Here is a 115,343-nt window from a genome sequence, read left to right as displayed (position 1 = left end):
AGGCCTCACTGACCTTCTACCGGGACGTGTTCGGCTGGGCGGACGTCTTCACCGTCTCCGACGCCCCGCAGTTCCGCTACTCGACCATCCACGCCGAGAGCCCGATGCTCGGCGGCGTCATGGACGCCTCGGCTTTCCTGCCGGAGGGCGCGCCCGCGGGCTGGATCGTCTACTTCGGCGCCGACGACGTGGACAAGACCGTCGGCCGGCTCACCGAACTGGGCGGCACGGTGCTCTCGCCGCCCCAGGACACCCCCTACGGCCGGATGGCCGCCGTCACCGACGCCACCGGCGCCCGTTTCAGCATCGGCGGCAATCGAGCCTGACCGCTGCGGCCCGCACGAAGATCCGCCGCCCACCCGCGCGCTGAGACCGGAACGATGTCTCCTGACCGCGACCGATTCGCTCCGGCGGATTCTTCGAATCGGGTGGTCGATTCCTCGACCGCGAAGCGCAGCGCACCGCCTCGACCTCACCAACGGCTCGACACCCGCCGACATGTACCCTCACTCGCATGCCGGTGAGCGACGTGATGCAGGTACGCACCCGAATTCGCACGGTTGGTCAGCGCGGCGGCGCGGCCGGTCACCGGTTCCGGGCGGTCGTGGCCGGGTGCGCCGCGCTCCTGCTCGCGGGCTGCGGCGGCGCGACCGACGACTCCCCCTCCATCGTGCGCACCACCACCAACATCGCGGGCGCGGGCGTGGTGGGGCTGGAGCGCGACACCACCCGGGCGTGCGCGCTGCCGAGCGCACCGGATCCGGTGGCCGGGGAGACCCGCAGCGTCACCCACGCGGCGGGGGTTTCCGAGGTGCCCGCCGACCCGCAGCGCATCGTCGTGCTCAGCACCTCCGCGCTGGACGCGGTGTGCGCGCTCGGTCTGTGGGAGCGGGTCGTGGGGACGGTGACCATCGACGGACCCAGCCCGCAACCGGCATACCTGGGCACCGGCGTGCTGAAGATCCCCGGCGTCGGCACCGTCGCGCAGCCGGACCCGGCCCGGATCGCGGCCATGCACCCGGATCTGATTCTCGGCGAGAACCCCACCGGCGCAGCCACTTTCAGCGCGCTGCAGGCCATCGCCCCGACCGTGCTGGTCGGTTCGAACAACAGCTGGCAGGCCGAATTCGCGGCATTCGCGGCCGGTATGGGACGCAGCGACGCGGCGGAGACCGCATTGCAGAACTACCGCACCGAGGCGCGCGACACCGGCGCCACGCTGGCGGCGGGCCAGACCCAGGCGTCGGTCATCAGGTTCACGGCCGACGCCCAGCGGGTGCAGGGCGGCGACAGCTTCTCCGGCCAAGTGCTCGCCGACGCCGGCGTGCAGCGTCCCGCCGCGCAGCGCGGCTCCTCGTTCGACGTGCGCGAGGACGAGTTCGCCACCAAGGCGGAGGGCGACGTGATCTACGTGATCCTCGCCGGCCAGGAGGGCAAGGAACACGGCGAGCAGATGCTGCGCGGCGACGCGTGGAAGGAACTCGGCGCCGCCACCGATCGCCGCGTGTTCGCCGTGGAGGACACCGTCTGGCACGGCGACGGCCTCACCGCCGCCCGCGCCCTGCTCACCGACCTGCGCAACACGCTCAACGGCTACGTGACCGACTGACCGCCCACCCCCTTGGGTGAGGTTTCCCCCACCCTGGGAGTGCGCGGACCAGCGCTGGGGTTGCTGTCGAAAAGCCCTTTCGAGGACGAGATTCAGAGGTACGCGAACAACCTCTCCATCGACCTCGAGGACACGACATGCACACGCTGACCGATTCGCTCGCCGACAACCTGTACTCCCTGCCGGTGGCACAGCCCGTCGCCGAGGTCGATCCGCAGGCGGTCGTGGCGTCCGCCGCCGATTGCGACCTGACCTACGCCGAGCTGGATCGCTGGTCCAACCGCATGGCCCGGCTGCTGCTCCGCCTCGGCGCCGGACCCGGCACCCGGATCGCGGTGGCGATCGACCAGCCGATCGAGTCCGTCGTGGCCGAGCGCGCCGCCACCAAGCTCGGCGCCGTCACCGTCCCGGTGACCGACGACGGCTCCTACATCCTCGGCACCGCGGTGGGCATCACCACCAAGGACCAGCGACCCGAGTCGGCGGACGAGATCACCTGGCTGGTGCTGGACGAGCGCTCCACCCTGCAGCGCTACCTGACCAGCTCCTCGGCCCCGTTGCGCGCGGCGGACCTGGATCTTCTCCCGAAAGCCGCCTGACCGGACCCCAACCCCTCCCCCGCGACCCGAACAGCGATGTTCGGGTCGCGCAGTGTGCCCAATACCCCGCAGCGCCGACCGCGCCGGTTCAGAATTGAGTTGCCGCGTGCTGTGCGGCGGCACGTACTACCGGTACCGCGGTGGCTGCGGGCGGTCACTGCCGATCGGCCCGATCGCGGTCAGAACGTAGGACACGTCATGCAACAGCCTTCCCTTTCGGCGAGAGATTCGGACACAGTTCTTCCCGACGGGGCCTTCGCCCTCTCGGCGGCACAGCGCGGCATCTGGTTCGCCCAGCACGTCGCGGGCGCGACGCCGATCTCGATCGCCCAGTACGTCGAACTGAACGGTCCGGTCGACCTCGACCTGCTCGCGCGTTCGGCCCGGCAGGCCGGGCGCGAATTCGGCACCGGCTACCTGCGCCTGGTCGAGGTGGAGGGGCATCCGTTCCAATTCGTCGATCCGACCCTCGACGACAGTCTGGAAACGCTCGATTTCCGTTCCCACCCCGATCCGGAGGCGGCCGCGCAGGCGTGGATGCGCGCGGAATACGAGACGCCGCTGGAGCTGACCCGCGACCGGCTGGTGCGCATCGCCATGCTGCGCGTCGGCGCGGACCGCTGGTTCTGGTACTCGCGGATCCACCACATCGTGCTCGACGGCATGGGCGCGCTGACCATGGTGCAGCGCACCGGTGAGCTGTACAACGCCGCCGTCGAGGGTCGCGAGGCTCCGCCCGCGAAGGCGGAGGACCTGCGCAAGATCGTCGAGGCGGATCTGGCCTACCGCACCTCCGAGCGGTTCGGCTCGGACCGGGAGCACTGGCTGGCGCACCTGGACGGCATGGCCGATCCGGTGAGCCTGGCCGGCCGCACCGCGCCCGTGGACGGGCACCCGAGGCGGGTCACCGGCGCGCTGTCCCCCGAGACCGGGCGCCTGCTGGACGCCGTCGCCGAGCAGGTGTCCTCCGGCGTCGCGCCGACCGTGGTCGCCGCCTTCGGCGCGTATCTGTCCGCGATGACCGGCGCGCCGGAAGTCGTGCTGAGCCTGCCGGTGTCCGCGCGCACCACCGCGACGCTGCGGCGTTCGGGCGGCATGATCGCCAACGTGGTCCCGCTGCGGCTGCGGCTGACGCCCGCCACCACCGTCGGCGACGTGATCCGCGCGGCCCAGGGCGAGCTGACCGGGGCGCTGCGGCGCCAGCGTTACCGGCAGGAGGACATCTTCCGCGATCTGGGCTGGTCGATGGACGAGGCCGGGTCGTTCGGCCCCTCGGTGAACCTGATGATGGTCGACACCAGAATTCAGCTCGGCCGGGTCACCGGGCGGCTGCACGTGCTGACCTCGGGGTTGATCGACGACCTGTTCGTCAATCTGTATCCGGGCGTCGGCGGGGAGAGCACCCACATCGACTTCCAGGCCAACGGCAACCTTTACACCGACGCCGAGCTGACCGGGCAGCACCGCCGGTTCCTGTCGTTCCTGCATCGTTTCCTGGCCGCCGGGCCGGACGCGCCGCTGGCGAGCGTGCCGGTGCTGTCGGACGAGGAGCGCACCGGCTTCGCGCCCGCTCGCGGACCCGAGGGCGTCGCGGCGCGGACGCTGCCGGGCATCCTCGCCGACGGCGCGGCCCGCGATCCGCTGGCGACCGCGCTGGTGGCGGGCGAGACCGCACTGACCTACCGCGAGGTCGACGATTACACCAACCGGCTGGCCCGGGTGCTCATCGCGGCGGGCGCCGGACCCGAGCGCACGGTGGCGATCTCCATTCCGCGGTCGATCCGGTCGGTGCTGGCGACGATCGCGGTGGCCAAGACCGGCGCGGCGTTCGTGCCGATCGACCCGACCTATCCGGCCGACCGGATCGAGCACATGGTCGGCGACAGCGGGGTGGTCGCGGGGATCACGACGGCGGCCGCGCGACAGTCGTTGCCGGGCCGGGTCTCCTGGCTGATCCTGGACGACGAGGGCACCGAGCAGGCGCTGACCGAGCAGGACGCCGCGCCCGTGACCGACGCCGACCGCCTGGCCTCGGTGCACCCGGACCAGGCCGCTTACATCATCTACACCTCCGGCTCCACCGGGCTTCCGAAGGGCGTGCTCGTCCCGCATCGAGGGCTGGCCGACCTGGTGGCGAGCTCCGGCGCCGGATTCGGCGTCGACGCCGAGTCCGTCGTCGCCCATGCCGTGTCGCCGAGTTTCGACATCTCGGTGGAGGAGATCCTCGTCGCCCTCGCGGCGGGCGCGACGCTGGCCGTGGTGCCGCCGTCGGCGTACGCGGGCGAGGAGCTGGCCGAGGTGTTGCGCGCCCATCGCGTCACCCACCTCAACGTGACCCCGGCCGTCGTGGGGTCGCTGGACCCGGCGAGCCTGCCCGACCTGCGCACCGTGATCGTCGGCGGCGACGCCTGCCCGCCCGAGCTGGTGACGAAATGGTCGGGCCGAACCCTGCTCAACGGCTACGGGCCCACCGAGACCACCATCACCGTCACCCTCAGCGCGCCGCTGACGCCGGACGGTCCGGTCACCATCGGCCGCCTGGCCCGCGGCGTGTCGGCCGTGGTCCTCGATCCGTGGCTGCGGCCGCTGCCGCCCGGCACCGTCGGCGAGCTGTACCTCGCCGGTCCCGGCGTCGCGCGCGGCTACCACCGGCGCAATGGGCTCACCGCCGACCGCTTCGTCGCCGACCCGTACGGCGACGGCGAGCGTATGTACCGCACCGGCGACCTGGTGCGCTGGGTGCACAACGACGGACGCGTCGAACTGGAGTATCAGGGACGCAGCGACTTCCAGGTGAAGGTGCGCGGCTTCCGCATCGAACTCGGCGAGATCGACGCCGCCTTGCAGCGGCAACCCGGCGTCGACTTCGCGCTCACCCTCGGCGTCGAAACCGGTTCGGGCGCCACCGCGCTCGTGTCGTACGTGCTGCCGGAGCCGGGTGCGGAAGTCCACCCGGAGGCGCTGAAAGCCGCTGCGGGAGAGACGCTTCCGGCCTACATGGTGCCCGCGGTGATCATGGTGCTGGACCGTCTTCCGCTCACGCCGCTCGGCAAGGTGGACCGCAAAGCCCTGCCTGCACCGGAATTCGGCGCGCGCACCACCGTGAGCAGGCCACCGTCCACGCCGCGCGAGGAGAAGCTCGCCGCGCTGTTCGCTGAGGTGCTCGGCCTGGAATCGGTGGGGGTGGACGAGAGCTTCTTCGCGCTCGGCGGCGACAGCATCGTCTCGATCCAGTTGGTGTCACGAGCGAAGGCGGCCGGTCTCGGATTCGGCGCGCGGGATGTCTTCGAGCGCAAGACCGTCGCCGCGCTGGCCGCGGTGGCCACCGACGTGCCGACCGGAGAAGTGCGCGAGCTGCCCGGCGGCGGGGTCGGCGAGGTGGAACTCACGCCGATCGTGCACGCGATGCTCGATGCCGGTGACACCTGGCGGCGGTTCGCCCAAGCGGTGCTGATCGAGCTGCCCGCGGGCACGGAGCGCGCGGACCTCGTCACCGCCCTCGCGGCGCTGCTGGACCGGCACGACCTGCTGCGCTCGACGCTGCGCCGCACCGGCGACGGCTGGAGCTGGGTGGTCGCCGAACCCGGCGCGGTGAACGCGGGCGCCCTGCTGGAAATCGTGACCGCGGACGCCGATCTCGACGCGACCTGCGAGCGCGCCTTGCAGCGCGCCGCCGACCTGCTCGACCCGGAGGCGGGCGTGGTCGCGCGTTTCGCGTGGATCGAGCGCGCCGACGCCGCGCCGCTGCTGTGGCTGGTGCTGCACCATCTCGTCACCGACGGCGTCTCCTGGCGGATCCTGCTGCCGGATCTGGCCACCGCCACGCTGGGCGCCGAGCTCGCACCGGTCGGCACGTCCTTCCGCCGTTGGGCGTACGGCCAACGCGAGCACGCGGCCACGCGCGTCGGCGAACTGCCGCTGTGGCAACGCATCCTGGCCACACCCGACCCCGCGCTCGGCTCGGCGCCGATGGACCCGGCCGTCGACGTGGTCGGCTCCATGGCGCACCTGACGACCGTCGTACCGCCGGACATCGCCAGGTCTGTGCTCACCACCGCGCCGGATCGCTTCCACTGCGGCGCCGACGACGTGCTGCTGACCGGGCTCGCGCTCGCGGTGGCCCGGTGGCGCGGGCGCACCTCCACGCTGTTCACCCTGGAGGGTCACGGCCGCGCGGAGTCCGTCCTGCCCGGCGCCGACGTGGCGCGCACGGTGGGCTGGTTCACCAGCGTCTATCCCGTCGCGATCGATCTGGCCTGCATCGACGTGGCGGACGCGTTCGCGGGCGGCGCCGCGGCGGGCGCGGCGATCAAGGCGACCAAGGAACAGCTGCGCGCCCTGCCGGACAAGGGCATCGGTTTCGGGATGCTGCGCTACCTGGTCCCGAGCACCGCGGCGGCGCTGGCGGACGCGCCCACCCCGCAGATCAGCTTCAACTATCTCGGGCGCGCGTCCACCGGCGGCGACGCGGAACCGTGGCTGCCGCGCCGGTTCGCCGCGACCCAGGACGACCGCGCGCCGCTGGCCGCGGCGGTGGATATCAACGCCGTGCTCACCGACGCCGGACTCGAGGTCACCTGGGCCTACGCCGGACGGCTTTTCGACGAGGCGGATCTCGGCGAACTCACCGCGCTGTGGGAGCAGGCACTCGCCGCGCTGGCCCGGCACGCGGCGTCCGCGAACGCGGGCGGACGCACACCGTCGGACTTCGACCTGGTCACCGTCTCGCAGGCACAGATCGACGCCTGGGAGCGCGCCTACCCGAACCTGGCCGACGTCTGGCCGCTCTCGCCACTGCAATACGGCCTGCTCTTCCACGCGCTCTACGACTCCGACACCGCCGACGGCTACACGGTGCAGTCGCTGCTCACCCTCGCGGGCACCGTGGACGCGCCCCGATTGCGCCGCGCGGCGCAGGCTTTGGTGACCCGGCACGAGAACCTGCGCGTCGCTTTCGTCGAGACCGAGGACGGGCCGCGCCAACTGGTGCTGGCCGATGCCGAGATCGACTGGCGGGAGGCCGATGTCACCGGCATCGCCGACAGCGCCGAGCGCACCAGGGAGGTCGACCGGTTGATCGCGGTGGACGCCCGCACCCGCTTCGAACTCACCCGCCCCCCGCTGCTGCGCTGCACGCTCATCCGGACCGCCTCGGACACCTACCGATTCGTGCTCACCAACCACCACCTGGTGCTGGACGGCTGGTCGACGCCGCTGCTGGTGCGCGAACTGCTCACCCTCTACGTCACCGACGGTGACGCCGCGGCCCTGCCGCCCGCGCACTCCTATCGGGAATTCCTGACCTGGCTGGAAACCAGGGACGACGCCGAATCCCTCGCCGCGTGGACCGAGTCGCTGGCGGGTATCGACACGCCGACCCGCGCGGTGCCCACCCTCGCCGGGATCGAATCGACCGAAACCGGCATGATCTCCGTCGACCTGTCCCGCGACACCGTGGCCGGGCTGGAGACCACGGGCCGGGAAGCGGGCGCGACGGTGAACACCTTGGTGCAGGCCGCGTGGGCGATGTTGCTGACCATGCTCACCGGTCGCACCGACGTGGTGTTCGGCGGCACCGTCTCGGGACGGCCGCCGGAGCTGGCCGGGGTCGAGGAGATGGTCGGCCTGTTCATCAACACGCTGCCGGTGCGGGTACGCCTCGATCCGGCGGAGAAGGTCACCGACCTGCTCGCCCGCGTGCAATCCGAGCAGGCGCGGCTGATGGACCATCAGCACGTCGGGCTCGCCGCCATCCACCAGGCGGTCGGCCTCGCCGAGCTTTTCGACACGCTCACCGTGTTCGAGTCCTACCCCATCGATCGCGAAGCGCTGTCGCAGGCGCTGGACATCGCGGGCATGCGGGTGCTCGACGTGGAAGGCACCGATGCGACGCCGTATCCGCTGAACCTCATGGTGATCCCACTGCGCGGCGAGAACGGCCGTGACACGCTGCGGATCACGCTGAAGTACATGGCCGACCAGCTGCCGATGCGGGAGGCGCGGCCGCTGCTGGACCGTTTCGTCCGGCTGCTGACCCAGCTCGCGGACAACCCGCACGCCCTGGTCTCCCAGGTGCAGTACTGCGACGCCGCCGAGCGCGCCGCGCTGGCTCCGGTGCGCGGCCCGGAGCCGGTGCCGCCCGCCACGCTGCCCGAGCTGCTCACCGCGGGCGCGCGGATCGATCCGGACGCGATCGCGATCACCGCGGGCGAGCTCACCATGTCCTATGCCGAGCTCGACGCCTGGTCCAACCGCTTCGCCCGGGTGCTGCTGCGCCGCGGCGTCGGGCGCGAGGTGTTCGTCGTGCTCGCGCTCACCCGCTCCCTGGAATCGGTGGTCGCGGTGTGGGCGCTGGCCAAGACCGGCGCCGCGTTCGCTCCGCTGGACCCGAACTACCCGGTGGAGCGCATCGAGCACATGCTCAGCGACTCCAAGGCCCCGATCGGCGTGACGGTCACCGCGACCGGCGAGACGCTGCCGGGCACGATCGACTGGCTGCTGCTCGACGACCTGAACACCATCCGGCGGGTGATGACGGTCTCCGAGGCTCCGATCACCGACGCCGAGCGCGGCGGGCCGATCGACCTGGACCAGACCGCGTACCTGATCTACACCTCCGGCTCCACCGGCAAGCCGAAGGCCGTGCTGCTCAGCCACCGCGGCATCGCGAATCTCGTTGCGGCGCAGCGGGAAACCCTTGCCCTCGACCCCACCGCGAGCGCGCTGCAGGTGGCCTCGCCCAGTTTCGACGCCTCGGTGTTCGAACTGCTCACCGCGCACGGTGCCGGCGGCAGGCTGGTGGTGTCGCCGCCGGACGTCTACGGCGGGACGGAACTGGAGACGCTGCTGCGCACCCAGCGCGTCACCCACGCCGTGATCACGCCATCGGCGCTGGCCACCATGGAGCCCTCCGGGCTCGAGCACCTGCGCGTGCTCGCGGTCGCGGGCGAGGCGGCGACGCCGGAGCTGATCGAGCGATGGGCGCCGGGCAGGCGGATGGTGAACCTGTACGGCCCCACCGAGTTCAGCATCTGGGCGAGCGGGCCGGGCGAACTCGTCACCGGCGAGCCGATCACGATCGGCGGGCCCATCCGTGGCGCGTCCACCGTGGTGCTGGACGCTTGGCTGCGTCCGGTGCCGATGGGGGTGCCCGGCGAGCTGTACCTCGCGGGTCCCGCGCTCGCGCGCGGCTATTTCAATCGGTTCGAAATGACCGCGGGCAGGTTCGTCGCCGACCCCTTCGGCGCGCCCGGCGGGCGGATGTACCGCACCGGCGACATGGTGCGCTGGGTCGATCACGGCGGCGGTCCCGAGCTGGAGTACCTGGGCCGCAGCGACTTCCAGGTCAAGATCCGCGGCCTGCGCATCGAGCTGGGCGAGATCGACGCCGTGCTCTCTCGCGACGACGAGGTCGAGTACGCGGTGACCATCGGGCGCACCGGCCCCGCCGGGACCACCGTGCTGGTCTCCTACGTGCTGCCCGCCGAAGGCGCGCGACTGGACGTCGAGCGGCTGCGCGCGCAGGTGGCCGCGGAACTGCCCGGATATATGGTGCCCGGCTACCTCGTGGTGCTCGACTCGATTCCGCTCACGCCCGTCGGCAAGCTGGATCGCAAAGCCCTTCCGGTGCCGGACTTCTCGGAAAGTCAGCGGCCCTATCTCGCGCCGCGCGGCCCCGTCGAGGAGGCGGTGGCCGCCGTGTTCGGCGAGGTGCTCGAACGCGATCGCGTCGGCGTCGACCAGTCGTTCTTCGAGCTGGGCGGCAACTCGCTGAGCGCGACCAAGGTGGTGGCGCGGGTGAACGCGGCGCTCGGCTCGCGGATCGCGCTGCGTGATCTGTTCGACGCGCCGACCGTGGCCCAGCTGTCGGCCCGGGTGGTGCCCGCCACCGGCGCGCAGCCGGGCGGGTTCGGTCTCGCGCCGCGGATCCGGCCGGATCGGGTCCCGCTGTCGCCCGCGCAACAGCGCATGTGGGTGCTCAACCGGATGGATCCGGCTTCGGCCGCCTACAACATCGCCGTGGCGCTGCGGCTCACCGGGAACCTGGACGTCGAGGCGCTGCGCGCGGCGCTCGTCGACGTGGTGGACCGGCACGAGAGCCTGCGCACGCTCTACCCCGCCGACGCGGAAGGGCCGCGTCAGGTCGTGATCGACGCCGACGTGGCCGTGCCCGCGATGCCGGTGGCCGATACCGAGGACGGCGCGCGGCTGCGTGAGCGGATCACCGAACTGGCGGGCACCGGCTTCGACCTCGCCACCCAGCCGCCGCTGCGGGTGGGCCTGTTCCGTATCCACGGCGGCGTCGAGCCTTCCGCGACCGCCGCACCGGTGTCGTCGGCGCCTTCGACGGGCGAAACGCCGGTCTCGTCCGGTCCCGCGGCCGCGACCGCGCCGGTCTCGTCGAGCTACACCGCGAGTTCCGGCGAGAGCGCCGCCACGCCGCCGGTGCACGTCGTCGTGCTGGTGGTGCACCACATCAGCGCGGACGGGGCGTCGATGGCGCCGCTGGCCGCCGATCTGGTCGCCGCCTACTCCGAGCGGGCCGGAGGCGGGCACGCCGAGCGGGTACCGCTGCCGGTGCAGTACGCCGATTTCGCGCTGTGGCACCGCGAGGTGCTCGGCGACGAAGCGAACCCGGAATCGCTGGCGGCGCGGCAGATCGAATTCTGGCGCGCGACCCTCGCGGGCGCGCCCGACGTGCTGGAACTGCCCTCCGACCGGCCGCGCCCCGCGGTGCAGACCATGCACAGCGCCGACTTGCGTTTCACCGTCGACGCCCAGACGCACCGGGCGCTGGCCGACTTCGCCACCGCCCACCACGTGAGCCCGTTCATGGTGGTGCACGCGGCGCTCGCGGTGCTGCTGGCACGCCTGGCCGGCACCGATGACGTGCTGATCGGCACTCCGGTCGCGGGGCGCGGGGAGGAAGCGCTCGACCAGCTCGTCGGCATGTTCGTCAACACACTGGCGCTGCGCACCCCGGTCGACGCCGGCGCGGGCTTCGCCGCGTTCCTGGACACCGTCCGGTCCGCGGACCTCGACGCCTTCGCCAACGCGGACGTCCCGTTCGAGCGACTGGTCCAGGTGCTGGATCCGGCGCGCTCGACCGCGCACCACCCGCTGTTCCAGGTCTCGCTGTCGCTGCAGAACTTCGTCGAACCCGTGCTGGAGCTGCCCGGCCTGCGGTTCGAGGTGGAGGACTTCGAACGTGACGCCTCCCAGTTCGACCTGACCCTGGATCTGCGCGAACGCTTCGCCGACAGCGGCCCGGCGGGCATCGAGGCCGTGCTCACCTACGCCACCGATCTGTTCGACGAGGCGACGGTGGCCGCGTTCGCCACCCGGTGGCGGCGCGTGCTCGCGACGGTGCTGACGCGGCCCGAGGTCCGCCTCGCCGATATCGACATCCTCGGCGACGCCGAACGGGCGACGCTCGTGCCGGTGCGCGGCCCCGCGTCCGCGGCGACCGTCACCCTGCCGGAGCTGCTGGCCGAGACCGTGCGGCGTTACCCGGATCGCATCGCTGTGGTGTGCGACGGACAGACCACCACGTATGCCGAGATCGACGCGCACGCCGCTCGCTTGGCCCGCGTCTTGCTCGAATCCGGTGGCGGACCGGAAACGGTTGTCGCGCTGGGCCTTCCGCGTTCCGCGGAACTGCTCATCGGCATGTGGGCCGCGGCGAAGGCGGGCGCGGCGTTCCTTCCGGTCGATCCCAAGCACCCGGTCGAGCGCATCGACCACATGCTCACCGACTCCGGCGCGACGCTCGGGCTGACCCTCGCCGCGTTCCGGCCCATGCTGCCCGACAGCGCGAACTGGCTGGTGCTCGACGACCTCGCGCTGGTCGAGCGGTGGAGCGCCGCGAGCAGTCGCCCGCTGAGCGAGCGGGAACTGCCCCGCCCCATCCGGCCGGACAACGCGGCGTGGATGATCTACACCTCCGGCTCGACGGGCACGCCGAAGGGCGTCGCGGTCTCCCATCGGGGCATCGCTGATCTGGTGGCGGCGCAGAAGGTTTCGCTCGGCCTGGACGAGCATTCCCGGGTGCTGCAGGTGGCGTCGCCGAGTTTCGACGCGTCGGTGTTCGAGGCGATCATGGCGTTCGGTTCCGGTGGCGCTTCGGTGGTCGCGCCGCCGGAGGTGTTCGGCGGCAGCGCGCTGGCGGAACTGATCGACACCGAACAGGTCACCCACATGGTGATCACTCCCTCCGCGCTGGCGACCCTCGACCCGGCCGAGGTGAGCAGCGTGCGGGTGCTCGCGGTGGCGGGCGAGGCGGTCGGCGCGGAGCTGGTCGAGCGCTGGGCCACCGGACGCACCATGGTCAACCTGTACGGCCCCACCGAATCGACCATCTGGGCGACGGGTTCGGCGCCGCTGACGGTGGGCGCCCCCGTGTCCATCGGCACGCCGGTGCAGGGCGCGCAGGTGCTGGTGCTCGACGACCGGCTGCGCCCGGTTCCGTTCGGCGTCGCGGGCGAGCTGTACCTCGCCGGACCGGCGCTGGCGCGCGGCTACCACGCGCGGGCGAGCCTGACCGCGGCCCGCTTCGTCGCCGGACCGTTCGGCGCGGCGGGTGAACGGATGTACCGCACCGGCGATCTGGTGCGCTGGATTCGCGGCGACGCCGGACCCGAGCTGGAGTACCTGGGCCGCACCGACTTCCAGGTCAAGGTGCGCGGCCAGCGCATCGAGCTGGGCGAGATCGACGCGGTGCTCGGCCGCGCCGACGGCGTAGACTTCGCGGTGACGCTCGGCGTGCCCGGCCCCACCGGGGCCACCGCGCTGGCCGCCTACCTGGTCCGCACGCCCGGCCGCGACCTCGACGTGGCGACGGTGCGCGCCTTCGCCGCCGACCTCCTACCCGGCTACATGGTGCCGTCGGCGTTCGTCGTGCTGGAGGAGATCCCGCTCAACGCGGTCGGCAAGCTGGACCGCAAGGCGCTGCCCGCACCGGAGTTCGCCGGCGACCGCACCGAGTACCGCGCGCCGGTCACGCCGACCGAACAGCAGCTGGCCGCGATCTTCGGCGAGTTGCTGGGTGTGGGGCGGGTGGGCGCCGACGACTCGTTCTTCGCGCTGGGCGGCGACAGCATCCTGGCGATCCAGCTGGTGTCGCGCGCCAAGCAGCAGGGCATCACCTGTACCCCGCTGCAGGTGTTCGAGCACCGCACGGTGGCGGCGCTGGCCGCGGCCGTCGACGCGGCGGGCGCCGCGGTGACCTTGGACGAACTGCCCGGCGGCGGTGTGGGCGAGCTGCCGCTCACGCCGATCGTGCACTACATGCTCGAACGTGGCGGGAACTACGACCGCTTCGCCCAGACTGCGGTGCTCGAATTGCCCGTGGGCATCGAGCGCGCGCAGATCGTGGCGGTGCTCGCCGCCGCGGTGGACCGGCACGACATGCTGCGCGCCCGGCTGGTGACCGACGGCGCGGACGGGCCGCGCGTACTGGTCGGCCCGCCCGGATCGGTCGACGTGGACGCGCTGGTGCACCGGGTGGAGTTCACCGCCGTGGACCCGATCGAACTGCACGAGTTCGCCATGACCGAGCTGGACGCGGCGGCCGACCGGCTCGATCCAGCCGATGGCACTGTGCTGCAATTCATTTGGCTGGATCCGGTGGGCGACGCTGGGTCGCGCACCGGAGCGGGCCGGTTGATCGTGCTGGCCCACCACCTGGTGATCGACGGTGTGTCCTGGCGCATCCTGATCCCGGACCTGGTGGCCGCGTGGGCCCAGGTGTCGGCGGGCGCCACTGCGGTGCTCGCGGAGACCGGAACCTCGATGCGGCGATGGGCCCACGCGCTGACCGACGAAGCGCATTCCCAGAAGCGGGTCGCCGAACTGGCGTACTGGCACGACGTGCTCGCCGGTTCCGATCCGCCGCTCGGCGGCCGGGAACTCGATCCCGCCGTCGACCGGACCGGCACGCTGCGCATGGTCGAGCGGGAGCTGTCCGCCGAGGTCACCACCGCGCTGCTCACCACACTGCCCGGCCTGTTCCAGGGCAGCGTCAACGACACACTGCTGGCCACCTTGGCGCTGGCGCTGGTGCGCTGGCGTGGCGGTGACCCGTCGGCGCTGCTGCGCATGGAAGGGCACGGCCGTCAGGAAGAAGTGGCTCCCGGCGCCGACCTGTCCCGCACGGTCGGCTGGTTCACCAGCATCTACCCGGTGCGCCTGGACCTCGCGCAGATCGACATCGACGACGCGCTCGCCGGTGGACCGGCGTTGGGCGCCGCGATCCGCGCCGTCAAACACCAGTTGCTCGCGGTGCCGGACAAAGGTATCGGCTTCGGCTTGCTGCGCTACCTCAACGCCGAGACCGCGCGGCAGTTGCCGGAACGGCTGCCGGGCCGGATCGGCTTCAACTACCTCGGCCGCTACTCCACCGGGGACATCCCGGCCGGACTCGAGGGCCTGGGCTGGCTGCCGACCGACGAGCTGGGTGACGTGCACGTCGCCGAAGACCCCGGTGTGCCACTGCAATCGGCGATCGACGTGAACGCCGTCGTGATCGGCGACCGCTTGCGGGCGAGCTTCGGCTTCCCGTCCACCCTGCTCGACCACGACGAGGTCGCCGAACTGGCCGATCGGTGGATCGAGGCCCTGCACGCCGCGGCCCGGTTCGCCCACACCCCGGCGGCGCGGGACGCCGCCGAAGAGGAAGCGGCGGCCACGGCGTCTCCGGCCGTTCCCGCGGCGGGCGGCCTCGGACTCGACGTGGTGCTGCCGATCCGGCTCGGCGGCGAGCGACCCGCGCTGTTCTGCATCCACCCGTCGTCCGGGATGTCGTGGACCTACTTGGGATTCGCCGACGCGCTCGCGCCGGGCCGCCCGATCTACGGGCTGCAAGCGCCCGACCTCGGCGGTCACGAACCGCCCGCGCGCTCGATCGACGAGTTCGCCGAGCGCTATGTGCGGGAGATCAGGGCCCTGCAACCCGAGGGGCCGTACCACCTGCTGGGCTGGTCGTTCGGCGGGCTGATCGCCCACGCGGCGGCGGCGAAGCTGAAGGCCGAAGGCGCCGAGGTGGGCGTGGTCGCGCTGCTGGACGCCGACACCGCCGACATCGACGGCGACAGCATCGAACCGCTCACCGCGGGCTCGTTCGTGCACACCTTCGGCGCGGTGTTCGGCATCGAGGACGTCCCCGCCGACGCGACCGCGCAGCAGGCGGCGGACCTGATCCGCGAACGGCTCGGCGGCGTCTCGCTGATCGACGCCGCGACCTTGGAGCGCATGGCCGCGTCCTACAACGCCGCCGCGCGCACCAGAACCGGGTACCGCCGTCCGGTGTTCGACGGCGACATCGTGTACTTCAGCGCGATCGTCGACACCTCCGACATCTTCGGTCCCGACGGCTGGGGGCCGTACGTGACCGGCGAGATCATCAACCACGACATCGAGGCGACCCACGACGAACTGACCGCGCCGCACGTGCTGCCGGTCATCGCGCGCGTGCTCGATGCACATCTGGGAGGCCGAGGATGAATTCCGACCAAGGAGTCGTCGTCGAGGGGATCGAGAAATCCTTCGGCGCGGTCAAGGCGTTGCGCGGAGTCGACTTCGCGGCCGAGCCGGGCGAGGTGCTCGGCATCCTGGGACCGAACGGCGCGGGCAAGACCACCACGGTGAACGTGCTGTCCACGCTGATCCGGCCGGACCGAGGCCGGGCGACGGTCGCGGGCCACGACGTGCTGGCCGATCCCGCCGCCGTCCGCCGCAGCATCATGCTGACCGGGCAGTACGCCGCGCTGGACGACATGCTCAGCGGCTACGAGAACCTGGTGATGTTCGGCAGGCTGATGGGCCTGCGCAAGCGGGCCGCCCGTGCCCGCGCGGACGAGCTGCTGGCCGAGTTCGACCTCGAACGCGCGGCGGGCCGCCGGGTCGGCACCTACTCCGGCGGCATGCGCAGGCGCATCGACATCGCCTGCGGCCTGGTGGTGCGGCCCGACGTGGTGTTCCTGGACGAGCCGACCACCGGGCTGGATCCGCGCAGCAGGCAAGGGGTCTGGGATCTGGTCGCCGGCTTCAAGAAGGCGGGCATCACCACCCTGCTCACCACCCAGTACCTGGAGGAAGCCGACGCGCTCAGCGACCGGATCATCGTCATCGATCACGGAAAGGTGATCGCCCACGGCACGGCCGACGAACTGAAGGCGCGCACCGGCGGCAGCTACTGCGAGGTGGTGCCGCTGAATCTGAAGGATCTGCCCGCCATCGCCGCCGCCCTCGGTTCGCTGCTGCCGCAGGAGAACAGGGACGCGCTCGGCCCCGATTCCGACCGGATCGCCGTCCCTGCTCCGGACGGCGCGAAGACCCTGCTGGAGGCCCTGCGCCGACTGGACAGCGCCGGCTTCGACCTGGTGGACGTCGCACTGCGCCGCCCATCGCTCGACGACGTGTTCCTCCAGCTGACCGGGCATCTGGCGACGACGGAGGAACGCGCGCGGCGGGAGGTCGTGTCGTGACGGCGGCGACCTGGCTCAGCCAGACCCGCGCCGCGCCGCTGCGGCCGCAGCAGTGGTGGGTGCTGACCACCCGGCTGATCGTGCCGTCGGTGCAGACCGGCGAGGTGCTCACCTCGGTGCTGGCGCCCGTGACGTTCACCGCCAGCTTCTACATCCCGCTGAAGACCATCATGACCGTCATCGGCACCGGCTTCAGCAGTTACGCGCAGTACATGATGCCGCTGGTGATCCTGCAGGCCGCCGCGTTCACCGCGGTCTCGGCGGCCTTCCGCGCCGCCACCGATTCGGTCGCCGGACTCAACCGGCGCTTCGGCTCGATGCCGATCGGCCCGCTGGTGCCGGTGACGGCGCGCCTGTCCGGCAGCGTCTTCCGTCTGGTGATCGCGTTGATCACGGCCTTGATCTGCGGCCACGTCATCGGCTTCCGCTTCTATCTCGGCACGGCGCACACCCTCGGCTTCGTGCTGTTCTCGCTGCTCATCGGCGTCGCGCTGATCTGGGGCGGTGATGTGATCGGCACCGTGTCGCGCAACCCGGAAGCGACGGCGCAGGCGCTGGTGCTGCCGCCGCTGATCTTCGGCATGCTGTCCACCGGCATCGCGCCCGCCGACCAGTTCCCGGCATGGGTGCAGCCGTTCGTGCGCAATCAGCCGGTGTCGCAGTGGGCCATCGCCCTGCGGGCGTTCGCCGGGGACAGCGGGCCGAACGCCGGTCAGGTGACCTGGTCGCTGCTGGGTCCGCCGCTGGCCTGGGCGCTGGCCGTTCTGATCATCTGCGTCCCGCTGTCGATCCGGCTGAGCTCGAGGAGGGCGTGATGGCGCTGCTGACCGACCACCAGGATCGCTTCCGCACCGGCTCCGAGCTGTCGGTGTCGGCGCTGGTGCGGCACACGCTGATCCAGACCCAACGGCTGCTGCTGCGCTGGGCGCGCAATCCGGTCACGCTGCTGGAGACGCTGATCATCCCGTGTCTGCTGCTGGTCATGCTGAACACCGTGATCGGCGGGCAGATCCAGAAGTTCACCGGCGAGAGCGCGCTGTACGGCTCGGTGCCCATGGTCGCCCTGGTCGGCGCGCTGTCCGGCGCCGTCGCGGGCGGTGTGCTGCTCGGCCGCGAACGCGACTCGGGCCTGCTCGCGCGCTTCTGGGTGCTGCCTGTGCACCGCGCCTCCGGCCTGGCCTCGCGGGTGCTCGCCGAGGGCTGCCGCATCTTCGCCTGCACCCTCGCCGTCGTGCTGGTCGGCTTCGTGCTCGGATTCCGCTTCCACGAGGGCGTCGCGGCGGCGATCGCCTTCCTGTTCCTCCCGGTGCTCTTCGGACTGGCCTTCGCCACCGTCGTCACCTCGATCGCGGTGTTCACCGCGAAAGCGACGCTCGTGGAGGGCATCACGATCCTGACCTCGCTGATGATGTTCTTCAGCACCGGTTTCGTGCCGCTGGTCGCCTTCCCGAAGTGGATCCAGCCGGTGGTGCGCAACCAGCCCATGTCGGCCGGGGTCGACGCCATGCGCGCGCTCGCCTTCGGCGGGCCGCTGGCGCGTCCGCTCACGCTCACCGTTCTGTGGTCGCTCGGCGCGATCGTCCTGTTCGCGGTGCCCGCGAGCATCGGCTACCGCAGGGCCAGCAGACGCTGAGCCACACAGCGAACTCCCAGCGGGAACCCAGCCGAACCCGAGGGCCCGTTCCTAACGTCGCGGAAGACGAACCGGCGAACGGAAGGACGGACAGTGAGCGCACGACGCGATGAGGTGCACGAGCACGATCTCGGCCTCGCACACGACATGAAAGTGCTGATGTCCCGGCGGCGCGCCCTGTTCTTCCTCGGGGCGAGCGCGGGCGCGGCGGCGGTCGCGGCCGGTTGCGCGTCGGCATCGAACGACACCGCGGCCACGGCGACCGCCACGGCCGCCGCGGAATCCGGCGGCATCACCGCCGCCCCGCAGGAGACCGAGGGGCCGTATCCGGCCGACGGGACGAACGGACCCAACATCCTCGTCGAGTCCGGCGTGGTGCGCAGCGACATCACCAGCTCGTTCGGCTCCTATTCCGGTGTCGCGCAGGGCGTCCCGATGACGCTCGAACTGACGCTGCGCGACTTGGCGAAAAACGGCGCCGCCGGAGCGGGCATGGCGGTGTACGTGTGGCACTGCGACCGCGACGGCAACTACTCGCTCTACAGCGGCGGTGTCACCGAGCAGAACTATCTCCGTGGCGTCCAGGTGGCCGGCGACGACGGCAAAGTGACCTTCACCTCGATCTTCCCGGCCTGCTATTCGGGCCGGTGGCCGCACATCCACTTCGAGGTCTACGACTCGCTCGAGACCGCGGTCGCGGGCCGGAATGCCCGCCTGACCTCGCAGATCGCTTTGCCGCAGGACACCTGCGATGCGGTGTTCGCTGACGATCCCGGCTACGCGCGCAGTGTCACCAACCTCTCGCAGGTCACGCTCGCCTCCGACGGCATCTTCGGTGACGGCTGGGACGCGGAACTGGCCACCGTGACCGGCACGCCGTCCTCCGGCCTGCGCGTCGCGCTCACCGTCGGCGTCGCCGAGAAGTCACAGAACACGCAGCCGGGAAACGGTTCCGGGCCGCAGCCGGGCGGGCGCCCGCCCGGCAGCGGCGCACCCGGCGGCCGACCGCAGCGGTAACCGGCGGCGCCCGCCGGGACCTACGGACCTACAGACAGACAGACGGATCGGCTTGCCCGCGGTGCTGCCGGTCCCATGGCCGCCGTGACGACGGTGCCGATGCGGTCCCCCACGCGCGCGTGCCGCACAATAAGGGCCGCGCGCGGCGTGTCCCTGCGGTCTCCCGCCGGTAGGACACCTGCCGCGGCGACACAAGGTGTTGTGCTGAGCGGACATGTCGGCCACAAGGAGTAGTGTTCCGAAGGTAGATATTCCGTGACGGCAGCGTGCTCGGGAAAGGCGTGGAGGCAGGATGAAGCTTATCGATCGGGTGTCGGCCATCAACTGGAATCGGGTGCCCGACGAAAAGGACGCCGAGGTCTGGGACCGGCTCACCGGCAACTTCTGGCTGCCGGAGAAGGTCCCGGTCTCCAACGACATTCCGTCGTGGAACACCTTGACCGCCGACGAGAAGCAGTTGACCATGCGGGTGTTCACCGGCCTGACCCTGCTGGACACCATCCAGGGCACGGTCGGCGCGGTCAGCCTGATCCCCGACGCGCTCACCCCGCACGAAGAGGCGGTGCTCACCAATATCGCCTTCATGGAGTCGGTGCACGCCAAGAGCTACAGCTCGATCTTCTCCACGCTGTGCTCCACCCGCGAGATCGACGAGGCGTTCCGCTGGTCGGAGGAGAACCGCAACCTCCAGCGGAAGGCCGAGATCGTGCTGGAGTACTACAAGGGCGACGATCCGCTCAAGCGCAAGGTCGCCTCGACGCTGCTGGAGAGCTTCCTGTTCTACTCCGGCTTCTACCTGCCCATGCACTGGTCGTCGCGGGCCAAGCTCACCAACACCGCCGACATGATCCGGCTGATCATCCGCGACGAAGCGGTCCACGGTTACTACATCGGCTACAAGTACCAGAAGGGCCTGGAACTGGTCACCCAGGCCGAGCGCGACGAACTCAAGAACTACACCTTCGAGCTGCTGTTCGAGCTCTACGACAACGAGGTCGACTACACCCAGGACCTCTACGACGAGGTCGGCCTCACCGAGGACGTCAAGAAGTTCCTGCGCTACAACGCCAACAAGGCGCTGATGAACCTCGGCTACGAGGGCCTGTTCCCGAAGGACGAGACCGAGGTGAACCCGGCCATCCTCTCGGCGCTGTCCCCCAACGCCGACGAGAACCACGACTTCTTCTCCGGTTCCGGCTCGAGCTACGTCATCGGCAAGGCCGTCAACACCGAGGACGAAGACTGGGAATTCTGAGCAGGTGAAACGCATCGGGGCCCGGCGGTAATGCCGGGCCCCTGCGCGTTCTCCGGCCGCAGGCCCGCCATCTCACCGGTACGGCTGCCATCGATGAATCCACGCTCCAGCGCGCACTCCACGCGGGCGAAATCGACCGCGATCGTCGCGCACACCGCACCTCAGATGCCGAGCACCAGTTTGGCCGTCGTGAAGTAGATGATCAGGCCGGTGGCGTCGACCAGGGTGGTGACCATCGGAGCGGAGACCACCGCGGGGTCGATGCGCAGCTTCTTGGCCAGCAGGGGCATGGTGCCGCCGATGGTGGCGGCCCAGCCGCAGATCAGCACCAGCGTGATGCCGACGACCAACGCGATGCGCGGACCGACGAACAGGGCGCCGATCGCCAGGCCGACCGACGCCAGCAACGACCCGAGCACAAGACCGACCCGGCATTCCCGCCAGATCACCCGGAACAGGTCCGACGCCCGCACCTCGCCGACCGCCACCGCGCGCACGCAGGCGGTGGCGGCCTGTGCGCCCGCGTTGCCGCCCGCGCCGATCAGCAGCGGGATGAACAGCGCCAGATGCGCCGCCTGCTGCAAGGTGCCCTCGAAGAAGTCGGTCACGCTCACCGTGAGGGTCGCCGCGAACAGCAACAGCAGCAGCCACAGCGCGCGGTAGCGGGCCAGCTGGAACACGCCGGCGGCCATGTAGTGGCCTTCCCACGGCGCTGACCCGGCCTGCAGCGCGACGTCCTCGCTGTCGGCGGCCTCGATCACCTCCACCGCGTCGTCGATGGTCAGCAGCCCGACCAACCGGTCCTCGCTGTCCACCACCGGCAGGTTGATGTCGTTGGTCTCGCGCATCAGACGGGCCGCCTTCTCCGCGGCATCGGTGGCGCGCGCGAACGCCGGCTCGGTGACCACCAGCTCCGACACCATCGTCTCCGGCTTGCTGAGCACCAGTTCGCGCAGCTCGACGATGCCGGTCAGCCGCCTGCCCGCGTCGACGACAGGCAATGTGTAGACCGTCTCGGCGTTGCCGCCCTTGGCCCGCACCATGCCGAGCGCCTCGGCCACCGTGAGGTCGCGCGGCAGCGCCACCACCTCCGGCGTCATGTACTGCCCCGCCGAGCCCTCCGGGTAGCCGAGCAGGCTCGCGGTCATCCGCCGCTCGCGCGGGCTGAGCCCGGCCAGCGCCTTCTTGGCGACCTTGGCGGGCGCCTCGCGCAGCATGCGCGCGCGATCGTCGGGCGCCATGCCCTCGACCAGGTCGCGGAAACTCTGATCGCGCAGCCCTTGCAGGATCTGCTGCTGGTCCACCGGCTCGAGTTCCTCGAAGACGGCCAGCGCCAGATCTTTGTCGAGCAGGCGGAACGCCATCCCGGCCCGCACGGCGTCCATCCGGGCGAGCTGGTCGGCGATGACATGCGGCGGGTGGTTGCCGAGCCAGTCCAGCGCGGCGTCCACGCGGCGGGTTTCGACGATGTCCTGCAGGGATTCGGACAGCGTCGGACGTACTTCGATGATGTCGGTCTGCGACATGAGAGGACCTCAGCACATGCGTGAGTGAACGGAGAACGCGAAATTCACACCGCGGGCGCCGGCCCCTGCCGTCGCGACCTGACTAGGAATGCGAAGGGGCGGCGCCGCGCGGCCTTCGACTGGGAGGTTCGCTGCGCATCGCTACCCCACCTCCCTCTCGTCGTCGCCGCGGATCTCGGTATCCGCACCGTTCGGGTCAACATCACTGGAACGCGAAAACGTCCTCGTGCAGCTTACATCGCTTCGGAGACGATGATCACCATACGACGGTCCGCTGTGACCGACGCCGCTCCGCACCGGTGTCGGCGCGTCGCGAGCCACACCACGAAGCCCCGGCCCCGTTCATAGGCCATCGGCCGCGGTAAGACAGGGTTATACGCAGTCGGCGTCGAACTGTTGCTCCCATGCTTGGGAGCCGGGACAGTGTTTGCCAGGCAAGTGCCCCGAACCATCGGGCGCCCCCCACACCAGTTCAGCTCACGGAAGTTTCGAAGTGTCGACAGCCACCGCCTTGATCCGCCGTCGCGCGGTCGACTTCATGCGCGTTTCGCACGGAATCTGTTGCCGCTGAAGCATCGCGGCCCGCATCTGCGACCGGATCCCGCACGGTCGTCCACCGCCGCATCGCTCCCGCTGTGGTGTCTCCGGACGCCGGGCGTCACATCGCACGGCGTCTTCTCGTCTTCGAAAGAACAACAATGCCTTTCCCCCCATCGTCCCGGCGCGTCGCCCGCGCTCTCTCCGCCGCCGTAGCGGTGCTCACCGGCCTGTCCGTGCTCACCGGCTGCGGCGAGTCCGCACCCGCCAAGACCGCCGACGGCAAGACCGTGCTGCGCTATCAGGGCGCCACCGGGCAGGTGAGCCCCGTCGAATTGGCCGACGACCTCGGCTATTTCACGAAGATCAGCTTGCACTGGGAAGGCGACACCACCAGTGGCCCGGCCAATATCCAGGCGGCGGCGACCAACCAGGTCGAATTCGGCAGCGCGTTCAACGGCGCGGTGGTCAAGCTGATCGCGGGAGGCGCGAAGGTTACCTCGGTGCTCAGTTCCTATGGCGCGGACGAGCAATCGTTCACCGGCTACTACGTGCGCGACGATTCCGGCATCACCTCGGCGCGTGATCTGATCGGCAAGAAGGTCGCGCTGAACACCCTCGGCGCGCACCACGAATTCATCACCAGGGAGTGGCTGCATCAGCAGGGCCTCACCGGGGACGAGATCAAGCAGGTGCAGCTGATCGTCGTGCCTCCGGCCAACACCGAGGAGGCGCTGCGCAAGGGACAGGTCGACGTCGCGGCCTTGGGCAGTGTCTTCCGCGACAACGCCCTGCAGCGCGGCGGCATCCACCCCCTCTACACCGACAAGGCCATCTTCGGCACGTTCGACTACGGCACCTACGTCTTCCGCAACGACTACATCGCCAAGAATCCCGAAGCGGTGGAGGACTTCGTGCAGGGCACCGCGCGCGCGATCCGCTGGCTCCAGGTCACACCGCGTGATCAGGTGCGCGAGCGGTTCGTCCAGATCATCGGCAAGCGCGGCCGCAACGAGAACACCAGCTTGGTGCCGTACTGGCACAGCTCAGGCATCCCGGCGCCGGGCGGGGTGGTCGCGGAGAAAGAACTGCAGATCTGGATCGACTGGCTGGTGCGCAACGGCGAACTGCCCAACGGCAAGTTGAAGGCCGCGGATCTGTTCACCAACAAGTTCAACCCCTACGCCAACGGCAAGTACAAGCCGGAGGCGGGACCGACCGGAGAGGTGGTGGCCGCGAAATGACCACAGCGACGAAACTATCGCTCACCGCGGTGGGCAAACAGTTCGCGGTGCGCGGGTCGCAGGAGCGGTTCACCGCGCTGCGGGACATCTCGCTGGAGCTGCGCGAGGGCGAGTTCCTGGTGCTGGTGGGCCCGAGCGGTTCGGGCAAGTCCACGCTACTGGACCTGCTCGGCGGCCTGAGCAAACCGACCTCCGGTGAGATCCTGCTGGACGGCAAGCCGATCACCGGCCCGGGCCTGGATCGCGGCATCGTCTTCCAGCAGTACGCGCTGCTGCCGTGGCGAACGGCCCGCGCCAACATCGAATTCGGGCTGGAAGCCAAGGGGTTGCGCCGCAAGGCGCGCCGCGAACTCGCCGAGCACTACTTGGAGCTGGTCGGGCTGTCCGGCTTCGGCGATCGCTACCCGCACGAACTGTCCGGCGGCATGAAACAGCGCGTCGCGATCGCGCGCAGTCTGGCGTTCGATCCGGAGGTACTGCTGATGGACGAGCCGTTCGCCGCGCTCGACGCGCAGACGCGGGAGTCTTTGCAGGACGAGCTGTTACGCATCTGGCGGGCCACCGGCAAGACCGTCCTTTTCATCACCCACGGCATCGACGAGGCGGTGTACCTCGGTCAGCGAGTGGCCGTGCTGACCTCGCGGCCCGGCCGGATCAAGGCCATCGTCGACGTCGAGATCGACCGCGGCACCGACGAGGACATCCGCTCCTCCCAGCGCTTCCGTGACTACCGCCACGAGATCTGGACGCTGCTGCACAGCGAGGTCCAGCGGGCCGCGAGCCTGGAACTGGAGTCCTTGTCCGCCCACACGGCCGAGATCGAATCCACCACCGAGAGGACGGCCGATGTCTAGTGCCATTCAGCTGAGCGAGCGGCCGGTACGGGGAAGTGCCGCCGCGCCGGCCCGGCCCGGCCCGGTGCGCACGGCCGAGGCAGCGCCCACCGCCACGACGCAGGCCCTCCGGGCGGTGCGCCGATTGGCCTGGCGGGTGTTCAAGCCGACCGTCGTCATCGCCCTGTTCCTACTGCTGTGGCAGCTGGCCCCGACGCTGGGACTGGTGGACGAGGTGTTCCTGCCGCCGTTCTCCGTGGTCGCCCAGGCGTTCGCCGACCTGGTGGCCAGCGGGGAGATGTGGACTCACCTCTCGGCGAGCCTGAGCCGTTCGCTGGCCGGGTACTCGCTCGCGTTGGTCGCCGGTATTCCGGTTGGCATCGCGATCGCCTGGTACAAGCCGGTCGCGGACTTCCTGAACCCGATCCTCGAACTGTTCCGCAACACCGCGGCGCTGGCGTTGCTGCCGGTGTTCCTGCTGATCCTCGGCATCGGCGAGACCTCGAAGGTCGCCATCGTCGTCTACGCGAGCTTCTTCCCGATCCTGCTGAACACCATCACCGGCGTGCGCACCGTCGATCCGCTGCTGGTCAAATCGGCGGCCTCCCTGGGTTTCTCGCCGATCCGGCTGTTCCAGAAGGTGATCCTGCCCGCGGCGCTGCCGTCCATCTTCACCGGTCTGCGGATGGCCGCGGCCAGTTCGATCCTCGTGCTGCTGGCCGCCGAGATGTTCGGGGCCAGGGCCGGGCTCGGCTATCTGATCACCGCCGCGCAGCAGAACTTCGCGATCCCGAACATGTACGCGGGCATCCTCGCGATCTCGCTGCTCGGTCTGGCCTTCAACGGCCTGCTGGTCGCCCTCGAACGCCGCCTGTCACGGTGGCGCGCCCCGGCCGGCTCCTGAGCCGTGGCCGCCCGCGTCGCGCCAGGAAGGCAGCCGTCGTGCAGGCGCTGACCAGACGTCGCGTCGTCGACTTCATGCGCGTCTGCGGCAGTGCTTGTCGCCTTGCCGCAGACCCCGCATCTCCGGTTGACGCCGGCCCGATCCGCTAGTTCGAAAAGAGTTCTCCCGATGACCGCAGTACACGAAACCCCCATCCCGACCGCCACCGACGACGCGGTGCACGTCGCTCCCGTCGCCGGTCACATCGGCGCCGAGATCTCCGGCGTCGATCTGCGCGAGCCGCTGACCGACCAGCAGGTCGCGGCCATCACCGACGCCCTGCACACCTACAAGGTGCTGTTCTTCCGCGATCAGCACATCGATCACGCGCAGCAGATCGCCTTCTCCCGGCGCTTCGGCGCGGTCACGCCGTCGCACCCCTACGACGACGACGCGCCGACGGAGTACCCCGAGATCCTCGCGGTCGACAGCAGGCTGTACGAGAAGCGGTTCGGCGTGCGCAAGCACAGCTACACCAACCACTGGCACACCGATGTCTCCGCGCTGATCAACCCGCCCGCGGCCTCCATCCTGCGCGCCGAGATCGCCCCGGAGCGCGGCGGCGACACCGGCTGGACCAACCTCGTGGCCGCCTACGAGAACCTGCCGGAGTCGCTCGAGCGATTCGTCGAAGGGCTGCGTGCCGAGCACCGCTTCGGCGGCAGCAGGCCCGCATGGGACGCCGAGAGCGACTACGCGAAGAAGGTCGCGGCCACGCCGCTGATCACCGAGCATCCGGTGGTCCGGGTGCACCCGGTGACCGGCGAGCGGGCGCTGTTCGTGAATCCCGGCTTCACCACCCGGATCGTCGGGCTCACCCCGAACCAGAGCGACGCGGTGTTGAAGCTGCTGTTCGACGAGGTCACCAATCCCGCCTACACGGTCCGCTTCCGCTGGCAGAAGGGCAGCCTCGCGTTCTGGGACAACCGGGTCACCGCGCACCTCGCCCCGAGCGATCTGGACCATCTCGATGTCACCCGGGTGCTGTACCGCACCACCCTCGAGGGCGACATCCCGGTCGGCGTCGACGGCCAGCCGTCGAAGTCCGTGGCCGGAGCAAGGTTCACCGGCGCGTAGTCACCGATCACGCGGAATCGGCCGGGCGCACACGCTCCCGGCCGATTCCGCGCTGTCACCGGATGATCGCCGCCGTGGCGATCGCCGAAGCGCTGCCGCTGTTCACGACGAACCCGGACGAGTTCCGAGGATTGGACCACCTATTGACCGTGGTCGCCGTGACACGCCCCGAAGTGCCGACCGACCGCGTCCCCCGCTGAGCGTCGGGCACGAACGCCTCCTGGCCGGTCGGGCATCATTCGCGGTCGGCGGCGGGCGCGGAATTCGGTGCGCCGAGCGCCGAACGGTTGCCAGACCGCGGTGGACTGGTAACAGTGAGGTACGGAAGCCGCGGCGCTCGCCGCGGCGGTTCGGGTACACACGAAGGAGATATTCGTGCGCTTCGGCATCTTCATCCCGCAGGGCTGGCGGCTCGATCTGGTGGGTATCGACCCCGCCGACCAGTGGAGGGTGATGCGAGACCTCGCCCAGCGCGCCGACGCCAACCCGGCGTGGGAGTCGCTGTGGGTGTACGACCACTTCCACACCGTCCCGGTGCCCACCGATGAGGCCACGCACGAAGCGTGGACCCTGATGTCGGCGTTCGCCGCGACCACCTCGCGCGTGCGCCTCGGCCAGATGTGTACCGCGATCAGCTACCGCAACCCGGCCTACCTGGCGAAGGTGGCCGCGACGGTCGACCTGATCTCCGGCGGACGCGTCGAGATGGGCATCGGCGGTGGCTGGTACGAACACGAATGGCGCGCCTACGGCTACGGCTTCCCCTCCGCGGGCGAACGGCTGGGCCGCCTCGACGAAGGCGTGCAGATCCTCCGGCAGGCGTGGACCACGGGTTCGGCCACGCTCGACGGCAGGTACTACCAGGTGGACGGCGCCATCGTGCGCCCGCTCCCCTTGCAGCGGAACGGGATCCCGCTGTGGATCGCGGGCGGCGGCGAGAAGAAGACGCTGCGCATCGCGGCCGAGTACGCCCAGTACACCAACTTCAGCGGCAATCCCGACGAGTTCACCCACAAGTCCGAAGTGCTGCGCGCGCACTGCGCCGACGTCGGCACCGACTTCGACGCGATCGTCCGCAGTTCCAACTTCAACGTCGTCATCGGCGCCACCGAGGCCGAAGTCGAGGACCGCATCGCGGCGCTGAAAGCTCGCCTGACCCCCGTCATCGGCCCCGAGGCGACCGAGTCCTACTTCGAGCAGCTGTACAGCAGCGGCGCCACCACCGGCACCCCCGAACAGATCACCGAGAACCTGCTGCGCGTCCGCGACCTCGGCCTCGGCTACGCCATCTTCAACTTCCCCGAATCCGCCTACGACACCTCCGGCATCGAACTCTTCGAACGCGAAGTGCTCCCGGCCCTGAGTTGATCACCTTGGGCAGGGCGCCTTCGGCTCACCTGCCCGGCGCGGCCGGACTTCAGGCCACTTCGGCGAAAAACCGCCGGATGTCGCCGACGAGCAGTTCGGGCGCCTCGTGCGCGGCGAAGTGGCCTGCGGCATCATTCGGACCGCCGATCACCGAGCCCGCATCGTAGGAGTTCCAGCTGACGATGTTGCTGTGGTCACGCTCGGCGAACCGGCGGATCGACTGGAAATCGCCCTTGAACATGGCGAGTGCGGTGGGGGTCGTGGTCGGGCCGGTCGGGCGGTCGGTGCTGTGCGCCTCCTCGTAGTAGTACCGGACCGAGGAGGCCGCAGTGCCGGTCAGCCAGTAGAGGGCGACGTTGCCGATGATGAAATCGGCGTCCAGACTCGCACCGAAAAGCTGCGCGTTCCAACCCAGCAGGCCGATCGGCGAATCGGAGAGCGCGTAGGCCAGCGTCTGCGGCTGCTGGCTGCACAGGATGTTGAAGGCCATCTTGTTGTCCTGGAACCATTTCAGGTGCTCGAGCGCCGCCAGATCCTCGGCCGATAGGTCGATGAACTCGGCCGGATCGCCGGACGGAAACGAGAACAGCTGGGTCACATGGACACCGACTACCCGGTCCGGCGCGAGGCGGCCGATCTCCGGGGAGACCATCGAGCCGCCGTCGTTGCCGATCGCACCGAAGCGCTGGTAACCGAGCCGATCCATCAGCTCGATCCAGGCCTTGGCGACACGCCGCATGGTCCAGCCGGCGCTGTGCGTCGGGCCGGAGAAGCCCATGCCGGGCAGCGCCGGGATCACCAGGTGGAAGGCGGGATCCTCAGCAGACTCCGGCGCGGTCAGCGACTCGATGACGTCGAGGAACTCGAGCACCGAGCCCGGCCAGCCGTGAGTGAGGACCACCGGCAGCGCGTCCGCGCGAGCTGACCGGATGTGCAGAAAGTAGATGTTCTCCCCCTCTATCTCGGTGGTGAACTGCGGGTAGGCGTTCAGCTTCGCCTCGAGCGCCCGCCAGTCGAAGGTCTCCAGCCAGTACTGCGCCAGGCCGCGCACCCGGTCCTCCTGCACCCCGTAGGAGTCGCCCACGCCGGGCAATTCGCCCGGCCACATGCAGCGGCGCAGACGATCGGCCAGATCGTCGAGCTGGGCCTGCGGGATGTCGACCTGGAAGGGCTCGATGGTGCTCATGGCGATCTCCTCTGGAAACGGAATGCTTCGTTCTGATTCAGAGTATCAGAACGGATCATTCCGTTTCAATTGCTGAAGCCGCACACGCTCGGATCGACATACCCTCGGCCCGACGCGGCCGGCGGATCAACCCAGCTTGCGGCCGACCGCGCTCCAGCAGTTCACTTGCGAGTCGAGCCACGACGGCGACTCGCCCTGCGGTCGCCATTGGTTGGTGACGACGATTCCGGGGTCCAGTAGTTCCAACCCGGTGAAGAACCGGGCGAACTCGTCGCGTGTGCGCGTCTGGGCATAGACACCGCTCTGCCGATACACCTCGAGCGCCTCGGTCATCATCTCGGGTTCGAGGTCGGCGGTGATGTGCGAGACCACCAGGAACGACCCCGGCGCGAGTGCATCCATCAACGTCTCGACGATTCCGTAGGGATCGTCCTCGTCGCTGAGGAAATGCAGCACGGCGACCAAGCTCAGCGCCACGGGACGCTCCAGATCCAGGGTCTCGAGGAGTTCGGACGCGGACAGGATCGCTTTCGGGTCCTTCAGGTCGGCGTCGACGTAGGCGGTGCGCCCCTCCGGGGTGCCGGTGAGCAGGGCGCGGGCATGGGACAACACGATCGGGTCGTTGTCCACGTAGACCACCCGCGCTTCTGGCGTCGGCGCCTGCGCCACCTGGTGCAGGTTCGGTTCGGTGGGAATACCGGTGCCGATGTCGAGGAACTGCGTCACGCCCAGCTCGGTGAGCGCGTTCACCGCGCGGTGCATGAACTGCCGGTTCTGCCGGGCCGCGACCCTGCTGGTGGGAAACGCCGCGATCACTTTCTCGGCCGCGTCCCGATCCACCTGATAGTGATCTTTCCCGCCGAGGACGTAGTCGTATATTCGAGCGCTGCTCGGCACGCTCGCGTCGTGAATCGGCCTGAGCGGCTTCCCGTTGCCGCCGAGATCGGTCATCATCGTTCCCATCACTACCGGATCGCTTCCGGCCCAGCATATTCCAGACGCGAACGACTCACCGCACGTTGACGGCGGCACCCGGTTGTGCCGGTTGCCCACCCGTCGGCTGTACCGCGAACCCGCTGTACCTGTCGACGGGCGCGGGTCGAACCCGGCAGCCGATGTCGGCTGTCGCCCCACAACACCGAAGGCGCCGACACATGGGCACGCGCTTTCACCGCCGTGCCGTGATCAGCGTCAGCGTCCCGGCTGCCGGATCCGCCACGCGCGCAGAGCCTGGTCCCGCAGCACATCACCGTGGCCGACGCAGACGACGTCGACATCGAGTTCGGTCAGCCTGTGGGCAGCCGCGTCGACGGCGGCACTGTCCACATTGAACACACCGGGCATGGTGACCCCACGAACGTTGGCCAAGGTATCACCGGAGAACAGCACCCGGTGACGCGGCAGATGCAACGCCAGACTGCCTTCGGTATGACCGGGGACAGCGATCACTTCAGCGCCGCCGCCGAAGTCGAGTACGTCGCCGCCGCTCAGCTCGCGGTGGACCGGGGCAGGGCGGGGACGTGGCCCCGGTTCCAGCGCGTCGGCGATCGGGCGTTCCCAGTCGCGCAGCACCGGAGCCGGCTGAGGACGTTCGCCGCGCACGACATCGGCGTCGGCATGATGGGCCCAGATCTCGGCTCCCCACTCGGCGAAGTCGGCGGCTGAGCCGATGTGATCGTCGTGGGCATGGGTGAGTATCACCCGCCGCACCTGGCCGGTGCCGAAACCCAGTGCGCGCAGCCCACTTTCGATGTCCGCCGCGCTTCCCGGCAGGCCGCTGTCGATCAGCGTGACCTCGGCGTCATCGTTCCACACGTAGACATTGAGGTCGTTCACCTCGGAAAACCGCAACGCCACCAGCTGCGGCAGGACAGATACCATCTCCACACCGGCGAACCTAGCCAGAACGAGCCCGTCGTGCCTACTCGATCTGCTCTGGGCAGCAGAAGACGGTGACGCTTCCCGCGGCACGGGACGCGTCACCGTCTTCGCTGTCGAACTACAGCATGCAGGAGACGCAACCCTCGACTTCGGTTCCCTCCAGTGCCATCTGGCGCAGCCGGATGTAGTAGAGGGTCTTGATGCCCTTGCGCCAGGCGTAGATCTGAGCGCGGTTGAGATCGCGGGTGGTGGCCGAGTCCTTGAAGAACAGCGTCAGCGACAGGCCCTGATCCACGTGCTGGGTGGCCGCGGCGTAGGTGTCGATGATCTTCTCGTAGCCGATCTCGTAAGCGTCCTCGTAGTACTCGAGGTTGTCGTTGGTCATGTAGGGCGCCGGGTAGTAGACGCGCCCGATCTTGCCTTCCTTGCGGATCTCGATCTTCGACGCCACCGGGTGGATGGAGCTGGTGGAGTGATTGATGTAGGAGATCGACCCGGTCGGCGGCACCGCCTGCAGGTTCTGGTTGTAGATCCCGTGCTCCATGACCGAGGCCTTCAGCTCACGCCAGTCGTCCTGGGTCGGGATGTGCACGCCCGCGTCGGCGAACAACTGCCGGACGCGATCGGTCTTCGGCTCCCACACCTGATCGGTGTACTTGTCGAAGTACTCGCCGCTGGCGTACTTCGACTCCGGGAAGCCGCCGAAGTACGTGCCGCGCTCGATCGCGATCCGGTTCGAGGCCCGGAGCGCGTGGTAGACCACGGTGTAGAAGTAGATGTTGGTGAAGTCGATGCCCTCGTCGGACCCGTAGCGTATCCGTTCCCGCGCCAGGTAGCCGTGCAGGTTCATCTGCCCGAGGCCGATGGCGTGCGAAGAGTTGTTGCCCTGCTCGATGGACGGCACCGAGTAGATGTGGGTCTGGTCCGACACCGCCGTCAGCGCCCGGATGGCCACCTCGATGGTCTGCGCGAAATCGGGCGAGTCCATCGTCTTGGCGATGTTCAGCGAGCCGAGGTTGCAGGAGATGTCCTTGCCCACCTTGGCGTAGGACAGGTCGTCGTTGAACTCCGAGGGCGTGGAGACCTGGAGGATCTCCGAGCACAGGTTGGAGTGGGTGATCTTGCCCGCGATCGGGTTGGCCCGGTTCACCGTGTCCTCGAACATGATGTACGGGTAGCCCGACTCGAACTGCAGCTCGGCGATGGTCTGGAAGAACTCGCGCGCCTTGATCTTCGACTTGCGGATGCGCTTGTCGTCGACCATCTCGTAGTACTTCTCGGTGACGTCGATGTCGGCGAACGGCTTGCCGTAGATGCGCTCCACGTCGTAGGGCGAGAACAGGTACATGTCCTCGTTCTTCTTGGCCAGCTCGAAGGTGATGTCCGGGATGACCACGCCCAGCGAGAGCGTCTTGATCCGAATCTTCTCGTCCGCGTTCTCCCGCTTGGTGTCCAGGAACCGGTAGATGTCCGGGTGGTGCGCGTGCAGGTAGACCGCGCCCGCGCCTTGGCGCGCGCCGAGCTGGTTGGCGTAGGAGAACGAGTCCTCGAGCAGCTTCATGATCGGGATGACGCCCGAGCTCTGGTTCTCGATCTTCTTGATCGGCGCACCGTGCTCCCGGATGTTGCTCAGCAACAGGGCGACCCCGCCGCCGCGCTTGGACAGCTGCAGCGCGGAGTTGATCGAGCGCCCGATCGACTCCATGTTGTCCTCGATGCGAAGGAGGAAACATGACACCGGCTCGCCGCGCTGCTTCTTGCCCGAGTTCAGGAAGGTCGGGGTGGCCGGCTGGAAACGGCCGTCGATGATCTCGTCGACCAGCTTGCTCGCCAGCGCCTCGTCACCGGCGGCGAGCGTGAGCGCGACCATGCACACCCGGTCCTCGAACCGCTCCAGGTAACGCTTGCCGTCGAAGGTCTTCAGCGTGTACGAGGTGTAGTACTTGAACGCGCCGAGGAAGGTGGGGAACCGGAACTTCTTGGCGTAGGCCTGCTGGAACAGCTTCTTGATGAACTCGCGGCTGTACTGCTCCAGGACTTCGGCCTCGTAGTAGTTCTCGTCGATCAGGTAGTCCAGCTTCTCGTCCAGGTTGTGGAAGAAGACGGTGTTCTGATTGACGTGCTGCAAGAAGTACTGGTGGGCGGCCTCGCGGTCCTTGTCGAACTGGATCTCCCCGTTCGGACCGTACAGGTTCAGCATCGCGTTGAGGGCGTGGTAGTCGAGGACCTCGCCCGCGTCGCCGCCGCGCACCGGGGGCTGCTCTAAGCGAGCTGTCTTTCCGGCCGGTGCTGTCGTTGCTGTTGCCAAAACAATCCCAATCCCTCTCGGACGCGTTCGACGTCCTCAGCGGTTCCCATGAGTTCGAAGCGGTACAGGTACGGCACCCCGCACTTGCGCGCGATGAGTTCGCCCGCATAGCAGAAGGTGTCGCCGAAGTTCGTGTTGCCCGCCGCGATCACCCCGCGCAGCAACGCGCGGTTGTGCGGATCGTTGAGGAACTTGGCGACCTGCCTGGGCACGAAGTCCTTGTCGGAACGAGCGCCCCCCAGGACGTGCCGACCGCCCCCATAGGTGGGGACGATCAGAACGTACGGACGGTCTACGCGCAGTGAGTCGGCGGTGTGCAGTGGTATGCGAGTCGCCGGGAGACCCAGCTTCTCGACGAAGCGATGCGTGTTCTCCGAAGCGCTGGAGAAGTAGACCAGCGCCGTCGTCTCCGACATGGTGGCCTTCCCTTCCCAGGAGCGCCGCGGCGCTCGTCCCTCGGATGAACCGGATGCGGTGGAAGCGTCAGGCCGCCACGGTCGCGAGCGACTTGATCCGGTCGGGCCGGAAGCCCGACCAGTGATCGTCTCCGGCCACCACGACCGGCGCCTGCAGGTACCCGAGTGCCATGACGTAGTCACGCGCCTCGTCGTTCTCCGAGATGTCGATGACCTCGTAGTCCACCCCGGCCTTGTCGAGGGCCTTGTAGGTGGCGTTGCACTGGACGCAAGCGGGCTTGGTGTACACGGTGACGGTCATTGCTATCCCTCTCTCCTTGTGCCTGATCCACAGCCTGTGATCCGTATGCAATGCACGATCCGACGTATGCTGCGCAAACTCCTGGATCCGGGCCGGAATCCCCTGATCAGCCGCCTGTGCGGAGCGAGGTTCCCGGCCGTCTTCCAGTACCGAAGACACTACACCTAGTGGCCGACAGATTCCTACAACACGACATGTAGCGAGTCACATTGATGAAATTCCACGCAGAGAAGTACCAGCACGCTCGATTCGTCGCCGAACCAAACAGTGGCGCAGATCACTTTTCGGCGCGTCAGCTTACTTCCAGCAAACCGCCGGGACAACGAAGAGGGCCACCGCCGCGCCCCGCGGCGGTGGCCCTCGTTCAGACCGGAGGAGGAGCTTACACCGACGCCAATTCGCCGCGCGTGGCCTCCACCAGATCGCGCACCGTGCCGGCCAGTTGGGTCAGCGCCTCGGCGTCGTCGCGCGGATGCGTGGCGGCGAACCGCTCGCCGATGACCCCGAAGTGCAGGTGCGCGGACTCGACCACCCGCGCGCCCGCCACGCCGAGCGCCTTCACCGCGTCGCCGTGCGCCCACTGCGCGGCGTTCGGGCTGATCGACGCGCTCACCACGGCGGCGGGCTTGCCCTTGATGGCGCCGGCGCCGTACGGGCGCGAGGCCCAGTCGATCGCGTTCTTCAGCACCGCCGAGAGCGTGCCGTTGTACTCCGGGGTCACCACCAGCAGGCCGTCGGCCTCGGCGACCGCGTCGCGCAGCGCCTGGGCGGCCGCGGGAACGGAGCCGGGGACGTCGATGTCCTCGTTGTAGAACGGGATGTCGGCGAGCCCTTCGTAGAGGGTGACCTCGACCCCCTCCGGCGCGGTGTGCGCCGCGGCCTCGGCGATCCGCCGGTTGACCGAGGCGGCGCGCAGGCTGCCGACGAGTGCGAGAATGCGGGTCTGGCTCATGACGACTCCTGGTGTACTGATGGGTGGTGTCCGTACGTTCACCACACACTAACCGGACCGTGGTCCGATTACTTCCCGCGGAGTCTGCGTGAGCGCTGTGAACTACCCCACACCGGACGTGTCCCCCGACGGCGCGCCCCGGCTGCTCGACGTCGGCGCGCCGTTGCCCGGCACCGCGGAACCCGCCGAACGCGCCGACGCGGCACGCAACCGCAGGCTCCTGCTGGACGCGGCGCAGCAGCTGGTGCGCGAGCACGGTGTCGACAGCCTCACCATGGACGCCCTGGCCAAACGCGCCGGGGTCGGCAAGGGCACGGTGTTCCGGCGGTTCGGCAGCAGATCCGGCCTGATGCTCGCGCTGCTGGACCACTCGGAGCGGAAGTACCAGGAGGCGTTCATCTTCGGGCCGCCTCCGCTCGGCCCCGGGGCGCCTCCGGTGGAACGGCTGATCGCCTTCGGGCGGGCCAGACTTCTCGACATCGAGGTGGAAGGCGAACTGCACCGCGCCGCCGAACTCGGCGAGGCCGGTGACCGCTATTCCGGTGCGCCCTACGGGTTGCTGCGCGCGCACGTCGCGATGCTGTTGCGGGAGGCCGAGATGCCCGGCGAGGTCGCTCTGGTGGCCGACTGGCTGCTGGCGATGCTGGGCGCGGCGCTGGTCATGCACCAGATGCAGGTGCTCGGCTATACCCGCGAGCAGATCGGGGACAACTGGGAGCGCGTCGTTCGGCGCGTTGTCGCCCGCTGAGTCATCAGTAGACTCGGGCGCCATGGGGAACCTGCGCGAACAGATCATCAGCGAATTGGGTGTCCGGCCCACGATCGAACCGAAGGACGAGATCCGCCGCCGGGTCGATTTCCTCAAGGACTATCTGAACGCCACGCCCGCACGAGGTTTCGTGCTCGGGATCAGCGGCGGGCAGGACAGCGCGCTCGCAGGCCGGTTGTGCCAGCTCGCGGCCGAGGAACTGCGCGCGGACGGCGGGGACGCGACCTTCCTCGCCGTCCGGCTGCCCTACGGCGTGCAGGCCGACGAGGCCGACGCGCTGACCGCGCTGACCTTCATCCGGCCCGACCGGCAGATCGTGGTGAACGTCCGGCCCAGCGTGAACGCCGCGGCCGCGGAGACGGCGGCGGCATTGGGCACCGACTACCAGCTGCGTGACTTCGTGCGCGGCAACATCAAAGCGCGCGAACGCATGGTGATCCAGTACGCGCTGGCCGGGCAGGAGAACCTGCTCGTGGTCGGCACCGACCACGCGGCCGAGGCGGTCACCGGATTCTTCACCAAGTACGGCGACGGCGGCGTCGATCTGACTCCGCTCACCGGCCTGACCAAGCGCCAGGGCGCCGCCCTGCTCCAGGAACTCGGCGCGCCCCCCAGCATCTGGTCCAAGGTGCCCACCGCCGATCTGGAGGACGACCGGCCCGCGCTGCCCGACGAGGAAGCGCTCGGTCTTCGCTACAGCGAGATCGACGACTACCTGGAGGGCAAGGAGGTGACCCCCGAGGTCGCCGAACGGCTGGAGAGCATCTTCCGCAACACCCGGCACAAGCGCACCGTCCCGGTGTCGCCGCTGGACACCTGGTGGCGCTAGCGCCTCGGCGCGCGGCCTATCCGCCCGCGAAGGGTGGCAGGACGTCGACGCGCGGGCTCAGCGCGACCGCGGGGTCGCGGGTGAGCTCGTCGCCGACCAGGTAGGCGCACACCGACAACATCTTGTCCAGGTCGGGGCCGTAGGTCGCCGCGAGGGCGGCGCGCAGGTCGGCGACCGTCGCTCCGGCCGGGAGATCGAGAGTCTCGCCGTCCTTGCCGACGGCGTCGGCGATCGCGGCGAAATAGCGGATCTCAACCACCGATGGCTCCCATCGTCCGCTCCGGGGGGACGAAGCCCTCGGCGTCGATGCCGTGACCTGCCCACTTGTTCCACATCGCACCGCGCCACAGGGTCGCGACCTCGTCGTCGCCCGCGCCGGAGCGCAGCGCCTGGCGCAGGTCGAATTCCTGGTCGCTGAACAGGCAGGAGCGCAGCATGCCGTCCGCGGTGAGCCGGGTGCGATCGCAGGTGTCGCAGAACTTCCTGGTCACCGTGGCGATGATGCCGACGGTGCCGGGGCCGCCGTCGACCAGCCACTTCTCCGCGGGGGCCGACGGGTCGGGGCGGCCGACCTCGGCGAGGGAGAACCGCGTGCCGAGCACGCCGAGCAGTTCCGCGGCGGTGACCATGTTGGCGCGGGCCCACTCGTGGTCGGCGTCCAACGGCATCTCCTCGATGAAGCGCAGCTCACAGCTCTCGTCCAGACACCAGCGCAGCAGATCGGGCGCTCCGGAGAGAGTTTCGCGCATCAAGACGGCATTGACCTTGATCGGGGCCAGTCCGGCGGCACGAGCGGCGCGGATGCCCGCGAACACCGACTCCAGGCGGTCACGACGGGTCAGCCGGGCGAAACCGGCCCGGTCGACGGTGTCCAGCGAGACGTTCACCCGGTGCAGGCCGGCGGCGGCGAGCCCGAGGGCGCGGTGCTCGAGCCCGATGCCATTGGTCGTCATGGCCAGCGGGATGTCCGGCACCTCGGCGTGACAGCCCGCGATGATCTGTTCCAGGTCGCGGCGCATCAGCGGCTCACCGCCGGTGAAACGGACCTCGCGCACCCCCAGCTCGCGCACCGCCAGGCGCACCAACCGGACGATCTCGTCCACCGTGAGCAGCTCGTGCCGGGGAATCTCCGGCAGCCCCTCCTCCGGCATGCAATAGGTGCAGCGCAGCGAACACTTCTCGGTGATGGACACCCGGAGGTCGCGGGCGACGCGTCCGAAACGATCCAGCAAGTAGGGGGTGTCGGGACGGCCGGCGAGCGAGGGACGCCCGGAACGCACCGTGGGAATCCCGATCTCGACCAGAGTCACACGTCCATTATGACCGCCTGTCCCGATTCGTCTGTGGGCGGAATGCTCGACTCCGGCTCACCGCGGCCGCGGATCGGCGGTGAGGGCTCGCCCGGCGCCGGATGACCGCGGCGTGGCGGCGGAGGCGGAAAACCGCCCGGATCGGGCGTTAGGCTGACTCCCATGAACCCTCGGCCCGCCGGCGTCTCGGCCAGGCCCGTCGACGACTACCGCGACAGCATCGAACAGCTGCTGCGGCCGCTGGCCGCGCGCGCGGTCGAGTCCGTCGAGGTCGCGCGGGCGCTGGGCAGGCAGCTGGCCGAAGACGTGCGCTCGCCGATCGAGCTGCCGGTGTTCCGCAACTCCGCGATGGACGGGTACGCGGTGCGCGCCGAATCGGTGCTCGTCGCTCCGGTCACCCTGCCGTTGGCCGGCGTCGTCGCCGCGGGCGCCGCCGGCCGGGCGCCGCTGCCGCAGGGCGCGGCGATGAAGGTGATGACCGGCGCGCCGATCCCGCCGGGCGCGGACTGCGTGGTGCCGGTGGAGGACACCAGCGCGGGCGACGGCATGGTGACCATCGAACGCGCCCGCGGCGCGGGGGAATTCGTGCGGGAACCGGGCACCGACGTCCGCACCGGCGACCTGCTGGCACGGGCGGGCACCACGCTCGCTCCCCGCCATGTCGCCGCCCTGGCCGCGGTGGGACTGTCGCAGGTGGCGGTCTTCCGTCCGGTGCGCGGCGCGGTGATCACCACCGGCGACGAACTGGTCGCGGCCGGAAAGCCGCTGCGTCCCGGCCAGATCTACAACTCCAACGGCGTCGCGCTCGCCGCGGCGCTCGCGGCGAACGGCGTCGAGGTCGTCTCCGTGGCGCACAGCAGCGACGATCCGGCGCGTTTCCGCGCGTTGCTGTCGGCCGCGCTGGAGCGTGCCGATGTGGTGTTCACCTCCGGTGGTGTGTCGAAGGGCGACTTCGAGGTGGTCAAGGACGTGCTCGAGCCGTTGGGCGGGCGGTTCGGCTCGGTCGCGATGCAACCGGGCGGCCCGCAGGGGCTGACCGTCGTCGACGGGGTGCCGGTGCTCAGTTTCCCCGGCAACCCGGTCAGCACGATGGTGTCGTTCGAGGTGTTCGCCCGCCCGATCCTGCGGCGTCTGGCCGGTCTTCCCGAGGTGGACGCCTACGAACTTCCCTTGGTCGACGCCGTGGCGCGCTCGCCGGAGGGCAAGCGTCAGTTCCTCCGGGGCAAGCTGATCCGCGAGCATCCGGACGGGTTGTCCGCGCACGGACGCCCGCGGGCGGTCGAGGTGGTGTCGGGTCCCGGCTCGCATCTCGTGGCGGCCATGGCGAACGCCGACGTGCTGATCGACGTGCCCGCCGAGGTCACCGCGCTGCCCGCGGGGGCGCTTGTGCGAGTGTGGTCCTTATGAGCGAGCTGTCCCATGTCGACCACGAAGGCCGCGCCCGCATGGTGGACGTGAGCGAGAAGAGCGAGACCACCCGGATCGCCGTCGCGGCAGGCGAGTTGCGCACCACGGCCGAGGTGGTCGCGCTGGTGCGGGCCGACGACATGCCGAAGGCCGACGTGCTGTCCACCGCCCGCATCGCGGGCATCGCGGGGGCGAAGAAGACCTCCGAACTGATCCCGCTGTGCCATCAGCTGGCGCTGTCGTCGGTGCGGGTGGAGTTCGGTTTCACCGAAACCGCCATCACCATCGAGGCCACCGCGAAGACCAAGGGCCCCACCGGCGTCGAGATGGAGGCGCTGACCGCGGTCGCGGTGGCGGGGCTCACCCTGCACGACATGGTGAAGGCGGTGGATCCCGCCGCGGTGCTCACCGGCGTGCGCCTGCTCGCCAAAGAAGGCGGTAAGCGCGGACATTGGGAGCGCCCGGACGACACGATCTCCGACGAGAGGGAGATCGAGCCGGTCATCGATGAGGACTTCGCTGCCGATGGGGACGAACAGGACACCTCCGGCTACGCCGAGCCCGAATTCGGCGCGGAGGAACGCTCGGCCGTGGTGCTGGTCGCCTCGACCGGGGTCGCGGCGGGCACGCGCGAGGACACCACCGGTCCGGTGCTCGTGGACTGGCTGTCCGGCCTCGGCTTCTCGGTGCGGGGCCCGCTGGTCTACGCCGACGCCGAGATCGAATTCGGCCTGGCCGACGCGCTGCGCTTCGAACCCGCCCTCGTCATCAGCACCGGCGGAACCGGCGCCTCCCCCACCGACGCGACCCCCGAAGCCACCCTCGCCCTGCTCGATCGCGAACTACCCGGTGTGGCGGAGGCGATCCGGCAGCGCGGCACCGCGAAGTTCCCGCTCGCGGCGCTGAGCCGCGGCGTGGCCGGCCTGGCGGGGCGCTCGGTGATCGTGAACCTGCCCGGCTCGCCGGGTGGCGTGAAGGACGGCATCGCGGTGCTGGAGCCGCTGCTGGATCATCTGCTCGCACAAGTCGCCGGAGGTGGAAGTCATGACAACGGCTGAGGCCACGGTCCGGCTCGCCCGGATCAGCGACCAGCCGCTGGACCCAGCGGAGGTCGAGGAAGCGGTCTCGGGACCACATTACGGCGGGGTCGTGGTGTTCACCGGGAAAGTCCGCGATCACGATGGCGGGCAGGCGGTCTCGGCCCTGGAATACTCCGCGCACCCGCAGGCGGAGCGTTTCCTGCGCGAGGTCTGCGCGGAACTCGCCGCCGCACACGGTGTGCCGGTCGCGGCCGTGCACCGCGTCGGCTCGCTCGGCATCGGTGACCGCGCGATCGTCGTCGCGGTGGCGGCGGCGCATCGCGGCGCGGCGTTCGCGGCGTGCGCGGAACTGGTGGACCGGATCAAACACGAAGTCCCGATCTGGAAGCGCCAGCTGTTCGCCGACGGACTGTCCGAATGGGTGAACGCCTGCGGGTGATCCGACCGTGACATGAATCTCATGACGAATCAACACGGCCGGTATAGCGTGTGCGCGCGGTATCGCTTCACTCGGAGACCGACGGCGCGCCGATCGGTCGCGGTGGCAGAAGGGAGCACGCGATGGGAACCGACCAGGTTCTGCTGCACCGGTTCGTCATCTCGCAACTCACCGCGGCCGGCGTCGACCGCGACCGGCTGCTGCGGGAAGCGGGATTGCCGGAGTGGACCATGGCGGGCGAGGACCTGCACCTGCCCAGCCAGACGTTCTCCCGGTTGTGGGAGATCGGGGAACTCGAACTCGGGGACCCGGACGTCGCGCTGAACGTGGCGAGCCGCTACCAGCTGACCTGCCTCGGCCTCTACGACTATCTGTTCTCCTCGGCGCCGACGCTGGGGGCCGGACTGGCGACTTGCGGGCCGTACGTCACCGCGGTGACCACCAACCACCGCTTCGACTTGGTCGCGGAGAACGACGACGAAGTCACCTTGTATCTCGACATCATCGACGGGGAAGGCCGCGGCCGCGATCTCACCCAGCTCTGGGGGCTGAGCGCGGTGCTCAGCCGCGCCCGGCGCGTGGTGCGTGAACCGCTTGCTCCGCTGCGGGTGGCGTTGCGCCAGCAGGCGCCCGCCAAGATCGGCGCCTTCATCGAGGTTTTCGGCACCACCGAGATCGAGTTCGACGCGCCGGTGGACGCCATGACTTTTCGCGCCTCGGACATGGATCTGCCGCTGACCACGAGCGATCCGGTCCTGGCCGGCATCCTGCAGCCCTTGGCCGCCGCGCTTCCGCCTCCGCCGCCGCTGGCCACCGCATGGCCCGAACGCGTCGCGACCGCCTTGGCGGAATGCCTGGACGACGGCGACGCGTCGTTGGAACGGGTGGCGCGCAGGCTGGCCACCAGCCCGCGCACGCTCCAGCGGCGGTTACGCGAGGCGGGCACCACCTGGCGCGCCGAGTTGGACCGGGCTCGCGGTGCGCGGCTGGTCGCCGCGACCGCCGCGGGGCCGCTGAGCCCATCGCGCCAGGCCGAGATCCTCGGCTACTCCGACCCGGGGTCGATGCGGCGCGCGGCGCGGCGCTGGTCGCTGGCCGGCCACGCCCCGCGCACGGAGCCGACCGTCACGGCCTGATGAAACGCGCGGCGATCGACCAGAACGTAGCGTCCTCGATCGCACGGAAATCCCAGCTGTTGGTGATGGCGTGGGTCTCGGCGACGATCGCGGGAACGTCGAAGTCGTCGCGGGTGGCGGTGCCCTTGGCCTCCAGCACCTCGATGACGTACGCGGTGGCGCTCTCCATGGAATCTGACACGGAAACTCCCATCGGTCGCGGAACGATTCGGTCGGTCACGGATCGGCTGCCGGGCGGCGCCGAACGCGGCAGTAAGCTCCCCGGTGCCCGCCCACCGGCGGCCACGCATTCAGTCTCATGAAAAGACCGTTCTGGCACCAGCACCGAACGCGACACGTCGCGACCAAACGCGCCAATCTGCGCGCTCAGCGCGGCGTATAGCGCCACACCCCGAGCATGCTTTGCGCGTCCAGCGGTTCGGCGGCGTCGTGCACGGTATCGCGAAGCCGGGCCAAGGCCGCGTCCGAGTGCAGGCCCGCGCCGATGAGCACCACTCGCGCTCCCCGCGACTCACCGCGTGACCAGCCCCCCGGCTCGAAGACGATGTGGCGGCCGACCATGTGCAGGACGAATTTCCTGCGTTCGCCCGCCACTCCGAACGCGGCGAAGCCCTTGGCCCGGAACAACCCCGCGGGCGGGTCCTCCAGGAAGCCGATCAATTTGCGCGGGTCCAGCTCCCGGTCGCTGGCGAAGGAGACGCTGGTGTAGTCGTCGTGCAGATGACGGTGGTCGTCGTGGTCTTCGTGATCGTGCTCGAGAAGCAGTTCGTCGAAGCTCAGTTGCTCGGCCACCAGCGGGCGCTCGCGCCGGGGACGGTCGAACAGCAGCCCCGGATCGATCCGGCCGTGCGCGGTCGCGTACACCGGGACCGAACCGGCCAGCGACGCGATATCCGCACGCAGGTGGTCGAGTTGCCCGGGCGTCACCCGATCGGCCTTGTTCAGCACCACCAGGTCGGCCAACCGCACATGCGTGCGCAGCTCCGGATGACGGGCACTGCTGGCCGGGAACTGTTCGGCGTCCACCACCTCGACCAGGCCGCCGTAGCGCAGGCGCGGATTGTCGCTGCCGAGCACCATCCGGATGAGGTTGCGCGGCTCGGCCAGGCCGCTGGCCTCCACCACGATGACATCGATCCCGGCGCGCGGCTGGGTGAGCCGGGTGAACAGCTCGTCCAGTTCGGTGACGTCCACCGCGCAGCACACGCAACCGTTGCCGAGCGAGACCATGGCATCGACCTGCCCCGCGACCAGCATCGAATCGATGTTGATCGCCCCGAAGTCGTTGACGACCACGCCGATCCGGGTGCCCCGGTTGTGCCGCAGCAAGTGATTGAGCAGCGTGGTCTTCCCGGAACCGAGAAACCCCGCGACGAGCACAACAGGAATCCGGTCAGCCATTCCGCTCACCCTAGTGCGCCGTGTGACCCGCGGGAAAAGCCGGACGCCACCCTCGGTGGTGCCGAGGATGGCGTCCGGCGGGTTCGGTGTGCGGACTATTTCGCTGGGCCCAGCAGCATGCCCGCCAGGCTGTAGCCGAGATTGATCAGTTCCGTGGTGATGGCGTTGTCGTCCAGGCCGAGCATCTTCGCCAGCGGCATCAGCAACTCCATGATCGAAGCGTTGCCCCCGGAGGCGCCGGGTGACTGCTGTGCGTTGGGCGTGCCCGGCGACTGCGTTGCGGAAGTGCCCGGCGACTTCGGCGCCGCGGACGTGCCAGGCGACTGCGGTGTCGCCGTGCCCGGCGCCGGCTTCGGTGTCGTGGTGCTCGGCGCCGACTGCGCCTGCGGCACCGCCGGAGCGGCGGGGCTCTGCGGCGCACCCGGAGTCGTGGAACTCTGCGGCACCGCGGGAATCGGCTGGGCCTGCGGCACCGCCGGATTCGTCTGCGCCTGGGGAGCGAACGGGTTCGTCTGCGCCTGGGGAGCGAACGGGTTCGTCTGCGCCTGAGGTGCGAACGGGTTCGTCTGCGCCTGCGGTGTTCCTGTCGTCTGAGCCTGCGGCGTTTCCTGCGCGGCCGCGGGATGGTCGAACGACGAGCCCTGGGCGCCCTGCTGATCCGGCGCCGCGCCGGGCTGCGGTGCGCCGAGCAGGTATCCGACCACGCCGGTGGTCAGCGCGATCGCGTGCTTGAGCTGCCCGTCCGGCGTCTCCAGCAACGCCGCGTCCTCGGGATTGGCGCCGTTGCCCATCTCGAGGAAGACCAGCGGAACGGTGGTGAGCGCGGGCCCGGCGATGTCCTTGCGGGTCTGCAGACCTTCCACCACGCCGCCGTAGTTGGCGGGCGGGAATCCCGCCTCGCGATACGCGTCGCGCACCGCCTTGGACGCGGCGAGTCCCGCGCCCGCCTGGACCTGATCGACGATCAGATCCGGGATGGGCAGCTCGGGGACGATCAGGTGGAACCCGCGATCTTGCGCGGGCGCGCTGTCGGCATGGATGCTCACGGCGACGTCGGCGCCGGACTGGCTCGCCGCGCGGGCGCGGTCGTCGACGCAGCCGCCCCAGTTCATGTCGTCCTGGCGGCTGAGCACGACACGCGCGCCGAGCGTTTCCAGCGACGTCTTGACGACCTGTGCGACGTTCCAGGTGATGGTGTGCTCGGGAACGCCGTTCATGGTGGTCATGCCGGTGGTCTGGCAGTCCTTGGTGCCGCCGCGACCGTCGCTGACCTGTCTGGCCAAGTCCTGGGAGTGGTTCGACCCCTGGTGGCCTGGGTCGAGGAACACGGTCTTGCCCGCGAGTTTCTTCGACATGTCCAGCGGCGACGGCGCCGCCTGCGCGCTGACCGGAAGCAATCCGGACAACGTCACCGTTACCGCGGCCGTCACCGCGGTGCAGATACCGGCTTTGACGATGCTTGGCTTCATAGTGCGGTCGGCGCCCCGGAACGGAGCACCCCTCCCTTCCCACTTGTAACACCAAACCCAATGGTCACTTTGGCAACGCATGTATCAGCAAAGCAAGAGGTGTAATCGAAGCGTTACAGCATGCGCGACGTCCGGCGGCCGGATCGACCTCGGAGATTTGCGCAGAGATAGCAGAGCGTAATACAGGCGGCTCGAAGCCGTCTCGACCGGCACGCCGAAATCCGCGACTACCTCCCGATTGGTCGGGATCGCCGGAATTTCCCCGATGATTGCGCGGCCCGTGCGGGCCGAGCCGGAATCGCAGATTCGGGCACACCACCCGGTCGGTTCTGGTATTGGTTGCCGCGGAGATGCGGGGATCTCCCGAGTCGGCCGCGACGGCGGGCGTACGACGACGCGGCGGGAGTACAAGTCAAGGAGAACCGGTATGCGTGCTAGCGCGCTCCTACTCGCGGGAGCCATGGGCTGCGCCGTCACCCTGCTCGCCACGGCGACGGCGGCGGCCGAACCCGCGAACACCATCTCGCACGACGGCGTCTACTTGGTCGGCGTCGACATCGCGCCAGGACTCTGGGAAGCGCCCGGCACGTCCGACCCCGCCTACGCCTGCGATTGGCGCAGGCTGTGGAAGGTCGAGGGGGACAACACGAACATGCAGTACATCATCGCGAACAACTACACCCGGCTCGGTCCGGTCCGGGTGCAGATCAAGCCGACCGACGTCGGGTTCAAGACCGAGAACTGCGGGCCGTGGCGGTTGCTGGCCACCCCACCACCGACCGGCTCGTCCGGCGGCTGAGACGCGACCGCGTACCTCCGCTCCGGCCATGCGCAGGCTGCCGACGGACGAAGTCCGGCCGCGCCGTTAAGGTCGGCCGCATGACGCGGAAGAGAATCCTGATCACCGGGGCGAGCGCGGGCCTCGGGGCCGCCATGGCGCGCGATTTCGCCGCCAAGGGCCGCGATCTCGCACTGTGCGCCCGCAGACTGGACGCGCTCACGGCACTGCGCGACGAACTCGTGGCGACTCGTCCCGGGATCACCGTCGCGGTGCGCGCGCTCGACGTGGACGACCACGCGGCGGTGCCGGTCGTCTTCGGCGAACTGCGCGACGAGCTCGGTGGCCTGGACCGGGTGATCGTCAACGCCGGGATCGGCAAGGGAGCGCTGATCGGCAGCGGACGGGCTGACGCGAATCTCGCGACGGCCACCACGAATTTCGTCAGCGCGCTCGCGCAGACGGAAGCGGCGCTCGAGATCTTCCGCGCGCAGCGGGCGGGACACCTGGTCCTCGTCGCATCGATGAGCGCGGTGCGCGGACTGCCCGGCAAGAAGGCCGCCTATTCGGCGAGCAAGGCGGGACTCGCCGCGCTCGGCGCGGCACTGGCCACCGAATTGGCGCGCTCCCCGATCACGGTGACCACCCTGCTGCCGGGTTTCATCGCCACCGACATGGCGGCCAAGGCGGGCGACGCGCGCATGGTCGCGCCCCTGGACAAGGGCGTCGCGGCGATGGTGGCCGCCATCGAGCAGGAGCGGCGCCGGGCCTGCGTCCCGGGGTGGCCGTGGCGGCTGATCGACCTGGCACTCCCCCATCTGCCCGACGCTCTTGTCGCGCGGATGAGCTGAACCGCAGGAAGCGACGTCACCGGCACGGAATCGCGCAGACCAGTGACGCTTTCCGTGACGGAAGTCGTGCCGATCTCCACCGAGCGGCGCAGAGCGGCGATTACCCGCGAGGTAATCGACTCCGCGACCGGCGGCGGGCAGGATCGCGGCATGATCGATGAGATGGGCACCAAGCTGTTCCACCAGACCATGCCGTTCACCGAACGTCTCGGCGTCGAGGTGCTCGCGCACGGGCCCGATCTGGTGCGCAGCCGCTTGGCCTGGGACGAATCGCTGTGCACACTCGGCGGCGCGCTGCACGGCGGGGTGCTGATGTCGCTGGCCGACGCCACCGGCGCGGTCTGCGCGTTCCTCAACCTGCCGGAAGGCAAGCAGGGCACCACCACGGTGGAGTCGAAGACGAACTTCCTGCGCGCCGTCCGGTCCGGGCACGCGGTCGCGTCGTCGACGCCGTTGCACGCCGGACGCTCGTTCATCGTGGTGGAGACGGTGATCCGGGACGACGCGGACAAGCTCGTCGCGAAGGTCACCCAGACCCAAGCGGTGCTCTAACCGACGCCGCCCGCCAAGGGGACGCGCTCGCCCGCCGCCGCGCGGGCCGAGGGCCACACCGGGCGAGTTCGAGCAGTCCGCCTTGCCTGCGCGCCCGCGAGCAGGATCGCGGCGGTGGACCCGGCCGCAAGCACGCGGCAGGCGCGGTGCCCGCGCCGGGCCGCGGCCGGGTCCGCGTCGAACGCCCGGACCCGGACGATGCCTTGACACATCGATGCCATCACCGTGCAGCCGAGCGAGAGCTGGCGGGCCAGGCTCGCGATGCCGGGCGTCATGTCGCAGCGATACAGCAGCAGACTCAGCGCTCCCCAGCCGAACAGCGTATTCAGTAGCCGGTCGACGGTCGTGTCGCGCACAGCAACCACCGGCCCGCCGGCACGGCCGCGACGAACCCGATGACCGGCCACGCGATGATTCCCGGAATCGATGTCGCCATCCGGCCGACCTCCCACCCACGAAACTGTCCCTTGCGAACGATAACGTTGCCCCGTGTTCGTGACCGCGCAGATCGAGAATCGGCAGCCGCCGATTACCGGGGTGTCCACCGGGCCGATGTCTTATTTGTCCAATTCGCGACATCACGGGCCCGGCTCCGAGCCGACGGTGATTGTCATCGGCTCCAGAACTCCGGCCGGAATGTCCTCCGATGTCACAACTGCGTGGCGCGCGACGAATTCGGATAGCGCGCAGAACATTTGGCGGAATGGCTGTGGATGTTACGCTGTATCACATAGAGTTTCAGTGACGACACTCACCTCCGACACGCACCTCCCGGCGGGTGCGCCTGCTCTTCGTAGCCCGCGAACGCGGCTCCACCTCATGCTCTGCCCGCCCGTTCGTGCGGCAAGAACGGAGATATCTGTGCGCGATGAACCACGATCAGCTTTCCGGACCGGGCGAATCGATGGTGCATCGGTCGAAGTCGACGTCGTTCCCCCCGCCCCGCGATCGGTGGTCCGCGCGGTGAGCAGGACCGGTGCGCCCGAGGTGAAGCGGCGATACCGCCTTCCCGAAGACAGCGCGTCAGTGCATCTATGCGCCACGGCGTGACCGCGCGGGGGAAGCGGAAGCGATGACCAAGCAGACTGCCGGAACAACCGAACTAGCCGTGCGCCCGGCCGCCGGGACGGACACGATGAACACCGCGCTGCGCGATCGCCTGATCGAGGCGACCGTCGAGGTGGTCTCGACCGAGGGGTTGCACGCGCTGACCGTCCGCCGCGTATCCCGCATGTGCGGGGTCTCCACGATGGCGGTGTACTCCAACTTCGGTGGGATGCCCGGCCTGATCCGGGCGGCGGGCTCCGCCGGCTTCGCCCAGCTGGCCGAGCGCATGACCGCGGCCGGAGTGACCGACGAGCCGATCACCGATCTGCTCGTGCTCGGCCTGGTGTTCCGCGACGAGGCCCAGCGCAGGCCGGAACTGTTCCAGCTGATGTTCGGCACCGGGACGCGCATCGACCTGAAGATCAACCGCGGCAACGTGCTCGTGGCCGGGCACGATTCGGAGTTCGAGCACTACGCGGAGACCTTCGACCACGTGGTGGGCGCGGTGCAGCGCGCACAGGACGCCGGACTGATCAACACCCCCGATGTCCGTTCCGCCGCGGCGCAGCTGTGGATGGGACTGTTCGGCTTCATCCAATTGGAGATGGCCGGTCACCTGGGCGACGACGGTTTGCTCGAGGTGCTGGTGCCCGCGATCGTGAATCTGCTCGTGGGCATGGGCGCCGAGCTGGAATCCGTCGGCGCCTCGGTCCTCCTCGCGGTGGAACGGTTCGCCACACTGTTCGGCGAGTGATTCCCCCGGGCCGGGTCAGAACGGCAGCTTGGACCTGAACCGCTGGGCGCGCGCCATCGCGCGCTCGGCGGCGCTGCCGCGCGGCGGCATGAGGCCCAGTTGCAGCAGCATCTCCGTCAGATCCCAGGTGGCCTGGCTGCGCCAGATCAACCCGGAGCGGAACTGCCACGCGTCGATGACCAGCAGATCGATCGTCTTGCCGGTCGGACCGAAACCGGGCGGGTCGATGGGGCCGAGATGGGTCCCGGTCATCCGCCACGGCACCAAGGCCAGCCGGTTGTCCGCGGCGAGCACCGGCGGGAACGGGTTGGTGTAGGCGACATCCGGGAACGAACGCACCGTGTCCGCGACGAACTTCTCCACACCCGCCGGGCCGTGCGCGGGCGCGTCCAGCGAAGGGTCGTGCCAGATCGTGTCCTGCGTGACGCATTTCGCGACCGCAGCGCCGTCGCCGCTGTTCCAGCCCGCGATGTATTGCTCGGTGAACGCCAGCAGCCAGTCCAGGCTTTCGATGGGTTCGGCCTCCGCCTCGATGCGGAACTGCCCGGTGTTGTACGAATCCACGCCATCGCCTTTCGCGCCACTGCGTTACGACGAGCCATCGTAGCCACGAATCGACGGCCTCCTCAACACCTTCCGGCGACCGGCGGAGGAACGACGCGGAATAACACCGGAATAACGATGTAATTCACACCGGTTCCACCCCGCGATAACTCTGTAATAACGCCAGAATAATCTCGTCATAAGCACTCTGAACTGCGTCGATGCCGAAGTTGTCATTACCTGCCCGGCAACGCTTTCAGGTTGCGGCGAGAACAATTCCGTATTGACCTTCGCGAATCGCCGCTCCTACCATGGGTGGACACTGACCTCCTACCGCGGAACCACTTCACCGCCGGACGACGCCAAGGCCGAACAGGTTTACCGGCGCCGCGATTCCGGCTGTCTCCACGCTGATTCGATGATGCGGACGTTCACCCGTCCGCGTTTTCGAATGCCCGAGCATCAGGGGATTTGCATGCCCAATGTAGCAATTGTCGGTATCGGCTGCCGTTTTCCGGGCGGCATCGACGGGCCGGACTCGTTCTGGGATCTCGTCGTGCGCAAGGGCGACGGAATCGTGGAGATACCGGCGGACCGCTGGAATATCGCCAAGTTCTACGATCCGGACCCGGACGCGCCGGGCCGGATGTACACCAGGCACGGCGGATTCCTCACCCAGTCGCTGTGGGAGTTCGACGCCGAGTTCTTCGGCATCTCCCAGCGCGAGGCGTCGATCATGGATCCGCAGCAGCGACTGCTGCTCGAGGTCGCCTGGGAGGCGCTCGACGACGCGGGGATGGCGGGCCGGGTCGGCGGACGCGAGGTCGGCGTGTTCGTCGGCGGCTTCATGAACGACAACGCGCTGGTGCGCAGCGGCTCGGTGGCGCGGGCCTCGATCAACAGCCACAGTCCGACCAGTTCGTCGCACACGCTGCTGTCGGCGCGCATCGCGTTCCTGCTGGATCTGCTCGGGCCGACCATGACCATCGATACCGCATGCTCGTCCTCCCTGGTCGCGCTGCACCAAGCGGTGCTCGCGCTGGAGTCGGGCGAGTGCGAGACGGCGATCGTCGGCGGCGCCAACGCGATGCTGCGCCCCGAGGCGTTCATCTCCATGTGCAAGGGCCGCTTCCTCGCGGTCGACGGCCGGTGCAAGTCTTTCGACGCGGCGGCCGACGGCTACGGCCGTGGCGAGGGCGCGGGCGCCGTGGTGCTGAAGACGCTGGACGCGGCGGTGCGCGACCGCGACCGGATCTACGCGGTGGTGCGCGGCAGCGGCGTCAACCAGGACGGCCGCACACTGGCCATCCCGGTGCCGAACCCGGCCGCGCAGGAGGCGCTGGCCCGGCGGGTGCACCGGCTGGCGGGCATCGACGCCAGCGACATCCGCTATGTCGAGGCGCACGGCACCGGCACGCCGGTCGGCGACCCGCTCGAATTGGCCGCCCTCGGCGCGGTGTACGGCGCGGTCGACGGCCGCGACGAGCCGCTGCCGGTCGGCTCGGTGAAGAACAACATCGGCCACACCGAGGCCGCCGCTGGCGTCGCCGGTCTCATCAAGGCCGCGCTGACCCTGCGACACGGTGTCATCGCGCCGCAAATGCGGCTGGACAACCCGAATCCCGAGATCCGGTTCGACGAGCTGCGAGTTCGCATTCCGCTGGAGACCGAGCCGCTGCCCAACGACGACGGGCGAGCCGCGGTGGCGGTCAACAGCTTCGGATACGGCGGCACCAACGCCCACGCGATCCTCACCCGTGCGCCGGAAGCGCCCGCGCAGGCGCGGACGCGCGGGCCGATCACGGTGCTGCCGCTGTCGGCCCGCAACGAGACCGCGCTGCGCACGATGGCCACCCAGGTGCACGACCTGACCGAGACCACCCCGGTGGACGCGGTGACCGAGGCGGCATGGACGCAGCGCGCGCATCATCCGATCCGCGCGGCGTTCGCCTACCGCGACACCGACGACTTGCGTTCGCAGCTGGCCGATTTCGCCGCGGGCGCGGGCAAGTCCCCCGCCCGCGCGCTCACCGACGGCTCCACCCAGCCGGTGTTCGTGTTCAGCGGCATGGGCCCGCAGTGGTGGGGCATGGCCCGTGGCCTGCTCGAGGCCGACGGGCACTTCGCCGCCGCCGCGCGGTCGATCGACGAGGTCTTCCAGGAGATCGCGGGCTGGTCGATCGTCGAGGAACTGCTTCGGCCCGAGGCGGAGTCGCGGATCACCAGGACCGCGTACGCGCAGCCGGCCAACTTCCTGGTCCAGGCCGCGCTCGTGGCCGAGCTCGCCGAACTCGGCATCCGCCCCGCCGCGGTGGTCGGCCACAGCGTCGGCGAAGTGGCCTCGGCCTACGCCTCCGGCTCGCTGTCGCTGCGCGACGCGCTGCTGGTGAGCTATCACCGCGCACGGTTGCAGGCCACCACCGCTGGCACCGGCGGCATGCTCGCCGTCGGCCTGTCCGAAGAGCAACTGCGCGAGCGCCTCGCGGGCGTGCCGGGCGTCTGCGTCGCGGCGATCAACAGCCACTCCGCCGCGACGCTGTCCGGCGACCTGGCCGATTTGGACCGCATCCGCGAGGAGCTCACCGCCGAAGGCGTCTTCGCCAAGGCGCTGCGTGTGGAGGTGCCCTACCACAGCCATCTGATGGACCCCATCCTCGGCGAACTCACCACCGTGCTGGCCGGCCTGGCGCCGCGGGCCGCGCGGGTGCCGATCTGGTCCACCGTCACCGGCGGCGAGCTGTCCGGTCCCGACTGGGATGCCGAGTACTGGTGCCGCAACGTGCGCGAGCCGGTGCGGTTCGGCGCGGCCGTGGACAGCCTGCTCGATGCCGGGCACCGGGTCTTCCTCGAGGTGGGGCCGCATCCGGTGCTCAGCGGCAACGTCAAGGAGGCGTTCGTGCGCCGCGGCCTGGAGGGCGCGGCGATCAGCACCCTGTCGCGCACCGCCGACGACCGCGACAACCTGCTGCGCGCGGTGGGCGAGCTGTACCAGGCGGGCGGGTTGGACACCGCGCACGCGCCGGGCGCACCGGACGCCCCGGTGGCGCACCTGGACCTGCCCCGCTACCCGTGGCAGCGCCGCACGCTGTGGACCGAGGACCCCGCGATCGAGGCCGACCGCGTCGGCGCCGTCGACGGCTACGTCATGCTCGGCCAGCGCACCGCGGCGTCCGCGCCGGAATGGGAAGTGGAACTGTCGGTGGCCGCGCTGCCGTGGCTGCCCGATCACGTGGTCGACGGCTCCGTCGTGCTGCCGGGCGCGGCCTATCTGGACGCCGCGCTCAGCGCCGTCGCGGTGCGGACCGGTCGCACGAGCTTCGGGCTGGAGTCGGTCCAGTTCGTCGCGCCGCTGGTGATCGGCCAGCACGACGTGCCGGTGCTGCGTCTCAGCGTCGAGGAGACCACCCGCCGGTTCACCCTGCGTTCGCGCGCGGCCACCGCGACAACGTGGACGATCAACGCGCACGGCAGGCTGATCGAGGCGGACGTCGACCCGCGCACCGTCGACCTCACCCCGGCGGCGGACGCGGTGGAGGTGTCCGCGGCGACGCTCTACGACGGCCTGGCCGCGCACGGCCTGGCCTATGGGCCCAGCTTCCGGCTGATCACCGCCGCCAGTGTCGGCGCCGACTCGGTGCTGGCCCGGCTCGATCTCACGCCGCTGGCCGGGAGCGCGCCGAGCCTGCCGCATCTGGCCCACCCCGCGGCGGTCGACGCCGCGTTGCAGTGCTTCGCCGCCTTGTACGCGCAGACCGCGCACGGCGCGAGCGTCGTGGTGCCGTCCTCGGTCGACGGGGTCCGCTGGACCGGGCCGCTGCCCGAGCAGGCGGTCGTGCTCGTCCGCCGCGTCGACGGCGACCCGCTGTGCGCCGATATCACTGTCGCTTCCCCCGAAGGTGCTGTGGCACTGACTCTTTCGAGGGTTCGGTTCGCCAGCCTTGCGGCCGAGCCCGATCTGCACGACCAGCTCGACGAGCTGTTCTACGAGCCGGTGTGGGCGATCGTCGACGACACCGCGCCCGCCGACGAACCCGTGGGCGGCGAGGAGTTCCTGCTCGTGGTCAGCCTGGGCAGCACCGTCTCCCAGCGCGCCAAGGAGATCGCCAGCGCGCGGGCGTCGGCGGAGATCCTCACCCTGGAACCGGAAGCGGCCGACGCCTCCGACCGTGTCCTAGCCGCATTGCGGGCCGCGCAGGCGCGGCCCGGCGTCACGCGCGGCCGCCTCGTCGTGGTCTCCGGCGCCGAACTGGACGCGGTGCCCAACGCCTACGGGCTGGCGCAGGTCGCCAAAGCGGTCGGCGAGCTGGTGGTCGGCGAGGAGGACGGCGAGGCCCCTGCCATCGAGGTGCGCGCGGTGGTGGTCACCGAGCAGGCGTTCTGCCTGCCGGTCGACGCCTTCGCCCATCCCGCGCAGGCCGCGCTCACCGGCGCCAGGCGCACGCTGCGCAACGAGCAACCCGCGGTGCACTGGCGACTGGTCGACACCGAGCCCGCCACGCGCGCCGCCGACGTCGTCGAGCAGGTGTTCGGCGACGGGCGAGCCGACGAGGTCGCGTTGCGTGCGGGCGCGTGCTGGGCGCTGCACCTGCGCAAGTCCCTGCGCGACCATCTGGCGGTCTGGGACGAGGCCGCGCCGCTGACCGACCCGGACAGCTCCTTCCGCCTGGAGATTCCGCGCTCGCGGCTGCTGTCGGACCTGACCTGGCGCGCGGTCGATCGCGTGCCGCCGGGGCCGGGCGAGGTCGAGATCCGGATGGACGCGGTGGGCCTCAACTACAAGGACGCGCTCAAGGTGCTCGGCGTGCTCACCGAAAAGGAGCTGGCGGGTACGTATTTCGGCACCGAACTGGGCATGGACGGTTTCGGCGTGGTCGAGCGGGTCGGTCCGGGAGTCACCGAGGTCGCCGTCGGGGACGAGATGTCGGTGTGCGCCAGGGATCTGCTTCGCAGACACGTCACCCTCCGGCCGGACGAGGGCGCCACGATGCCACTCGACTACCCGGACACCGTGCTCGACCCGTGCCACTCCAGCTCGGTCCTGCCCTTCCTCACCGCCGAATTCGCCTTCGGCGACCTCGCGCACCTGCGACCGGGTGAGACGGTGCTGGTGCACGGCGCCGCGGGCGGCATGGGCATGGCCGCGGTCCAGGTCGCGGTGCGTCTCGGCGCGCGGGTGATCGCGACGGCGGGCTCGGACGAGCGGCGCGCGGTGGCCGCGGCGGCGGGGGCGCACGAGGTGGTCAACTCGCGCTCGATCAGCTTCGTCGACGACGTGCTCGACCTGACCGAAGGGCGCGGCGTCGACGTGGTCTACAACTCGTCTCCCGGCGAGATCCTCCAGCAGAACCTGCGGGTGGCCGCCGAATTCGGGCGGATCATCGAGATCGGCAAGGCCGACATCTACGGCGGCGGCGCGATCGACCTGCGTCCGTTCGACCGGAACCTGTCGTTCTTCGCCGTGGACATGGACCGCGCGCTGGCCGTGCGGCCCGAGCTGGTCCGCCGCGCCGCACGCCGGGCGATGGACGCGCTGAACGACGGCACCTACGACTACCTGCCCTACACCGCGTTCCCGCTCACCGCGACGACCGAGGCGTTCGAAACCGTGGTGCGGTCCAAGCAGATCGGCCGGGTGGTGCTCGACCTGCGTGAACCGGAACCGTCCGTGCTGGTCAAGCGGCCGAGTCTGCCGATCGACCCCGCCGCGAGCTACCTGGTGACCGGCGGCTTCGGCGCGTTCGGTCTGGCGACCGCGCGCTGGCTGGTGCGGGTCGGCGCGCGGCGGCTGGTGCTGGCCGGACGCAGCGGCGCCACCGGCGACGCGGCCCGCGCCGCGGTCGCCGAGCTCACCGCCGCGGGTGCGGAGGTCGTCGAGGAGCGTCTCGACATGGCCGACTACGACGCCGTCGCCGCGCTGGTCGATCGCATCCAGGCCAGCGGACATCCGCTGCGTGGTGTGTTCCACGCGGCCGGCGTGGTGAACAACCTCGAGGTCCCGCAGATCACCGCCGAATCGCTGGCGGAGATCTTCGGGCCCAAGGTCGCGGGCGCGGTCAACCTGGACACCGCCGTCACCGCGGCCGGCATCGATCTGGACATGTTCGTGCTGTTCTCCTCTGCGAGCAGCATCGTCGGCATATCGCCCCAATTCGGGTATGCCGCAGCCAATTCCGTACTCGACATGATCGCGGCCGCCCGCCGGGCCCGCGGCGCCGCCGCACTCGCGGTGAACTGGGGCTTCATGAGCGGCGGCGGTGGCATGGCCGACTACGAGGCGGTCAGCCGATACGCGGAGATGACCGGGTACCGCTCGGTGGACATGGACGTGGCCACCGATCTGCTCGGCGAGTGCCTGCGGCTGAACCTGCCGCAGATCGTGCTGTTCGACGTCGACTGGAGCCAGTGGGCGCTGGCGCATCGCCCGTCCACCCGCACGCCGCGTTTCGCCGACCAGGTGGCGGCCGCGGGCGGCGGCGCGGCGGGCGCGGGCGCGCTGCGGGCGGAGATCCTCCAGCTGGGGCCCGAACAGCGCGGCGAGGTGGTGGCCTACCTGCTCGCCGAGCAGCTGGCGGCGGTGCTCGGGGTCGACGCCGAGACGATCGACCTGAACACCCCGCTGCCCGAACTCGGCATGGATTCGCTGATGGGCATGGAGTTCGGCGCGCGCGTGGTGCAGGTGCTCGGCACCCAGCTGTCGGTGCTGGCCGTGATCGGACTGACGTTGCGCGGGCTCGGCGCGCGGATTGCCGAGCAGATTGCCCAGGAAGAAGAGCGCGCGGCGAGGAGCGAGGACGAATGAGCGGCAACAACAGGGAACTGGCCCGCGCACTGCTGGCCAGGCACGCAGGCGGCGAGCACACCGCCACGGCGAACGGGAACGGCGCGCGAGCCGCCAACGGCGCCGCCGCCCCGGCCGCGGCCACCGGCAACGGCGGCGGCGCGGCGCGCGGGGCCGCGCACACGTCGTTCCGTGACCATCCCGGCGTGCTCGAGGCCGCGCAGCGGTTCGGGCGGTTCGACGCCTGGGTCAACGAGGTCGGTCTGGTCAACCCGTACTACCTGCCGCACGAGGGCATCAGCGGCGCGGTGACCAGGATGGCCGACCGGGACGTGGTGAACTTCAGCAGCTTCGGCTACCTGGACCTGGCCGCCGACCCGCGGGTGCGGCAGGCCGCCAAGGACGCGATCGATCGGTACGGCACCTCCGCCGCCGCGGTCCGGATCGTGGCGGGCGAGCTGCCGATCTATCGCGAACTGGAAGCCGAGATCGCGGGCATCTACGACACCGAGGCCGCGCTGGTGACCGCGAGCGGCTACCTCACCAACGCCGCCGCGGTCGGATTCCTGCTCGGCAAGCGCGATCTCGCGGTCTGCGACGCGCTCATCCACCACAGCGTGGTGTCCGGCACGGAGTGGTCGCGCTGCAAGCGAGTCTCCTTCCGGCACAACGATCCCGAGTCGCTCGAGACGATCCTCAAGATGTCGCGGCGCAGTTTCGACCGGGCCATGGTGATCATCGAGGGCCTCTACAGCATGGACGGCGATGTGGTCCGTCTGCCGGAGATCATCGAGGTGGCCCGGCGCTACGACTGCTCGATCATGATCGACGAGGCGCATTCGTTCGGCACCCTCGGCGCCACCGGGCACGGCGTGCGTGAGCTGTTCGACCTGCCCGGCGACGCCGTCGACGTCTGGATGGGCACCCTGTCCAAGGCGCTGGGCAGCGTCGGCGGCTATCTCGCGGGCAACCGGGAACTGGTCGACGGGTTCAAATACGTCGCAGGCGGTCTGAGCATGTACACCGCCGCGCCCGCTCCTTCGGCCATCGGCGCCGCGCTGGCCGGGCTCGAAGTGCTCCGCGACGAGCCGGAACGCGTGACGCGGCTGCGGCACAACAGCGAGTACTTCCACCGCCGCGCCAAGGAGTACGGCTTCGACATCGGCACGTCGGAGGACTCACCGATCATCCCGGTCATGACCGGCGCCGACGAACCGGCCGTGCTGGCGGCGCTGGCCATGCTGCAACGCGACTTCAGCGTCAACGCCATCACCCACCCGGTCGTCCCGGCCGGGGAGGCCAGGCTGCGGTTCTTCATCAACTGCAGGCACACCGAGCAGCAAATGGACCAGGCGCTGGCCACGCTGCGCGAGGTGCTCGACGGACTCGCGGACACCGCGGGACAGCAATTCACACTCGCCCATGAGGAGCAGCACTCGTGAAAATTCCCATCAACCGATCCCTCCTGCGAAAAGCGGTGGTGCCAGGGGTGGCGCTGCTGCTGATGGGCTCGCTGTTCATTCCCGCGCGGTCGGCGCTGCTGCCCACCTACGACGAGGCGGGCGGCCCCATCGCGAGCAAATTCGATTTCACCGCGATGCCGATCGCGCTGCCCAAGGGCCTGCCGACCGACCGCAAGATCCGCGAACTGCGCGAGCCGTACAAGCACCTGTCGGCCTGGATCTCCTCGGTCGGCGCGGCCATCGCGATGAACGACTTCGACGGCAACCGGCTGGCCGACGACCTGTGCGTGGTCGACCCGCGCTCCGACACCGCCTTCATCACCCCGACGCCGGACAGCAACACCGCCCGGTACGAGCCGTTCGTGCTCGATCCCAAGCCGCTGCCTGCCGACACCTCCACGGTGCCGTCGGGCTGCATCCCCGGCGACTTCAACGGTGACGGCCGCATGGACGCGCTGGTGTCGTACTACGGCCGCACCCCGATCCTGTACCTGCAGCGCGCCAACGCGACCCGCCTGGACGCCAAGGCGTTCCGCCCGATCGACCTGGTGCCGTCCCCGAACACCGCGGACGGGCACTACGAGGGTCAGCGCTGGATCACCGCCGCGGTCTCGGTCTCGGACTTCGACGGCGACGGCAAGCCCGACATCTACCTGGGCCAGTACTTCAACGACATGGACGTGCTGTCCAAGGACGGCCAGCTCGCGCTGTGGATGACCGACTCGCTGTCCAACGCGCGCAACGGCGGCAAGGACCGCATCTTCACCCTGGCCTCCGCCAAGTCGGGCGACGAGCCGACCGCCGAGTACCGCGAGGTGGCCAACCCGTTCCCGATCGGCATGGACACCGGATGGGCGCTTGCCGCCGCCGCGGCCGACCTGAACGGCGACCAGCTCCCGGAGTTGTACGTGGCCAACGACTTCGGACGCGACCGCCTGTTCGTCAACAAGTCGACGCCGGGCCAGATCCGCTTCGGCTTCGCCGAGGGCGAGCGCGGGATCACCGAGCCGAAGTCGTATGTGCTGGGCCATGATTCGGACAAGGGCATGGCCGCCGACTTCGGCGATCTGAACGGCGACGGCATGCCGGACCTGTTCGTCAGCAATATCGCCGTGCGCTTCGCGCTGATGGAAGGCCACTTCGCGTTCTACAACACGGCCGAGGACACCGCCGACGCGGCACGTCAGCTGGCCGAGGGCGTGGCGCCGTTCGAGAACCGCGCGACCGACGTCGGCCTGGCCTGGGAGACCTGGGGCTGGGACGCCAAGATCGACGACTTCGACAACGACGGCCGCAACGAGCTGATCCAGGCCACTGGCATGATCAAGGGCGAGACCAACCGGTGGCCGCAGATCCAGGAACTCGGCACCATGAACGACGATCTGACCAAGTACCCGTGGTCCTGGCCGATCATCGGCTCCGACGCCGATATCGCCGGCAGCGACCCGGTCGGATTCTTCAGCCGCGGTGACGACGGCAAGTTCGCCAACCTCACCCACGCGCTCGGCATGGACACCCCGGTGCCCTCGCGCGGCATCGCGGTCGGCGACACCTCCGGCAACGGCGCGCTCAGCTTCGCCGTCGCCCGGCAGTGGGGTGATCCGACCTTCTACCACAACAACAAGGCCAAGGGTGGCCAGTTCCTCGGCCTGAAGCTGTTCAAGCCGGCCTGGGAGGGCAACGCGGCCACGACCACCGTCGCCGGTCTTCCCCCGCAGGGCGTTCCCGCGGTGGACGCCCAGGTCGAGGTCCGCACGGCGGACGGCCGGTTGCTCAGCAGCCACCTCGACGGCGGCAGCGGGCACACCGGCAAGCGGGCCACCGAGGTGCACATCGGGCTCGGCGAGGTCGATCCGGCCGCCCCGGTGAACGTCACGCTCCGCTGGCGGGAGACCAACGGCACCCCGCACGAACAGTCCCTCCAGCTCGCGCCGGGCTGGCACACCGTGAACCTCGCCTCGGACGCGCAGGAGGTCAAGCAGCGATGAGCGACAACGACAACAAGGATCCGGGCGAGGCGAAAGCCGCCTCCAACGGCCATCACGAAACGCAGGCGGCCGAGGGCAACGGCAGCGCACCTGCCAACGGCAACGGCGCCGCTCACCAGGGCAATGGCGCCACGACCACCGCCGAACGCATCTCCTCCATGCAACGCTCGGGCACCGAGTTCGCCAAGGAATGGATGGAAAAGCCCGCGCCGACGAAGGATCCGCGCTACCTGGCGCTGCGCAACTTCGCCATCTCGATCACGATCTTCAACCTGATCGGGTTCCCGCTGCTCGGCTTCGAGCAGCCGTTCCTGTGGCCGTTCATCGCACTGGCCACGGCCTACACCACCGAGATCGGGCTGGAGGTCCTGGCGGCCTGGGCGTACAAGCGCCCGCCCGCCTTCCGTGGCCGCGGGCCGCGTGGGCTGTTCGAGTTCCTGCTGCCCGCGCACATCACCGGTCTGGCGTTCAACTTCCTGACCTTCGCGCACGACAAGCTGTGGCCGGTGATCTTCGGCATCGTGGTCGCGGTCGGCACGAAGTGGGTGCTGCGCGCGAAGATCAACGGCAAGATGCGCCACTTCATGAACCCGTCGAATTTCGGTGTGGTGGTGTGCTTCCTGGTGTTCCCGATGATCGCGGTGGCGCCGCCGTACCACTTCACCGAATACATCACCGGACCGGCGGACGCGCTCATCGTGCTCGGCCTGCTGACGACCGGCACCATGCTCAACGCCAAGCTGACGCTGAAGATGCCGCTGATCATGGCGTGGGTCGGCTCGTTCGCGCTGCAGGCCATCGTGCGCGGGCTCATCGAACCGAACATCTCGATCCTGGCCGGACTGAGCATGATGACCGGCCTTGCGTTCGTCCTGTTCACCAATTACATGGTCACCGACCCCGGCACAACCCCGTCGGGCAAGAAGCAGCAGATCATGTTCGGCGCCTCGGTCGGCATCATGTACGGCGTGGTCACGGCGCTGCACATCTCCTACGGGTTGTTCATCGCGCTGGTGATCGTCTGCGGCGCCCGCGGCGTCTACTGGTGGGCGCGCGGCATCGCCGAATGGTGGGGGCAGCGGGGCGCGGCGCCGGAGGCGGCGCAGCAGCCCGTGGTGGCCGACGACCTGGAGGCCGACATCACGGGCGAACCGGAACCGGAGAAGGAGGCTGCCCGCTCATGAGCGACCGCGCCGAGCTGCGCCGCGTGCTCGGCGCGTTCACCACCGGTGTCACCGTGGTCACCACCGGGTGGCCACGGCCGCACGGCATGACCGCCAACGCGTTCACGTCCGTCTCGCTGGATCCCCCGCTGATCCTGGTGTGCGTCGCCCACACGGCGCGCCTGCACCGGGCGATCCACGAGGCGGGCGCGTTCGCCGTTTCGGTGCTGTCGGCCGAGCAGGAGCCGGTGGCCCGGTATTTCGCCGACTCCGCGCGGCCCGACGGCAGCGCCCAATTCGACCAGGTCGAGTGGTTTCCCGGACCGCACACCGCGGCGCCCATGCTGGCGAACGCGGCCGCGGGCCTGGAGTGCAAGCTCGACGCCGTGTTCGACAGCGGCGACCACAGCATCGTCGTCGGCGAGGTCGTGCACGCCGAACGCGACGCCCGACTGGCCGCCACGGGAGCGCTGACCTTCTTCGACGGCGGCTTCCGTCGCTTGATCCTGTGACGATCCCCCACTCCTCCGACGAATGGAGAACCCCATGCCCTCGCCGTTGGGTCCGCTGCGCGCGGCCCTTTTCGTCCCCAGTCCGGCCAGCGTCCGCGAGGTGCTCGGCAAATTCGAGCAGCCCGACCAGCACACCGCGCTCGAACTAGAGCAGGTGACCATGCACCTGGTCGGCGGCATCGACTCCGCGGTCCGCAGTTCGGACAACGACGAGCTGATCACCACTCTGTCGCAGGTGCCGCCGAAGTATCGCGGGTTCGCCTACGAAGGCGCCGCGGTCGGTCTCACCGCGATCGACTCGCTCTCGCCCGGACGCCGCGCCGCCGACTTGATCGAGGGCCCGGCCAGTGAGTACGCGCTGACCATGTACGTCGGCGTCGGCCTGGCCATGGCGAAGATCCCCAAGGTGCGGTGGAAGAAACTGTTTCCGCAGCACCCGCTGTTCCGCTGGCTGGCCATCGACGGCTACGGCTTCTACAAGGCGTTCTTCCAGATGCAGCGCTATGTGCGCGACAAGCACGTCGAGACCCGCTACCCCGCCTGGCTCGGCGACCGCGACAACCTGAAGCGCATCGCCGACCAGGGCATGGGCCGCGCGCTGTGGTTCATCGGCGGCGGCAGCCCGGCCGGTGTCGTGCGGCTGATCGGCGAGTTCGAGCCGAAACGGCACGCGGATCTGTGGAGCGGCGTCGGCATCGCCGTCACCTTCGCGGGTGGTGTGGAACCCGCCGCGATGGAGGAACTCTGGGAGGTGGCCGGTGAGTTCCGGCCGCAGCTGTCGCTCGGCTCGGCCATGGTCGCCCGCATCCGGCAGCAGACCAACAGCGTCAACGAGCACAGCGAAGCGGCGGCGCAGGTCTTCTGCGGCACCACCGTGGCGAAGACCGACGCGCTGATCGAGAGTTCACTCGACGATCTGCCCGATGACGGCAGTTCCGCCACCTACCTGCTGTGGCGGGACCGGATCGCCGACATCGTCACCTCGAGCCGGGCCTGAGCCGCCGCGATGGCACGGGTCCGGGACTGGGTCGGCAAGCACGTCGTCGTCACCGGCGGGTCGGAAGGAATCGGCGCCGCGGTGGCGGCGGCCTTCGCGGGGCGCGGCGCGCGGGTGTCGATCATCGCGCGCCGGAAGCTGCCGCTGCGCGACACCGCGAAGCGATTGGGCGCGGACTGGGCCGCCGCCGACGTCACGCGCGCGGACGAACTGGCCGCTGCCATCACGGAACTGGAGCAGCGCAACGGGCCGTGTGAGGTCATCGCCTGCTGCGCCGGTCTCGCGCTGCCGGGCCGGTTCCTCGACGTGGACCCCGACGAGTTCGAGGCGCAGATGTCGGCGAACTACCTCGGTGCGGTGCACGCGGTGCGGCGGGTGCTGCCCGGCATGGTGGAGCGTGGTCAGGGAAAGATTCTGCTGGTCAGTTCCACGGCGGCGTTTCTCGGTATCACGGGGTACACCGCCTACGGACCGACCAAGGCGAGCGTCCGGCAGCTGGCGTTGTGCCTGCGCTACGAAGTCGAGCCGAAAGGCGTCGACGTCACGGTGATCTATCCGGCCGACACCGACACACCGGGGCTGGCCATGGAGAACACCCGCAAGCCGGTGGAGACCAAGGCGATCACCGGTTCGATCGAGCCGATGCCGGCCGAGCGCGTCGCCGAGGCCGCGGTGCGCGGCCTGGAACGCGGCCGCCACCACATCGCGCTCGACCCGCTCACGCGGTTCTTCCTGGCCTGGGCGAACCTGCCGGAGGACTTGGCGCGGCCGTTCATGCGCCGCACCATCGCGAAGGCGTTGCGCGGCAACTGAACGCAGACGCGTCGAAGGCCCGCTCACCCATCGAATCTCGAGGGGTGAGCGGGCCTTTCGTCGTCTTCAGCCGACGATGACGATGACACAGGCCGCGATGAACAGCACCTGAACCAGCGCCCGCAGGGGCAAGGGCATGGTCTTGATGCCCAGTTCGGCGCGGGCGGCGCGGACGTTCGCCGGAAACAGCGCAACCAGCAGCGCGATCAGGCAGGCCGCGGCCAGGTCCGCGGTCGCGGGAACGAGCACACCGGCCGCGCCCGCCAATTCCAGCACGCCGGTCAGCGTCACCAGCGCGGGAGCGTTCGGCAGCCGCGGCGGCACCATGGCGATCAGAGCGTCACGGCGCGGCTGGAGGAAGTGCGCGCTGGAGGTGAGCACGAGCATCGCGGCCAGCCCGAGCGCGGTCGCGTGCGCCCACGAATCGAGCCAGCCGTTGCCGGTCAGCCAGCCGATGAGCCGGACGACTGCGGTGACGGCGACGAGGACGACCAGCGGTGCCATCGGGATCTCCTGTAGATCGAAGAGCAAATCTTGACAGTGGAAAGATAGACTCGACGGCATGAACTTGTCAATGTCTAGATGATCGGTCACCATCGAGACATGGCGAAGGACGGCTACCACCACGGAGATCTCCGCGCGGCACTGCTCACCGCGGCCGCCGAGCGGATCGCCGCCGACGGCGTCGACGCCGTCTCGCTGCGCAACCTGGCCAGGCACACGGGCGTCTCGCATGCCGCGCCCGCCCACCACTTCGGCGACAAAGCGGGGCTGCTCACCGCGTTGGCCACCGAGGGCTTCGAACTGCTCGCCGCACAGCTCACACGGGCGGGGGATGATTTCCGCGAGGTGGCGGTGGCCTACATTCGTTTCGCCCGCGAGCACCCAGGGCACTTCGACGTCATGTTCCGGCACAGCCTGCTGCACGCGGAGGACGAGACATTGCGCTCCGCGCGCGAGCGGTCGGCGCTGGCGCTGCGCTCCGGCGTCTCCGGCATCCAGCCGGGCCACGGCAACGAGCACCGGAAGGCGACCCAACTGGCCGCGTGGTCGCTGGTGCACGGCTTCGCTTCGCTGTGGCGCGAAGGCGCACTGCATAATTCGACACTGGCCGACGATCCCGATCCGGAGGCCCTCGCCCGCAAGATGCTGTCCACCATCCGCTTCGACTGACCGGAAACCGGCTTGCGACCAGCCGCCATCGTGCTATCCACAGACCCGGAAGGAGCAGGCGGCCACCTCTCAGCTGCCATCGACACATGGACATCCACGCCTATCCCACGGACGCGACCACACCGGTGGACCCGGCCGAGGCACACCGGATCGCCGACCGGCATCTCATCACCGACGACTACGCCGAACGCGGGATCACCTATCAGCTGTCCGAATTCGACAGCTGCTTCGTCGCCGTCGCCACCTTCCCCCGCCCGCCGCACGCCGACCCGGACAGCCCGCCGGTGATCGTCGGCGGCTCCGTCTGCGTCATCGACAAGCCCACCGGCGCGGTGTCCTACTGGCCGACCTATCCGGCCGATCTGGTCGCCGACCAGTACGCGACCGCGTTGCGGGACGGGACCCTCGTCGTGGAGGACGGCTGGCCGGAAGACGACGACTCACCCGCGTGATCGAAGGCCCTGTCGCCATTGACAATTCGAGAGCGGCGCACGACCATGATCACCGGCGCCGACCATCGTCCGAGTTCGAGCAGGCGTCGAGCCGGCGGAACCGACGCAGCCACAGGAGACAGGTTTCTTCATGGGGGACAACGAGCCCGGCGAGGACGCGCCCGAGACACAGCAGCCCCGGCAGCAGGACAACGCCGAGCGGAAGAGCTGGATGCGGCGTCATTCCGGGACGATCCTCACCACGCTGCTGTTCCCGATCATCTCCGGGTTGATCGTCTTGGCGGTGGAGAAGTCCACCGATGACGACAAGGACGATTCGGCCACGGGAACCTCCACGTCGGCTCAGCCGACCACGCGCAGCGATACGCCGGCCGACCGCGCGCCCTCCTCGGCCGTCCCCGCGACTTCGGCGAACGCTTCCCCGGACGACGTCCGATGGTCCGGCACGCTCAACCTGACCTACTTCGACCTGGACTCCGTCCCGCCCCGCGTCCTGTCCAGCAACACTGGCGCCAGCGCCTGGGTCAGCTACGACCGTGAGGCCTCCGGCGGATTTTCCGCCGCCACCCTCTACGGCGTCGGCGGCGGCTTCTTCACGACGAAGCCGACCCTGGCCCGGTGGACCACCCCGGCCGAACCCACCCGGAAACAGTGCTCGGACCTCGTCGCCACCCAGGGCGCCGAAACCCTGCCGGTCACCACCGACAGCGCCTACTGCGTGCGAACCGCGGCGGGCCGTACCGCGTTCATCACCGGAATAGCGCTCGACAACGCGGTCAAGGCCTACACCGCCAAGGTCGTCGTCTGGTCCGCCACGCAGTAGCGCTTCTTTTCGCCGAGCACCGCGCCGCCCCGAGTCAGAACGCGGGTTGGGCGGGGAGGCCGGGCTTCGGGTCGGGGGCGGGCTCCCCCGCGTCGGGGACTTCGATGCCGCGCAGCGATGCGCCCGCGGTTTCGCGCAGGTGGTTCCAGGCGAGCAGACCGATCAGGGACGCGCCGACCATGTAGATGGCGGGGAACAGCGCCCAGCCGGTCGCCTCGATGACGGCCTCGTTGATCAGCGGGGCGGTGCCGCCGAAGATCGCGGTGGAGACGTTGTAGGCCAGCGCGAAACCCGCGTACCGCACATGGGTCGGGAAGATGGCGGGGAACGTGGAACTGATGGTGGACAACTGCGGCACGTACAACAGTCCGAGCACGATGAAGCCGAGGATCGCCCAGGCCGTGCCCTGACCCATCAGCCAGTACAGCGGCACCGCGAGCACGCTCAGACCCGCCAGCGAGAACAGCCACATCGGGCGGCGGCCGACGTCGTCGGACAGTCGGCCGAACAACGGCAGCACCAGCATCATCACCACCTGACCGAGCAGCATCATCGCGGTGGTGGCCGACTCGCCCATGCCGATGGTTTTCTGCAGATAGGTGGGCTGATAGGTCAGCAGCGTGTAGTTGACCACGTTGAGCGCGACCACGAGTCCGGCCAGCGTGAGGGTCTCGCGCCGGTAGGTGGTCAGCACCTCGCGCAGCCCGCCCGGCGGACGCTCGCGCTCGGCGACCTCGGTGAACACCGGACTCTCGTCCAGCTTGGCGCGCAGGTACCAGCCGGTCAGGCCGAGCGGGACGGCGATCAGGAACGGGATGCGCCAGCCCCAGTCGTGCATGGTGTCCGAACCGAGCGCGAGCTGGCAGGCCAGTACCGTCGCGGAGCCGCCGACGAAACCGGCCATCGTGCCGAATTCCAGGAAACTGCCCAGGAATCCGCGTTTGCGATCGGTCGCGCATTCGGCGAGATATGTTGCCGCGCCGCCGTATTCGCCGCCGGTGGAGAAGCCCTGCACCACACGCAGCAGGATGAGCAGGATCGGGGCCAGCACGCCGACGGACGCGTGGGTGGGCAGCAGGCCGATGGCGCCGGTGGCGGCGGCCATGAGCAGGATCGTGGTGGCCAGCACGGCTTTGCGGCCGATCCGGTCACCGAGCGGGCCCCACACCATGCCGCCGAGCGGCCGCAGGACGAACGAGATGGCGAAGCCGAGCATGGTGCCGAGCGTGCCGAGTTCCCCGGGGAAGAAGGCATCGGTCAGGTACGTCGCGGTGGCGGCGTAGACGCCGTAGTCGAACCATTCGGTCGCGTTGCCCATGGCGGAGGCCGCCACGGAACGCCGCAGCGGGAAATTCCTGGATGCTCGATCGGTCACGTGCACGTCCTCTCCAGTCCGTCACGGACCTCGGTTCGTTCCGCCTCCGATCTCGGCGACCGAAGGCGTGGCACGAAACAGACCGATACCCAGGATTCGGCGGCGGCAAACAGTCACGGAGCAGGAAGACCTCGCGCACGCCTGCTCTGACCTGCCACTCGACCGAGAATTGTGATGCCGGTCACATAGCCACCGCAGTCACGATTACCGCGTCCACGAGAGACGCGATGCGGGAAGTCCCTCGGTCACCTCCGCCCGAGCATGGCGGCGATACCGGCGGCGACCTCCCGCGCCAGCGCCCCGTCCACCGGGGCGTGCCGGCTCAGCAGCCGGTACCACATGGCCCCGAAGGCGAAATCCACCACCAGATCCAGCGGCACCGTCCCGGCGAACTCGCCACTGTCCACACCGCGCGCCAGCAGGGCGCGCAACGCGGCACGACGCGGGCCGATCACCGTGCTCTGCAACCGCTCCGACAGCGCGGGGTCACGTTGCGCGTCGGCCATCAGGCCGACCAGCGCCTGGCCGGTCAGCTTGCGCGTGAGTTCGTAGGTCACGGTGAGCAGGCCCTCGACCTCGGCGAGCACGTCGGTGGACTCGGCGCGCACGCGCAGCGCCGGATCCTGCGCGAGCCCGGCGAGCGCCTCCATGAGCACCGATGCCTTGTCCGGCCACCAGCGATACACCGTCTGCCTGCCCGCGCCCGCCGCGTCGGCGATCGCCTTGATGGTCAAGTCCTGATAGCCGTCCCGTTCACACAGTTCGAGCGCGGCGCGCAGGATCGCGCGCCTGGTCTCCTCGCTGCGCGGGCGGCCACGAGTTCCGGTCATGCCGCCACTTTACAAGACACCGTGACTCGTTTATATTTCGAGACACAGAGCTTCGAAAATCAGGAGGGTGTTGTGCGCAACCGAGTCGTCATCGTGGGCGGTACATCGGGCATCGGCCTGGCCGCGGCGCGCAGGCTCGCGTCCCACGGGCACGAGGTGATCATCGCGGGTCGCGACAAGGGCAGACTGGAGGCCGCGCTCGCCGGTCCGGGCGAGAACGTCACCGGCCGGACCGTCGACGCGCGTGACGAGGCGGACCTGACCCGGTTCTTCACCGAGATCGGGCCGATCGACCATGTGGTGGTGACCGTGACCGGCCCGTCGGGCACCACGCCGTTCCGCGAACTGACCCTCGGCCATGTGCGCGAGCACGTCGAGGGCAAACTGCTCGCGCACACGGCCGCGGTGCAGGCCGCGCTGCCGCACCTGTCGCAGGGCGGTTCGATCACCCTGGTGTCGGCGGCCTCTGCGGGCGGGTCGATGCCCGCGACCGCGGCGCTGGCGGCCGTGAATTCCGGTGTGGAGGCGATGGTTCCGGTGCTGGCCGTCGAGCTGGCGCCGCTGCGGGTGAACGCGGTGTCCCCGGGCGTGATCGACACCGACTGGTGGAACTTCCTGCCCGACGGCGCGCGTACCGAGGTCTTCGACTCGATCGCCTCGGCCACCCCGGTCGGTCGCGTCGGCACCGCCGACGACGTGGCCCACGCGATCGAATTCCTGGTGGACAATTCCTTCACCACCGGGATCGTGGTTCGCGTCGACGGCGGTGCGCGATTGGGAGCGCCGAAGTAAGCGTGCGGCCCTACAGTGGGGTCACGTACGCGCCCGCGATGCCGCCGTCCACCAGGAACTGGGACGCGGTGATGAACGAGGAGTCGTCGCTGGCGAGGAAGGCGACGGCGGCGGCGATCTCCTCCGGTTCGGCGAACCGGCCGAGCGGCACGTGCACCAGGCGGCGGGCGGCGCGCTCGGGGTCCTTGGCGAACAGCTCCCGCAGTAGCGGGGTGTTCACCGGACCCGGGCACAGCGCGTTCACCCGGATGCCGTCGCGGGCGAACTGCACGCCGAGTTCGCGGCTCATCGCCAGCACGCCGCCTTTGGAGGCGGTGTAGGAGATCTGCGAGGTCGCCGCGCCCATCACCGCGACGAAGGACGCGGTGTTGATCACCGAGCCCTTGCCCCGCTCGAGCATGTGCTCGATGGCGTACTTGCTGCACAGGTACACCGAGGTCAGGTTGACCTCCTGGACCCGCCGCCACGCGTCGAGGCCGGTGGTGCGGATCGAATCGTCCTCCGGCGGGGAGATGCCCGCGTTGTTGAACGCGATGTCCAGCCCGCCGTAGGTGTCCACCGCGGTCTGGAACATGGCCTTGACCTGGTCTTCGTCGGTGACGTCCACGTGCACGTACCGGCCGCCGACCTCTTTGGCCGCCGCCTCGCCGGTCCCGGCGTCGATGTCGGCGACCACCACCTTCGCCCCCTCCGCCGCGAAGCGACGGACCGTGGCCAGACCGATACCGCTCCCGCCGCCGGTGACGACGGCGACTCGATCCTGTAAGCGCTGCAACGTATCTCCTGTCGGATGTGCGGGTGTCACTACGTGGCGAGGAAGACGTTCTTGGTCTCGGTGAACGCGAGCGCGGCGTCCGGCCCGAGTTCGCGCCCGAGCCCGGATTGCTTGAAACCGCCGAACGGCGTCCAGTACCGCACAGACGAATGCGAGTTCACCGACAGGTTGCCCGCCTCCACCCCTCGGGCCACGCGCAGCGCCCGGCCGACGTCCCTGGTCCAGATGGAGCCGGACAGGCCGTAATTCGTGTCATTGGCGATGCGCAGCGCGTCGGCCTCGTCCTCGAACGGGACCACCGCCACCACGGGGCCGAACACCTCCTCGGTGAGCACCCGGTCGGTGGGCGCGGCGGGCAGCACCACGGTGGGCGGGTACCAGAAGCCGGGACCGTCCGGCGCGCTTCCGGTGAACGCCACCTTGGTCGACGGCTGCACGAACTCGGCCACCCGCTGCCGGTGCGCGGCCGAGATGAGCGGCCCCATCTCAGTGGATTCGTCGGACGGATCGCCGACGCGCACCCCCTGCACGGCAGGTTCCAGCAATTCCAGGAATCGGTCGAACACACTGCGCTGCACCAGAATCCGGGAACGGGCGCAGCAGTCCTGCCCGGCGTTGTCGAAGACGCCGTATGGCGCGGTCGCCGCCGCCTGTTCCAGGTCGGCGTCGGCGAACACGACGTTCGCGCTCTTGCCGCCGAGTTCCAGCGTCACCCGCTTCACCTGCCGGGCGCAGCCCGCCATGATCTGGGTGCCCACCTCGGTGGAGCCGGTGAACACCACTTTGCGCACGGCCGGGTGGGTGACGAAGCGCTGACCCACCACCGATCCCTTGCCGGGCAGCACCTGGAACACTCCCTCGGGCAGGCCAGCCTCGAGCGCGAGTTCGCCGAGCCGCAGGGCGGTCAGCGGCGTGAGTTCGGCGGGTTTGAGCACCACGGTGTTGCCCGCGGCGAGCGCGGGCGCGAAACCCCAGGCCGCGATCGGCATCGGGAAGTTCCACGGCACGATCACCCCGACCACGCCGAGTGGTTCGTGGAAGGTGATGTCCACTCCGCCCGCGACCGGGATCTGGCTGCCCAGCAACCGTTCCGGCATCCCGGCCGCGTAGTGCAGGACGTCGCGGACATTGCCCGCCTCCCAGCGCGCGTTGCCGATGGTGTGCCCGGCGTTGGCGACCTCGAGGCGGGCCAGGTTTTCCAGGTCCGCGTCCACCGCCTCGGCGAACCGGCGCAGCAACCTGGCCCGGTCGCCGGGCGCGACCTCGCGCCACGCGGCCGAGGCGCGCTGCGCCGCGGCGATGGCGGCATCGGTCTGCGCTTCGCCGACGAGCTCGACGGTCGTGACCACCTGTTCGGTCGCCGGGTTGAGCACCTGCCCTGTCGTCACGAGTCCCGCTCCCTTCGATAGGTGTCCGCCGCCTCGGTCAGCGCCAGGACCAGCCTGCGATCGGTGGCGTCGGCCTCCGGGTGCCACTGCACGCCGACCAGGAACGACCCGTCGGTGGCCTCGGCCGCCTCGATCGTGCCGTCGGCGGCGTACGCGCTGGCGGTCAGGCCCTCGGCGAGCCGATCGACGGCTTGGTGATGGTGACAGTGCACCTTCACCTCGGGACCGGCCAGCCGCGCGACCCGGCTGCCCGCGATGGTCAGCACCCTGGTGGCGGTGAACCCGCCCGCGACGCCGGAATGCTCGTCGTGGCCGACCACATCGGGCAGATGCGGGATCAACGTGCCGCCCAGCGCCACGTTCGCCAGTTGCAGCCCGCGGCAGACCGCGAGGATCGGCATGCCCGCGGCCCTGGCCAGCTCGAACAGACCGAACTCGGACTCGTCGCGGTCCGGCCTGGTGTAGCCGGGTATCCCGGCCGAAGGGCCGCCGTAGCGGGCGGGATCGATGTCCGCGCCGCCGGTCAGCAGCAACCCGTCCAGCCGCCGCACCAGCTCGGGCCGCGCGGCGCCCGCCGGCGGAAGCAGCACCGGGATGCCGCCCGCGGCGGCCACCATCTCGACGTAGGCGTGCGGCAGCACCGCGCACGGCAGGTCCCAGGCGTTGAAGCGGGCCCGCTCCACATACGTGGGCAGCCCGATCACGGGACGGGCTCCCGCGACCTCAGAGTCGTTCGAAACCACGGATACGCTCCCAGTCGGTGACCGCGGCGTCGTAGGCGTCCAGCTCTACCCGCGCCGCGTTGCGGTAATGCTCCACTACATCATCACCGAAGGCCGCGCGGGCCACCGCGCTGTCACCGAAGAGCTGGGCCGCTTCGCGCAGCGTGCGCGGCACCCGGGGGCGCTCGGAGTGGTAGGCGTTGCCCTTGAATTCCGGCTCCAGCGGCAGCCCTCGATCGATGCCGTGCAGCCCCGCCGCGATCAGCGCGGCCACGGCCAGATACGGGTTCACGTCGCCGCCGGGCACCCGGTTCTCCAAGCGCAGCGCGTGGTCCTCGCCGACCACGCGGATGGCGCAGGTGCGGTTGTCCCGGCCCCACGCGATCGCGGTCGGCGCGAAGCTGCCCACCGCGAATCGCTTGTAGGAGTTGATGTTCGGAGCCAGCAGGTAGGTGAACTCGCGCAGGCAGTCCAGCTGGCCCGCGATGAAGTGCCGCATCAGCGGCGACATGCCGTCCGCGCCGTCGCCGGCGAAGACCGCCTCGCCCGCCGCGCCGCGCAGGCTCAGATGGATGTGGCAGGAATTGCCCTCGCGCTCGTTGTATTTCGCCATGAAGGTGAGGCTGTGCCCTTCCTGCGCCGCGATCTCCTTCGCACCGGTCTTGTAGATGCTGTGGTTGTCGCAGGTGACCAGGGCTTCGTCGTACCGGAAGGCGATCTCGTGCTGGCCGGGGTTGCACTCGCCCTTGGCCGACTCGACATACATGCCCGCGCCGTCCATCTCCTTGCGGATGCGGCGCAGCAGCGGCTCGATCCGCCCGGTGCCCAGCAGCGAGTAGTCGACGTTGTACTGATTGGCCGGCGTCAGCCCGCGATACCCGGCGCTCCAGGCCGCCTCGTAGCTGTCGTCGAACACCAGGAACTCGAGTTCGGTCCCCACGAACGCGCGCAGGCCACGCTCACTCAGCCGGTCCAGCTGTCGGCGCAGCACCTGACGCGGGGAAGCCGCGACCGCCCGCCCTTCCGGCACCACGTGCTCCACATCGCAGAGCACCATGGCCGTGCCCGGCCACCACGGCACCGTCCGCAACGTGCGCAGATCCGGCCGCAGCACGACGTCGCCGTACCCGGTCTCCCAGGAGGAGAGGGCGTAACCGTCGACGGTCGTCATGTCCACGTCCACCGCGAGCAGGTAGCCGCACGCCTCGGTGGCGTGCTCGAGCACTTCGTCCAGGAAATATCGTGCCGCGCAGCGCTTCCCTTGCAGTCGTCCCTGCATGTCGGTCATCGCGACCAGCACCGTGTCGATCTCGCCCGTGTCGACCCGGTCCCGCAATTGCGCCACACTCAGCATCCCGCTACGCATCCACGACCCCTCTCGGCACCGACCGTGCTCACGCTAGAGCAAAACGGACACCTATGTGACGTGACACCGGAATCTCGCACCCGCCGCGCGGCGGCAGGTGATCAGAGGGATCAGGACAACGGATCGCGGAGAGCCGCGGTGACGACGGACAGGCGGCGCGGGCGAGGACGCGACGGCGCGGGCGGGCGCGGCGCGCGGATCGGCCGTCCGAGCCACATGCGCAGGAGCAGACCCGCGAAACCCAGGTGACCGCGCAACGCCGGACCGGCACAGGCGAGCGACCACTGGGTGCGCGTACCGGCCGGGGGCAGCTCGCGACCGGCGAAACGACCGGCGAGCCAATCCACCATCACCGGCAGCGCCAGGAATTGCAGCAGCAGATGGGTGCTGAGCCGGTCGCGCAGATAGCGCACGTGCGCGCCCGCCGCGACGTAGCGCGCGACGTGGCCGTCCACGTCGGCGACCGCGATCACCTCGTCGTGCACGCCTTGCAGCACGAGCACCGGCATGGCGGGCGCTCGGCCGCCGGGGTGGATGTCATCGAGGATCCGCCGCAGCCCGTCCTGCTGGAGCATGGCGGTCAGCCCCGCGTCGCTGTGCTTGTCGATGTCGCGGCGGGCGAAGCGATACAGCAGCGGGAACGTCGCGGTGGTCTCGGTCTCGGCGAGCCAGCCGAGATACCGCGCGTCCAGATGGGCGCGCAGCAGGCGGTCCAGTTCCGGATAGCCGCGGCGCAGCCCGGCGGTGAAGACCGCCGCGAACCCCGCGAAAAGCGTTCCGTTGAGCCGGACGAACGCGGCGGCCGGGTCCCCGACCGGCGACCCGGCGACCGCGCCGACGATATTGAGCTCCGGCGCGTATTCCGCGGCCATCTCCGCGGCCCAGGCCGTGGCCAATCCCCCGCCCGAGTAACCCCACAGCGCCACGGGTGTGTCCGGGTCCAGCCCCAGCGGCATGAAGGCGACAGCGGCGCGCACCCCGTCCAGCGCGCGGTATCCCGGCTCCCTGGCCACGCCGAATCTGCCCGCGGTTCCACCGTGGTCCGGCACCGACACCGCCCAGCCGCGCGCCAGTGCGCTGGCGATCAGCGGCAGCTCGAGCTGGGGAATCGACCCCGCCGCCCGCGCCCCGCGTCGCAGCGAATAGGAGGGAAGACATTTCGAGGCCACCGCGTCGATCGCGCACTGGAACGAGACCAGCGGGCGCGGCTCGGCCGGATCCGCGTCCCACGGCAACAACACGGTGGTCACCGCGACCTCGGGAGTTCCGTGCAGATCACACGTCCGATACAGCAGCTGCCAGGCCGAGATGCGCTGGGGCACAATGCCGAAGAAGCCGATCCGCACCGCCCGCGTGCGCACGATCGCGCCGCGGCGCAAGCGCCCGACCGCGGGCGGTGGAACATAGAACGGATCGTCTTCGGGCAGTACCGGCCGAGCCGAGAACGCCGCCGGATGAGGCGGCACCGGGCCGCCATCCCTTTCGAGTCGCACACTCATCCGGTTCTTCCTTTCCGACGGCACAGCCGTGATCGCGGGCATCCGAACCCGTATCCACCCAATCAAGGTCGTGGCCGGAAAAGAATTGTCCCGAGTGCCAATCAAACGCTCGCGGATTCTCGCGTCGATGCAGTGACAGCGGATCACAAGCTGCCGCTGCCGCCGATCATCCACGGATTGAACGTGCATTCCAGCGACGGCTGGGCGACCGGGTCGAGCGCGTGCAGCACGATCGACGCCGCCCGTGGGGAATACATCATCGTCAGGTGGTCGGACATATCCTGCTCGCACCCGTCTTGCAGCGTGACATTGTCCACCGTCGCGTCCGGACCCGCTCGCAGGAACGTCCATTGATAGGGGTTGGTCACCTCGTCGTGCCGGGAGCCGATCGCCGTGTAGGCGACGCCGGGCACCGTGTCACCCTGCGCGTTCAGGGCGGCGTAGAACGGTGAGCCGACCGCCTGCTGGATATTCGCGAGCCCGACCAGCGGCTCGTAGAAACCGAGGATGTCGACGCCCAGATTGTTGATGATCCGGCCCAGGGTGGCGATGCCCATCAGCGACGTGCCGTGATGCGTCGCGCCCAGGCTCACCAGCTTGCCGACTTTGCCTTGCCCGCCTTCGAATTTCAGATAGTGGTCGGCGACCGTGCCGCCTTGCGAGTGGCCGACGATGTCGACGGCCTGCGCACCGGTCGTGGCCAGCACCCGGTCGACGAAATCGCGCAACTGCGCCGCCGAGTCCTCCATCCGGCCCACCCCGAAGCGACCGGGAAGGATCGGGCCGAGACCGCCGCCCTCCAGGATGCCGGAGCGCCCGAAATTGAAGGCGAACACGCAGAATCCGGCGCGGGCCAGGCGCGGGGACAAGTAGGAGAAGGTGTCGTAGGCGTTGAGCCAGGTGCCGTGCAGCAGCACCACCGGACGCGGGTGTTCGGCGGCGGGAGTGCAGTTCCAGCGGTTGGCCCCGGGCGGGGCGGCGTCGGGGTGGGTCAGGCCATAGGCGAACGCCGCCAGGTACGCCGACATCTCCGGGCCTTCGCCGAAGGCGTCGGACGCGACGCTGGTCGGCCAGCCCGATGAGCTGCCGGTGTCCACGATCGCGCGCGGCTGTCTGCCGTCCGGAGCGGGTGTCAGGCCCGCGCTGATGTAATCGGCGAGCGCCTGCTGTGTCGGTTCTATCTCTTGCTGCGCGTGCGCCGCTCCGCCCCCGAGCGCGGCCGCCATGGTCACGCCCGCGATCACCGCGGCTCCGAGAATCGCCTTTCGAGCGTTGTGCATCATTGCCAACATTCAGTTCACTTCCATTCGCACCGAACGAATGCGGCCCAGCGGTGCGGAGGGCACCGCGACAAATGTCTGCCACGCCACATTTCGGAACGAATGTGATCGGGACCATGATCGCGAGCCGCTTTCCGAATGTAGGGCGCGTGCCGCAGCGGTGTCACTGCACCTGGAGGAGAACATTTCATCCGGAATGTTGGCGTGCGAGCCAAAAATCGAGCGACCGCGACCGCGACCTTGCCGCCGGTTTCTGTGGTCGGAAACAATCGGCCCATGTCCGTCGTGTTGTCCCCGGTGACCGGAGACGCTCCGCTCGTCGCCCGGTTGCTCACCCGCTGGCCGCAGATCGCCGAGCGCATGCTCGCCGCGGGCCTCGGCACCACTCCGCCCGCCGCCGACCTGCCCGAGGGGCATTTCACCGCGGAGGTGCTTCCGGCGATCTACGCGTGCGGCCGCGCCGTGCTCCAAGCGATCGGCGAACAGCGCAGTTTCACCAAGACCGAGGTCGCGACGTTCGTCGCCCCGGTGGCCGAGCGGCACGCCGAGGACCGGTTTCCGCTGCCCGTGCTGATCGAGGCCATCCACGGTTCCGCGCAGTCGGTGCTCCAGGAGGCGGCCGCGCTGGCCTCCCGCGAGGAACTCGATGATCTCGTGCTGATCGGCAGCAGGCTGCTCGACCTGCTCATGCAGATCAACATCACGGTCGTGGAGACCTACACCGAGGTCGAGCAGTCCATCTACAACGCCGAGCGGGAGGCGCGCCGGGCGCTGTGCTCGGCGCTGCTGCACGGGTTGCCCGCGGCGGAACTGGCGGCGCGGGCGGACACCGCCCTGGCCGAGCGCTACACGGTGCTCGCCATCCACATCCGGCCCGACGACCAGCCGAGCAAGGTCGCCACGCTCGTCGGGCGCCGCCGCATCCGCCTGCTGCACCGCGCCCTCGACGCCCTCGCGGGCACCACGACGCTGGCCACCTTCGACGGCTGGAGCGGAATCGCGTTGCTGCCCAGCGGTTCCGACGCCGAGCCCGACGGCGCGCGCCATGCCGGACTCGCCGCGGAACTGACCGAGAACTTCGGGATCCCGGTGTTCGTCGCCGCCTATCCCGCCGTGCCCATGGACGCCATCGCGCGGACCGCGAAGGAAGCCACCGATCTCGCCGAACTCGCGCGCCTGCTCGGCCGCCCCCCAGGCGTCTACCAGCTCGACGACCTGCTGTTGGAGTACCAGCTCACCAGGCCCGGCACCGCCCGCACGCGGCTGGCCGAGCGCATCGCCCCGATCCTGGACAGCCCGCACCTGCTGGAAGCCCTCGACGCGCACCTGCGCCACGGCTCCGACCGCAAGGCCGCGGCCGCCGAGATCCACGTGCACCCCAACACGTTCAGCTATCGGCTGCGCCGCATCGCCGAACTCACCGGCGTCGATCCCGCCGACCCGCACGACTCCCGGTTGCTGGCGGCCGCGCTGACGATTCAGCGCCTGTATCCCGGCAGGGCGCCCGCCGAGGTCAAGCCCTAGACGTGGAAACCGGCTCGCACCGTGCCCGGTTGCTGGCTACCGTCCGACGCAGGGGAGACCAGCACGACTCGATCGACGCGGGCGGCTATCTGCTCACCGGTCGATCGCTGAGCGAATACCGCGCGATGTTCTCCCTCGGCGACGACGACTTGCGCGGCGACATCCTGGACTGTCCCGGCGGCGCGGCGAGTTTAGCGGCGGAGGCGGCCGAGCTCGGTGCGCGCGTGGGTTGGATTTCGGCTTCCATCCGGCGGCGCTGCGGGAACTGGCGCGGCTGAGCCGTGGCGAGGTCAGGGTCTCCCCGCTCGTGGACCACGCGGGCGGGACGCTCGACGACCTGCTGGATCGACTCAGGGAGCCACTCGACCGCGACGGCGTTCGATCGGACCTCGCCGACGTCGATTTCGAGTTCCAGCGGGGTGCGAGTGCGATGCTGCGCTCGACTCCCGTCCGACCCGTACTTCGCACCCGTCGCGACACGCCCCGGCATGGCCCTCAGCGGTGAATCTGTGTTAACTTAACTGCGAATGGCAGTTAACTTATCTGATCGGAGATGGCCCATGAGGTCCGCCGTCGTCGTCGATGTCGTCCGCACACCGTCCGGTAAGGGCAAGGCAGGCGGCGGCCTGTCGGACGTGCATCCGGCCACCCTGCTCGCGGGCGTGCTCGCCGAACTCGTCGCCCGCAACGACCTCGATCCCGCCGTGGTGGACGACGTCGTCGGCGGATGCGTCACCCAGAGCGGGGAGCAGGCGTTCAACATCAGCAGGACCGCCGCGCTGGCCGCCGGATTCCCGGAGTCGGTGCCGGCCACCACGGTGGACCGGCAGTGCGGGTCGAGCCAGCAGGCCGCGCACTTCGCGGCGCAGGGCGTCATCGCGGGCGCCTACGACGTCGCGATCGCCTGCGGCGTCGAATCGATGAGCCGCGCGCCGATGTTCTCCAACGGCCAGGGCAAGGACGCCAACCGCGGGCCGCTGGCCCACCGCTACCCGGACGGCCTCATCCAGCAGGGCATCGCGGCCGAGGTGATCGCCGCCCGGTGGAAGTTCGATCGCGCCGCGCTCGACGAGTTCGCGGCCCGCTCGCATCGGCTCGCCGCCGAGACCGCGGCGCGCGGCGGTTTCGACAACGAACTGGTCGCGGCGGGCACGCTGACGGCCGACGAGACGATCCGGCCCGCCACCACCGGCGAAAGCCTGGCGAAGCTGCGGCCCGCCTTCGTCGACGACCAGTACACCGCGCGCTTCCCCGAGATCGAGTGGTCGATCACACCGGGCAACTCCTCCCCGCTGACCGACGGCGCCTCGGCCGCGCTGATCATGAGCGAGGAGGCGGCGGCGAAACTGGGCCTGCGGCCGCGCGCCCGGTTCCACTCCTTCTCCGTGGTGGGCGACGATCCCCTGCTCATGCTCACGGCCGTGATCCCGGCCACCCGCAAGGTGCTCGATCGCGCCGGGCTGAGCATCGACGACATCGATGCCTACGAGGTGAACGAGGCGTTCGCGCCCGTGCCGCTGGTCTGGCAGCACGAACTGAACGCCGATCCGGACAAGCTGAACCCGCGCGGCGGCGCGATCGCCCTCGGTCACCCGCTCGGCGCCTCCGGCACCCGCATCCTGGCGACGCTGGTCAACCACTTGGAGCAGACCGGAGGCCGCTACGGCCTGCAGACGATGTGCGAGGCGGGCGGCCTGGCCAACGCGACGATCATCGAACGCCTCGGATGAGCGTCCGCACCGCACTGATCACCGGAGGCTCGCGCGGCATCGGCGCCGAGGTGGCACGCCGCCTCGCCGGTGAGGGTTATCACCTGACCCTCGCCGCGCGCACGCTCGACACGCTCGAGCAGACCGCGGCGCGCCTGCGCGCGGAAACCGGGGCCGAAGTGCACCCGGTGGTCGCGCAGATGAACGACCTCGATCAGGTGCGCGCCTTGGTCCAGGCGCACGAGGAACGGTTCGGCGGCATGAACGCGCTGGTGCTGAGCGCGGGCACCGGCACGGCGGGCGCCGTGGCCGATCTGCCCGCCAAGGCGTACGAGCGCATGCTGGACGTGAATTTCCGCGCGCCGCTGACGCTGATCCAGGCCGCGCTGCCGTTGCTGCGCAAGAGCGCGGACGAGGATCGGGAGCGCGGCGCGAAGATCGTCGCGCTCGCTTCGATCACCGGCGTCGCGGGCGAGGCCGGCCTCGCGGCCTACGGGGCGACGAAGGCGGCGCTCATTTCGCTGTGCGAGACGGTGTCGCTGGAGGAGTCCGCGAACGGCGTCAGCGCGACGGCGGTGTCCCCCGGCTACGTCGACACCGACATGACCGCGTGGAAGCGTGATGTCCTCGACCGGTCGGCCATGCTCACCACCGGTGACATCGCCGAGATGGTCTTGGCGATCACCCGGCTGTCCCGGAACGCGGTGGTGCCGAACATCGTGCTGTCGCGCTCCGGTGACCAACTGTGGCGAGCCTGAGCACCGTTACCTGACAGCGACCGGTACGAGCCGCGGAAGAGCGAGACGAATCCGGGTCGGTGAATCCGAATTCGAATTGCTGATCGAATCGCGAATTATTAGCGAGATTCCGCAGATAATCGCCGATCGCGCCGAAGGGTATTATCGGAAAAAACAATCCGGCGCCTACCGCGCATTCGCGGTAGGCGCCGGTGGCGCATCAGAGGTAAGCGCCGCACACGGGCCAGGCGCCCGGCCCCTGGGTCGCGAGGACGTTCTCGGCGACGCGGATCTGCTCTTCCCGGCTGGCGTTGGCCGGGCTGCCGCTGCCGCCGTTGGCCTCCCAGGTGCTCTGGGTGAACTGCAGGCCGCCCGAGAAGCCGTTACCGGTGTTGGTGGACCAGTTGCCACTGCTCTCGCACTGCGCGACGGCGTCCCAGTTGTGGGCCGAAGCGGTCGCGGTGGACAGGCCGAACGGCACGGCGACGAAGGCGCCGATGGCCGCGGTGAAGCCGAGAACACGAGTGGTGAATTTACGGTTTTGCGACATGAGATTTCCCGCCTGCGCCCACCGGCTCGGCGAATTCGCCGCGCCCCTGTCCCCAGGAATGTCGTGGACACTCGAACCGCGGGACAGGGTTTCCGGCGTTCTGCGATTCGAGCTCGATCTCGGTGTTGCCCCGAGCCGTCACCGACGTTAGCGGAGATGTCGCGGCAGATCACGTTCGAATAACGCCCAGTGAGGTTTGACCCCTGGTCGAGACTCTGGGCCATCCACGCAGGTCGTTCGCGAGAAATCGCGCGATATGGATCGGCTGTTACAGCGTCGTTATGTGATCGAGATCACCGCGATATGGTGAAGCAGATCGCATTTTCGCAGGTCCACGACTTGCAGTAGTAGGCGCAACGACGCTCGCGCGGGCGCCGCGAAGGCAGCAGCTACCGAGCCGTTATCTTTCCGAAGCCGCGGAAATGCACCCGTGACGCCAAGGCCCGGCACCCGTCCCGCGACCGCTCCGTGACCTCGGAGCGAGCCCTGCGACCTGGCGGAAATGAGTCCTCCGCGTCGATCTCACCGCAGGATGCGGCAGACCGGCGCCGGAAGCGCGCTCGCGATCCGCTCCGGCGCCGGCGCGGGCTACTTGCCGTGCGCCCGCAACTGGTAGAGCCCTTCGGTCTCCGCCACGATCACGCCGTCGGTGTCGGTGACCACGGCCCGCAGCGTGAAGTCGGATTTGCCGTTCGCCGCCGCCTCGGCGGTGATGCGCGCGATCTCGTCCTCGGTCAGTGTCGCCTCCGCGCGCACATCCGTCTTGGCCGGCTTGCGGAAGAAGATGTGCAGGTCCTTCACCAGCGGATAGAACGCCGAGTTGTCGAAGGTGGCGACCGCGATCGCGCCGCCGAGGATCTCGGCCACGGTGAACAGCACCCCGGCGTACATCACGCCGAAGTGGTTGCCGTTGCCCTCGGCGGGCACCGAGGTCGCCGCGTGACCACGCCGCACCTCCACCGCCTGCACGCCCATCTTGTGCGCGATCGGGATGGTGAATTCCAACGCACCGTTGACGATGTCCTTGAACGGAGGAGTCTCGACGTCGCTCATCGCAATCGTCCCTTCACGCCTGAGGTGGCTGGCACCTCGTTGTCTCTGCCACGGCCACCTCGGTGGACGTCACCGAAGCGTAGGCCCTCTGGCGCGCGGCCCGACAGGGTGTTGGCGCTTCGCCAACACCGTCGGCCGCGCGATCACAGACTGCGGGCGATGATCTCTTTCATGATCTCGTTGGTGCCGCCGTAGATCTTCTGGACGCGGCTGTCGGTCCACATCCGCGAAATCGGGTATTCGGTCATGTAGCCGTAGCCGCCGTGCAGTTGGAGGCACTCGTCGGCCACCGCCATCGCGCGATCGGTGGTCCACCACTTGGCCATGGCGACGGTCGGGATGTCCAGTTCCCCGCGCAGATGCCGCATGATGCAGTCGTCGAGGAACACCCGGGCCACCCGGGTCTCCGTGGCCGCCTCGGCGAGGGTGAACTTGGTGTTCTGGAAGGCGAACAGCGGCTTGCCGAAGGCGTGGCGCTCCTTGGTGTAGCGCAGCGTCACCTCGAGCGCGGCCTCCATCCCGGCGACCGATCCGACGGCGATGATCAGCCGCTCCTGCGGAAGCTGCTGCATCAGCTGGACGAAACCCTGCCCCTCCTGCGTGCCGAGCAGGTTCGAGACCGGAACCCGGACGTCTTCGAAGAACAGTTCGGAGGTGTCCTGGCCCTTCTGGCCCACCTTGTCCAGCACCCGGCCGCGCCGGAAGCCGGGCCGGTCGGCCTCGACCAGGATCAGCGAGATGCCGCTGGCGCCTTCGCTGGTGTCGGTCTTGGCGACCACGATGATGAGATCGGCTTGGCTGCCGTTGGTGATGAAGGTCTTGGAGCCGTTCACCACGTACTCGTCACCGTCGCGGATGGCCTTGGTCTTGACGTTCTGCAGGTCCGACCCCGTGCCGGGCTCGGTCATGGCGATCGCGCCGACGACCTCGCCGCTGGCCATCTTGGGCAGCCACTGCCGCTTCTGCTCTTCGGTGCCGTAGTGCAGCAGGTAGTGCGCGACGATGCCGCTGTGCAGGGTGGCGCCCCAGGACGTGTCGAACGCCTTGGCCTGCTCCTCGATCAGCACGGCCTCGTGCGCGAAGGTGCCGCCGCCACCGCCGTACTCCTCGGGGATCGACGCGCACAGCAGGCCGAGCGCGCCCGCCTTGTTCCAGAAGTCACGGTCGACGTGGTGCTGCTCGATGAACTTGTCGATGTTCGGCGTCAGCTCCTTCGCGAAGAACGAGCGGGCGAGCTCGCGCAGGGCGTCCAGGTCGTCGTCGAGCCAGGCGGACCGGTAGGTCGTCATCGGGGTTCCTTGCGAAAGTCTGATACCGACAGTTACGGGTACAGTGTGTACCAATGAGCTGCCGGGTACAAGGTGTACCACTCGATTCTCCTGCCGATACGCTGAGCGCCGTGGCACGACAACCTTGGGTGGACACCGCGCAAGCGCGGCGTGCCACGCGCGATCGCCCCGGCCGCGACGAGCGGCGCCGGGCCATCGTGCAAGCCGCGATCGCGGCGATCGAGGAGGACGGGCCGCACGCGCTGACCGGAAAGATCGCCGACCGCGCCGGACTGGCCCGCACGCACGTCTACCGGCATTTCGCCAGCAAAGAGGAACTGGACCTGGCCGTCGCCCGGCACGCGCACGGCGATCTGACCGAGCGGATTCGCGCGCGACTGGCGGTGGACGGCACACCCATGGACATCATTCGCGCGCCGCTGGCCCAGCACGTGCGCTGGGCCGCCGAGCATCCGAATCTGTATCGCTTCCTGGTCGGACGCGACTATCGGCGCGGCCGCAACGAACCGCGCGTCGGCGGGAGCGCGTTCGCCGCCGAGATCTCCGCGGCGGCGACCCGCTACCTGCCGGAATTCGGGGGCGACCCGCTGGCCGCGGACCGGGTGGTGGTGGCGCTGCTCGGCTTGGTGGACGCCTCGGTGCGCTGGTGGCTGGAACACCACGACACCACCGAGGCCGCCCTCGTCGACCGCCTGACCACCGAGTGCTGGCTGCTCATCGACAACCGGCTGCGCGAGCTGGGCATCGCGATCGACCCGCGAAAACCGCTGGCGGGCAACTGAATCGATAGCCGCGCCGGGTCAACGCGCGGCAGGGACCACTTCGCGGGTGATGGCGTGCACGAAGTCGGGCAGATCGCCGGGGTTGCGCGAAGTGAGCAGGGTCCATCCGCCCTCGGCGGAGCGCACCGCCGCTTCGTCGACCCAGTCGCCACCCGCGTTGACGATGTCGGTGCGCAGCGAGAAATACGAGGTCAGCGTCTTGCCGCGGACCAGTTCGGCGTTCACGAGCAGCCACGGGCCGTGGCAGATCGCCGCGATCGGCTTGCCCGCCCCCGCGAACTCCTTCGCCAGCTCGATCGCCCGGTCGGTGACCCGCAGCTTGTCCGCGTTCACCGTGCCGCCGGGCACGACCAGCACGTCGTAATCGTCCACGGAGACCTCGTGCAACGACGCGTCCGGCTGCACGGCGGTGTCCTTCTCGGTGTCGTGCAGGTACGTCTGCACCTCTTCTCGCTTCGGCGCGGCGTGGGTGACCCGCGCGCCGCGCTCGCGCAGTTCGTCGCGCGGCACCAGCAGTTCGTCCCGCTCCACTCCCGTGTTCGAGGTGATGATCAGCACCCGCGTCCCATTGAGCTGATCGGTCATGAGTGCTCTCCTTCCGTCGGGATGGTTCCTGTTTCCGGCATGCCGCGCGCGGGCCGGGCTAAACCTCGCCGGAGGCGTCGTCCGGCGGCAACAGCGTGCTGGACAGATGTTCCTGCGCCAGCCTGCGCAACGCCGCGAGCAGCGTGTCGCCCAGAATCGTTCCGACGATGGCGGTTTCGGTCATCCGCTCCAGGCCGGGTTCGTCGCGCACCAGGGCGATGTCGGTGACGGCGATGGCTTCGCTGGCGCTCGCGTAGTCGTCCAGCGCGGCCACCACCTCGTCGTGGCCGAGCAGGCGCAGCGCGGCACAGACGTCGACGAGGGTGCCGAGGGCCGGGCTGTCGTCCTCGATCCGCCAGCCGCGCCGGTCCAGCAGTGCCGCGACGTCATCGGCGGCGGCCGCCCGTCGTTCGTCTCCGACCGGCGAGCGCCGCCCGCCCAGCGCGTACTGCACGTGGCCGAGGGCGTCGCGCGCGGACAGGCTGCCGCTGTCGAGCGCGGCGAGCAGTTCCTTCGCCGCTTCGATGGACACGCCGCCGATATCCACCAGTGCCCGGATCAGCCGCAGCCTGCCGACGTGGGCGTCGCTGTATTCGGCCTGATTGCGATGGGTCCGCACACCGGAAGGCAGGAGCCCCTCGCGCACGTAGTACTTGATCGTCGCGGCGGGAACGCCGCTGGCGCGGCTGAGTTCGGCGATCCGCATCGGACTCCTCGGGTTCGGTCGGCTGCTTGACAACGGATAGTACAGCTATCCATAATTGCTACTGATAGTGCAACTATCGATACCTTCAGTCTCGAAAGGTCGACTTGTCGTGACCGCCCTTTTCCAGCGCTTCCCCGCCCTCTCCTGGCATCGGCCGCTGATGCTGTTCGCCGTCGCCATGGCGCTCCTGGTCGGCTGGTCGATCGGGGGCATGCTCATCGACGACCGCACCATCACCGGCTTACCGATATGGGCGAAGTCCGCGAAGTTCGCCCTTTCCGTGCTGGTCTACGCCGTCACCTGGGCGTGGTTGCTCGCCCAGCTCACCCGGTGGCGGCGGGTCGCGTGGTGGGCGGGGACGGTGGCGGCACTGGGCTTGGCGGTGGAACTCGTCGTCATCACCACCCAGATCCTGCGGGGCACCACCAGCCACTTCAATTTCACGACGCCGCTGAACGCGGCGCTGTGGGACCTCATGGGGTCGTCCATCGTGGTGGTCTGGCTCGCCACCATGGTCGTGTCGGCCGCATTGTTCGCTCATCCGGCGGCCGACCCCGCCCGCGCCGCGGCGATCCGTTACGGTGCCGCGCTCTCCCTCGCGGGCGCCGCGCTCGGCATGCTGATGGTGGCGCCGACGGCCGAACAGCGGGCGGCGGGCAACTCGATCCGCGGCGCCCACACCGTCGGGCTTCCCGACGGTGGTCCCGGGTTGCCCTTCCTCGGATGGAGCACGGTCGCCGGCGATCTGCGCGTCCCGCATTTCCTCGGCATGCATGCACTGCAAGTGATTCCACTGCTTCTGCTCGCTCTCGAGCACGGGTCGCGGCGATTCCCGGTCCTGCGCGCGCCGGGCACCAGGCGAACGCTCGTCGTGATCGCCGCGGCGACCTACGCCGCGCTGCTCGCGGTGCTGACCTGGCAGGCGCTGCGCGGACAGTCGGTGGTCCGTCCCGACGTGACCACCCTCGCGGCGTTCGCCGCGGTCGTCCTCGCCGCCACAGCGGCCACGGCCGTCGCGGTCCGGCCGAAAGACGCTGCCGTACGGCGATTCCCGATCGGAGCGGGCCGATGACGGAACTGTTCTTCGATATCACCTTCTGGTTCGCGGCGCCGTTCTGGGCGCTGATGATCCTGGCGCCGAAGTGGCGGCGGACCGGGGCGATCGTCGCCTCGCCGCTCGTCTGCCTGCCGCCGCTGATCGTCTACGCGGCACTGGTCGTGCCCGAGTTCGCCACACTCGCCCCGGCGCTGGCCGACCCGGAACTGTCCGGCCTGCGCGCGGTGCTGGGTTCGAGCGCCGGCGCCGCGGCGGCCTGGGCGCATTTCGTGGCCTTCGACCTGTTCCTCGGCCGCTGGATCTTCCTCGACAGCCGCACCCGCCGTCTCCCATCGCTGCTGATCAGCCCGCTGCTGGCGCTCACCATCCTGTTCGCGCCGCTCGGCGCCCTGCTCTACCTGCTCATCCGGCTCACCACCACCCCGGCGCCCGGCCGGCCTGTCCCCACGGAGGCGTGATGGAAACCCTCGTCGTTCTGCTGACCACCCTGCTCGCGCTGCGCACGGCGGGCGCTTTCGGCGTACTCCGGTTCGGCGCCTGGCCCACCTGCGCCGCCTACGCTCTCGGCGTGATGCTCATCATGACCGGCACGACGCATTTTCTCCCGGACGCGTTCACGGAATCCCCCGTGCCCACTCATGCCGATCTGCTCCCGATGGTGCCGCCGTTCGTCCCCTTCCCCGGCGCGATGGTCTACCTGACCGGCGTCCTGGAACTGCTGGGCGCGGCGGGTCTCTTCCTCGCACGCACCCGCCGAACAGCGGGGCTCGGGCTCGCCGCACTGTTCGTCGTCATGCTGCCCGCCAATGTCCACGCGGCTGTCTCCGGCATTCCGTTCAACGGCGCACCCGCGACGCCGCTGTGGGCGCGCATCCCGGAACAGGTGCTCTACATCGGGGTCGCCCTGTGGGCAGCCGGGATACTGCGATCCTGGCGGCGCGGGTCTGGAAGCCTGCGGGCGACCGCGGCGAACCGCACGGCCGCCTGATGTTCCTCCGAAAGTCGCCGCGCCCAAGGCTTTCGATGGGGACAACCGTGAATCCTCCGCAGTCGCAGGCGTACTGGCGTCGGAGGCGGGTACACCGGAATAGTGAGTGCTTCTAGGTATTCGGGCGCGCTCGTCAGCGCGCTCGCGACCGCTGTCGCGGCGTCCTTCCTTTCCCTCGCCCCTGCCGGAGCCGAGCCCGCACGGGAGCACGTGGTCGGGCAAGTTCCGCTCGGCGGCTCGGTTTCCCAGATCGATGTCTATTCGCCGTCCATGGATCGGGTGGTCACCAATCGGGTGATCCGCGCGGCGGGTGGCGGTCCCGCGCCCACGCTGTACCTGCTCACCGGCATCGGCGGTGGAGTCGACGGAATCTCGTGGTGGGACGACACCGACGTGCGGGAGTTCTTCGCCGACAAGCACGTCAACGTGGTGATGCCGGTCGGCGGCGCCTACAGCATGTACACCGACTGGCTCGCCGACGATCCGGCGGTCGGGCGCAACCGCTGGCAGACCTATCTCACGCGGGAGCTTCCCGCGACGCTCGACGCCGAACTCGGCACGACCGGGCGCAACGCGATCGCGGGAGTGTCGATGAGCGCCGGATCCGCCGTCGACCTCGCGATCCAGGCGCCCGACGTGTACGACGCGGTGGCGGCCTACAGCGGATGCCCGTGGGCCGCCGACGCCGTGGGCGCGGCGATGGTGAGCGCGCAGGTCATCCGAGGCGGCGGCAATCCGGCGAATATGTGGGGCGCTCCGGGCGAAGTGATCTGGCGTGCGCACGACGCTTTCGCCAACGCGGCCGCTCTGGCCGGGAAGACGATCTACTTGTCGGCCGCCTCCGGCACTCCCGGCGCGATCGATCGCGGCCTGCCCTTTCCGCCCATCGAGGCGATAGCCAGCTCCTGCACGGCGGCCTTCGCCGATCGTCTCGACGAACTCGGGCTGCCCGCGATCCATGTGAACCGCGCGGAAGGCTCGCACACCTGGGGTCAGTTCGAGACCGACCTCCACGATTCGTGGCCCCACCTGGCGCGCGCCCTCGGCGCGTGAGGACGCGGGCCGCCCTGCCCCCGGCGTGACCGCTTCGAGTCTGCCTGCGACTACGCGGTTCTCACAGACCCTCGTCGACGGGATAGCGGGCGGCGAGCCCCGACCGGTCGCCGAGCCCGAAATTCATCACGAGGTCGTCGGCGACCTGCACCAGCGCGTCGCGGCCCTCGACCGCCGCCGCCCACTCGATCGGCAGTCCGGAGACGCCGTGGACCGCCCCGATCAGATTCCCCGCCACCGCGCCCGTGGAATCGGAATCCCCGGAGTGGTTCACCGCGAGCAGCAGTGCCGCGCGGGCATCGCCGGTCCTGACCGCGTGCAAAGCGCAGTACACCGCGATGGCCAGGCATTCTTCGGCGACCCACCCTTCCCCCACCAGCTCGACCTGCTCGGCGGAGACGGGATGCTCGGACAATTCCACGGCCCGGGTCAGCGCCGCAACCGTCTCCGCGCTCGAAGGAACGGCGGCGAGCTGGGCGATCGTGTCCCGCAACGCGATCGGCAGCTCGATCCCGCTCACGACCCGGTCGACCAATGCCGCGAACGCCCCTGCGGCGAGATACCCCGTCGGATGCCCATGGGTCAGCTGCGCCGCCCGCGCGGCGGTGGTGAACGCGAGATCGGCCCCCATTCCGCACAATCCGAAGGGCGCCGACCGCATGACAGTGCCGCATCCCTTCGAATGCGGATTCACCGGTCCGCTCCCGCCGAGCGCGACCGGTGCGAGATATCCCCGTGACTGCTGCCCGAGACCGGACATGCACGCGTTCCCTGGCGCCCGCACCGCGTACAGGAACGGCAGGCTCGCCAGCCACCCGTCCACGTGGGGTGCGGGCTCCTCCTGCCGCTGCGTCTGCAACCAGCGCAGATACGCTCGGCGCAACGCGGGCACCGGGTCCGCGCCGGGGGCGGAACGCAACAGCCCCTCCGCGGTGAACAGGGTCATCTGGGTGTCGTCGGTGACCTGCTGCGGCGCGTCCTCGGCGTGCTGAGGCAGGAAGCCCGTCACGCCTTCGTCGCCGTACCGCTGCCGGATCTGCTCAAGCCGCAGGAATTCGATCGGCCAGCCGAGCGCGTCACCCACCGCCCCACCCAGCAGAGAACCCCGGACCCGATCGAAGACCGCCATGTAATCCGCCACGGCACACCATCATCGCGCACGGCGCGCCCACCCTGGTCATCGCACTCGGATATCCCTGCCGCCGGTGTGGCGACACAATCGCCGCGTCCGCGGCCGGCCACGAGCGCACGAGGTGAGCCGGGCGCGAAACTAGCGGTGCAAGTATCCGGGCGTGTGCCTGCGACAATGCCAGAACCGAAAGGAGACCCATGGCACGCCCCCGCCGACCGCTGCTGACCCGCGACCGCATCATCGACACCGCCCTCGCCCTGGTCGACGCCGAGGGCCTGGCCGCTGTCTCGACGCGGCGGCTGGCCACCGAGCTGGGCGTGCAGGGTCCGTCGCTGTACAACCACGTCCGCACCAAGGACGACCTCATCGACGCGGTGGTCGACGCCGTGCTCGGCGAGGTCGACGTCTCGATGTTCGAGGGATTGTCGGCCGAGCATCCCGACTGGCGCTCGTCGTTGCGTGAGTGGGCCCGCTCCTACCGCGCCGCCATGGCGGCGCATCCGCACATCGTGCCCGCCTTGGCGAGCGGTCCCGGTCACCGGCCCAACGCCTTGCGCATGGCCGACGCGGTCTTCGGCGGCCTCGTCGCCGCGGGCTGGCCGCGCCGGGAGGCCACCACGGTCGGCACCACCATGCGCTATTTCCTCACCGGAGCGTCGCTGGGATCGTTCGCCGGAGGCTTCCCCTCCGACGCCGCGGTCTACGCCGACGCCTATCCGCATCTGAACGAGGCACACCTGCTGGCCGAGCGGCAGCAGCGGATCGATCGAGACGCTTTCGAAGTCGGCCTGGAATGCCTGTTGGACGGGCTGGAGAGCCGTTACCGGCTACTGCTCGGCGGCGCGTAGCTCGATCCCGCCACCCCTCGTGTGGCACAGAACCCTTCGACCCCCGGTTACGGCAGCGGCAACGGCAGCGACGCCGGGAACACCACCGGCAGGGCGGTCAGCGCTCGATGGAACGGGCCGGGACGCCAGGTCAGCTCCTCGACCTGGACCGCGAGCCGCAGCTCGGGCAGCGCGTCGAGCAGTTGATCGATGGCGTCCTGGGCGATCAGGTACGCCAGCGAATTCGCCGGGCACGCGTGCGGGCCGCCGCCGAACGCCAGATGGGCGCGGTTGCCCGAGTACCGTTCGGCGCGGATCGCGGGATCGGTGTTGCAGGCGGCGATGCTGATCACGACCGGTTGGTGGGCGGGCAACCAGACATCGTCGATCAGGATGGGCTGCTTCGGGAAACTGAAGCAGAAGTTCGCCATCGGGGGATCGTTGAACAGCACCTCGTCCAGCGCGTCCCGGCTCGACAGGCTGCCGCCGAGCACGCTGCCGCCGAACCGCTCGTCGGTGAGGATGAGCAAGAGCGTGTTGACTATCAGATTCAGCTGCGGCTCGATCCCCGCGCCGTAGAGCGTCCCCAGCTGGTGCACGACTTCGGTGTCGCTCAGCCCGGTCGGGTGCCGGAGTATCCGTGTCGTGATGTCGTCACCTGGCTCGGCCCGTTTCAACACCGTCAGCTCACCCAGCGAGCCGATGAGCATCTTGTTCCCCTGCTCCGCGTCGACGCCCTCGAAGATCGCGGCCATACCGCTCGCGGCGCGCTGCGCGATCTCGGCCGGACACCCCAGCATGGCGTTCAGCACCGCGAAGGCGAGCGGAAAAGCGTACTGGCGCACGATATCCGCCGACCCGTCCGCGCAGAACGAGTTGATCAGCGGTGTCGCCAGCTGCGCGACGGTGTCGTGCAGGCCGTACAGATCGACCTTGGCCAGACCCGCGACATTGGCTTGCCGATAACGGGCATGCTCGGCTCCGGCGTTGCGCAACGCGTTCGGCCGCCACTGCATCATCGGCAGCACCGGACAGTCGGCGGCGATGTCCTGCTCCCAGGCGCGGGGGTCGGCCGGAAAGTGGTCGGGATCGTTCAAGATCCGCACGGCGGTGTGATACCCCAGCACCAAGGTGGCCGGCACGCCCGGCGCCAGTTCCACCGGCGCCAGCGATCCGTACCGCTCCCGCATCGCGCGATAGGCACCGTGCGGGTCCGCGGCGAATTCGTCGGCGAACAAAGGGATTCGGGGGCCGTCGGTGTCGATCGGCGAACCGTGCGGTGCGCGGCTGTGCGCGGAGGACGTGGGCATCGTCATCGGAGAAGCTCCAGGCGGTTCGAACAACAGAATCCGTGAGCCTAAGCAGCTCGAAGGGCGTCCGCACCGGAAACGGCTCGAGATGACCGGCCGCTATGGGTTGCTATAGAATTGCCCCGTTATTTCGACGCGTTGACCTGATCGAAGGCGAATCGCACCCGCTGTGTCGAGTGCGCCGGTCGAGCGCAGGGACACGGCGGCTGTGCGCGAACTGCAACCCGAGGACGGCACGCCATGACAGACGTCGACTTTTGCGTAATCGGCGGGGGATTCGCCGGATTGACGGCCGCGCTGCGGCTGAAACAGATGGGTCGATCGGTGGCGCTGCTCGAGGCCAGGGACCGGCTCGGCGGGCGCACCTTCACCCAGGTGCGCGACGACGGGTGCTGGATCGATCGCGGCGGCGCCTGGATCGGGCCGGGTCAGGACCGCGTGCAAGCGCTGATGACCGAGTTCGGCGTCTCGAGCTACAAGCAGTACACCGGCGGCGAGGCCATGATGGTGGTCGACGGCAAGCAGCACCGCTACACCGGAACGATCCCGTGGACGATGAGCCCGTGGGCGGCGATGAACCTCGGCGCCGTCTTCCTCGAGCTGGGACACATGTGCAAGTCGGTGCCGCTGGAAGCGCCGTGGGCGGCGAAGAAGGCCGACAAATGGGATCAGGTCAGCCTGGCGCACTGGCTGGAAGCCAACGTCCTGTCCAAGCCCGCGCACGATCTGCTCGAGACCGCCGTCGCCGGTTGCTACACCTCGGCGGCTTCGGAAGTCTCCTTGCTGTTCGTCCTGTATCAGATGGCTTCCGGCGGCGGGCCGGGCTTCGTCCTCGGGGTCAAGGACGCGGCGCAGGATGCGCGGCCGATCGGGGGCATGGGCGCGATCTACCGGCCGATGGCCGCCGAACTCGGCGACGCGATCCACCTTTCGCAGCCGGTCCGCTGCATCCACCAGGACGATTCGGGAGTGACGGTGCGCGCGTCGGACCTGAGGGTGCGGGCGCGCCGGGCGATCGTGACCGTGCCCCTCGCGGTCGCCGGCCAGATCTCGTACAAACCGATGCTGCCCGCCGACCGCATGTTCCTGCATCAGCGCATGCCGAGCGGTTCGATCATCAAGGTCTCCGTCGTGTACGACGAGCCGTTCTGGCGCGACGACGGCTTGTCGGGGCAGTCCGCCGCGCCGGGCTCCCCCGCGACGATCACCATCGACGCGTGCACGGACACCGGGCGGCCCGGTGTCCTGTGCGTCATCATCGAGGGACCGCTCGCGCGGCAGATCGCCCGGCTCGACGAGACGGAACGCAGGCGCGCGATCCTCGACGCCCTCGTCGAGCGATTCGGCCGGAAGGCAGGCGCACCGGTCGACTACATCGAGCAGGATTGGAGTGCGGAGCGTTATTCCGGCGGCGGGATGCTCAGTCACGCGCCCACCGGCGTGCTCACGCAATTCGGCCATGCCCTGCGTGAGCCGTGCGGCCGTATCCACTGGGCGGGCACCGAGAGTTCCGCGGTCATGTGCGGCTGGATCGACGGGGCCATCCGCTCCGGCGAACGCGCGGCCAGCGAAGTGCTCGAGCACGAGACCGCGGCGGTGGTCTGACCGATGCGCACCGACGGAGACGTATGGGACATCGTCAGTAGTGTCGGGCTCACCGCGTTGGGGGTCGCGACGTTCCGGGCCCTGGAGACAGCCGCTCCCGATCCGCTGATCCGGGACGACTACGCACCACTGTTCGTCGCGGCTTCGGGCCACCCGCACTTCACCGGACTCTTGGCGGACCCCTCCCCGCTCGACGACATACCGCTGGTCCCCGGGTTCATGGGCTTGCGAACGAAGTTCTTCGACGACTTCTTCCTCTCGGCCGCGGCCGCGGGCGTTCGGCAAGCCGTGATCGTAGCGGCGGGACTGGACGCGCGGGCACAGCGCCTGAACTGGCCCGCGGGGACGACGGTGTTCGAGATCGATCAGCCCAAAGTGCTGGAATTCAAGGAGAAGGTGCTCACCGAGCACGGCGCGCGAGCCAAGGCCGAGCGACGCACGGTGCCGGTGGACCTGCGCGAAGACTGGCCCGCCGCGCTGCGCGGCGCCGGCTTCGACCCGGCCGCGCCGACCGCGTGGTCGGCCGAGGGACTGTTGCCCTATCTTCCCGGTGCGGCACAGGACAGGTTGTTCGAACACATCGACGCACTGTCCGCGCCCGGCAGCAGGCTGGCCGTGGAGAGCTTCGTGGCCGGAGTCGACGTCAAACGCTTCGCGAATGTGGAGTCCAAGTATTTCGGCCGCTACAACCCGTTCGGGGACGTCGATCCGGCCGAGCTGTTCTACGACGACGAACGGGCCGATCCGGCCCGGTGGCTGGCCGAGCACGGCTGGTCGGTGCGAGCCGAGAGTCCGAGCGAGCTGGCCGCGTCCTACGGCCGATCGGTCCCGGATCTCCCCGAGGAGCTCGACGACCTGTGGCGCCAACCGAGGCTGCTGACCGCTGCGCGGTAGCTGTCGTCACATCTTGGCGCTGCGGGCCATGACGAAGCTGTAGAGCCCGTAAGTGATGATGCCCAGCCCGGCGATCAGGAGCAGGGCCACGCCGAACGGTTGCGCGCCGAGCGTCTTGATGGCTCCGTCCAGTCCGGCGGACTTGTTCGGATCGGATTCGGTCGCCGCGAGAATCACCAGCAACCCGACCGCGGCGACGGCCAGCCCCTTCGCGATGTAGCCTGCCGTGCCCAGCCGCCGCACGAACGCGCTCTGCGGTCCGCGCAGGTCGTCGAGGAAGTTCCGCGTGGCGCCCTTGTACACGTGATAGCCGCCGACCGCGATGATGACCAGCCCGCCCACGACGAGAGCGATCGCGCCGGCCGTGTTCTGCATCAACCGCGCCGTGAGCCCCACACTCTGGCTGCTGCTCGACCGCCCACTGCCATGGGCGAAACGGAACGCGGTGACAGCCAATCCCGTGTAGACCGCGAACAGGGAGAACGCCTTGACGCGGTCGAACGCCTCGGACTTCTTGCTGTCGGCCGCCGGTTCGGACGCTTTGCCGAAGACAGCCTCCATCAGCCGCCACAGCGCCATCACGACAAACGCGGCCGCAGCTACCCAGAGCGTGATCGTGCCGCCCGGCTTGTTCGCCAGCTCGGCCATCGCGCCGGACTGATCGGCGTTCCCCCCGCCGCCGAAGGCCAGCCGGATGGCGATGTAGCCGATGAGCAGGTGCACGAGGCCGGACATGACGTAGCCCGCGCGGGCGAACCGCGCGAACACGCTGTTGTGGGCGATGCGCCCGGCGGTGCCGGAAAGGCCGGTGTGGGTCATGGTGCTCCTCCCATCCCATGTGCCACGACGGAAGCGCCGCGGGACACCGACCGGATACCCAAGTCCGCCGGGAACCCACCTGCCCATCTCGATGCCTCGGTCGCGGCGGTGCGCCCCCAGGTCAGCGATTGGCGGTGCTCATCGGACGAATGCCGGTGCGGACCAGACCCCGGGCGCCTCTCGAGCATGGGCTCTTGATCGATCCCGGCTGCCGCCTCACGCAGTCGCCGCTGGCAGCCGGTTTCGAGAACCCGCAGCCACCGCGGCGAGACTGTAGCCGCGCTGGCAGCGAGATATCGCCGCCACATCGCTGTGGCAGCCGCAGTGGCTTTCGCGAGAGCAGGCCACCAGACCACCTCCTGCTTCGACACAGGTTCCGTGCCGGTTCACGCTCCGAGATCGGCGGTGGCGCGGAATTCGCTGGGGCGGATTCCCCGATGTCGCTTGAACGCCGCACTGAAACCGAAAGCGTCGGCGTAACCGACGGCCTTCGCCACCTGCGCCACGGTGAGACTGCGGTCGGCCAGGAGTTCCTCCGCCTCGTCCATCCGGCATTCGGTGAGATACGCCACGGGCGACTGCCCCATGACCTCGGCGAACCGCCGTGCGAACAGCGCCCGCGATACCCCTGCCTCGGACGCCAGCGACGCGACCGTCCAACCGGCGGCGGGCTTTCCATGCATGGCCGCCAATGCCGGCCCCACCACCGGATCGGCCGGACCGCGATACCAACCCGGCGCGTCGGCGTCCAGCTCATCGAACCAGTCGCGCAGCGTGCACACCAGAGCCCAGTCGAGCAGCCGGTCCATCATCGCCTGCGCACCGGCCGGACGCTTGGCCGCGTCCGCGGCGATCGACTCCATCCACGCGCACACCTCCACATCGTCGGTCACGACCAAGACGGGCGGTATGGCACGCAACAGCCGTTCGTGGCGCCGGCCGGACGCCCGATAGGCGCCGACGATGAGAGTGGTGGTCTCACCGGCGGGGGTGTTGCCCCAGCGACCGCCGTCGAGCGCGGGATCGCATTTCGCCTCCGGCGCGAAGCAGGCGACCTCGTATTGCTCGTGCGGCAGGCCGACAGTATCTGGGCGGTCGACGAGGACGAATGGTTCCGGGCCGCGCACTACCGCGGTGTCCCCCATCGTGATCCGGCGCTCAACACCGCCCGGCAGCAGCAGTGTTCCCCCACCGCGCAGCACGGTCACCATGGTCAGCGGCGCCTCGTCGGCGAACCGGATGCTCCACGGTGCTTCCAGGACCGCGGTGGTGAGCACGGCGCCTTCGGCACGGATGCCACCCAACAGTTTGCTCAAAGGGTCCACGCCATCAGCGTAGACGAACTCCTATCAAATGTAGATCTTTACCCATAGATCGTCCATGGTCGCCAGTGTGGAATGAAGTCCGGACCGCACAACCGATCGTCCGGAACTCCGGACCCACCAGGGAGGCCCTCGTGCAACACAACCCGACCGTGGATACCGCGACCACTCGCACCGCACTGGTCGTCGTCGCTCACCCCCGGCCCAGTTCGCTGACCGCCCACATCGCCCGGCTGGCCACCCGGCGGCTCACCGCGGCGGGCTACCGAATCGACCTGCTGGACCTGCACGCCGAGAACTTCGATCCCCGCATGACCGCGGCCGACCTCCCGGAATGGGGCAATCGAGAGAAGGCGTACTCCCCCGAGGTCGAGAGCCATATGCGGCGCATCCTCGCCGCCGACGTGATCGTCGCGGTGTTCCCGGTGTACTGGATGCAGGTCCCGGCGATTCTGAAGGGCTGGATCGATCGGGTGTGGAACTACGGATTCGCCTACGGCCGCAGCAAATCCCGGCTCGCGGGCAAGCGGATGCTGTGGCTGGGACTGGCGGGCGCGGCGGACGACGACGCGGTCGTGGAACTCATGCAGGATGCGCTCAGCGCGCAACTCGACGACGGCATCGCCTACTACTGCGGCCTCACCCATTCATCGGTGGGGCTGTTGCCCGGCGCGGAGGAGAAGCGGCAGCGCCTGGACGCGGCGGGCAACCTTCTGCTCGACGAAGCCCTCACCGGCGCCGTCCGCGAAGCCCACTACGCGGGCTTGGAAGCCCGCGCGCTGGGCTTCGTCGACGATTTCCTCGCCACGGACCGGGTCGCCGTCTGACCACGATCGGCGGCGACTCGGCGGCCAAGGATGAGAATCCGGCATGCGGACTCCCCTGACCGGGAACGTCGCCCTCGCGCAGGGGCATTGCTCGCCTGCCAAGATGACGCAGTGAGCACCAGGTCGAGGCAACCGGTCAGCGAGGAAACCGTATACCTGTTCATGGATTACGGACAGTTTCGCATCGACGGCGGCATCGATGGTCCGGTCGATGAACTCGAACTGCTCGACCGCGCACTAGCGGCGCATCCTTTCGCCTCCGATGGGCTCGCGGTGCTGGTGTTGAGCCCGCACCAGAACAACTTCCGGATGCCGGTGACGGTTCAGCTGTGGGACGAGCGTCCGCCCGACGACCGCGCCGAATGGCAGCAGGTGTGCGAGACGAGGTTGCGAGTCGGACAGGAGAGCACACTGTGCCTCTCGTCGCCGGTCGACGGCGCGGCCGACTGCCCTGTGCCGAAGGGCGAGTACCTGATCGAGGTCAGCGGCCGCGGATTCGTCAACTATGGCTGGCCCGGGTCGACCGAACCCGGCGATGTGTGGCGTATCCGGTTATGGCCGGACGACGGCAGTGAACCGCTGCCTGCTGTGCAGTGGGACATGCCCGGATACGGTGTGCCCGAGGATGTCCCGCTACCCGAGGTCACCGCGCCGGTCCACGGCGCGGAGGAATGGGTCGTCGTAGTCGACGACGAAGGCTCGCGCCGCCTGCACATCGATGAACTGGCGGAGCAAGCGGCCGCTTTCCAGCGACGGCGCTGGGGTGGGGAGCCGATACCCCGGCTCGAAGATCACCCCGGCGCGGAAGACCTGGCCCGCCACGACCGCGCGCTCGCCGAGGCGATCGCCGGCATGGGTGATCCCGAGTTGCGGCGACTGGCACGCTGGTCAGCGGCGAAGGCTTGCGCGAAAGCCGGGCTCACCGACCGGCCGTGGGTACGACCCGCCCTGGCGGCGCTGCGGGACGGCCGACCGCTACCGCCCCCGTTCGACGACGCGGACGCGGCCATGACCCGGCTGCACGACGAGGACTTCGGCCCGCCGGACGACGAGCACGTGGGAGCCATCGAAGCAACGATGGGTCCGGCCGGTGCGGCGGCGAACCCCTTCGATCCGGGCCCGATCCACCGCCCGTCCTTCGCGCTGCCCACCATCATCGACGCCTGCCGACCCGACGCCCTCGAAGCCGCGATGACGACGCTGTACACCACCGCGTTGGTCTTCGGCTCCGAGGTGGACACGCTGTTCGCCGCGATCAGAGCGGAATTCGGGATCGAGTGAGCCCGAACTCGTCGTACCTGACCGCCTTTGCGGTGGTCTTGCTTCTCCTCCGACGCGCGACGCGCCGCTGACCTCGAGAAGGGGAATGGCGGGCACCGGCGTGTCCGTCACCAGGGCACCGTTCCGGCGTCGTCGAAGAATCCGCCGGTCGGCCCGTCGTCGGGCAGGGTCGCGAGGCGAATCGCGATGGCCGCGCCCTGTTGCGGTGTGCGGACGCCTCGGAAGCCGTTGAGGTCGGTGGCGGTGAAACCGGGACAGCCGGAGTTGATCAGGATGTTGGTATCACCCAGTTCCTTGACGTATTGGATAGTAAGGGCGTTGAGGAAGGTCTTCGAGGCCAAGTAGGCGGCGGGAACCGGGCCCATGTCGACGCCGGGTGTGGTTTGCAGGGTGAGCGAGCCGACGCTGCTGGACATGTTGACGATCCGCGGTGCGGCCGAGGCGCGCAGCATCGGCAGCATCGCGTTGGTGACCCTGATGACGCCGATCACGTTGGTTTCCACGACGATTCGCACGGTCGCGGCATCGACCGTGGCCGGCGTCTGCGGCATACCGCCGGTGATCGCGGCGTTGTTGACCAGAACATCGAGCCCTCCGGCATGGTCGGCGATCAATCCGGCCGCCGCGGCCACGCTCGCGTCGTCGGTCACGTCGAGCGGAACGCCGAACGCATCGGTCCCAGCGGCGCGCAGCTTCTCCACCGCGGTCTCGCGCCGTTGCCGATCGCGCGCGCCCACACCGATTCGCCAGCCGAGCGCGCCCAGGCCGGCGGCGATCTCGTATCCGATCCCCTTGTTCGCGCCGGTCACCAGCGCGATCGTCTGTTCACTCACACCGCCGATCCTGCTGCGGCTGCGGGTGCGGCGTCCAAGACCGATCGGGTGCGCGGCGATACCGCACGGATATCGGTCGTGGTCATCGCCGGATACCCTGACCCGGTGGAGACGCGGGAGATGCGATACTTCGTCGCCGTCGCCGAGGAGTTGCACTTCGGGCGGGCGGCGAAACGGCTCGCGATCGCGCAACCACCACTGTCACGAGCCATCCAGCAGCTCGAACGGCGGCTCGGAGTCGTCCTGCTGCACCGCACCTCGCGCGCCATCGCCTTGACCGAGGCCGGGGCGGTGCTGCTGCGGGAGGCCCGGGCCGCCCTCGACGCGGTCGAAGCCGCCGAGCGGCGAACCCGCCGTGCCGCGGCCGACCAGCCCGGTGTGGTGCTGGCCACCAAAGCTGGAGCGTCCAGCGAACTGTTGTCGAAACTGCTGCACGCCTACGCCGCCGAACCGGACGCCGCGGCCGTCGAGGTGATGCTGTGCGGGCCGGGCCAGCCGGAAAGTCTGCTGCGCAACGGGCGTGCCGACGTCGCTCTGCTCCACCGGCCCTACGACACGACAGCCGGATTCGACACCGAGGATCTGCACACCGAACATCAAGTCGTGGTCCTGCCTGCGGGACATCCCCTCGCCAATCGGACGCATGTGCGGTTGGCCGAGGTCGACGCTCTGACGAACCTGCCCCTGCCGCGCTGGCCTGGACGGGACGGCAGCTATCCGGAAGGCCCCGGCCCGCAGGTGCGCGACCACACCCAACTCTTCCAACTGATCGCCCTCGGACTGGCCTGCGCGGTCGTGCCCGAGTCGCTGCGAACCCAGCTACGCGACGAGCACGCCGTCGTGCCCGTGCAAGACGCACCAGCCGTCACGACCGTCATCGCTTGGCCACCACACAGCAGATCCAAAGCCGTCGCCGATCTCGTCCACACCGCGACGCGCCTCTGACCGACAGCACTGTTCGCCGGCCGTATCGGCATGACCGACCTTTCGGGACCTCCGGAATCCCGCATACCGGGCGCGCCGAGACTCGGCTGTGCACACAAAACAGGTCAGGCCCGGTTGAAAACCGAGCCTGACCTGATGTTTTGTGGAGCTAAGGGGACTCGAACCCCTGACCCCCACACTGCCAGTGTGGTGCGCTACCAGCTGCGCCATAGCCCCTGGTCGGTTGCGCTCCGGGCGTCCCCGCCGCGCTTGAATGAAGTTACACCAACGGTGTGTCAGCAACCAAATCGCCTCGATTCGGGGGTGACAGGAGGCGGCGATCGGGGTTAGTATCGAACATGTGTTCGAAGTAGTTTCGATTGTGCGGGGTGTGGGTCGGTAGGCGGTTGGACGCTCGGATCGAGCAGAGCAGATGGGGTTGCTGGTTTGTTCGTTTCCGAGTGTCCAGCGGTCGCCTGGCGCGAGACGGATGTACCTGACGCCGGATCGCGGTGGCGATCGGTCGGCACGCTGGCGGGGCGGCCGCAAAACGAAACGAGTAGCGGCACAACGTCTTAGCAGGTGATGAAACATCTCGAGGCGCGGTCTTGGGGCAGGGGGCCGGATCGCGCTGTCGAGTGCGCGGGCCGGGTGGCGGCAGGTGGAGCCGTCGCCCGGCCCCAGGCCAACCGAAAGCTCGGCGGGCGGCGATCTCGGGGGCTGGGGATGTCGGGTCGCGCCGTCGAGCGGGCCGGGGCGTCGATTTGGTGGAGTCGGCGTCCCGGCCCTTCCCTCCGCCGAGACCCGGATTTGTCAGGACGCCGAAGGCAGCCGGTGCCGTGTCGAAAGCCCCGCTTGGTGAGGGAAATCACCGAGAGCGTCGCCTGCCGGGAACAGCGCAGGAGTCCGCCGGTCACCGGGTGAGCGAGACCACCCAGTTCTCGTCGTTGGTGTCGACCTTGGTCGTACCGTCGAAGATCGCGGGTGTGGCCGCGGAGCCGCCCAAGGCCGTGCCGAGCGCCGCCGTCTGCGCCATGGCGCTGCCGCGGGCGGCGTCGACCTTGGCTCCGGTGGCGATGCATTGCCGGACGGGTTCGGCGGCCCCGGCATCGCCCGCGATCGTGGCGAGCTCCTCGTTGCTCAGGTCGGCGCCGCCTTCACTGGGGCGCTTGGTGGTGAACAGCTCGGTGTGGAACTTGGAGTAGACGGGTCCCGAACCCGCCTCGGCCACACACTGGTTCGCGGCGACGGCGCGGGTGGAGTAATCCTTGCTCCCGGAGCGCGCATCGAGAAAGTTCACCAAGCGATAGCGCACGGCCAGCGCGCCCTCATCGATCTTCTGCGCGATCTCTTGGCCGTAGATGCGCTCCAGGCTGCCGCAGCCGGGGCACAGCGGGTCCTCGAAGATGTCGATGGTCTTCTTCGCGTCCGGGCGGCCGAGCAGAATCGCTCCGTTCTGCTCGAGCACCGAGTGCACCGTCTCGTTGCGCGCCGACCCGTAGCCGTCGTTCCGGACGGCCGCGTCGTCCCGCCCCCAGCGGATCGCCGCGATGACGATCAACACGATCAACACGAGAGCGACCGCACCGAGCGCATAGGTGGTCGCACTGGACATCGGCCGGGGCGTGTACTTCGAACGCGATTCGCTCACATGGACACTTTGCCGCAACCAACCGCCATCCCCACCGCCGGGCCACGGATCCGATCCACCCCCACCCACAGCGAGCGCACCTACACAGCTAGGTTCCGGCACCGGCCGAGCAGCAGGAGTTCGGTCCCCGCAGACTCCGCGCGTCCATGCAGGGCAACGCACGAAATGGTGGCGGCGACCGCCCGCGCCGAGTCCCCACTGCCTCGGCAGCAGCCGACTCAGCCCGGTGCTGCCCCCGCGACAATCTTCATCGCCTACCAGCCGCGTCCAGGTGTGATGTGGGGGGGAGGTTCGCCGAGGGACATCGGCGACAACCCGCGCCGACTTCACAACAACAGCCGATTCACCCCTCCGAGCCCGGCGCTCACCCCCGCGCCGGCCTGGCCACCTCACCAGCCGCGTCCCGCGCGAACCGGAGCAGGTTCGCCGAACGGCATCGACCACTGTCCGGCGTGGGCTGGGCAGCCACATCCCCGCCGTCCGCCGCATACTCTCCCGCGAACGTTCAGGGCAATCCGTCCTGCTCAACGCCTGCGGCGGGCACGCCGCTCCGGCCGACGTCGTTTACCGCGAGACATCGGGCGCCCCGGCGGATTCTCCACGTCCGAATCGACGACCGCGGTCCCCGGCGCGGGCGTCACCGGCCGGGAATCCGCTGCCACTCCAGGCCGATCGCCGCGCGCGGCGGGGGCACGACGCACCAGCCCGTCGGACTCCGCCGGGGCCCCGACGCCCTCGGGCATCGATTCAAACCCAGAAGGGTGCGGCGCGTCTTCTATGCCGTCACCACTCGGAGCCGCCCCGGAAGAGGCCACCACCGGCACCGCGCTGTCGGCTACCGGCGCGCCGGACACGTCGCTCAGCGCCCGATCGATCTCGGCCGCTTGCCGCTCGGTGTCGTCGGCTCCGTCGGACCGGTCGGAAGGAATCTCCGATTGAACGGAACTCCCCCGCCGCGACGGCTCGGGAACGACGGCCCAGACGAGCGCCGCCACGGCCAGCAGCGCGCCGGTCACGCCGAGCGCCAGCTCATAGGACACCTGCTGGGCCAGGGCGCCCACGGCGACCGGCCCGATGACGGTGCCGAGGTCGGCGGCCATCTGGAAGCCGGCCAGCACCGGGCCGCCGCGCGCCTTGGGGCCGATGATGTCGGCGACGGCCGCTTGCTGGGCGGGCGTGAACATGCCGGAGCCGAGCCCGGCCAGGAACGAGGTGGCGAGCAGCCACGGCAGGTCGGTCGCCAGGCCGAGCCCCGCCGTTCCCGCCGCGCACACCAGCGAGCCGACGATGACGAACGGTTTGCGCCCCCACCGGTCGGACAATCGCCCGGAGGCGAACAGCACCGCGACGTTCCCCGCCGCGAACACCGTCAACGCGACACCGGCCATACCCGGCGCCTGGCGCAGCACCTCGACGACGAGCAGCGGCACCAACGCCATCCGGACGCCGAAGACGGCCGCGCCATTGGCGAAGTTCGACAGCAGCACCGCCCGGTACTCCGGCCGCGCCAAGCCCTCCCGGAAGGACATCATGCGGACGCCGCCGACCGGTTCCGGCGCGGCCAGTTCCGAATGCCGCAGGCTCAGGTGCACCGCCACGCTCACGGCGAGCAACGCGACGGCGTAGATGACGAACGGCCAGCGCAGCCCGAGCCCGGACAACCCGCCGCCCACCAGCGGCCCGCTCACCGAGCCGACCAGGAAGCTGGTCGACCACAACCCGGAGACCCGGCCGCGCTGCTCGGGCGGGGACATCCGGATGACCAGCGCCAGCGACGACACGGTGAACATGGTCGATCCGATGCCGCCGAGCGACCGCAACACCATGAGCTGCCAGTAGCTCTGCGCCAACGCGCTGGCGCCCGTGGACACCGCGACGATCAGCAGCCCGCCGAGATAGACCGAGCGCTCCCCCAGCCGTTGCACCAACCGTCCGCTGAGCGGCGCGAACAGCAACCGCATCAGGGCGAACGCGGACACGATCGCCGAAGCGGCCGCCACGCCGACGCCGAAACCGCGCGCGAACTGCGGCAGCACCGGGGCGACGAGGCCGAACCCGATGGCGATGACGAACGCGCCCCCGACCAGCACCCAGATCTCGGTGGGCAGGGGCTTGGATCTACCGGTCACCGGACAGCGCCTGCCCCACCAATTCCTCCGCGGCCGTCTGCACCTCGGCGAGGTGCTCCGGGCCGTGGAACGACTCCGCGTAGATCTTGTACTTGTCCTCGGTGCCGGAGGGGCGAGCGGCGAACCACGCGTTCTTGGTGGTCACCTTGAGGCCGCCCAGCGGCGCGCCGTTGCCCCGCGCCCTGGTGAGCACGGCCGTGACCGGCTCCCCGGCGATCTCCTTCGTGGTGATCATGTCCGGAGTCAACTTCGCGAGCAGCTCTTTCTGTTCCGCGGTCGCGGACGCGTCGATCCGCGCGTAGGCGGGACTGCCGTAGCGGCGCTCGAGTTCGACGTAGCGCGCCGACGGGCTCTGGCCGGTGACCGCCGCGATCTCCCCGGCGAGCAGGGCGAGCAGGATGCCGTCCTTGTCGGTGGTCCAGACCGTGCCGTCCATCCGCAGGAACGACGCGCCCGCGCTCTCCTCGCCGCCGAAGGCCAGGCTGCCGCTGAACAATCCGGGAACGAAGAACTTGAATCCCACCGGCACCTCGTGCACGTCGCGACCGAGCACGGAGACCACCCGGTCGATCATCGACGACGTCACCGCGGTCTTGCCGATCTTGGTCAGCGCGTCCCAGCCCATCCGGTTGGCGACCAGGTATTCGATGGCCACCGCGAGGAAGTGGTTCGGATTCATCAACCCGCCGTCGGGCGTGACGATGCCGTGCCGGTCGGCGTCGGCGTCGTTGCCGGTGGAGATGTCGTAGTCGTCCTTGATCGCGATCAGCGAGGCCATCGCGTAGCGGGAGGACGGGTCCATCCGGATCTTGCCGTCGCTGTCGAGCGTCATGAACCGCCAGGTGGGGTCGACGAAAGGATTGACCACCTCGAGTTCGAGGTCGTAGCGCTGGCCGATCTCCTCCCAGTAGTCGACGCTGGCGCCGCCCATCGGGTCGGCGCCGAGCCGGATGCCCGCGCCGCGGATCGCGTCCAGGTTCAGCACGTTGGGCAGGTCGTCGATGTAGTGGTCGAGGTAGTCGTAGCGTTCGACGCCGGTGGCCAGCGCGCGCTCCAGCGTGGTGCGCTTGACGCCGGTGAGCCCGCCGCGCAGCAGTTCGTTCGCGCGGGCGGCGATGGCGTCGGTGGCGGTGTTGTCGGCCGGGCCGCCGTGCGGCGGGTTGTATTTGAAGCCACCGTCGCGGGGCGGGTTGTGCGAGGGGGTGACCACGATGCCGTCGGCCTGGTGCTTGGCGCCGCCCCGATTGTGGCGCAGCACAGCGTGACTGAGCGCGGGCGTGGGCGTGTAGCGGTCGCGCGCATCGATCACCGCCGTGACGTCGTTGGCGGCGAGCACCTCGAGCGCGGTGGTCCAGGCGGGCTCCGACAGCGCGTGTGTGTCCCTGGCCAGATAGACCGGCCCGGTGATGCCCCTGGTGGCGCGGTATTCCACGATCGCCTGGGTGATCGCGAGGATGTGCGCCTCGTTGAACGCGCCGTCCAGGCTGGAGCCGCGATGTCCCGACGTCCCGAACGTCACCCGCTGGGCCGGATCCTCCGCGTCCGGAACACGGCTGTAGTACGCCGTCACCAGATGCGCGATGTCTTCCAGATCGGTGGGACGTGCGGGACGCCCGGCTCGATCGTGGGCCATGCTCGGGTCTCCCTTCCGTATCGGCTGCGCCCGGCTCGTCATCAGGATCATGTCCACGACCGCCCGGTCACCGCCGACCCCGCGGCCACGTTCATCTCGGCCGCCAGCCGGAACGTCTCGCCGCCGTATCTGCTGAACGCGGTCGGCACGGTGCGGAAGCCCGCTTCCGCGGCGGCGAGCGATCGATCACCCGCCGACGCGCCGCCCTGATCACCGAGCCGCGCCGAACCGACAATGCTAACGGCCACCGTGCCCGACGGCACCGGCGAGGCGAATTCCGCTGGTGCCGCGAGTGCTGCGGCCGGGTCGCCGGGCTTGCCACGGGGTCTGGTCATCGCTCACCTTCCTGCCACTGGTCCACCGGCGCCAATGTGACGTTGACCGAGGTGAACAGTTCGGCGTTCCGCTCGACGAAGGCGCGCAAGCGTTCCGGCTCGTCGACCAGCATCAGCATCAGCGGCAGATGGTCGGCGATATCGAGCATCCGGGTGGTGTGCACATGCGAGGACGCGCCGTATCCCTCGATGCCGCGCCACACGCTGGCACCAGCCAGTCCGCCGTCCCTGGCCCGGCGCACGATCTCGTGATACAGGGGCGTGTGCCGCCATTTGTCGTCCTCGTCGAGCAGCACGGTGAGCCGTGCCGCGGGGCGCCACCGTCCCGCCGTGGCGGCGCCCGCTTGCGAACCACTCATGCCTGCCCCCTTCCGTCGTGCCGTTCCCGTCGATCGCCGAGCCGAACCAGGTACTCACCGTGCCATGCCCGCACCGGGCTGCGACGCCCCGGCCACGCCACCGCCACCCCCCGAGGCGGACGAGCGCGGCGGGAAGTGCCGCGCCCGGTCCGAGGAGTCTACGAACCTCGCGGGTGGGGTGGAGAAGGTGGTGCGACCGCCGGGTGCGCCGGTACAGGAATGGGTGCACAGCAGCCTCTTGGCTACCCACACCGGAGCGGTCGGAATCATCGGGATCCCGGTCGCAAAGCATCCCATGAGATCTACCGCGTGAACCGGAAGGCGGACCGCCGACCAGCAAGGCCCGCCACACTGACCTAGCTCGTATTTTGCACCAATGATGGTGATTCTGGCGCGCTTTGCCGTGTGCGGCGGACGAACCCCGCGTGTCGTGCGCGATGATCGGCGCCACGTCCCGAGATCGGGATCCGCGCGGCGGAGAGATTTGCTCCCATATCGGACCGGACAGCTCTAATCGACTGATCGGCAATCGCATAGCACAGTTCCGGCCGCGGTGCGGTCGCGTCGCTTCGATCGAATGCCGTCGCACGGCTCGGCGAACGACGACGGCCGCCGCCCCGCGACGGAATCGCGGGACGGCGGCCGCTGCGCCGGAAACCGGGCCTGCGCCACCGCACTCGACTCAGTGGGCGAGCACCGGCTCCCCCTCGGCGGGCGCGGGCGCTGCGCTCGGCATGAGCACCGCCGTCAGGATGCCGCCCGCGACGAAGATCGCCGTGGCCCACCAGAAACTGGTGGTGTAGCTCTCGATCGCGGACTGGGCGATGGTGAGCGGGTCCGGCGTACGGGTGGACAGGTAGTCGGTGGCCGCGGATGCCGCGATCGTGCTCAGCAGGGCCGTGCCGATCGATCCACCGACCTGCTGGCTGGTGTTGATCATGGCCGATGCCACGCCCGCGTCCTCGTGCTGCACGCCGGAGGTGGCGCCCTGGAAGGCGGTCGACATCGCACCGCCGAGGCCGAGACCGAGCAGGATCAGGGCGGGCAGGATGTGGCTGGCGTAGCCGGTGTCCAAGCCGATCCTGGTCAGCCAGGCCATGCCCGCCGCCGCGATCAGGAACCCACCGCTGACCACGACCTTCGGGCCGAGCTTCGGCAGCAGCAACGACGGGGCGGTGGTCGAGGAGGCCACCATGGCGGCGACCATCGGCAGGAACGCCACGCCGGTCATGATCGGCGAGTAGCCCAGGGTCAGCTGCATGTAGTAGGTGAGGAACAGGAAGATCGCGAACATCCCGATGCCCATGACGAAGACCGTCAGGTAGGAGGTGCCGCGCATCCGGTCGAGCACGATCCGCATCGGAAGCAGCGGGTGCGCGACCCGGGTCTCCAGCCAGGCGAACACCGCGATCAGCGCCGCGCCGCCGAGCAGGAACGCGAGGGTGACGCCGTTGGTCCACCCGTGCGATTCCGCGTGCGAGAACCCGTAGACGATGCCGAACAGGCCCGCGGTCACCACGACCGTGCCGGGGATGTCGAGCTTGGGCCGCTCGGTGCCGGCGTGCTTGGCGAGCAACAGCACGGCGCCGACCAGCGCGACGGCGGCGAAGGCGAGGTTCACGAACATCACCCAGCGCCAGGAGGCCCATTCGGTCAGCGCGCCGCCGAGCAGCAGCCCGATGGCGCCGCCGGTGCCCGCTACGGCGCCGAAGATACCGAACGCCTTCGCCCGTTCGGACGGTTCGGTGAAGGTCACGGTGAGCAGGGAGAGGGCGGCGGGCGCCAGCAGCGCGCCGAAGACGCCCTGTCCGACGCGGGCCGCGACGAGCATCTCGAAACTGGTGGCCGCGCCACCGACGGCGGAGGCGAGCGCGAAGCCGACCAAACCGATGATGAAGGTGTTGCGCCTGCCGAACAGGTCGCTGAGGCGGCCGCCGAGCAGCAGCAGGCTGCCGAACGCCAGCGCATAGCCGGTGACCACCCAGGAGCGGTCGCCGTCGCTGAAGCCGAGATCCTGCTGCGCGGCGGGCAGTGCGATGTTCACCACGGTCGCGTCCAGCACGACCATGAGCTGGGCGACGCCGAGGACGGCGAGCACCCACCAGCGCAGGGCGTGCGAGCCGCGCCGCCCACTTCCCGTTCGCTCCGGGGCCGGTGCCCCGCGGTCGATCGCGGTAGTCATGTGTACCCTTTGTCTCGAGCGTTGATCCGGAGAACATCCCTCCGCTTACCCGAAGAAGCTATCACGATAACGGAGATAACGCCTCCGGTTAATCCGCGATGTTGATAGAATGACGGTGTGAATCACGCCACGGTCGCCTCTCCGCCCCGGCGCCTGCGGGCCGATGCCGCACGCAATCAGCAGCGGATCATCGCCGCGGCGCGGGAACTGTTCGCCGACCACGGACTCGAGATCACCCTCGACGACGTGGCCGAGCGCGCCGGTGTGGGTGTCGGCACGGTGTACCGCCGCTTCGCGAACAAGAAGGAACTGATCGTCGAGGTCTTCGACCAGAACCTGAACGATTTCGCCGACGCGGCCGACGCCGCCTACCGGCATCCCGATCCCTGGTTCGGACTCGTCGAGTTCTTCGAATACGCGTGTCGGCACATGGCCACGAACCGCGGATTCAGCGAAGTCATGCTGGAACTCGAAGACGACGAGACCGATCGATTCGCGGTCGTGCGCGATCGCATCAAACCGAAGGTGCACGCCATCTGCGCCCGCGCGCGCGACGCCGGCGTGCTCGCCCACGGCATCGAGCCCTCGGACTTCTTCGCGCTTGTCCACATGGTCGACGCACTCGCCGAGTTCGCCAAGCCGGTGAATCCCGATGTCTGGCAGCGGTACATGGCGATCATGCTGAACGGCGTGCGCGACGACAAAACGCCGCGCAGACATCTCGACGTCCCCCCGCTGACCGACGACGAGGTAGAGCACGCCAAGCAACAGCTGACCTGCAGCTGGCGCAAGCGGTAGCGAAATCGAACCGTAAGTAGCGCGCGTCACGCTCGCTCCCGTAAAGTTGGTCACATGACCAATTCGTGGGTGAACTGGGCGGGCGATCAACGCTGCGCGCCCGCACTCCTCGCCGCCCCGGGCTCCGTCGGCGAACTGGCCGGCCTGCTCGCCGACGCCGAAGCCGACGACCGGACCGTGCGCGTCGCGGGCAGCGGCCATTCGTTCACCGACACCGTCCTGACCGACGGCACGCTGCTGAGCCTGGCGAAGCTGAACCGCGTGCTCGACGTCGACCGCGCCGCAGGCCTGGTCCGGGTGGAGGCGGGCATCACCCTGAACGCCGCCAGCACCGCCCTGCACGAGCACGGTCTCGCCTTCCCGAACCTGGGCGACATCGATGTGCAGACCGTCGCGGGCGCCATCGCCACCGCCACCCACGGCACCGGCGCGACTTTGCAGAACCTCTCCGCCGCGGTGCATTCGGTGGAACTGATGCAAGCCGACGGAACGCTGGTTGAACTGAACGAGCGGACCGATCCCGACGGTTGGCGGGCCGCGCGGGTCGGCATCGGCGCGCTGGGCGTCGTCACCGCCGTGACGCTGCGGATGGCGCCGTCCTTCGTGCTGGAGGGCATCGAGCGCCCGGTCCCGGTGGAGGACGTGCTCGCCGATCTGGATTCGTTCGTCGACGGCAACGAGCATTTCGAGTTCTACATGTTCGCGCACAGCCCGCTGGCCATGACCAAGCGCAACAATCGCGTGCCCCTGCCCGAACGACCGCGCCCGAAAGCGGTGGACTGGTTCACCGACATCCTGCTGTCCAACTACTTGTTCGACGCGCTGTGCGGACTCAGCCGCAGGCAGCCGCGCCTGCTCCCGTTGATTCAGCGCGGCGCCGCCTACGCGGGCAGCTACCGGCGTCAGGTGGACCGTTCCTACCGGGTGTTCGCGTCGCCGCGCCTGATCCGCTTCACCGAAATGGAGTACGCGATCCCGCGCGAGCATTCCGTGGCCGCGATTCGCGAGATCAAGGAACTGTCCACTCGTTTCGACACCCCCATGCCCATCGAGGTGCGGTGGGTCGCGCCCGACGACGCGTTCCTCTCCCCGGCCAACGGCCGCGACACCTGCTACATCGCGGTGCACCAGTACCGCGGCATGGCATTCGAACCGTACTTCCGCGCCTGCGAAGCGGTTTTCGACCGCTACGACGGCCGTCCGCACTGGGGCAAACGCCACTTCCAGACCGCCGCGACCCTGCGCGGCCGCTATCCCGACTGGGAGCGGTTCGCCGAGGTGAGGCGGCGCTTCGACCCGAAAGGGCGTTTCACCAATCCCTACCTCGACCGGGTGCTCGGCCCGGTCGGCTGAACCCGCCGCCCGGCTTCACTCCGGTCGTTCGGCGATGAGTTCCGCGACCAGGCGGGGCACGGCTGTGCCGATGGGTTCGCGGATGATCTCGGTGGCCATGGCGTCGTACGGCGTCGGCTCGGCGTTCACGATCACCAGATCCGCGCCGGCGCGCACGGCGATGGAGCACATCGACGCGGCGGGCTCGACCTGCAGCGACGTCCCGATGGCCAGGAAGATTTCACTCGTCTCCGCGGTGAGCGCGGCCTTGGTCATGGTGCGGCGGTCCATCTGCTGACCGAACATCACGGTGGCGGACTTGAGGATGCCGCCGCAGTCGGGACACGGCGGGTCCGGCTCGCCCGCGGCCACTCGCTCCAAGGTGGCCGACATCGAGGTCTGGTAGTCGCATTCGACGCAGACCACCTCGAACATGTTGCCGTGGATCTCGATCACCCGATCCGGCGAAGACCCCGCCCGCTGATGCAGACGATCGATGTTCTGGGTGATGATGGTGACCGTCCGCCCGGCCCGTTCCAAGTCGGCGAGCGCGTTGTGCGCCGCGTTGGGGACGGCCTGCCAGGCCGGATTGTCGCGGCGCGCGAGCCAGGCGCGTTCCCGCAGGCCGGGGTCGGCCACATAGTTCTGGTAGGTCGAGAGCAATTCGGCGATGGGATCCTTCGTCCACACCCCGCGCGGGCCGCGGAAGTCGGGAATGCCGGAATCGGTGGAGATGCCGGCGCCGGTGAGCACTCCGATCCGGCCGCTACGACTGCGCCAATCGGTCGTCATGTCTGCACAGCCTAGGACCGTGACGAGATCGTCGGCCACGGATAGACGATGAGAGATTGTTAGGGTTATCATCTCATTGTATGAGCCAGGCCGATCAAGGGAGATCACGATGACCGCGTCCGTCGCACGCTCAACCACCGGCGCGCGAACGCTGCCGCCCCGCCGCCCGATCGAACCGGGAACCCAGATGTGGGAACAGACCGGTCTGATCACGTTCTCCCTCACCGCGGGCTCGGCCTTCCTGCTGCAAACCATGGAACCGACCATCTCCGCGGTGGTGGACGAGTTCTCCACCTTCCGCACCGATCCGATGGGCCGTGCCACGCGCAGCCTGGCATCGGTGATGATGTGGGTCTACGGCGGCGACGAGGCGCTCGCGGAGGCCGATCGCCTGCGGGAGCTGCACGCGTCGCTGAACACCACCGACGCCAACGGCGTGCGCCACACCGCCCTGTCCAGCGCCCCGTGGGCCTGGGTGCTGCACACCGGAACCTTCGCCTTCACCGAGAGCGCCAAGTACTTCGCCAAGCGCCCGCTCACCGCGGCGGACAAGGAAGCGTACTTCCAGGAGACGCTGCAGCTGCTGCGCAACTTCTCGGTGGCGCCCAAGGAGATCCCGGCCAATTACGCCGAATTCGAGAAGTTCTTCGAGGACACCGTCGCGAACCATCTGGTTGCCACCGACACCGCGCGCGACTACCTGCGGGTGATCCGCTCCGTCGCACCGCCGAAGCAGCTGCCGCGCGTGCTGCGTCCGGTCTGGAAAGCGGCGGTGGCGCCGATCGGCTGGCTGCAGTACTTCGTGACGGTCGGCACCACGCCGGAGGTGGCGCGCCAGAAGCTCGGCCTGACCTGGACCGCGGCCGACGAGCGCAAGCTGCGCGTGCTCGGCTGGCTGATCGCGCGGCTGGTTCCGCTGCTGCCGGAGCGGTTGCGCTACTTCCCGATCGCCTATGAAGCCCGCCGCCTCGAGCGCGACCGGCAGCGGCTGCGCAAGATGATCGACCTGCGTCCGATCTGATCCCCCTTCGCCGCATCCGTTCGCGGCGGACATGGGCCGCGCGGCAGGGGCGATTCCAGCCGCCTATGACGTTCCAATGATTCACGCCAGCACCCCGGCCGATTCGCATCGACCGGGGTGCTGGCGTCGGTGGCGGAAGACGAGGCGCGTTTCGCGATGCGATGTCGTATGCGCGTCGATCCGCGGATCAGTTGCGACCGGTTGATGCCCGCGTGCCCTTGTGCGGCCGGATCGATCGTGCGGCCGGATACCGGCGGCCGACGAGGGCTCCGAACGTCGCAGGCCTTCGACGAAGTCTTCCGGTGCATCACCCCGGGGGAACACTGCGCGTTGCCGCCCGGTCGGCTCCGGCGCACAGCCGCTGCGTGACAGCGGATTACGCCCGCTGGCCTGCGACAGCCGTACGCCCGCGCGCGCGACGGCACGGCGCGCCGTAACGATTAGCGGCGCGCTGGTATACGTATCTCATACGCTCCGAAAGCGTTTCGGCTCACCAAGCCGGGCGGCCGGTCCGGCAGCCAGCACACTTATGCTCCACCTTGCACATCGAAAGGCGTTCCCATGTCCCACAAGCCCAGTGTGCTGTTCGTCTGCGAACACAACGCGGGCCGTTCGCAAATGGCCGCCGGGTTCCTCACCGCCCTCGCTGGCCACCGGTTCGATGTGCGATCGGCGGGCAGCGCACCGGCCGAGACCCTGAACGCCACGGTGGTGGACGCCATGGCCGAGATCGGCATCGATATCTCCGGCCACACTCCGAAGCCGCTCACCATGGACGCGATCGGCATCTCCGACGTGGTGGTCACCATGGGCGCGGGCGACGCCTGCCCGTTCTTCCCCGGCATCAGCTACCGCGATTGGATGCTGCCCGACCCGGCCGACCAGACCATCGACGTGGTGCGCACGATCCGCGACCGCATCCGCATCCTGGTGGAGAATCTCATCGCAGAACTGGTTCCCGCGCCCGCGCGATAGGCGCTGTCCGATTCGTTCAAGACGCGTCGGCGCGCCGCTGCCTACGCTGCCGGCATGACACCACAACTCGACGTGATCGGCATCGTCGTCCGCGATATGGCCGCTTCCGTGGCCTTCTACCGCCGCCTCGGTCTCGACTTCCCCGAAGGCTCCGAGCAGGAAGGGCACGCCGAGGCGGCGCTGCCCAACGGCATGCGGCTCACGCTGGACACCGAAGCCGTCATCCGGTCGTTCCACACCGAGTGGACGCCGCCGAGCGGCGGGGGCCGTCTCGGCATCGCCTTCCGCTGCGCCGATCCCGCGGAGGTGGACGCCGTCTACGCCGCACTCGTCGACGCCGGCTACCACGGCGAATTGAAGCCCTGGGACGCGTTCTGGGGTCAGCGCTACGCGGTCGTGCACGACCCGGACGGCAACGGCGTCGACCTGTACGCCGCTCGCTAGGACCGAGCGAGCAACCTTCCCAGCGGTATACCGGCCAGGGCGCGCACCTCGCGGGACAGGTGCGCCTGGTCGGCGAACCCGGTGCGCGTCGCGGTCTCGGCGAGTGACACGCCGCTGCGCGCCGTGGCCAGCGCGCGTTGCATGCGCAGCACCCTCGCGAGGGTTTTCGGGCCATAGCCGAAGGCGTCCAGGCAGCGGCGGCGCAGGGTCCGCTCACCCAGCCCGGCCGCGTCGGCGACCGCTGCCACCGGCCATCCGGCGTCGAGTGCGCCGACCACCTTCCGCAGGAGCGGATCGGCCGGTTCGGTCTCGGCCGCGCGCCACCGCACGATCTGTTCCAGCGCCGCCGCCTGGTCACCGGCGCCTGCCATCCGGTCCACCAGCGACCGGACCACCGCCGACGGCCACAGCTGGGCCAGATCGACGCGCCGATCGCGCAACTCGCGCGCCGGGATGCCGAGCAACGCGGGCGCGGTACCGGGAAAGAACCGGACGCCCACGTAGTGATCACCAGGCGATCCGCCCGGGTGGTGAGCCTTGGTGTCCGACCCTGCGACGATCAACCGGCCGTTCATCCAGATCAGATCCATGCAGCCGTCGGGCAGCACCGGCAGTCCGGGGCCGTCGACGGTCTTGGTCCACAACACGGCGCCCGCGTACCGCGACGGCCGCTCGCGGTAGGCGGCGTCGTCCATGGGGCCGACGCTACTCCGCACCGCCGACAACAGCGGGCGTGTCTCAAAAATATCGTCTCAATAAGACTGGCTATTTGAGATAGCGGTACAGCGTCGCCCGGGAGACACCCAGCTCCCGGGCGATCTCGGGCACGCTGCGGCGCTCCGCGTCGCGCATCCGGCGGGCGAGTTCGATCCGCTCGGCGGTCATGGCGGCGGGCCTGCCCCTCGTCCCGGACACCGGCGACGTCCGGTCCGCAGGCGCCAACAACAGCCGCACTCCTTCCAGCACCTCCGCGCGCAGCTGTTCGACCGGAGCCTCGGCATACAGCACCACAGGGTCGCTGAGCCCCGCCACCGCCTGGGTGGCCCTCACCCGTTCGGCGAAGGTGGCGTCCGGGCCGGCCACCAGGATGTTCGCCTGCATCATGGCCTTGCTGAACCGGTCGAAAATCGTCCCGGGAGCGGCCAGCGCCAAGTCCCTGACGTTGAGCCGGAGCAGGTAGCGGTGCGCGAGGAACACATCGAGCAACCCTTCCACCACGCGACGGCGGGCCTCGCACGGATCCGGATCGGCCGCCTCGGCGATGGTGCGCTCCATGGCCTCCAGCAACGGTTCGGCCAAGCCGGCGAGGATGTCGTATTTGCTCGGGTAGTGGTACAGCACGCCCGCCTTGGAGATGCCCAACTGCTCGGCGATCGCGCGGACCGAGGTGCGGTGGTAGCCGTGCGTCCCGAACAGGTCCATGGCCACCTCGAGGATGCGCGCGCGGGTGGTCGTCTCGTCGCTCACGGTCCAGATCCTACTCGTTGACTGACCGATGGTCAGTGGCTTACATTCGTGACTGACCAACGGTCAGTCAACGAAGGAGGCGCTCATGGCGCACGAACCCCGCATCCTCATCTCCGGCGCGAGCATCGCCGGACCGACGCTCGCCTACTGGCTGGTGCGCAACGGCTTCCACCCCACCGTCGTCGAGCGCAGCCCTGCGCTGCGCGCGGGCGGCAACGGCGTCGACATCCGCGCCGATGCGGTGCGGATCGCCGAGCGCATGGGCGTGCTGCCGCGACTGCGCGAACGCGCCACCGACATCCGCGAGCTGACCTTCGTCGATGCCGCCGACCGCCGGGTCGCCGGCATCAGCACGAGCACCTTCAACGCCGAGGGCGACATCGAGATCATGCGCGGCGACCTGGCCCAGGTGCTGTACGAGGCGACCGCCGACGACGTCGAGTACTCCTTCGGCGATTCGATCGCCGCGATCACCCAGCACCCCCGGCGGCGTCGAGGTGACCTTCGACAGCGGTAAGCAGGCAGAATACGACCTCGTCCTCGGCGCCGACGGATTGCATTCGGGGACCAGGAATCTGGCCGTCATGCCGGAGCCCGACGCGTTGCACCACCTCGGCGTGTACTTCGCCACCGCGCGCATCGACGCCGAACTCGGACGTCCGCACTCGGTCACCCTCTACAACACGCCGGGGAAGGTGGCGGGCGTCTACCGGTCGGGGGCCCATGACACCGCGAC

At 69.5% G+C, this 115,343-nt stretch carries 100 protein-coding genes, 1 tRNA gene and 1 pseudogene (2 of these 102 running past the window's edge); 58 read left to right on the top strand and 44 right to left on the bottom strand.

What is annotated here, in order from left to right; all coding sequences use genetic code 11:
* The 9 genes from U3653_RS11310 to nrdF form a co-directional block, all read left to right on the top strand.
* On the top strand, window positions 1-326 hold the final stretch of the coding sequence (locus tag U3653_RS11310) for a VOC family protein (protein WP_195078572.1). 481 nt of this gene lie to the left of the window's left edge; only the last 326 of its 807 coding nucleotides appear in the window; its start codon lies off the left edge, out of view; the stop codon is at window positions 324-326.
* A 188-nt stretch (window positions 327-514) separates the two neighbouring features.
* Entirely contained in the window at window positions 515-1,609 is a 1,095-nt protein-coding gene (locus U3653_RS11305) for an ABC transporter substrate-binding protein (RefSeq protein ID WP_195078571.1), read from the top strand.
* Window positions 1,610-1,746: 137 nt separating this feature from the next.
* Entirely contained in the window at window positions 1,747-2,208 is a 462-nt protein-coding gene (locus U3653_RS11300; protein WP_195078570.1) for an AMP-binding protein, read from the top strand.
* Window positions 2,209-2,406: 198 nt separating this feature from the next.
* Entirely contained in the window at window positions 2,407-15,708 is a 13,302-nt protein-coding gene (locus U3653_RS11295) for a non-ribosomal peptide synthetase (protein WP_195078569.1), read from the top strand.
* The gene (locus tag U3653_RS11290; protein ID WP_195078568.1) at window positions 15,705-16,691 is read left to right on the top strand and encodes an ATP-binding cassette domain-containing protein; all 987 of its coding nucleotides are present in this window, start codon (window positions 15,705-15,707) and stop codon (window positions 16,689-16,691) included. The genes U3653_RS11295 and U3653_RS11290 overlap by 4 nt, the downstream gene beginning before the upstream one ends.
* A complete protein-coding gene (locus U3653_RS11285; RefSeq protein ID WP_195078567.1) occupies window positions 16,688-17,506 on the top strand; it encodes an ABC-2 transporter permease in 819 nt (272 codons plus the stop codon). Before U3653_RS11290 ends, U3653_RS11285 begins: the two co-directional genes overlap by 4 nt.
* On the top strand, window positions 17,506-18,324 hold the full coding sequence (locus U3653_RS11280) for an ABC transporter permease (RefSeq protein ID WP_195078566.1): 819 nt from the start codon (window positions 17,506-17,508) through the stop codon (window positions 18,322-18,324). Before U3653_RS11285 ends, U3653_RS11280 begins: the two co-directional genes overlap by 1 nt.
* 147 nt (window positions 18,325-18,471) lie before the next feature.
* On the top strand, window positions 18,472-19,341 hold the full coding sequence (locus U3653_RS11275; protein WP_195078910.1) for an intradiol ring-cleavage dioxygenase: 870 nt from the start codon (window positions 18,472-18,474) through the stop codon (window positions 19,339-19,341).
* Between the two features lie 292 nt (window positions 19,342-19,633).
* Window positions 19,634-20,596, top strand: a complete 963-nt coding sequence (gene nrdF, locus U3653_RS11270; protein ID WP_159838446.1) for a class 1b ribonucleoside-diphosphate reductase subunit beta — start codon at window positions 19,634-19,636, stop codon at window positions 20,594-20,596.
* 161 nt (window positions 20,597-20,757) lie between these two features.
* Here nrdF and mgtE read toward each other — a convergent pair whose 3' ends face one another.
* Window positions 20,758-22,122 (bottom strand): magnesium transporter, encoded by a 1,365-nt coding sequence (gene mgtE / locus U3653_RS11265; protein ID WP_195078565.1) that lies wholly within the window; start codon window positions 22,120-22,122, stop codon window positions 20,758-20,760.
* Between the two features lie 698 nt (window positions 22,123-22,820).
* On the opposite strand from mgtE, the gene U3653_RS11260 reads away from it, so the two are divergent.
* The 6 genes from U3653_RS11260 (at window position 22,821) to U3653_RS11235 (ending at window position 28,124) form a co-directional block, all read left to right on the top strand.
* Window positions 22,821-23,903: an ABC transporter substrate-binding protein gene (locus U3653_RS11260; RefSeq protein WP_195078564.1), complete on the top strand. Its 1,083-nt coding sequence runs from the start codon at window positions 22,821-22,823 to the stop codon at window positions 23,901-23,903.
* Complete coding sequence (locus U3653_RS11255; protein ID WP_195078563.1) at window positions 23,900-24,757, top strand: ABC transporter ATP-binding protein; 858 nt, start codon at window positions 23,900-23,902, stop codon at window positions 24,755-24,757. The genes U3653_RS11260 and U3653_RS11255 overlap by 4 nt, the downstream gene beginning before the upstream one ends.
* Window positions 24,750-25,640: an ABC transporter permease gene (locus U3653_RS11250; RefSeq protein WP_195078562.1), complete on the top strand. Its 891-nt coding sequence runs from the start codon at window positions 24,750-24,752 to the stop codon at window positions 25,638-25,640. Before U3653_RS11255 ends, U3653_RS11250 begins: the two co-directional genes overlap by 8 nt.
* A gap of 168 nt (window positions 25,641-25,808) precedes the next feature.
* A complete protein-coding gene (locus U3653_RS11245; RefSeq protein WP_195078561.1) occupies window positions 25,809-26,756 on the top strand; it encodes a TauD/TfdA dioxygenase family protein in 948 nt (315 codons plus the stop codon).
* 74 nt (window positions 26,757-26,830) lie between these two features.
* Window positions 26,831-26,956 (top strand): PIN domain-containing protein, encoded by a 126-nt coding sequence (locus U3653_RS11240; RefSeq protein WP_323124187.1) that lies wholly within the window; start codon window positions 26,831-26,833, stop codon window positions 26,954-26,956.
* Window positions 26,957-27,131: 175 nt separating this feature from the next.
* On the top strand, window positions 27,132-28,124 hold the full coding sequence (locus U3653_RS11235) for an LLM class F420-dependent oxidoreductase (protein ID WP_195078560.1): 993 nt from the start codon (window positions 27,132-27,134) through the stop codon (window positions 28,122-28,124).
* 49 nt (window positions 28,125-28,173) lie between these two features.
* On the opposite strand, the gene U3653_RS11230 is transcribed toward U3653_RS11235, so the two are convergent.
* From U3653_RS11230 to U3653_RS11200, 7 genes are all read right to left on the bottom strand, one after another.
* Window positions 28,174-29,310 (bottom strand): epoxide hydrolase family protein, encoded by a 1,137-nt coding sequence (locus tag U3653_RS11230; protein ID WP_195078559.1) that lies wholly within the window; start codon window positions 29,308-29,310, stop codon window positions 28,174-28,176.
* Window positions 29,311-29,436: 126 nt separating this feature from the next.
* Window positions 29,437-30,363 (bottom strand): SAM-dependent methyltransferase, encoded by a 927-nt coding sequence (locus tag U3653_RS11225; RefSeq protein WP_323124186.1) that lies wholly within the window; start codon window positions 30,361-30,363, stop codon window positions 29,437-29,439.
* A gap of 138 nt (window positions 30,364-30,501) precedes the next feature.
* Window positions 30,502-31,191: an MBL fold metallo-hydrolase gene (locus U3653_RS11220; protein WP_195078908.1), complete on the bottom strand. Its 690-nt coding sequence runs from the start codon at window positions 31,189-31,191 to the stop codon at window positions 30,502-30,504.
* 118 nt (window positions 31,192-31,309) lie between these two features.
* Window positions 31,310-33,391: a class 1b ribonucleoside-diphosphate reductase subunit alpha gene (gene nrdE, locus U3653_RS11215; protein ID WP_323124229.1), complete on the bottom strand. Its 2,082-nt coding sequence runs from the start codon at window positions 33,389-33,391 to the stop codon at window positions 31,310-31,312.
* A gap of 62 nt (window positions 33,392-33,453) precedes the next feature.
* Window positions 33,454-33,915 (bottom strand): class Ib ribonucleoside-diphosphate reductase assembly flavoprotein NrdI, encoded by a 462-nt coding sequence (gene nrdI, locus U3653_RS11210; protein WP_195078557.1) that lies wholly within the window; start codon window positions 33,913-33,915, stop codon window positions 33,454-33,456.
* Window positions 33,916-33,982: 67 nt separating this feature from the next.
* Entirely contained in the window at window positions 33,983-34,216 is a 234-nt protein-coding gene (locus U3653_RS11205; RefSeq protein ID WP_039799742.1) for a redoxin NrdH, read from the bottom strand.
* A 382-nt stretch (window positions 34,217-34,598) separates the two neighbouring features.
* Complete coding sequence (locus tag U3653_RS11200; RefSeq protein ID WP_067797830.1) at window positions 34,599-35,168, bottom strand: NAD(P)H-dependent oxidoreductase; 570 nt, start codon at window positions 35,166-35,168, stop codon at window positions 34,599-34,601.
* A 142-nt stretch (window positions 35,169-35,310) separates the two neighbouring features.
* Between U3653_RS11200 and U3653_RS11195 the strand changes: the two genes are divergently transcribed.
* The gene (locus U3653_RS11195; protein WP_195078907.1) at window positions 35,311-35,916 is read left to right on the top strand and encodes a TetR/AcrR family transcriptional regulator; all 606 of its coding nucleotides are present in this window, start codon (window positions 35,311-35,313) and stop codon (window positions 35,914-35,916) included.
* 22 nt (window positions 35,917-35,938) lie between these two features.
* Window positions 35,939-36,766: an NAD(+) synthase gene (gene nadE, locus U3653_RS11190; RefSeq protein WP_195078556.1), complete on the top strand. Its 828-nt coding sequence runs from the start codon at window positions 35,939-35,941 to the stop codon at window positions 36,764-36,766.
* A 16-nt stretch (window positions 36,767-36,782) separates the two neighbouring features.
* On the opposite strand, the gene U3653_RS11185 is transcribed toward nadE, so the two are convergent.
* Both U3653_RS11185 and moaA read right to left on the bottom strand, forming a co-directional pair.
* Entirely contained in the window at window positions 36,783-37,025 is a 243-nt protein-coding gene (locus tag U3653_RS11185) for a MoaD/ThiS family protein (RefSeq protein ID WP_195078555.1), read from the bottom strand.
* Entirely contained in the window at window positions 37,018-38,076 is a 1,059-nt protein-coding gene (gene moaA / locus U3653_RS11180) for a GTP 3',8-cyclase MoaA (protein WP_195078554.1), read from the bottom strand. The genes U3653_RS11185 and moaA overlap by 8 nt, the downstream gene beginning before the upstream one ends.
* A gap of 162 nt (window positions 38,077-38,238) precedes the next feature.
* On the opposite strand from moaA, the gene U3653_RS11175 reads away from it, so the two are divergent.
* The 4 genes from U3653_RS11175 to U3653_RS11160 all read left to right on the top strand — a co-directional run bounded on the left by U3653_RS11175 (window position 38,239) and on the right by U3653_RS11160 (window position 42,098).
* Window positions 38,239-39,483 (top strand): molybdopterin molybdotransferase MoeA, encoded by a 1,245-nt coding sequence (locus tag U3653_RS11175; protein ID WP_195078553.1) that lies wholly within the window; start codon window positions 38,239-38,241, stop codon window positions 39,481-39,483.
* The gene (gene moaCB / locus U3653_RS11170; protein WP_195078552.1) at window positions 39,480-40,541 is read left to right on the top strand and encodes a bifunctional molybdenum cofactor biosynthesis protein MoaC/MoaB; all 1,062 of its coding nucleotides are present in this window, start codon (window positions 39,480-39,482) and stop codon (window positions 40,539-40,541) included. The genes U3653_RS11175 and moaCB overlap by 4 nt, the downstream gene beginning before the upstream one ends.
* On the top strand, window positions 40,528-40,962 hold the full coding sequence (locus U3653_RS11165) for a molybdenum cofactor biosynthesis protein MoaE (RefSeq protein WP_195078551.1): 435 nt from the start codon (window positions 40,528-40,530) through the stop codon (window positions 40,960-40,962). Before moaCB ends, U3653_RS11165 begins: the two co-directional genes overlap by 14 nt.
* A gap of 122 nt (window positions 40,963-41,084) precedes the next feature.
* Complete coding sequence (locus U3653_RS11160) at window positions 41,085-42,098, top strand: AraC family transcriptional regulator (RefSeq protein ID WP_195078550.1); 1,014 nt, start codon at window positions 41,085-41,087, stop codon at window positions 42,096-42,098.
* Here the strand turns inward: U3653_RS11160 and U3653_RS11155 are convergent.
* The 3 genes from U3653_RS11155 to U3653_RS11145 form a co-directional block, all read right to left on the bottom strand.
* Complete coding sequence (locus tag U3653_RS11155) at window positions 42,088-42,279, bottom strand: hypothetical protein (RefSeq protein WP_195078549.1); 192 nt, start codon at window positions 42,277-42,279, stop codon at window positions 42,088-42,090. The genes U3653_RS11160 and U3653_RS11155 overlap by 11 nt on opposite strands.
* 185 nt (window positions 42,280-42,464) lie before the next feature.
* Window positions 42,465-43,499, bottom strand: coding sequence for a CobW family GTP-binding protein (locus U3653_RS11150; protein ID WP_195078548.1), 1,035 nt, complete (start codon window positions 43,497-43,499; stop codon window positions 42,465-42,467).
* A gap of 95 nt (window positions 43,500-43,594) precedes the next feature.
* A complete protein-coding gene (locus tag U3653_RS11145) occupies window positions 43,595-44,968 on the bottom strand; it encodes an N-acetylmuramoyl-L-alanine amidase (protein WP_195078547.1) in 1,374 nt (457 codons plus the stop codon).
* A 427-nt stretch (window positions 44,969-45,395) separates the two neighbouring features.
* Between U3653_RS11145 and U3653_RS11140 the strand changes: the two genes are divergently transcribed.
* The 3 genes from U3653_RS11140 (at window position 45,396) to U3653_RS11130 (ending at window position 47,149) form a co-directional block, all read left to right on the top strand.
* On the top strand, window positions 45,396-45,767 hold the full coding sequence (locus U3653_RS11140) for an Rv1352/Rv1906c domain-containing protein (protein WP_195078546.1): 372 nt from the start codon (window positions 45,396-45,398) through the stop codon (window positions 45,765-45,767).
* An 80-nt stretch (window positions 45,768-45,847) separates the two neighbouring features.
* Window positions 45,848-46,597, top strand: coding sequence for an SDR family oxidoreductase (locus U3653_RS11135; protein WP_195078545.1), 750 nt, complete (start codon window positions 45,848-45,850; stop codon window positions 46,595-46,597).
* 150 nt (window positions 46,598-46,747) lie between these two features.
* Entirely contained in the window at window positions 46,748-47,149 is a 402-nt protein-coding gene (locus U3653_RS11130) for a PaaI family thioesterase (protein ID WP_195078906.1), read from the top strand.
* Here the strand turns inward: U3653_RS11130 and U3653_RS11125 are convergent.
* Window positions 47,146-47,505, bottom strand: a complete 360-nt coding sequence (locus U3653_RS11125) for a hypothetical protein (RefSeq protein WP_195078544.1) — start codon at window positions 47,503-47,505, stop codon at window positions 47,146-47,148. The two genes, U3653_RS11130 and U3653_RS11125, sit on opposite strands and share 4 nt — an antisense overlap.
* Window positions 47,506-48,221: 716 nt before the next feature.
* Between U3653_RS11125 and U3653_RS11120 the strand changes: the two genes are divergently transcribed.
* On the top strand, window positions 48,222-48,950 hold the full coding sequence (locus U3653_RS11120) for a TetR/AcrR family transcriptional regulator (RefSeq protein WP_195078543.1): 729 nt from the start codon (window positions 48,222-48,224) through the stop codon (window positions 48,948-48,950).
* Between the two features lie 15 nt (window positions 48,951-48,965).
* Here U3653_RS11120 and U3653_RS11115 read toward each other — a convergent pair whose 3' ends face one another.
* Complete coding sequence (locus U3653_RS11115; protein WP_195078542.1) at window positions 48,966-49,514, bottom strand: ester cyclase; 549 nt, start codon at window positions 49,512-49,514, stop codon at window positions 48,966-48,968.
* Window positions 49,515-49,968: 454 nt separating this feature from the next.
* On the opposite strand from U3653_RS11115, the gene U3653_RS11110 reads away from it, so the two are divergent.
* From U3653_RS11110 to U3653_RS11080, 7 genes are read left to right on the top strand one after another with little or no spacing between them, the layout of a single operon-like run.
* Window positions 49,969-56,292: a type I polyketide synthase gene (locus U3653_RS11110; RefSeq protein WP_195078541.1), complete on the top strand. Its 6,324-nt coding sequence runs from the start codon at window positions 49,969-49,971 to the stop codon at window positions 56,290-56,292.
* Window positions 56,289-57,713: an aminotransferase class I/II-fold pyridoxal phosphate-dependent enzyme gene (locus tag U3653_RS11105; RefSeq protein WP_195078540.1), complete on the top strand. Its 1,425-nt coding sequence runs from the start codon at window positions 56,289-56,291 to the stop codon at window positions 57,711-57,713. The genes U3653_RS11110 and U3653_RS11105 overlap by 4 nt, the downstream gene beginning before the upstream one ends.
* Window positions 57,710-59,722 carry a CRTAC1 family protein gene (locus U3653_RS11100; RefSeq protein WP_323124185.1) on the top strand — a complete coding sequence of 671 codons (2,013 nt, stop codon included), beginning with the start codon at window positions 57,710-57,712 and terminating at the stop codon, window positions 59,720-59,722. Before U3653_RS11105 ends, U3653_RS11100 begins: the two co-directional genes overlap by 4 nt.
* Window positions 59,719-60,906, top strand: a complete 1,188-nt coding sequence (locus U3653_RS11095) for an enediyne biosynthesis protein (protein WP_195078539.1) — start codon at window positions 59,719-59,721, stop codon at window positions 60,904-60,906. The genes U3653_RS11100 and U3653_RS11095 overlap by 4 nt, the downstream gene beginning before the upstream one ends.
* The gene (locus U3653_RS11090; protein WP_195078538.1) at window positions 60,903-61,397 is read left to right on the top strand and encodes a flavin reductase family protein; all 495 of its coding nucleotides are present in this window, start codon (window positions 60,903-60,905) and stop codon (window positions 61,395-61,397) included. The genes U3653_RS11095 and U3653_RS11090 overlap by 4 nt, the downstream gene beginning before the upstream one ends.
* Before the next feature lie 34 nt (window positions 61,398-61,431).
* Window positions 61,432-62,394 carry a DUF1702 family protein gene (locus tag U3653_RS11085; RefSeq protein WP_195078537.1) on the top strand — a complete coding sequence of 321 codons (963 nt, stop codon included), beginning with the start codon at window positions 61,432-61,434 and terminating at the stop codon, window positions 62,392-62,394.
* Window positions 62,395-62,403: 9 nt separating this feature from the next.
* Window positions 62,404-63,207 carry an SDR family NAD(P)-dependent oxidoreductase gene (locus U3653_RS11080; RefSeq protein ID WP_195078536.1) on the top strand — a complete coding sequence of 268 codons (804 nt, stop codon included), beginning with the start codon at window positions 62,404-62,406 and terminating at the stop codon, window positions 63,205-63,207.
* Between the two features lie 66 nt (window positions 63,208-63,273).
* Here the strand turns inward: U3653_RS11080 and U3653_RS11075 are convergent, their stop codons facing one another.
* On the bottom strand, window positions 63,274-63,711 hold the full coding sequence (locus tag U3653_RS11075; RefSeq protein ID WP_195078535.1) for a DoxX family protein: 438 nt from the start codon (window positions 63,709-63,711) through the stop codon (window positions 63,274-63,276).
* 99 nt (window positions 63,712-63,810) lie between these two features.
* Between U3653_RS11075 and U3653_RS11070 the strand changes: the two genes are divergently transcribed.
* The 3 genes from U3653_RS11070 (at window position 63,811) to U3653_RS11060 (ending at window position 65,655) form a co-directional block, all read left to right on the top strand.
* Entirely contained in the window at window positions 63,811-64,380 is a 570-nt protein-coding gene (locus U3653_RS11070) for a TetR/AcrR family transcriptional regulator (RefSeq protein ID WP_195078534.1), read from the top strand.
* Window positions 64,381-64,466: 86 nt separating this feature from the next.
* A complete protein-coding gene (locus U3653_RS11065; protein WP_195078533.1) occupies window positions 64,467-64,832 on the top strand; it encodes an SUKH-4 family immunity protein in 366 nt (121 codons plus the stop codon).
* A 130-nt stretch (window positions 64,833-64,962) separates the two neighbouring features.
* Window positions 64,963-65,655, top strand: a complete 693-nt coding sequence (locus U3653_RS11060) for a hypothetical protein (RefSeq protein ID WP_195078532.1) — start codon at window positions 64,963-64,965, stop codon at window positions 65,653-65,655.
* Between the two features lie 34 nt (window positions 65,656-65,689).
* Here U3653_RS11060 and U3653_RS11055 read toward each other — a convergent pair whose 3' ends face one another.
* Complete coding sequence (locus tag U3653_RS11055; RefSeq protein WP_195078904.1) at window positions 65,690-66,973, bottom strand: MFS transporter; 1,284 nt, start codon at window positions 66,971-66,973, stop codon at window positions 65,690-65,692.
* A 302-nt stretch (window positions 66,974-67,275) separates the two neighbouring features.
* The gene (locus U3653_RS11050; RefSeq protein ID WP_195078531.1) at window positions 67,276-67,860 is read right to left on the bottom strand and encodes a TetR/AcrR family transcriptional regulator; all 585 of its coding nucleotides are present in this window, start codon (window positions 67,858-67,860) and stop codon (window positions 67,276-67,278) included.
* Between the two features lie 72 nt (window positions 67,861-67,932).
* On the opposite strand from U3653_RS11050, the gene U3653_RS11045 reads away from it, so the two are divergent.
* Complete coding sequence (locus tag U3653_RS11045) at window positions 67,933-68,652, top strand: SDR family oxidoreductase (RefSeq protein WP_195078530.1); 720 nt, start codon at window positions 67,933-67,935, stop codon at window positions 68,650-68,652.
* A 10-nt stretch (window positions 68,653-68,662) separates the two neighbouring features.
* Here the strand turns inward: U3653_RS11045 and U3653_RS11040 are convergent, their stop codons facing one another.
* From U3653_RS11040 to U3653_RS11015, 6 genes are all read right to left on the bottom strand, one after another.
* A complete protein-coding gene (locus U3653_RS11040; protein ID WP_396944924.1) occupies window positions 68,663-69,457 on the bottom strand; it encodes a 3-oxoacyl-ACP reductase in 795 nt (264 codons plus the stop codon).
* Window positions 69,457-70,815, bottom strand: a complete 1,359-nt coding sequence (locus U3653_RS11035; protein WP_195078529.1) for an aldehyde dehydrogenase family protein — start codon at window positions 70,813-70,815, stop codon at window positions 69,457-69,459. Before U3653_RS11035 ends, U3653_RS11040 begins: the two co-directional genes overlap by 1 nt.
* Entirely contained in the window at window positions 70,812-71,558 is a 747-nt protein-coding gene (locus U3653_RS11030) for a gamma-glutamyl-gamma-aminobutyrate hydrolase family protein (RefSeq protein WP_195078528.1), read from the bottom strand. The genes U3653_RS11035 and U3653_RS11030 overlap by 4 nt, the downstream gene beginning before the upstream one ends.
* A complete protein-coding gene (locus U3653_RS11025; RefSeq protein ID WP_323124184.1) occupies window positions 71,539-72,903 on the bottom strand; it encodes a glutamine synthetase family protein in 1,365 nt (454 codons plus the stop codon). Before U3653_RS11025 ends, U3653_RS11030 begins: the two co-directional genes overlap by 20 nt.
* A gap of 110 nt (window positions 72,904-73,013) precedes the next feature.
* Window positions 73,014-74,402 (bottom strand): lipase family protein, encoded by a 1,389-nt coding sequence (locus U3653_RS11020; protein ID WP_195078527.1) that lies wholly within the window; start codon window positions 74,400-74,402, stop codon window positions 73,014-73,016.
* A 143-nt stretch (window positions 74,403-74,545) separates the two neighbouring features.
* Entirely contained in the window at window positions 74,546-75,685 is a 1,140-nt protein-coding gene (locus tag U3653_RS11015) for an esterase/lipase family protein (RefSeq protein WP_195078902.1), read from the bottom strand.
* 273 nt (window positions 75,686-75,958) lie between these two features.
* Here U3653_RS11015 and U3653_RS11010 point away from each other — a divergent pair, with 273 nt between their 5' ends.
* From U3653_RS11010 to U3653_RS10995, 4 genes are all read left to right on the top strand, one after another.
* Window positions 75,959-77,206: a PucR family transcriptional regulator gene (locus U3653_RS11010; RefSeq protein ID WP_195078526.1), complete on the top strand. Its 1,248-nt coding sequence runs from the start codon at window positions 75,959-75,961 to the stop codon at window positions 77,204-77,206.
* Between the two features lie 29 nt (window positions 77,207-77,235).
* The gene (locus U3653_RS11005) at window positions 77,236-77,484 is read left to right on the top strand and encodes a hypothetical protein (RefSeq protein ID WP_323124183.1); all 249 of its coding nucleotides are present in this window, start codon (window positions 77,236-77,238) and stop codon (window positions 77,482-77,484) included.
* 282 nt (window positions 77,485-77,766) lie between these two features.
* Complete coding sequence (locus tag U3653_RS11000) at window positions 77,767-78,936, top strand: thiolase family protein (RefSeq protein WP_195078525.1); 1,170 nt, start codon at window positions 77,767-77,769, stop codon at window positions 78,934-78,936.
* On the top strand, window positions 78,933-79,673 hold the full coding sequence (locus tag U3653_RS10995) for an SDR family NAD(P)-dependent oxidoreductase (RefSeq protein WP_195078524.1): 741 nt from the start codon (window positions 78,933-78,935) through the stop codon (window positions 79,671-79,673). Before U3653_RS11000 ends, U3653_RS10995 begins: the two co-directional genes overlap by 4 nt.
* Window positions 79,674-79,872: 199 nt before the next feature.
* On the opposite strand, the gene U3653_RS10990 is transcribed toward U3653_RS10995, so the two are convergent.
* The 3 genes from U3653_RS10990 to U3653_RS10980 all read right to left on the bottom strand — a co-directional run bounded on the left by U3653_RS10990 (window position 79,873) and on the right by U3653_RS10980 (window position 82,544).
* On the bottom strand, window positions 79,873-80,202 hold the full coding sequence (locus U3653_RS10990) for a transglycosylase family protein (RefSeq protein ID WP_195078523.1): 330 nt from the start codon (window positions 80,200-80,202) through the stop codon (window positions 79,873-79,875).
* Window positions 80,203-80,790: 588 nt separating this feature from the next.
* A complete protein-coding gene (locus U3653_RS10985) occupies window positions 80,791-81,255 on the bottom strand; it encodes a PaaI family thioesterase (RefSeq protein ID WP_195078522.1) in 465 nt (154 codons plus the stop codon).
* 143 nt (window positions 81,256-81,398) lie between these two features.
* On the bottom strand, window positions 81,399-82,544 hold the full coding sequence (locus U3653_RS10980; protein ID WP_195078521.1) for an acyl-CoA dehydrogenase family protein: 1,146 nt from the start codon (window positions 82,542-82,544) through the stop codon (window positions 81,399-81,401).
* A gap of 110 nt (window positions 82,545-82,654) precedes the next feature.
* On the opposite strand from U3653_RS10980, the gene U3653_RS10975 reads away from it, so the two are divergent.
* Window positions 82,655-83,326, top strand: coding sequence for a TetR/AcrR family transcriptional regulator (locus U3653_RS10975; RefSeq protein ID WP_195078520.1), 672 nt, complete (start codon window positions 82,655-82,657; stop codon window positions 83,324-83,326).
* Between the two features lie 18 nt (window positions 83,327-83,344).
* Here the strand turns inward: U3653_RS10975 and U3653_RS10970 are convergent, their stop codons facing one another.
* Both U3653_RS10970 and U3653_RS10965 read right to left on the bottom strand, forming a co-directional pair.
* Window positions 83,345-83,911 (bottom strand): type 1 glutamine amidotransferase domain-containing protein, encoded by a 567-nt coding sequence (locus U3653_RS10970; protein WP_195078519.1) that lies wholly within the window; start codon window positions 83,909-83,911, stop codon window positions 83,345-83,347.
* Window positions 83,912-83,969: 58 nt separating this feature from the next.
* The gene (locus tag U3653_RS10965) at window positions 83,970-84,617 is read right to left on the bottom strand and encodes a MerR family transcriptional regulator (RefSeq protein ID WP_195078518.1); all 648 of its coding nucleotides are present in this window, start codon (window positions 84,615-84,617) and stop codon (window positions 83,970-83,972) included.
* 109 nt (window positions 84,618-84,726) lie between these two features.
* On the opposite strand from U3653_RS10965, the gene U3653_RS10960 reads away from it, so the two are divergent.
* The 4 genes from U3653_RS10960 (at window position 84,727) to U3653_RS10945 (ending at window position 87,715) form a co-directional block, all read left to right on the top strand.
* Window positions 84,727-85,689, top strand: coding sequence for a hypothetical protein (locus U3653_RS10960; protein WP_323124182.1), 963 nt, complete (start codon window positions 84,727-84,729; stop codon window positions 85,687-85,689).
* Window positions 85,686-86,132 (top strand): ABA4-like family protein, encoded by a 447-nt coding sequence (locus U3653_RS10955; protein WP_195078517.1) that lies wholly within the window; start codon window positions 85,686-85,688, stop codon window positions 86,130-86,132. Before U3653_RS10960 ends, U3653_RS10955 begins: the two co-directional genes overlap by 4 nt.
* Complete coding sequence (locus tag U3653_RS10950; protein ID WP_195078516.1) at window positions 86,132-86,662, top strand: DoxX family protein; 531 nt, start codon at window positions 86,132-86,134, stop codon at window positions 86,660-86,662. The genes U3653_RS10955 and U3653_RS10950 overlap by 1 nt, the downstream gene beginning before the upstream one ends.
* A gap of 102 nt (window positions 86,663-86,764) precedes the next feature.
* Window positions 86,765-87,715: an alpha/beta hydrolase gene (locus tag U3653_RS10945; RefSeq protein ID WP_323124181.1), complete on the top strand. Its 951-nt coding sequence runs from the start codon at window positions 86,765-86,767 to the stop codon at window positions 87,713-87,715.
* 61 nt (window positions 87,716-87,776) lie between these two features.
* Here the strand turns inward: U3653_RS10945 and U3653_RS10940 are convergent, their stop codons facing one another.
* On the bottom strand, window positions 87,777-88,856 hold the full coding sequence (locus U3653_RS10940; protein ID WP_323124180.1) for an ADP-ribosylglycohydrolase family protein: 1,080 nt from the start codon (window positions 88,854-88,856) through the stop codon (window positions 87,777-87,779).
* Between the two features lie 188 nt (window positions 88,857-89,044).
* Here U3653_RS10940 and U3653_RS10935 point away from each other — a divergent pair, with 188 nt between their 5' ends.
* Window positions 89,045-89,695 (top strand): TetR/AcrR family transcriptional regulator, encoded by a 651-nt coding sequence (locus tag U3653_RS10935; RefSeq protein WP_195078515.1) that lies wholly within the window; start codon window positions 89,045-89,047, stop codon window positions 89,693-89,695.
* 47 nt (window positions 89,696-89,742) lie between these two features.
* Here the strand turns inward: U3653_RS10935 and U3653_RS10930 are convergent, their stop codons facing one another.
* Complete coding sequence (locus U3653_RS10930) at window positions 89,743-90,990, bottom strand: cytochrome P450 (protein ID WP_195078514.1); 1,248 nt, start codon at window positions 90,988-90,990, stop codon at window positions 89,743-89,745.
* 234 nt (window positions 90,991-91,224) lie between these two features.
* Between U3653_RS10930 and U3653_RS10925 the strand changes: the two genes are divergently transcribed.
* Together U3653_RS10925 and U3653_RS10920 are read left to right on the top strand one after the other, a co-directional pair.
* Complete coding sequence (locus U3653_RS10925) at window positions 91,225-92,589, top strand: flavin monoamine oxidase family protein (protein ID WP_195078513.1); 1,365 nt, start codon at window positions 91,225-91,227, stop codon at window positions 92,587-92,589.
* A 3-nt stretch (window positions 92,590-92,592) separates the two neighbouring features.
* Window positions 92,593-93,483, top strand: coding sequence for a class I SAM-dependent methyltransferase (locus U3653_RS10920; RefSeq protein WP_195078512.1), 891 nt, complete (start codon window positions 92,593-92,595; stop codon window positions 93,481-93,483).
* Window positions 93,484-93,489: 6 nt separating this feature from the next.
* On the opposite strand, the gene U3653_RS10915 is transcribed toward U3653_RS10920, so the two are convergent.
* Both U3653_RS10915 and U3653_RS10910 read right to left on the bottom strand, forming a co-directional pair.
* The gene (locus U3653_RS10915) at window positions 93,490-94,302 is read right to left on the bottom strand and encodes a DUF1206 domain-containing protein (RefSeq protein WP_195078511.1); all 813 of its coding nucleotides are present in this window, start codon (window positions 94,300-94,302) and stop codon (window positions 93,490-93,492) included.
* A 386-nt stretch (window positions 94,303-94,688) separates the two neighbouring features.
* A complete protein-coding gene (locus U3653_RS10910) occupies window positions 94,689-95,627 on the bottom strand; it encodes an AraC family transcriptional regulator (RefSeq protein ID WP_195078510.1) in 939 nt (312 codons plus the stop codon).
* A 131-nt stretch (window positions 95,628-95,758) separates the two neighbouring features.
* On the opposite strand from U3653_RS10910, the gene U3653_RS10905 reads away from it, so the two are divergent.
* A complete protein-coding gene (locus U3653_RS10905; protein WP_195078509.1) occupies window positions 95,759-96,451 on the top strand; it encodes an NAD(P)H oxidoreductase in 693 nt (230 codons plus the stop codon).
* Between the two features lie 111 nt (window positions 96,452-96,562).
* A complete protein-coding gene (locus U3653_RS10900; RefSeq protein WP_323124179.1) occupies window positions 96,563-97,732 on the top strand; it encodes a hypothetical protein in 1,170 nt (389 codons plus the stop codon).
* A gap of 107 nt (window positions 97,733-97,839) precedes the next feature.
* Here the strand turns inward: U3653_RS10900 and U3653_RS10895 are convergent, their stop codons facing one another.
* Entirely contained in the window at window positions 97,840-98,565 is a 726-nt protein-coding gene (locus tag U3653_RS10895) for an SDR family oxidoreductase (protein ID WP_195078508.1), read from the bottom strand.
* Window positions 98,566-98,670: 105 nt separating this feature from the next.
* Between U3653_RS10895 and U3653_RS10890 the strand changes: the two genes are divergently transcribed.
* On the top strand, window positions 98,671-99,510 hold the full coding sequence (locus U3653_RS10890; RefSeq protein ID WP_195078507.1) for a LysR family transcriptional regulator: 840 nt from the start codon (window positions 98,671-98,673) through the stop codon (window positions 99,508-99,510).
* A 143-nt stretch (window positions 99,511-99,653) separates the two neighbouring features.
* Here U3653_RS10890 and U3653_RS10885 read toward each other — a convergent pair.
* The 7 genes and pseudogenes from U3653_RS10885 to U3653_RS10855 all read right to left on the bottom strand — a co-directional run bounded on the left by U3653_RS10885 (window position 99,654) and on the right by U3653_RS10855 (window position 107,778).
* Window positions 99,654-99,726, bottom strand: a tRNA-Ala gene (locus tag U3653_RS10885).
* 676 nt (window positions 99,727-100,402) lie between these two features.
* Window positions 100,403-101,140: a DsbA family protein gene (locus U3653_RS10880; protein WP_435406559.1), complete on the bottom strand. Its 738-nt coding sequence runs from the start codon at window positions 101,138-101,140 to the stop codon at window positions 100,403-100,405.
* Between the two features lie 941 nt (window positions 101,141-102,081).
* Window positions 102,082-103,269, bottom strand: a pseudogene (locus U3653_RS10875) (MFS transporter); the annotation flags it as partial.
* Window positions 103,259-104,902 (bottom strand): phosphoglucomutase (alpha-D-glucose-1,6-bisphosphate-dependent), encoded by a 1,644-nt coding sequence (pgm, locus tag U3653_RS10870; RefSeq protein ID WP_195078506.1) that lies wholly within the window; start codon window positions 104,900-104,902, stop codon window positions 103,259-103,261. The pseudogene U3653_RS10875 and the gene pgm, both read right to left, overlap by 11 nt.
* A 47-nt stretch (window positions 104,903-104,949) precedes the next feature.
* The gene (locus tag U3653_RS10865; RefSeq protein WP_195078505.1) at window positions 104,950-105,237 is read right to left on the bottom strand and encodes a hypothetical protein; all 288 of its coding nucleotides are present in this window, start codon (window positions 105,235-105,237) and stop codon (window positions 104,950-104,952) included.
* On the bottom strand, window positions 105,234-105,596 hold the full coding sequence (locus tag U3653_RS10860) for a DUF190 domain-containing protein (RefSeq protein WP_195078504.1): 363 nt from the start codon (window positions 105,594-105,596) through the stop codon (window positions 105,234-105,236). The genes U3653_RS10865 and U3653_RS10860 overlap by 4 nt, the downstream gene beginning before the upstream one ends.
* 682 nt (window positions 105,597-106,278) lie before the next feature.
* On the bottom strand, window positions 106,279-107,778 hold the full coding sequence (locus tag U3653_RS10855) for an MFS transporter (RefSeq protein ID WP_195078503.1): 1,500 nt from the start codon (window positions 107,776-107,778) through the stop codon (window positions 106,279-106,281).
* A 117-nt stretch (window positions 107,779-107,895) separates the two neighbouring features.
* Here U3653_RS10855 and U3653_RS10850 point away from each other — a divergent pair, with 117 nt between their 5' ends.
* Both U3653_RS10850 and U3653_RS10845 read left to right on the top strand, forming a co-directional pair.
* On the top strand, window positions 107,896-108,576 hold the full coding sequence (locus U3653_RS10850) for a TetR/AcrR family transcriptional regulator (protein WP_195078502.1): 681 nt from the start codon (window positions 107,896-107,898) through the stop codon (window positions 108,574-108,576).
* 54 nt (window positions 108,577-108,630) lie between these two features.
* A complete protein-coding gene (locus U3653_RS10845) occupies window positions 108,631-109,929 on the top strand; it encodes a D-arabinono-1,4-lactone oxidase (protein WP_195078501.1) in 1,299 nt (432 codons plus the stop codon).
* Window positions 109,930-109,944: 15 nt separating this feature from the next.
* On the opposite strand, the gene U3653_RS10840 is transcribed toward U3653_RS10845, so the two are convergent.
* On the bottom strand, window positions 109,945-110,700 hold the full coding sequence (locus U3653_RS10840) for an SIR2 family NAD-dependent protein deacylase (protein WP_195078500.1): 756 nt from the start codon (window positions 110,698-110,700) through the stop codon (window positions 109,945-109,947).
* 109 nt (window positions 110,701-110,809) lie between these two features.
* Between U3653_RS10840 and U3653_RS10835 the strand changes: the two genes are divergently transcribed.
* From U3653_RS10835 to U3653_RS10825, 3 genes are all read left to right on the top strand, one after another.
* Window positions 110,810-111,721, top strand: a complete 912-nt coding sequence (locus U3653_RS10835; protein ID WP_195078499.1) for an oxygenase MpaB family protein — start codon at window positions 110,810-110,812, stop codon at window positions 111,719-111,721.
* A 561-nt stretch (window positions 111,722-112,282) separates the two neighbouring features.
* On the top strand, window positions 112,283-112,696 hold the full coding sequence (locus tag U3653_RS10830) for an arsenate reductase ArsC (protein WP_067798057.1): 414 nt from the start codon (window positions 112,283-112,285) through the stop codon (window positions 112,694-112,696).
* A gap of 54 nt (window positions 112,697-112,750) precedes the next feature.
* Window positions 112,751-113,140 (top strand): VOC family protein, encoded by a 390-nt coding sequence (locus U3653_RS10825; RefSeq protein WP_195078498.1) that lies wholly within the window; start codon window positions 112,751-112,753, stop codon window positions 113,138-113,140.
* Here U3653_RS10825 and U3653_RS10820 read toward each other — a convergent pair.
* Together U3653_RS10820 and U3653_RS10815 are read right to left on the bottom strand one after the other, a co-directional pair.
* Window positions 113,137-113,835, bottom strand: coding sequence for a helix-turn-helix transcriptional regulator (locus tag U3653_RS10820; RefSeq protein ID WP_195078497.1), 699 nt, complete (start codon window positions 113,833-113,835; stop codon window positions 113,137-113,139). The two genes, U3653_RS10825 and U3653_RS10820, sit on opposite strands and share 4 nt — an antisense overlap.
* 70 nt (window positions 113,836-113,905) lie before the next feature.
* Window positions 113,906-114,607, bottom strand: coding sequence for a TetR family transcriptional regulator (locus tag U3653_RS10815; protein ID WP_195078496.1), 702 nt, complete (start codon window positions 114,605-114,607; stop codon window positions 113,906-113,908).
* Window positions 114,608-114,692: 85 nt separating this feature from the next.
* Here U3653_RS10815 and U3653_RS10810 point away from each other — a divergent pair, with 85 nt between their 5' ends.
* Window positions 114,693-115,124: a Rossmann-fold NAD(P)-binding domain-containing protein gene (locus U3653_RS10810; RefSeq protein WP_195078495.1), complete on the top strand. Its 432-nt coding sequence runs from the start codon at window positions 114,693-114,695 to the stop codon at window positions 115,122-115,124.
* On the top strand, window positions 115,105-115,343 hold the 5' portion of the coding sequence (locus U3653_RS10805) for an FAD-dependent monooxygenase (RefSeq protein ID WP_195078494.1). 517 nt of this gene lie beyond the right edge of the window; the window shows 239 of its 756 coding nt (coding positions 1-239); the start codon lies at window positions 115,105-115,107; its stop codon lies off the right edge, out of view. Before U3653_RS10810 ends, U3653_RS10805 begins: the two co-directional genes overlap by 20 nt.

This window comes from Nocardia implantans, assembly GCF_035544775.1.
In the GTDB taxonomy this organism is placed as follows: Bacteria; Actinomycetota; Actinomycetes; order Mycobacteriales; family Mycobacteriaceae; genus Nocardia; species Nocardia implantans.
This window is presented reverse-complemented; position numbering and strand designations above follow the sequence as displayed.

Bases quoted from the DNA above. Each gene is read 5' to 3' on its own strand.
- U3653_RS11305 (WP_195078571.1), top strand. From the start codon at position 515: ATGCCGGTGAGCGACGTGATGCAGGTACGCACCCGAATTCGCACGGTT.
- U3653_RS11300 (WP_195078570.1), top strand. From the start codon at position 1,747: ATGCACACGCTGACCGATTCGCTCGCCGACAACCTGTACTCCCTGCCG.
- U3653_RS11295 (WP_195078569.1), top strand. From the start codon at position 2,407: ATGCAACAGCCTTCCCTTTCGGCGAGAGATTCGGACACAGTTCTTCCC.
- U3653_RS11290 (WP_195078568.1), top strand. From the start codon at position 15,705: ATGAATTCCGACCAAGGAGTCGTCGTCGAGGGGATCGAGAAATCCTTC.
- U3653_RS11280 (WP_195078566.1), top strand. From the start codon at position 17,506: ATGGCGCTGCTGACCGACCACCAGGATCGCTTCCGCACCGGCTCCGAG.
- U3653_RS11275 (WP_195078910.1), top strand. From the start codon at position 18,472: ATGAAAGTGCTGATGTCCCGGCGGCGCGCCCTGTTCTTCCTCGGGGCG.
- nrdF (WP_159838446.1), top strand. From the start codon at position 19,634: ATGAAGCTTATCGATCGGGTGTCGGCCATCAACTGGAATCGGGTGCCC.
- mgtE (WP_195078565.1), bottom strand. From the start codon at position 22,122: ATGTCGCAGACCGACATCATCGAAGTACGTCCGACGCTGTCCGAATCC.
- U3653_RS11260 (WP_195078564.1), top strand. From the start codon at position 22,821: ATGCCTTTCCCCCCATCGTCCCGGCGCGTCGCCCGCGCTCTCTCCGCC.
- U3653_RS11255 (WP_195078563.1), top strand. From the start codon at position 23,900: ATGACCACAGCGACGAAACTATCGCTCACCGCGGTGGGCAAACAGTTC.
- U3653_RS11250 (WP_195078562.1), top strand. From the start codon at position 24,750: ATGTCTAGTGCCATTCAGCTGAGCGAGCGGCCGGTACGGGGAAGTGCC.
- U3653_RS11245 (WP_195078561.1), top strand. From the start codon at position 25,809: ATGACCGCAGTACACGAAACCCCCATCCCGACCGCCACCGACGACGCG.
- U3653_RS11230 (WP_195078559.1), bottom strand. From the start codon at position 29,310: ATGAGCACCATCGAGCCCTTCCAGGTCGACATCCCGCAGGCCCAGCTC.
- U3653_RS11220 (WP_195078908.1), bottom strand. From the start codon at position 31,191: ATGGTATCTGTCCTGCCGCAGCTGGTGGCGTTGCGGTTTTCCGAGGTG.
- nrdE (WP_323124229.1), bottom strand. From the start codon at position 33,391: ATGCTGAACCTGTACGGTCCGAACGGGGAGATCCAGTTCGACAAGGAC.
- nrdI (WP_195078557.1), bottom strand. From the start codon at position 33,915: ATGTCGGAGACGACGGCGCTGGTCTACTTCTCCAGCGCTTCGGAGAAC.
- U3653_RS11205 (WP_039799742.1), bottom strand. From the start codon at position 34,216: ATGACCGTCACCGTGTACACCAAGCCCGCTTGCGTCCAGTGCAACGCC.
- U3653_RS11200 (WP_067797830.1), bottom strand. From the start codon at position 35,168: ATGAGCCAGACCCGCATTCTCGCACTCGTCGGCAGCCTGCGCGCCGCC.
- nadE (WP_195078556.1), top strand. From the start codon at position 35,939: ATGGGGAACCTGCGCGAACAGATCATCAGCGAATTGGGTGTCCGGCCC.
- U3653_RS11175 (WP_195078553.1), top strand. From the start codon at position 38,239: ATGAACCCTCGGCCCGCCGGCGTCTCGGCCAGGCCCGTCGACGACTAC.
- moaCB (WP_195078552.1), top strand. From the start codon at position 39,480: ATGAGCGAGCTGTCCCATGTCGACCACGAAGGCCGCGCCCGCATGGTG.
- U3653_RS11165 (WP_195078551.1), top strand. From the start codon at position 40,528: ATGACAACGGCTGAGGCCACGGTCCGGCTCGCCCGGATCAGCGACCAG.
- U3653_RS11160 (WP_195078550.1), top strand. From the start codon at position 41,085: ATGGGAACCGACCAGGTTCTGCTGCACCGGTTCGTCATCTCGCAACTC.
- U3653_RS11150 (WP_195078548.1), bottom strand. From the start codon at position 43,499: ATGGCTGACCGGATTCCTGTTGTGCTCGTCGCGGGGTTTCTCGGTTCC.
- U3653_RS11145 (WP_195078547.1), bottom strand. From the start codon at position 44,968: ATGAAGCCAAGCATCGTCAAAGCCGGTATCTGCACCGCGGTGACGGCC.
- U3653_RS11140 (WP_195078546.1), top strand. From the start codon at position 45,396: ATGCGTGCTAGCGCGCTCCTACTCGCGGGAGCCATGGGCTGCGCCGTC.
- U3653_RS11135 (WP_195078545.1), top strand. From the start codon at position 45,848: ATGACGCGGAAGAGAATCCTGATCACCGGGGCGAGCGCGGGCCTCGGG.
- U3653_RS11130 (WP_195078906.1), top strand. From the start codon at position 46,748: ATGATCGATGAGATGGGCACCAAGCTGTTCCACCAGACCATGCCGTTC.
- U3653_RS11120 (WP_195078543.1), top strand. From the start codon at position 48,222: ATGACCAAGCAGACTGCCGGAACAACCGAACTAGCCGTGCGCCCGGCC.
- U3653_RS11110 (WP_195078541.1), top strand. From the start codon at position 49,969: ATGCCCAATGTAGCAATTGTCGGTATCGGCTGCCGTTTTCCGGGCGGC.
- U3653_RS11105 (WP_195078540.1), top strand. From the start codon at position 56,289: ATGAGCGGCAACAACAGGGAACTGGCCCGCGCACTGCTGGCCAGGCAC.
- U3653_RS11095 (WP_195078539.1), top strand. From the start codon at position 59,719: ATGAGCGACAACGACAACAAGGATCCGGGCGAGGCGAAAGCCGCCTCC.
- U3653_RS11090 (WP_195078538.1), top strand. From the start codon at position 60,903: ATGAGCGACCGCGCCGAGCTGCGCCGCGTGCTCGGCGCGTTCACCACC.
- U3653_RS11085 (WP_195078537.1), top strand. From the start codon at position 61,432: ATGCCCTCGCCGTTGGGTCCGCTGCGCGCGGCCCTTTTCGTCCCCAGT.
- U3653_RS11080 (WP_195078536.1), top strand. From the start codon at position 62,404: ATGGCACGGGTCCGGGACTGGGTCGGCAAGCACGTCGTCGTCACCGGC.
- U3653_RS11075 (WP_195078535.1), bottom strand. From the start codon at position 63,711: ATGGCACCGCTGGTCGTCCTCGTCGCCGTCACCGCAGTCGTCCGGCTC.
- U3653_RS11070 (WP_195078534.1), top strand. From the start codon at position 63,811: ATGGCGAAGGACGGCTACCACCACGGAGATCTCCGCGCGGCACTGCTC.
- U3653_RS11065 (WP_195078533.1), top strand. From the start codon at position 64,467: ATGGACATCCACGCCTATCCCACGGACGCGACCACACCGGTGGACCCG.
- U3653_RS11060 (WP_195078532.1), top strand. From the start codon at position 64,963: ATGGGGGACAACGAGCCCGGCGAGGACGCGCCCGAGACACAGCAGCCC.
- U3653_RS11055 (WP_195078904.1), bottom strand. From the start codon at position 66,973: ATGGGCAACGCGACCGAATGGTTCGACTACGGCGTCTACGCCGCCACC.
- U3653_RS11050 (WP_195078531.1), bottom strand. From the start codon at position 67,860: ATGACCGGAACTCGTGGCCGCCCGCGCAGCGAGGAGACCAGGCGCGCG.
- U3653_RS11025 (WP_323124184.1), bottom strand. From the start codon at position 72,903: ATGCGTAGCGGGATGCTGAGTGTGGCGCAATTGCGGGACCGGGTCGAC.
- U3653_RS11020 (WP_195078527.1), bottom strand. From the start codon at position 74,402: ATGAGTGTGCGACTCGAAAGGGATGGCGGCCCGGTGCCGCCTCATCCG.
- U3653_RS11015 (WP_195078902.1), bottom strand. From the start codon at position 75,685: ATGATGCACAACGCTCGAAAGGCGATTCTCGGAGCCGCGGTGATCGCG.
- U3653_RS11010 (WP_195078526.1), top strand. From the start codon at position 75,959: ATGTCCGTCGTGTTGTCCCCGGTGACCGGAGACGCTCCGCTCGTCGCC.
- U3653_RS11000 (WP_195078525.1), top strand. From the start codon at position 77,767: ATGAGGTCCGCCGTCGTCGTCGATGTCGTCCGCACACCGTCCGGTAAG.
- U3653_RS10995 (WP_195078524.1), top strand. From the start codon at position 78,933: ATGAGCGTCCGCACCGCACTGATCACCGGAGGCTCGCGCGGCATCGGC.
- U3653_RS10990 (WP_195078523.1), bottom strand. From the start codon at position 80,202: ATGTCGCAAAACCGTAAATTCACCACTCGTGTTCTCGGCTTCACCGCG.
- U3653_RS10985 (WP_195078522.1), bottom strand. From the start codon at position 81,255: ATGAGCGACGTCGAGACTCCTCCGTTCAAGGACATCGTCAACGGTGCG.
- U3653_RS10980 (WP_195078521.1), bottom strand. From the start codon at position 82,544: ATGACGACCTACCGGTCCGCCTGGCTCGACGACGACCTGGACGCCCTG.
- U3653_RS10970 (WP_195078519.1), bottom strand. From the start codon at position 83,911: ATGACCGATCAGCTCAATGGGACGCGGGTGCTGATCATCACCTCGAAC.
- U3653_RS10965 (WP_195078518.1), bottom strand. From the start codon at position 84,617: ATGCGGATCGCCGAACTCAGCCGCGCCAGCGGCGTTCCCGCCGCGACG.
- U3653_RS10955 (WP_195078517.1), top strand. From the start codon at position 85,686: ATGACGGAACTGTTCTTCGATATCACCTTCTGGTTCGCGGCGCCGTTC.
- U3653_RS10950 (WP_195078516.1), top strand. From the start codon at position 86,132: ATGGAAACCCTCGTCGTTCTGCTGACCACCCTGCTCGCGCTGCGCACG.
- U3653_RS10935 (WP_195078515.1), top strand. From the start codon at position 89,045: ATGGCACGCCCCCGCCGACCGCTGCTGACCCGCGACCGCATCATCGAC.
- U3653_RS10930 (WP_195078514.1), bottom strand. From the start codon at position 90,990: ATGACGATGCCCACGTCCTCCGCGCACAGCCGCGCACCGCACGGTTCG.
- U3653_RS10925 (WP_195078513.1), top strand. From the start codon at position 91,225: ATGACAGACGTCGACTTTTGCGTAATCGGCGGGGGATTCGCCGGATTG.
- U3653_RS10920 (WP_195078512.1), top strand. From the start codon at position 92,593: ATGCGCACCGACGGAGACGTATGGGACATCGTCAGTAGTGTCGGGCTC.
- U3653_RS10915 (WP_195078511.1), bottom strand. From the start codon at position 94,302: ATGACCCACACCGGCCTTTCCGGCACCGCCGGGCGCATCGCCCACAAC.
- pgm (WP_195078506.1), bottom strand. From the start codon at position 104,902: ATGGCCCACGATCGAGCCGGGCGTCCCGCACGTCCCACCGATCTGGAA.
- U3653_RS10865 (WP_195078505.1), bottom strand. From the start codon at position 105,237: ATGACCAGACCCCGTGGCAAGCCCGGCGACCCGGCCGCAGCACTCGCG.
- U3653_RS10860 (WP_195078504.1), bottom strand. From the start codon at position 105,596: ATGAGTGGTTCGCAAGCGGGCGCCGCCACGGCGGGACGGTGGCGCCCC.
- U3653_RS10855 (WP_195078503.1), bottom strand. From the start codon at position 107,778: ATGACTACCGCGATCGACCGCGGGGCACCGGCCCCGGAGCGAACGGGA.
- U3653_RS10845 (WP_195078501.1), top strand. From the start codon at position 108,631: ATGACCAATTCGTGGGTGAACTGGGCGGGCGATCAACGCTGCGCGCCC.
- U3653_RS10840 (WP_195078500.1), bottom strand. From the start codon at position 110,700: ATGACGACCGATTGGCGCAGTCGTAGCGGCCGGATCGGAGTGCTCACC.
- U3653_RS10835 (WP_195078499.1), top strand. From the start codon at position 110,810: ATGACCGCGTCCGTCGCACGCTCAACCACCGGCGCGCGAACGCTGCCG.
- U3653_RS10830 (WP_067798057.1), top strand. From the start codon at position 112,283: ATGTCCCACAAGCCCAGTGTGCTGTTCGTCTGCGAACACAACGCGGGC.
- U3653_RS10825 (WP_195078498.1), top strand. From the start codon at position 112,751: ATGACACCACAACTCGACGTGATCGGCATCGTCGTCCGCGATATGGCC.
- U3653_RS10820 (WP_195078497.1), bottom strand. From the start codon at position 113,835: ATGGACGACGCCGCCTACCGCGAGCGGCCGTCGCGGTACGCGGGCGCC.
- U3653_RS10810 (WP_195078495.1), top strand. From the start codon at position 114,693: ATGGCGCACGAACCCCGCATCCTCATCTCCGGCGCGAGCATCGCCGGA.